This window comes from Lentzea jiangxiensis (assembly GCF_900104175.1).
GTDB classification, from domain to species: Bacteria; Actinomycetota; Actinomycetes; order Mycobacteriales; family Pseudonocardiaceae; genus Lentzea; species Lentzea jiangxiensis.
In genome coordinates this window covers 114,267-228,180 of the sequence record NZ_FNIX01000010.1, presented here as the reverse complement: position 1 = coordinate 228,180, position 113,914 = coordinate 114,267, and the positions used below count along the sequence as shown (strand labels likewise).

Here is a 113,914-nt window from a genome sequence, read left to right as displayed (position 1 = left end):
CGACGACCTCGATGGCCCCGTCGTCGTCGGCGATGGCGGATCCGGCCTCGAACCTCGTCGGTCCGGGTTGTGCCGACTACGCGAAGCAGGTGCCGTCCGGTGCCGGTTCCGTCTCGGGCATGGCCGCCGATCCGGTCGCCACCGCGGCGAGCAACAACCCGCTGCTCACGACGCTGGTGAGCGCGGTGTCGGGCAAGCTCAACCCGAAGGTGAACCTGGTCTCGACGCTCAACGGCGCGGAGTTCACGGTGTTCGCGCCGGTCGACTCGGCGTTCGCGAAGATCGACGCCGCGACGATCGAGAAGCTCAAGACCGACGACGCGCTGCTGACCAAGATCCTGACGTACCACGTGGTTCCCGGCCAGATCACGCCGGACAAGATTGCGGGTGAGCAGAAGACCGTGCAGACCGGCACCGTCAAGGTCAGCGGCTCCGGCAACGCGATCAAGGTCAACGACGCCAGCGTGATCTGCGGTGGCGTGAAGACCGCCAACGCCACGGTGTACCTGATCGACTCGGTCCTGCTGCCCGCCTGACAGCGGTGACTCCGGCCGGGTCCCGCGACGCCGGGGCCCGGCCGCGTTCTGCTGGTGCGCCGGCGACGCACGAACTGATCAGCCCGGTTCGGCGTCGGCCAGATCCGGCACCCGGAAGTCGAGGACGAAGCTGCCGGGCGAACCGTCCTCGGTGCGCCCGAGCCACACGAGGCACGCGCCGTCGCTCCAGCCCGGCACGACGACCATGTCGGTCCTGGCGGAGGACAGCGTGCGGTAGGGCGCTTCGCCGGTCGTGGTGGCGTCGGCGTCGGCGAACTCCGTCACGCCGGTGTGGTCGACGAGCGCGAACGTGGCGGTGTCGACCGGGTTGCCGAAGAACTCGCCGTCACCCAGTTCGAGTTCGTGGTCGCCTGCGCGCAGCGCCTGCTCCCACGAGGTGACCGGCTCGTCCGCGACGGTCACCCGGCACGCGGCCGTCCACGTGGAACGGCCGGTCCTGTTCTCCCACACCTGGAACACGTCCACCGCGTACTCGCCGGGCGGGGCGGTGACGGCCAGGGGAGCGGACCCGGCGTCGAGCCAGCCCGGGTCGCCGGCGAGCAGCCTGCCGCTGGGCAACCGGATCCTGCCGGCGGGAACCCGCCGCACGCTCAGCACGCGCCCGTCCGGCACACGGAACCGCGTGCCGTCGGTGGTGAGCTCGGTGACGTGCCGCGGCCGCAACGGGTGCGGCGGCCGCCAGGGGAACTCCGCCGGCACCTCGTCCGGGCCGGACCGCACGGTCACGGGACCGGTCAGCCCGGCGAGCGCCGCCCAGCCGTTCACCGCGGGGACGGCGACGTCGTCCGGCGGCCGCGTCGGCTCCGGCCACCGCTCCCACTCGCGCGAGGTTTCGAACGACCCGCCGCCGGCGAGCTCCGCGTGCACTGAGACCTTCTCGATCCCCGCCGTCGCACCACGACGGACCCGGAACCGCACCGCCGGCCGGTCGCCGTCGAACTCCTGGGCGCCCTTGCCGGCATAGCGCCAGCCGCGCACCTCGAACAACCGCAACCGCCCGTCGGGCCAACGGCGGCGGGCGACACCGCGGTAACGGCGGCCTTCCCCGTCGAGGAACCACACCTCGGCGTGGTGGGCCGCCCAGCACACCTCGACGACCGCCCGAGCCACACCGCCGACCAGCAACACGACGGCGTACTGGGCGCCCGCGGCGTCCTGAGCCCGTGCGACCGCTTCGGACATCGGCGACACCGGCGTCCGCGCAGCGGAATCCCATCCCGCGCAGCACACGACCTCCACCGGTTCGTCCGTGGGATCGGGCGCGGGCACCTGCGGCAGTTCCTGCCCGGCGAACGGGTCGGCGGCGCGGGGTTCACGGGGAAGCCACTGCGCCACGAGCCCGGCGGCGAGCACCGACACGCCCAGGACACCCGACAGGATCGCGGTGCGCCGGGACAGCAGCGTGGGGGATCGGTTCTCCGGCGCCGGGGAGGTCACGGTTCGCGATCGTACGGAGGCCACCGGAGTCCGGTGCCCCGAACGCGGAGAAGCGGGCCGAGAATGATCTCGACCCGCTTCTCCGGTGTACGCCGCCAGGGACTCGAACCCCGGACCCGCTGATTAAGAGTCAGCTGCTCTAACCAACTGAGCTAGCGGCGCTTGTTCACGGTGCCGGAATGCTTGCTGTTCCGACGTGAAGAACGTTAGCACAGCGGTTCCAACGGGTTTTCACGCGGGTCACCCGGTGGACTCCTCGAAGCCCGTGTGGATCAGGTACTGCGCCGCCGCGTAGGTCGGCATGACCCCCGCCGAGGCCACTCGCGCCGCCCGTCCCGAGAGGACGAACCGGCTCGCGCCGAGCAGGGCGTCGGACACCGCGAACAGTGCCGCACCACCGAAAACGCGTCGTGCGCCAGGTCCGCGCACGGTCGACGCGGCGGCCACCATCGTGCCGAGGGTGAGGGCGTAGAGGCCCACGGGGCGTCCCATCGGTCCTGCCGCGCGGGCGAACGCCGCGGCTCCCGCCGCCGAAGCAGCGACGATCGGCACGACGGCCGCGCGCGAGCCGGGCGCCGAGCGGCGGGCCAGGGCGGCGGTGTAACCGAGGTGCGCCACCAGGAAGCTGGTCAGACCGGTGCGGAACGCCCGGTCGGAGTCGCCGAGCAGGGCGACGTCCCCCGCCCACGAGCCGGCGAGGCCGACCGCCATGCCGGGGTCGCGCGGAGGCGTGACCACCGCGAGCGCGGGCATCAAGGCGGTTTTGGTGACCTTGCGCACTTTCCCGGTGCGGCGCACCGCTGCCGCGATCGAGTCGGCCGCTGCCGCGACCGCGTACGCCTGCTTCTTCATGTGCACCTCTCGCCGTTGAGGCCGCCGGACCAAGTGGACGGTGTCACGCCGGAGACCGGCCGAGCCAGGTCCTCGCGGCGACGACCAGCGCGTCGACCCCGGTGGTCAGCGTCGGCTCGATGTCCGGCGCGTACTCGGGGGAGTGGTTCATCGCCACGGGCTGACCGGGTTCGCGGCGGCCGAAGTCGGTGCCGCCGAGGAACCAGAACACGGTCGGCACCCCAGCGGCGGTGCCGAACACGCCGACGTCCTCGCTGGCGTTGACCACCGCGCCGGGGATCAGGTTGTGCGTGCCGAAGTGTCCGGCGAACGCGGTCATCGTCCTCGTCGTCGCGTCCGGGTCGGACACGAGCACGGGAGTGCCGTCGTACCAGTCGAACTCGGGCTCGCGCGGCGCTCCGGACGCGGCGGCCTCGGCGCGGGCGATCCGTTCGACGGCGGCCCGCACGATGCCGCGGACGTGCTCGTCGAACGTCCGGATGTTGACGCCGAGCTCGGCGGTCTCCGGGATGACGTTCTCCTTGGTGCCGGCCAGCAACCGCCCGACCGTGACGACCGCGCGTTCGCTCGGCGCGACCTCGCGCGCGACGATTCCCTGCAGCCGCACCACGACGTGCGCCGCCATCAGCACCGGGTCGACCGCGGTCTCCGGCGCCGACCCGTGGCCGCCGCGCCCGAACAACGTGACGCGCACCGAGTCCGACGCGGCCATGAGCGGACCGGCGCCGTGCGCGATCATCCCGGCGGGCAACGGGCTGACGTGTTGCGCCAGAACGATTTCCGGCGTGCCGAACCGGTCGAACAACCCGTCCTCGACCATGGCCCGCGCGCCGCTGCCCAGTTCCTCGGCCGGTTGGAACACCACGAGCAGCGTCCCGGACCACTCGTCGCGCGTCCGGGCGAGCCTGTCCGCCGCCCCGACCAGGCAGGTGGCGTGCATGTCGTGACCGCAGGCGTGCGCGACCGGCACGTCCTCGCCGTCCGCGGTGGTCGCACGGGCCGTGGACGCGTACGGCAACCCCGTCGTCTCCTCCACGGGCAGCGCGTCGATGTCCGCCCTGAGCATCACGACCGGGCCGTCGCCGTTGCGCAGCACGCCGACCACGCCGGTGCCACCGACCTCGGTGGTGACGTCGTACCCCAAGGGCCGCAACGCTTCCGCGAGCACACCGGCCGTGCGGAACTCCTGCAGCGACAGCTCGGGGTGCTGGTGCAGGTCGCGGTAGAGCGCGTGCAGATCAGGCACGTCGGTCCCTTCGGCTGGCGGTGGTTCGAATGGTAACGACCTTCGCTGATCACCTGATTGGCCGAATCGGTAGGCCGCACCCGGAATCGGACACAAGGTGCGAACCTCGTCAACGAAACCACTCTCTGCGGTATTCCTGTCACTGAGGGCAACATCACCCTCTAACGCCGAACAAGGGGAGTTCGCGTTGAAAAAATCCATACTGGCCGCCGGGCTGGCGGTAGCCGTGGTCGCGTCCACGGTCACCGTGCACCCGGCGATGGGGGAGACCACCGCACCCGCGCCGTCGTGGGCGGGTGGTCTGACGACAACGGTCACGCTGCTCACGGGCGACGTCGTGCACGTGAACAACGGGCAGGTGCGGACGGTGGCGGCGGAAGGCCGTGAGCACGTCCGCTTCCACCACCACACCGACGAGCGCGGCGACCTGCACGTCGTCCCGGTGGACGTGCAGCAGAAGATCTCGGCCGGCGCGCTCGACCGGCGGCTCTTCAACGTCTCGCTGCTCACGCGGTCCGGCTACGACGACGCGGAGCGGGACACGATCCCGTTGATCGTCCAGGGCGGCGTGGGCGCTCGTGCGGCGGACGCGAAGTCGTTGCCCAGCATCGGTGCCCACGCCGTCACCGCCGACAAGAAGGGCGGGTTCTTCTCCGCCGCGCGCTCGGCCGGCGACACCAGGGTGTGGCTCGACGGCAGGGTGACCGCCACGCTCGACCGCAGCGCCGCGCAGATCGGTGCGCCGCAGGCGTGGCAGCAGGGTCTGACGGGAGCCGGCACCACGGTCGCCGTGCTCGACACCGGCATCGACGCCACGCACCCGGACCTGCAGGGCGCCGTCGTGGAGGAGAAGAACTTCACCCCCGCCGCCAGCGCGGACGACCGGCACGGGCACGGCACGCACGTCGCCTCGACCATCACCGGCGACGGCAAGTACAAGGGCATCGCCCCGGACGCCGAGCTCATCAACGGCAAGGTCCTCGACGACGGGGGCGGCGGCACCGAGTCCGGCGTCATCGCGGGCATGGAGTGGGCCGCCACCAAGGCGGACGTCATCAACATGAGCCTCGGCAGCAGCAGCCCCAGCGACGGCACGGACCTCATGTCGCAGGCCGTCAACCGCCTCACCGCCGAGCACGGCGCGCTGTTCGTGGTCGCGGCCGGCAACTCCGGTGCCCCGGTCGGCTCGCCCGCGGCCGCCGACGCCGCGCTGACCGTCGGTGCCGTCGAGCGCGACGACAGGCTGGCGAGCTTCTCGAGCCGCGGCCCGCGTGCCGGTGACGGTGCCATCAAGCCGGACATCACCGCGCCCGGTGTCGGCATCGCGGCGGCCAAGGCCCGCAACGGCGTCATCGGCACCCCGGTCGACGAGGGCCACGTGGCGCTGTCCGGCACGTCGATGGCGACCCCGCACGTCGCGGGCGCCGCAGCGGTCCTCGCGGCGAAGAACTCCGCGTGGTCGCCGTTGGAGATCAAGACCGCGCTGATGAACACCGCCAAGCCGTTCGCGGAGTCGAGCGTCTACGACCAGGGCGCCGGCCGCGTCGACCTGACCCGAGCCGCCACCGCGAGCCCCGTGGCCACCCCGGCGAGCCTCAGCCTCGGCACCGCCCGCTGGCCGCACGACGACGACCAGCCGATCACGAAGAAGATCACCTACCGCAACACCGGCACCGAGCCGCTGACCCTCGACCTGACCGTCGCGGACCAGAAGCCGGCCGTGGCGGGCGTGTTCAGCGTGTCCCCGGCGAAGCTGACCGTTCCCGCGGGAGGCACCGCCGAGGCCTCGGTCACCGCCGACACCCGAGTGGCGGGCCCGGACGGCGTCTACGGCGCAGTGGTCGTCGCGTCCAACGGCGTCCGCGTGCCGATCGGCGTGCACAAGGAACCGGAGAGCTACGACCTGACGCTCGACCACATCGGCCACGACGGCAAGCCCGCCGCGGCCTGGCGCTACCTGCTCATCGACTTCGAGAAGCGCAGCGTCCTGCAGGGTGCCGCCCCGACCGGCAGGGCGACGGTCCGCGTGCCCAGGGGCCGGTACCTGCTGAGCACGTTCTTCGAGACGCCGAGCGGTGACCCGGCGGTCCGCGCGAAGCTCACCGTGGCCTACGACCCGGCCGTCGAGGTCACCGCGGACAGGACGGTCACCTTCGACGCCCGCACCGCCAGCGAACCGTCGATCACCGTCGACCGCCAGGAGGCGGCGCAGGTGAGCGGCTCGCTGACCGTGCAGATGATGACGCCGGCGTTCGGCTACGGCAGCGGCTGGGGCACCGACACCTGGGAGGACTTCTACGTCCACCCGTCGTCCACGTCGGCGCCGGAGTTCGAGTGGACGGCGAGCAGCGTGCTCGCGAGGAAGAACGCCGACGGCGGCTTCCAGGGCAGCCCGTACCAGTTCCACGCCCTGGCCGCCGGCGAGCAGAAACTGCCCCCCGCGATCAGGCACCACGAACGCGAACGGGACATGGCCCGCGTCGAAGCGAAGTTCAAGGCCCGCGTCCCCGGCTCGACCGGTGTCCGCAACAACGGCGTGCGCGGCGCACTGCCGTTCGAGCTGACCGAGTTCTACACGCCCGGCGTGGACTGGAACCGCTGGCTGGCCGAGGAGACCGACCCGAACGCGCTGCCGACCTTCATCGACGACGCGGCCCCGAGGACGTTCCGCCGCGGCGCGAAGAGCACCGAGCAGTGGAACACCGCGGTGTTCGGCCCGGCCTTCCCCGCGGTCTCCGAGCAGCAGACCGCTGCCTGGGCGGGCCGCCTGGGCGACGAGCTGTTCGTGAACGCGCCGCTGTTCGCCGACGGCACCGGCGAGCACTCGACGTTCGACTTCGACGCCGCCACCGGCACCACGAAGCTGACCGCGAACGGCCGGGTCGTCGCCGAGTCCTCCACACCGGGCCAGCTCTTCACCCCCGTCCCGCCGGCGAGGACGGCCTACCTGTTGCACGCCGACAGCACCCGACCCGGCGGGACGTCGAAGGTGACGGCCGACTGGACGTTCACCTCCGGAACCGTCGCGGGTGAGGTGCCGGAGGTGCTGCCGCTGCTCGCCGTCAGGTTCGAGCCGAAGCTCGACGACTCGAACCAGGGCAGGGCGGGCAGCGTGCTCACGGTCCCGGTGACCGTGCAGCGCAACGGCGCTCGCGGCGACGTCACCGACGTCCGCACGCCGCAGGTCGAGGTCTCCTACGACGAGGGCGCCACGTGGCAGCGCGTGCTCCTCTTCAAGGCGGGCGGCAAGTGGCTCGTCACGCTGCTGCACCCGAAGAACGCCAAGTCGGTGTCCTTCAAGGCGAAAACCTCCGACAGGAACGGGTCCGTCGACCAGGCGGTCCTGCGGGCGTACACCCTGAAGTGACGCACGGACGGGGAGGGGCTCACGCGCCCCTCCCCGTCCCACGCACTGATCATCTCATTTCCGGTCGATCGAACCCTTGCCGAGCCGTTCGCCGTGCGCGCTACTCTGCTGGGTCTATGACACCGGTCGGGCAAGAACCGTGGACGGGGTGCTGAGGCGGGCGGACAGCTCGCTCACCGAGGGGAAGCGCTATGCGAAGATCGAGACGGGTTTCGCCTGGCTGCGCCTGGTAGGCGCCGTGCTGGTCGTGGTCGAGCACAGCTTCCCGCTGATCGACCCCAGCCGCATCGGCATGTTCCCGAAGAGCTGGAACCTCTCGCCGGGCTACTTCGCGCTGATGGCGTTCTTCGCCATGAGCGGCTACCAGATCGCCGACAGCTGGCACCGCGACCGTCGTGGTGGCGCTACCTGCTCAAGCGGGCCCTGCGCATCTGGCCGCCCCTGCTCGTGGTCGTCATGATCACCGCGTTCGTCATCGGCCCGCTCGTCACCGTGGTCAGCCAGGCCGAGTACTGGCACGACCACCGGACGTGGGGCTACGTCGTCAACAACGCGGGCCTCTACACGCTCCAGCACAAGCTCCCCGGCGTCTTCGCCGAGAACCCGTACCCGTTCTCCGCCAACGGTTCCATCTGGACCCTGCCGATGGAGACCACCGGCTACCTGATCGTCCTCGCCGCCGGCGTCCTCGGAGCACTGGGCAGGTTCCGCCTGGCCCTCTTCCCCCTGCTGGCCGCGTTCTTGGTCTTGGACGGCTTCGGCCAGGCCCGCGTCGGCGACAACGGCGACTTCGGCGGCTTCCTGAGCGTCCCGCTCGCCCCCCTGGTCGCGTACATGGTGCCGTTCGTGCTCGGCATGATCTTCTTCGTCCACCGCGAAAGCCTCCCGTTCAAACCCCGGGTGGCCCTCGCCCTCCTCGTCCTGTACCTGGTCGTCAACTTCCTCCCGCCCGTCGAACCGGCCGCCCGCTACGTGCTGCCCCTGGCCGCCGGCTACGGCGCGGTCACGTGGGCGCACCACTGGCCGCGGCGGCTGGGCGGGTACGACGAGTGGGTCTACGGCAGCTACGGCCTCTACATCTGGGGCATGCCGCTGCAGCAGCTCGTGGTCCTCGCCGGGGTGCGCGACCCGTGGCTGCTGATGGCGCTGGCGGTGCCGTTGTCCTACGTGGCCGGGCTGTTGTCGTGGCGGCTGGTGGAGAAGCCGACGCAGCAGTTGCGCCGTTATCTGCGGCCTCCTGCCGGGTCTCGGCCTCCGGCAGGGCCTTCGACGGTGGGGGTGGGCCGGATTCCGCAGCAGCGGTTCCGGTTCAGCGGTGACTTGAGGGACAACGGAGTTCGCTGAACCGGGTCGACATCGGACTCGTCGTGTCCACAAACCGGTATTGACAGGGCTCCTGTCTGCGATCAACCATGGAAGCGCTCTCATAACCGGTCTGGACCAGTTCTCGGAGCGGAGGCCGCCGACTGCCCTGAAGCCGGTCGGTGGCCTGCGAACGGAGCACCCCTGCACAAGGAGTCAGATGCGTACTCGAACGAAGTGGTGGAGCACGCTCGCCGCACTGGCGGTCACCGCGTCGGCCGCGGCCGTCGCGATCCCATCGGCACAGGCGATCGGCCCCGACCTGCTGCCGCTCAACGTCACCAACAACAGCGGCCGGTCCGAGGCCGTGCACCTGTACGTCCTGGGCACCGACATCCGCAACGGACGCCTCGGGTACGTCAACCAGGCGGGCACGTTCACCCCGTGGTCGCCTGGTGGCAACCCGCCCACGCCCGCGCCGGACGTGTCGATCGCCGGACCCGGCCAAGGCGGTACCGCCACGTTGCGCGTGCCGCGGTTCATCTCCGGCCGCGTCTACATGTCGTTCGGCGAGAAGCTGAAGTTCTTCCTGACGCCCGACGGACTGGTGCAGCCGGCGCCGTGGGCGTCCGGCGACCCGAACAGCGGCATCCTGTTCGACTGGAGCGAGTTCACCTACAACGACGCCGGGTTGTGGCTCAACAGCTCGCAGGTGGACATGTTCGCGGTGCCGCACGCGGTGACCGTGACGGGTGCCGGTGGTGCCACGAAGAAGACCGGTGAGCTCAAGTCCGGCGGGCGTGACGCCGTCATCAACGGCATCCGCAACCAGGCGGGCTGGTCCGGGTCGATCATGTCGCGTTCGGACGGCACGGTGCTGCGGGTTCTCGCGCCGGGCAAGGCGGCCGACGTCGGCAACTTCGACCGCAACTACCTCGACCCGTACATCACCCAGGCGTGGAACGCTTACACGGGCAAGACGCTGACCGTGCAACCGTTCGGCGACCGTCCGGACGTGAAGTACTTCGGCCGCACCTCCGGCAACACCATGAACTTCACGAACTCCGCCGGACAGCAGGTCGCGTCGTTCGCGAAGCCGTCCACGTCGAACGTGTGGGGCTGCGACGGTGCCCTGCACGCGCCCAACGACCAGGTGGTCGGCCCGATCGCGCGCACCCTGTGCGCCGCGCTGCACCGCTCCACGCTCGGCCGCATCGACGTCCAGCCCGGTGGCGGCCCCGCGGACTTCTACCAGGGCGCGATCACCAACCACTACTCGCGGCTGGTGCACCAGAACATGGTGGACGGCAAGGCCTACGGGTTCGCGTTCGACGACGTGCAGGCGCAGGAGTCGCTGGTGCACGACGGCGACCCGCGCTCGGCCGGCATCATCCTCACGCCGTTCAGCGGCGGCTCCACGCCTCCGCCCGCCAGCAGCACCAGCAGCGTCGTGAACGATTGGAACGGCAAGTGCATCGACGTGCCGAACTGGAACTTCGCCGACGGCCAGCGCCTCGTCGTGTGGAACTGCACGGGTGGCACGAACCAGCGGTTCGAGTTCGTCGGCGGCACGCTGCGCACCGAGAACAATAAGTGCGTTGACGTGGCTTGGGGTTCGACGGCCAACGGCGCGGCCGTGCAGCTCGCGACCTGCTCCGGCAACCCCGCCCAGCAGTTCGTGCTGTCCGGTGCGGGTGACCTGGTGAACCCGCAGGCGAACAAGTGCGTGGACATCGCCGAGTGGAACCCGAACAACGACGCGGTCCTGCACATGTGGGACTGCGTCGGCGGCGCCAACCAGAAGTGGCACCGCGGCTGAGAAGACCGAACACGTGACGCCGGGGTGCCTGTGCACCCCGGCGTCACTCGTTCTCAGGTCACCGGCAGCGGGCGAAGCGGTCGGTCGCGGCGACGATGGCCGCGGTCATGCTGCCGCCGCCGTGCCCGGTGTCGTCGAGGACCACGAGCTCGCTCGCCGGCCACGCCCGGTGCAACGCCCAGGCCGTGCCGAGCGGACCGCTGACGTCGTAACGCCCGTGGATCAGCACGGCCGGAATCCCGTGCAGGCGCCCGATGTCGCGCAACAGCTGCCCCTCCTCCAGGAAGCAGCCGTGGGACCAGTAGTGGGTCACGAGACGGGCGAACGCCAGCTGGAACGCCGGGTTCTCCACCGACAACGAGGGCGCGGCGTCGGGAGCCAGCGACATGTGCGTGTCCTCCCAGCCACACCACTCGTGCGCAGCCTTGGCACGAACCTCGGGATCGGGATCGTGCAGCAGCCGGCTGTAGGCGGCCGCCAGGTCGCCATCGCGTTCATCAACGGGCACACCGTCGCGGAACCGCTCCCACTCGCGCGGGAAGACGCGCCCCATGTCCCGCGTGATCCAGTCGGTGTCACGGCGATCGCCGTCGGTCACGGCCGCGAGCACCATCTCGGTCACCCGCTCCGGAAACGCCTCCGCGTAGGCAAGAGCGAGCGTGACGCCCCACGACCCGCCCTGCACGAGCCAGCGCTCGATTCCCAAGTGGACCCGCAACGCCTCGATGTCGGCGACGAGGTGCCGCGTCGTGTTCGCGGACAGGTCGACGACGGGCTCGGTCGCCGAAGGCGTGCTGCGCCCGGAGTTGCGCTGGTCGAACTGGACCACGCGGTACCGCTCCGGGTCGAACAACCCGCGCTTGCCCGGCGAGCTCCCCGCACCGGGACCGCCGTGCAGCACCACGGCAGGCTTGCCGCCGGGGTTGCCCGACACCTCCCAGTACAGCGAGTGCCCGTCACCGACGTCCAGCATTCCCGACTCGTGCGGCTCGCTCAGCGGATAACGCGCGTCGGCAGATGTGCTCCCCATCGGGACATGATCGCGCAACGGTCACCGACGGCAACGCCAACAAGAGAATGTCCGGAAGAGCAGAGAAACAGGCCGAGACGAATCTCGACCTGCTTCTCTGGAGTACGCCGCCAGGACTCGAACCCCGCATCCACTGATCAAGAGTCCTCGGGTGGGCCTCGGCAGTGGTGTCGGGTGATGCCGGTGAGTACCGTTTCCGCACGTCAATCCGGGATGCGTCGGGTGTTCCTGTCGCGTTGTACCGCCCCGTGTCGTCGCAGGTCGGGGATCTCGGGCGCGGCTCGGGCTCCTCGGGAGCACCGCTTCTGGATCCTTGACGACGTCGAGCGGGCGGTCACGGTGATCCGCCCGGAGCATCACGAGCGGGCCGTCACCGTTGCACAGCACACCGACCACGCCGGTGCCGCCTACCTCCGTGGTGACTTCGAAACCCGACGACCGCAACGCGTCTGCCAGCACGCCAGCGGTGCGGAACTTCCGCATCGACAGCTCGGGGCGGCGGTGCAGGTCGGTCATGACCTGCACCTGAACAGTCGGAGCGAGGAATGCAAAGCCGGGTCACGGATCGACGTCATCGGGTGGCCGGAGATTCGTTCCGGTGCAATGATCTGCCGCCACACATCTGTTTTTCTCTAAGTGCTGCCGGATACCAAGACTCTTCTCCGCCAAGGTGAATTGAGCCTTTTCATCCTGCGGTGGCCTCGTGGTTCTGCAGGACGTGAATGGCTTTGGCCAGTCAGTCGGCGAGGCGGGGCAGCAGCGGAGGACATGCCAGGTCTTGAGCTGGGCGCGGGCGCGCTCGCCGGGGCCGCGCAGGCGGGCGTGGGCTCGGTTGGCGCACGGCGAGCAGTTCGGCGGTCGCGTTGGCATATCGCCAGCAGGTGGTGGCCGAAACCCCGAGTTCGGCACCGACCTCGGTCAGCGGTTCGCTCTCGCACAGGTGAACCAGCACGAGCCTGCGCCACCGCGATTCCGGCGGTGGATGAGGATCAGGCCGGACACGAACCCCAGTGTGGTCGATGGCTCTGCTGCCAGGGCTTCGCCATGCCCAGGGACCGACACGCCGCGACCGCGCCAACCGGTCACAATCGCGAACCCCTGCCCGCCAACGCATTCAAACCAGGATGAAAAGGCTCACCGATTGAGCTTTCTCCAGGTAAAGAGCAGGTTGACCCCGGAGCCGTCCCGGTGTTTAAGACAGGTTGACAGCCCAACAGGCACCAGTATGGTCGGAAGCGAGTGCCTGTGATGATGGCAGGTAGCTGGTCACGGGCCCGTGCAACCTGGGGGGTGCCGCGTGAACGCGCGCTCGGTCGAATCTGTTCACTCCGATAAATCTTCGGCAAAGGGTCAGGAATCGCGCGATCCGGACGCCGGATTCGTGCTGGTCACGCTGCTCATTGATGAACTGCTGCCCGCCGACTCTCCCCGCTCCGCCGGGGAAAACAAGGAGCACGTCAGGGTTCTCGCGGAATCGGAAGGCGAGCTGCCGCCGATCGTCGTGCATCGGAAGACCATGAAGGTGATCGACGGCGCACATCGCCTGCGCGCGGCCGAGATGCGTGGGGAACGCACGATTCGGGCGCGACTGTTCGACGGATCCGAGGTCGACGCGTTCGTGCTGGCGGTCGAGGCGAACACCACGCACGGTCTGCCGTTGTCACGTGCGGACCGCGCCGCCGCCGCCGCGCGGATCATCGGGTCGCACCCGGAGTGGTCGGACCGGGCCATCGCGCGGGTCGCCGGTATCGCCGCGCGCACGGTCGGCGTGATCCGGCGGCGCGCAACCGGCGGACATTGCCAGTTGCGCACGCGGATCGGGCAGGACGGGCGGGCGCGCCCGCTCAGCACCGCGGACGGGCGCAGGCTCGCGGCCGACCTGATCGAGTCGAACCCCGGCAGTTCGTTGCGGCAGATCGCCGCCGCGACGGGCATTTCCGCCGGAACCGTGCGTGACGTCCGCGACCGGGTCGAGCGTGGTGAGGACCCGGTGCCCGGGCGGGTGCGGAGAGGCGAGGAACGGGCGGTCGGCGTCGCACTCAGGGCGGGTGACCCGAGGTCGATCGTGCGGGATCTGAAGAGGGACCCGGCGCTGCGGTTCAGCGAGACGGGCAGGTCGTTGCTGCGGCTGCTCGACGCGCACGCGCCGATGGTGGAGGACCGGGAAGGCCTCGCGACGAACGTGCCGGCGCACGCCGCGGGCATGGTCGCGGAGTTGGCGCGCGGTTATGCCGGAATTTGGCAGAAGTTCGCGCACGAGCTCGAGCAGGGCGGTAAATGATTTGGTCCAGGTAGCTGCGATAGACTGTGCAGATGCCGTTCGTTCGCAGGGTTTTGTCCGTTTTGCCGGCGCCGGTGCGAGCGAACGCGCTCAAGCATCGTGAAGCGCTGAAGTTCCTGTTCGTCGGTGGCACGTGCTTCCTCGTCACGTCGGCGCTGAATTACACGTTGAAGTTCACCGTGCTGAAGGCGAAGCCCGTCACCGCGCTCGTCGTCGCCACCATCGTGGCGACGATCGTGTCGTACGTTCTCAACCGCGAGTGGTCTTTCAGTACCCGCGGCGGGCGCGAACGGCACCACGAAGCGGCGTTGTTCTTCCTGATCAGCGGCATCGGCGTGGCTCTGAACTCGTTGCCGTACGTGATCTCGCGCTACGTCCTGCACCTGCAGGTGCCGCAGGTGAGCCTGCTCGTGCAGGAGACCGCGGACTTCGTGAGCGGGATGATCATCGGCACGCTGATCGCGATGGTGTTTCGGTTCTGGGCGTTCCGCCGCTGGGTCTTCCCGACCGAGGGCGAGCGCAAACCGAAAGCGTCCAAAAAGCGGCACGATTCCGGTTTTGACCAGGCTGCCTGATTGGTTCGTGCAATCTCGGTGTAATCCGTTGGCGCTCTGGAAGTCGCTTGCTAGGTTCGATTCTGCCGGGGAAATCCATTCCCGGAATTGTCGAACTGGTGGGAGACACGCCATGGAAGAAATCAAGCCGGGTGGGTACGAACAGCCGCTGATGGTCGAGATCGGTGACTTCGCCGACCTCACCAACGGCATCGGCAGCCAGAACCCGTGGGACACCGCTTGGCTGTGGGACTGAGGATCCGTTAGTGCCTCAGCCTCACGCTGACGGCGGCGAGAGCGCGTTCGTCGTCCTGCCGGACGACGACGGCGTTCTCGCCGCTCGTACCCATCGCCACGGGGCGGAGGTGCTGGTCACCCATCCGTCCGGTCGCCCGCTGGTCGTGGGCGTCCTCTGCGACGACGACCTCCGGACGTTCCGGAGCCGGCACGGCGTCGTCGCACTGATCGGCTTCTGCCCGCTCGCCGAAGCACGGCTCGAGGCATTGCTGCGCGATGTCACGGACGTGCGGCAGCTCGACCGCGTCGTCTCGGCGTTGCCCGGCAGTCACCACGTGGTGGCCTCGCTGGGAGGCCGGATCCGCGCACAGGGCACGATCTCCAACACTCGGCGGATGTTCACCGGCGGCGGTGTCGCCGCGAACCGGGCGGATCTCGTCGCCGAGATCGCCGCCGCGGAACTGGACGAGGAGTCCGCCGCCCTGCGGTTGCTGTTCCCGTCGATTCCGCATCCGCTCACCTCGTCCACGATGTGGCGCGGGGTCACCGCGGTCGCCCCCGGCCACTACGCCGCGCCGGGCGGCACACCGGACGTCGTGCGCTGGTGGGTGCCGCCGACCCCGAGCCTCACCCTGGCAGAGGGCGCGGACCGGTTGCGGGACGCGCTCGTCGAAGCCGTCGGCGACAGTGCCCGGTCGCGGCCGACGATCAGCTGCGACCTGTCCGGGGGCATGGACTCCACGCCCGTCGGGTTCCTCGCCTGGCAGCACAACCCGGAGTTGCTCGCGGTCACCATGACGGGGCTGACGAGTGAGGACGACGACACCGCGATCGCCGTCGCCGCCGCGGCGCGAATGCCGCGGGCGGAACACCTGCTCATGCCCGCGAGCGACCTGCCATTGCCGTTCGAGGGACTCTTCGACCCGCTGCAACCGCACGACGAACCGTTCCTCGGCCTGCAGGGAGCGCGGTTCACGGAAATCGCCCGGCGGGTGCGGGCCCGTGGCTCCACGCTCCACTTCACCGGCCACGGCGGGGACGAGGTGCTGTCCGCGCCGCCGAACTACGTGCACGGCCTGGCACGGCGCGATCCGTTGCTCGCACTCGACCACGTGCGTGGCCACCGCGGGTTGAAGCGGTGGTCGGTGAGCCAGACCTGGCAGGCGTTGCGGGACAGGCAGTCCTACCGGGACTGGCTCGCGCAGGGCGCACGGCAGGTCGCGTCGCCGTTGCCCGGTGCCCGGCTGCCCCCTGCGAGCTGGAACCACCCGCTGCGGTTGCCGCCGTGGCTCACCGAGGCGGGCGCCCGGCTCGTCGTGGACGCGCTCGACAGAGCCGCCGTGGACGCGGAACCGTTGGCGGACAACAGGAGCGAGCACCTCGCCCTGGAGCAGGTCAGGGCGTCCGGGCGGATCGCCCGGCTCATCGGGCAGCTCACCGCGACCCAGGGGGTGCGGACGGCAGCACCGTTCCTGGACGACCGGGTCGTCGAGGCGTGCCTGTCCGTGCTCCCGCACGAGCGCAGCACTCCCTGGGCGTTCAAACCGCTGCTGACCGCCGCGCTGCGCGATGTCGTGCCCGCCGGGATCGTGCGGCGCTCGACCAAGAACGACATGTCCGAGGACGTGCACTCGGGGCTGCGCGCACAACGGTCGAGGCTCGCCGCGTTGTGCGACGACCTGCTGCTCGCCGACCTCGGCCTGGTCGACGCGGAGGCACTGCGCCTCGCCGTCCTCGGGCCGCCCCCGCCGGGACCGGCGCTGCCGATCATGGTGATGACGTTCAACTGCGAGACCTGGCTACGTGGCGCGTCCGCCGTCGCGATGAGGAGTGCGAGCTGATGAAAGCCAAAGCGACGGCCCTCACCCGCCCCGCGGCCGGCACGATCCGAGGTGTTCCCGCATCGGCCGCGGTGCTCGTGGCACGAGTGCTCGGGACCAGGTCACCACAACGCATCCGCCGAGTGCTCACCGCCGTGTCGAAAGGCGCCCGGCCCGCGACGTACGAGGAGGCAGCGGCGGCCCACCGAGCGGTCCTCGCCAGCAGCGTGATGGTCGCGGGTGACGGGTGTCTGCCGAGGTCGATCGCGGTCGCGTTGCTGTGCCGGCTGCGAGGCCGTTGGCCGATGTGGCACGTGGGCGCGCAGATCCACCCGTTCCGCGCGCACGCCTGGGTGGAGGCCGAGGGCAGGGCGGTGGGGGAGACCGGCGACATGAGCCGGTGGAAGTCGTTGATCACGGTTGGACCAAGGGGAGGTTCGCGATGACGTTGCGCCCACGCACACAGGTGTCGATGACGCGCGCCGAGGACGGCATGGTCGTGCTGGACGAACGGACCGGCCGCTACTGGCAGCTCAACTCGACCGCTGCGTACGTCCTGGAACGGTTGACGGCTGGGGACACCGCAGACCAGATCGCGGAACGCATCGCGGCGAGCGCGGGCGTCGACGTCGCCGACGTGCGGTCCGACGTCGACGTGTTCGTCGGCCACCTGCGTTCCGCTGACCTCATTGCCGGCTGACGAGTTCCTGGGGGAACCACTCATGAAGATGAACGCTGGACGGCCATCGGCACTCGACGAGCTGGTGCAGACCTTCTCCGACGACGAGTCAGCGGCGGTGCGCGAGTGGCTCGGCGGCGCCGCCGACGCGCCTCAGTTGCCAGGAATCTCGTTGCGCAGCAACCACGAACCGCTGGTGGAGATGCTGCCGAGGCCCGCGGTGGACGACCAGAAGGCGATCCGCAGGGTCGCCGTCGTCGGTGGCGGCACAGCCGGTTACCTGACGGCCATCGCGTTGCGCACCAAGAGGCCGTGGCTCGAGGTGTCGCTGATCGAGTCCCCGTCGATCCCGATCATCGGCGTCGGCGAGGCCACCGTTCCCGGCATCGTGATCTTCCTGCACCACTACCTCGGCATCGACGTCGAGGACTTCTACCGGCAGGTGCGACCGACCTGGAAGCAGGGCATCCGCTTCGAGTGGGGCCCGCGGCCGGACGGGTTCATGGCGCCGTTCGACTGGGACAGCAACTCGATCGGCACGGCGGGCGCGGTCGACGCCGGCGGCGGCATCGACGGGTACACGCTGCAGTCGTTGCTGATGAGCGCGGAGCGCGCGCCGGTGTTCGACGTGGGTGACCGGCACCTGTCGCTGATGAAGTACCTGCCGTTCGCCTACCACCTCGACAACGCCCGTTTCGTGAGCTACCTCGCCGACATCGCCAAGCAGCGCGGCGTCCAGCACGTCGAGGCGAAGATCGAGGACGTGGCGCTCAGCGGTGACGACTGGGTGGACCACCTGCACACCACCGACGGCCGCAAGCTCTCCTACGACTTCTACGTCGACTGCTCGGGATTCCGCTCGATGCTGCTGGGCAAGGCCTTCCGCACGCCGTTCCACAGCTACGCGAGCAGCCTCTTCACCGACTCCGCCGTGACCGGCAACGTCGGCCACGGCGGGAACCTGAAGCCGTACACCAGCGCCATCACGATGAACTCCGGCTGGTGCTGGGACATCCCCACGCCGCAGGACGACCACCTCGGCTACGTCTACTCGTCGAACGCGATCTCCGACGACCAGGCCGCCGCGGAACTCGCTGCGCGCTTTCCCGGCGTCAGCGAACCGCGGTTCGTCCGGTTCCGCGTCGGCCGTCACGAGAAAGCTTGGCGCGGCAACGTGATGGCGATCGGCAACTCCTACGCGTTCGTCGAACCGCTGGAGTCGACCGGCATCCTGATGATCACGTCGAGCGTCCAGGCGCTGGTGGCCTCGCTGCCCGGCTCGTGGGCGGACCCGCAGTGCCGCGACATGGTCAACGTGGGCCTCGCGAACAGGTGGGACGCGCTGCGGTGGTTCCTGTCCATCCACTACCGGTTCAACACCAGGCGCGACACGCCGTTCTGGCGGGAAGTGCGCGCGAACACCGACATCTCCGGCGCACAGCCGATGCTGGACATGTACGCGACCGGCGCACCGCTGCGCTACCGCAACCCGCTGCTGCGGACTTTCGTGCAGGGCAACGCACCTACGTTCTACGGACTCGCCGGAGTGGAGACGATCCTGCTCGGCCAGCAGGTTCCGACGAGGCTGCTGCACCGAGCTGAGCCGCCGGCGCGGTGGCAGGCCCGCAGGAACGCGGCGGACGCCTTCGTCCGGCGCGCGCTGCCACAGCTCGAGGCGCTCTCGCGGTTCCACGACGACCCGGCGCTGAACCAGCAGCTGCTCTTCGACGCGGACAGCTGGGCGAGTCCGCTGCGCGCCGAGCCGATCGGGATGCTGTGACGACCGACGCGCTCCGGTTGGGATTCCGTTCGTTCATGGCCGGTTTCCCGACCGGGGTCGCGATCATCACCACCGTCGACACCGACGGCACGCCGCGCGGGATGACGTGCTCGTCGCTGTGCAGCGTCACGCTCGCCCCACCGACGCTGCTGGCCTGCCTGCGCACCGGCAGCCCGACCCTGGCCGCGGTCCTGCGCCGAGGCGTCTTCGCCGTCAACCTGGTGCACGGCGAGGCGAGAGCCACCGCGGAACTGTTCGCCTCCGGTGCGCAGGACCGCTTCGCCCGCGTGCGCTGGCAGGCAGAGACCGGCGGCCCGCACCTGCCGGACGACGCGCACGCGGTCGCGGACTGCGCGGTGCGACGAGCCGAACCGGTGGGGGACCACCACGTGGTGTTCGGCGAGGTGCTGCGGATCGCGGGAAGCGAGGCGACCGACCCGTTGCTCTACGGGATGCGCCGGTACGCCAGGCTGCCGACCGAGGTGGGCTCGTGACAGCGGCACAGCTCACCGTCCTGCTGGCTGACCTGGCCCTGATCGTCGTGCTGGCACGGCTTTTCGGCCGCCTGGCCCGGTCCTGCGGCCAGCCACCGGTCATCGGCGAGATAGTCGCGGGCGTGCTGCTGGGCCCGTCGTTGTTCAACGGCGCCATCTCGAACACCGTGTTCCCCGCAGACGTGCGCCCGTCCCTGAGCGCGCTCGCCAACGTCGGCCTCGCCGTGTTCATGTTCGTGGTGGGCCTGGAGCTCCCGCGAAACCTGTTGCGCGGCAGAGGATCCCTGGCGGTCACCGTCTCGTTCTCCTCGATCGCACTGCCGTTCGGCCTCGGCACGGTGCTCGCGCTGCACCTCCTGACCACACACCCGGCCGAGAACCGCCTGGGGTTCGTGCTGTTCCTGGGCGCGGCGATGGCGGTGACCGCCTTCCCGGTGCTGGCACGGCTGCTCGCCGACCTCCGCCTGACCGGCACGCCACTGGGAGGCCTGGCGCTCACGTGCGCCGCGGTGGACGACGTGGCGGCGTGGTCACTGCTGGCCGTGGTCGCGGCCGTGAGCGACGCGGGCGGCCCAGACCAGTGGCGCCTGCTCTTCTTGCTGCCCTACCTGGCGGTGATGCGGTGGATCGTCACCCCGATGCTGCGACGCCTCACCGGCGACCTGACAGTGCCAGGCCTGGCCGGCCTGCTGATGTCCGCCGCGGCGACCGAGTGGATGGGCCTGCACTTCATCTTCGGCGCCTTCCTGTTCGGCGTGGTGATGCCCGGGGAGGGCACGGCCGCGCTGCTGGACCGCCTGGGACAACTGAGCTCGATCCTGCTGCTGCCGGTGTTCTTCGTGGTGGCGGGCCTGCAGGTGAACCTGACGTCGATCGGCTGGTCCGGCTTCGGCGAGCTGGGCCTGATCCTGCTGGTGGCCATCGGCGGCAAGTTCGCGGGCGGCTACCTCGCGGCCCGCGCCGGAGGCGTGCCTCCCAGGTCGTCGGCCGCGCTGGGACTGCTGCTCAACACTCGAGGGCTCACCGAACTCGTCATCCTCTCTGTCGGCATGAGCCTCGGGGTGCTCGACCAGAGCCTGTATTCGTCGATGGTGGTGATGGCGCTGGTGACGACGGCGATGGCCGGTCCGTTGCTGAGGCTGCTGCTGCGTGGCGACGCCGCAGGGCTGGCGGACGTCCAGCGCGCCAAGGTGCCCTGATCCTCGCCAAGCCACACATGCACCCTGTCTGTGCACGGGATTCGTGCCCGCCGGTCGGTACGAAGAATGTGGCGATGACGCCGCTCTTCAGCCCTGGACCATCTCGCGCACGGTGCTCATCGCGCCCGCGGGAGCGGTGGATCACTTCCACGCGGCGAAGATCCTGTTGGCACGCCTGCGGGCACAACTCGGGGACCATTACCCAGCGGCACTCGCCGCGTTCGGCGAAGATCTCGCCGCTCCTGTGTGCTCGGATCATTACCCGAAAAGCAGAGAAGCAGGCCGAGACGAATCTCGACCTGCTTCTCTGGAGTACGCCGCCAGGGACTCGAACCCCGGACCCGCTGATTAAGAGTCAGCTGCTCTAACCAACTGAGCTAGCGGCGCTTGTTTGTGTGCCGGAGCCTTGCTCATTCCGACGTGAGGAACGTTAGCACAGCGTCTCCGCGCGTTCCCAATCGCCTGGTCAGCGCCCATTCGATGGCGCATCGGCCGCGTAACGATCCGGCCACTCGCGCAACTTCCGTGCATCTCGTGCCGTCACCTGATCGGGGGACGCCACAACGCTACGTGCAGGCAGTCTCGGGAGCCGCGACAAGCAGATCGGAAGTGCGTCGATGGGGATGTGGGGCAGGCGCGGTCGAGGGGTGATCACGGCGGGAATCGCTGTGGTGCTGATCGCAGGCTGTTCAGGGGGTGGCGCGAGCCCGAGCGGGGGTGGGGGCGAGTCGTCGAGTGCTCCGCCGCCTCCGCCGAAGCCCGTCACGCTGACGCTCGCGCTGAACAACGGCGCGGCGGACGTGTCGCCCGGTCTGCCGGTCATCGCCACGGCGGCGGACGGGAAGCTCAGCGACGTCAAGCTGACGAACGCCGAGGGCAAGGTCGTCGAGGGGAAGATGAACCCCGAGTCGACGCAGTGGACCAACACCGAGCCGCTCGGGTACTCGAAGACGTACAAGCTCGTCGCCACGGCGACCGGTGAGGACGGCAAGGCGCAGACCAAGGAGTCGACCTTCACCACGGTGAAGCCGCGCACGCTCACGTACGTGTCGACCAATCCCCAGGACGGCACCACCATCGGTGTCGGGCAGCCGCTGGCCTTCTACTTCGACGAGCCGGTGGCCGACAAGGTCGCGGCCGAGAAGATGCTGGAGATCACGACCGAGCCCAAGGTCGAGGGCGCCTTCTACTGGTTCAACAAGAAGGAGGTGCACTGGCGCCCGGAGAAGTTCTGGAAGCCGGGCACCAAGATCACCATGCACGTGAAGGTCTACGGCAAGCACGTCGGCGACGGCATCTACGGCCAGGAGGACCGCGTCATCACCACGACGGTGGGCGACGAGGTCATCCACTACGCCGACGGCCAGACCCACCAGGTGACGACCAAGGTCAACGGTCAGGTCGTGCGGACCATGCCGACGTCCATGGGCAAGCCGGCCGACGCGACGCCCACCGGCACGTACGTGCTGATGGAGAAGCACAGCCACATGATCATGGACTCGACGACGTACGGCCTGGCGCTCGAGAACGGCGGCTACCGGACGCCGGTCGACTGGGCGTACCGCATGTCCAACAGCGGCATCTTCTTCCACAGCGCGCCGTGGTCCATCGGCGACCAGGGGCACCGCAACGTGAGCCACGGCTGCCTCAACCTCTCGCCCGAGAACGCCAAGTGGGTCTACGACGCGAGCAAGCAGGGTGACGTGGTGATCGTCACGAACTCCGGTGGCCCGCCCCTGGAGTCGTGGGACGGCTTCGGCGACTGGCAGGTCCCGTGGGCCACCTGGGTCCAGGGCAACCGCTGACGCTTCAGGACACCGCCACCTGACCGCCCGACACGGTCAGGTGGCGGTTGACCCGCACCGCCTCGAGCATCCGCCGGTCGTGCGTCACGAGGAGCAACGTGCCGGCGTAGTGCTCCAGCGCGGACTCCAGCTGCTCGATCGCGGGCAGGTCGAGGTGGTTCGTCGGCTCGTCGAGCACCAGCAGGTTGACGCCGCGTCCCTGCAGCAGGGCCAGTGCGGCCCGCGTCCGTTCGCCCGGTGAGAGCGACGCCGCCGGGCGCGTCACGTGGGCTGCCCTGAGGCCGAACTTCGCCAGCAACGTGCGCACGTCGGCAGGGGTCATCTCCGGCACGGCCTCCTCGAAGGCGTCCACCAGCGGCAGGTCGCCCAGGAACAACCCGCGTGCCTGGTCGACCTCGCCGACCACGACGCCGGACCCCAGCGTCGCGTAGCCCGACGACAGTTCCGCCCTGCCGAGCAGCGCCGCGAGCAGCGTCGACTTGCCCGCGCCGTTCGCGCCGGTGATCGCGACCCGGTCCGCCCAGTCGACCTGCAGGTCCACCGGGCCGAGCGTGAACGACCCCCGCGTCACCACGGCCGCCCGCAGGGACGCCACCACGGAACCCGACCGCGGTGCCGCGGCGATCTCCATCCGCAGCTCCCACTCCTTGCGGGGTTCCTCGACGACGTCGAGCCGTTCGATCATGCGGTCGGTCTGGCGGGCCTTGGAGGCCTGCTTCTCGGTGGCGTCGGCACGGAACTTGCGGGCGTTCTTGTCGTTGTCGCCCGCCTTGCGGCGTGCGTTCTTCACGCCCTTCTCCATCCACGCGCGCTGCATGCGCGCACGGGCCTCCAGCGACGCCTTGGTGTCGGCGAACTCGTCGTAGTCGTCCCGGGCGTGCTGACGCGACCGTGCGCGCTCTTCGAGGTACGACTCGTAGCCGCCGCCGTACAGGCGCACGGCGTTCTGGTGCAGGTCGAGCTCCAGCACGCTCGTCACCGTGCGCGCGAGGAACTCGCGGTCGTGCGACACCAGCACCGTGCCGGCGCGCAGGCCCGTGACGAACTTCTCCAGCCGTTCCAGGCCGTCGAGGTCCAGGTCGTTGGTCGGTTCGTCGAGCAGGAAGATGTCGTAGCGGCTCAGCAGCAACGAGGCCATGCCCGCCCGCGCCGCCTGGCCACCGGACAGCGAGGTCATCAACGCGTCGAGGCCCACGGTCAGCCCCAGGTCGGCCACGACCTCCAGTGAGCGTTCCTCCAGGTCGGCACCGCCCAGCGCGAGCCACTGGTCCAGCGCGTCCGAGTACCCCTCGTCGTTGCCGGCGGTCAGCGCCTCGGTGGCCTCGTCCAGCGCGGCCTGGGCCTGCGCGACGCCCGTCCGGCGCGCCAGGAACCCGCGGACGGTCTCGCCCTCGCGGCGGTCGGGCTCCTGCGACAGGTGCCCGATGTTGGCCGAGGGCGGGTTCAGCGACACGCGGCCCGACTCGGCGGGGATCAGCCCGGCCAGGGTCTTCAGCAGCGTCGACTTGCCCGCGCCGTTCACGCCGACCAGGCCGATCACGTCGCCGGGAGCGACCACGAGGTCCAGGTCGGAGAAGAGGACGCGATCACCGTGACCGGCGGCGAGGTCCTTGGCGACGAGCGTGGTCATGAGGGTGCGCTCCGACAGATGGGGGTCCGGGGGTCGCCCCGGCTGGGGTCTGGGGGCTCGGCCCCCGGGAAATACGACGAAGCCGGGTTATGTTCGCGCTTTCTGCGAACATAACCCGGCTTATCCGGGTGAGTGACGGGACTTGAACCCGCGACACCTGGGATCACAACCCAGTGCTCTACCGACTGAGCTACACCCACCATCACCGGTCCGTGACCGGCGAGGAAAGCATAGCAACGAGAGCTGCTGATGTTGAAATCGGGGGTCAGTCGGCGTTCTTCAGCAGGTCAGCGGCCACGGCCTGGGCCTGCTCGGTCGTCGGGCCGGGCTGCGGCACGAACGCCGTCCGCCGGTAGTAGGCGAGCTCCCGGATCGACTCGACGATGTCCGCGAGCGCCCGGTGCGCGAGGCCCTTGCCCGGCTGCGCGTAGTAGATGCGCGGGTACCAGCGCCGGCACAGCTCCTTGATCGACGACACGTCGACCATCCGGTAGTGCAGGTGGGCGTCCAGCGCCGGCATGTCGCGGGCGATGAACCCTCGGTCGGTGGCGATGGAGTTGCCGGCCAGGGGAGCGGTCCGGGGGTCCGGCACCCACTCCTTGATGTAGGCGAGCACGGCCGCCTCGGCCTCTTCCAACGAGACCGCGGAGGCGCGCACCTCCTCGGTCAGGCCCGACTTGGCGTGCATCTGCACGACGACTTCCGGCATCGAGGCGAGCACTTCGTCGGAGGCGTGGATCACGATGTCCACACCGTCGCCGAGCACGTTGAGCTCGGCGTCCGTGACCAGTGCCGCGATCTCGATCAGAGCGTCCTTGCCCAAGTCGAGTCCGGTCATCTCGCAGTCGATCCACACCAGACGATCCATCACGCCCGGAACATTACTGCGCGGAGCGTCAACTTCGAGTGGCGGCGTGCGGCAACCTGGTTACGCTCCCCGTGCATGACGGCTCAAGCGGAGATCGCCGCCGGGTACGCGTCGGAGAGCGCGACCATCGAGCTCGGCGCGGTGCTGGTCGACGGGACCGTGGAGCCGACGGCCCACGTCCGGATCCCGTTGTCCATGGTCAACCGCCACGGACTCGTCGCGGGGGCAACGGGCACGGGCAAGACGAAGACCCTCCAGCTGCTCGCCGAGCAGCTGTCGGCCCACGGCGTGCCGGTGCTGATGGCGGACGTGAAGGGCGACCTGTCCGGTCTGTCGCGGCAGGGTGCGGCGAGTGACCGCACCACTGCCCGCGCGCAGGACACCGGCGACGACTGGCAGCCGCAGTCGTTCCCCGTGCAGTTCCTCTCGATCGGCGCGGGCGGCATCGGTGTGCCCCTGAGGGCGACGGTCACGAGCTTCGGGCCGATCCTGCTGTCGAAGGTGCTCGGACTGAACGACACCCAGGAGTCGACGCTCGGCCTGATCTTCCACTGGGCCGACTCGAAGGGGCTGCCGCTGCTCGACACCAAGGACCTGCGCAGCGTCATCCAGCACCTCACCGGCGACGAGGGCAAGGCCGACCTCAAGGGCGTCGGCGGTGTCTCCAGCGCCACGGCGGGCGTGATCCTGCGGGCACTGGTCAACCTGGAGGCGCAGGGCGGCGACCGGTTCTTCGGCGAACCGGAGCTCGACCCGGCCGACCTGATGCGCGAACGCGACGGCAAGGGCGTCATCAGCCTGCTCGAACTGGCCGAGCTGCAGGGCAACCCGGCGTTGTTCTCCACGTTCCTGATGTGGCTGCTGGCGGAGCTGTTCGAGACGCTGCCGGAGGAAGGCGACGTCGAGAAGCCCAAGCTCGTCTTCTTCTTCGACGAGGCGCACCTGCTGTTCTCGAACGCCTCCAAGGCGTTCCTCGACCAGATCGCCCAGACCGTGAAGCTGATCCGGTCCAAGGGCATCGGTGTGTTCTTCTGCACGCAGCTGCCGACGGACATCCCGAACGAGGTGCTGTCGCAGCTCGGCACGCGGGTCCAGCACGCTCTGCGCGCGTTCACGCCGGACGACCAGAAGGCGTTGGCGCGCACGGTGAAGACGTACCCGACGACGCCGCACTACGACCTGGAGAAGTCGCTCACGTCGCTCGGCATCGGCGAGGCGGTCATCACCGTGCTGAGCGAGAAGGGCGCGCCGACGCCGGTCGCGTGGACCCGGTTGCGGGCGCCGCGTTCGCTGATGGACACCATCGGCAACGACGCGATCAAGCAGGCGACCGGGGCGTCGGACCTGCACGGCAAGTACTCGGAGTCCGTCGACCGCGAGTCGGCCTACGAGCAGCTGATGCGGAAGGTCGCGCCACCGCAACAGCAAGAGCGGCAACGAGCCCCGGAACCCCAGCGGCAGGAGGAGGAACCGGGACTCGTCGAGAAGGTGCTCGGCAACAGCGCCGTGAAGTCGTTCCTGCGGTCAGCGGGCAGCGCCCTGGCGCGCGAGATCACGCGGGGCGTCTTCGGCACCTCGCGCAAGCGACGCTGAGAGCACCGCGGCTCCGATGCAGAGCCCGCCCGCGACGTACCAGGCCAGGTCGTAGCTGCCCAGGTGGTCGCGGGTGAGCCCGGCGGCGGACGCGGCCAGCGCGGCACCGAGCTGGTGCGAGGCGAAGACCCAGCCGAACACGACGGGACCGGACATCCCGAAGTACTGGCGGCACAACGCCACGGTCGGCGGCACCGTCGCGACCCAGTCCAGGCCGTAGAAGATGATGAACACCAGCATCGACGGGTGCGCCGACTCGCTGAACAGCTGCGGCAGGACCATCAACGACAGGCCGCGCAACGCGTAGTAGGCCGCCAGCAGCATCCGCGAGTCGACCTTGTCGGTCAGCCACCCGGACACGATCGTGCCCACGATGTCGAACACGCCGACCAGCGCCAGCAGTCCGGCGGCGGTCGTCGTCGGCATGCCGTGGTCGTGCGCGGCGGGGATGAAGTGCGTGCCCACCAGGCCGTTCGTCGAGGCCCCGCAGATCGCGAAACCACCGGCCAGCAACCAGAACGGCCGGGTGCGGGCGGCCTGCAGCAGCCCGCCGACCGCGCGGCGGGCGGCGCCACCGGCCGGCGGCGGGGGAGTGTCCTCGGAGGCGCCGAGCGGCAGCAGCCCCACGTCGCGCGGGTACTCGCGCAGGAAGAACGCCGCCAGCGGCACCACGGCGAGCGCGGCGATGCAGACCACCAGCGACGCGGGCCGCCAGCCGTAGCTCTCGGACAGCCACGCCACGGTCGGCAGGAACACCAGCTGCCCGGCCGCGCCACCCGCCGTCAGCACGCCCGTGACCAGGCCGCGGTGCCGCACGAACCAGCGTCCGGTGATCGTCGCGACGAACGCCAGCGCCATCGACCCGGTGCCGAGACCCACCACGACACCCCACAGCAGCACCAGCTGCCAGGCCGCGGTCATGAACACCGTCAGCCCGCTGCCGAGCGCGACCGTCGTCAGCGCGCAGGTGACGACGACGCGGACGCCGAACCTGTCCATCAGCGCGGCCGCGAAGGGCGCGGTCAGCCCGTACAGCAACAGGTTGATCGAGACGGCCAGCGAGATCGTGCTGGTGCTCCAGCCGAACTCCGCCCGCAACGGCTCGATCAACGCACTCGGCGCCGCGCGGAACGACGCCGCGCCCACCAGGGCGATGAAGGACACACCCGCGACAACCCAGGCCCAATGCAGTCTCACGCCGACAAGGTTCGGTGAACGCCGACGGTGCAACCAGTGGCCCGATGGCCATCATGTGAAAGAATCAGGCCATGCACCGGATCGCCGTTCTCGCGCTCGAGCAGTCGGTGGCGTTCGACATCGGCAGCGCGACGCACATGTTCGCCCGGCTCGAGGACCGCTACGAGGTGGTCGTCTGCTCGCCGGACCGCCGCCCCGTCCCCACCACCGGCGGCTTCACCATCGCGCCCGAGCACGGGCTGGAGGTGCTGCGGGACGCCGACACGGTGCTCGTCCCGGGCACGCACTACCGGCCGGCCAGGGAAGGCCGGCTCGAACCCGAGGTGCTGGAGGCGCTGACGACGACGAACGCGCGCCGGATCATGTCGATCTGCACCGGTGCGTTCGTGCTCGCCGCCGCCGGGCTGCTCGACGGCAGGCCCGCGACCACGCACTGGAAGACCACCGACGAGTTCCGCGCGCTGTACCCGCAGGTGCGGCTGAACCCGGACGTGCTGTTCATCGACGACGGCGACGTCCTCACCTCGGCGGGCGTCGCCGCGGGCATCGACCTCTGCCTGCACGTCATCAGGTCCGACCACGGCAGCGAGGTGGCGAACTGGATCGCCCGCTACTGCGTCGTCCCGGCGTGGCGGCAGGGCGGTCAGTCGCAGTTCGTCGACCGCCCGGTGCCGAGCTACCCGGACACCTCCACGGCGCTCGCCCGCGAGTGGGCCCTGGAACGCCTCCAGGAGCCCCTCGACCTCGCCGCGATGGCCGCGCAGGCGCGGATGAGCGTGCGCACGTTCACCCGGCGGTTCCGCGCCGAGACGGGCATGTCACCGGGCCAGTGGCTGGCGCAGCAGCGCGTCGACCGGGCCCGGCACCTGCTGGAGTCCACGGACCTGCCGATCGACCAGGTCGCGAACCACGCCGGCTTCGGCACCGGCGCGGCGTTGCGGCAGCAGATGGCGGCGATGATCGGGATCTCGCCGAGCGCCTACCGCCAGACGTTCCGGTCGGCCTGACCGTCCCCAGCGGACTCATCCACAGCGGACTCATCCCCAGCGGACTCGTCGGCAGCGGACTTATCGACCAGGAACGGCCTCAGCAGCTCCGGCACGGCCTCGTCGGCGAGCGCCAGGCCGTCGGACTCGCCGACGTCCGTCACGTGGTAGATCCCCGCGCCCGCCGCCGTGGTCGCGCCGATCGTCATCAACCCGCTGCGGCGCTGGAAGAACGACCGCCGGATGCGCCAGCCGATGATGCCGGTGCGCTGCAGCGCGACGGTGCTGCGCACCAGGGAGTTGTTGCGCGTCACCAGGTAGCGCTCGTCGAGGGCGTTGCCGAGCGAGCGGTAGTTGTCCCAGCCGATCAGCGCGGCGAACGGGATGACCGCCGCCGGGATCGGCCACGCCCAGGACGGTGCCCAGATCGCGAGGCCCGCGGCGATGACGGCCCACGGCACCACGTGCCGGAAGACGCTGCGGCGCAACGCCGCGATCGGGTGCTTGCGCAGCCGCAGCGTCGTGGGGTCGCTGCCGACCTTGAGCACGTCCCGCGAGACCTGGTGCGCCACGGACAGCGGCGCGGGCGGCAACAGCAGGTTGCTCTCGCCCTTGGAGCCGAGACCCGTCGTCACCGCGGCGAGCTTCGCGCCCTTGCCCGCGCGCACCAGCAGCGGTTCCTGGATGTCGACGCCGCGCAGCCGTTGCTCCTCCACCGAGACCGACCGCGTGGTCAGCAGACCCCGTTGCACGCGCAGGGTCCCGTCCGGTTCGCGGGTCAGCCGGTAGTTCCAGAACTGCAGGACGTAGAGCGGGATGGACAGCACCAGGCCGACCACGACGAGCGCGACCAGGAACCCGGCGAACAGCGTGAGGCTCGGGTGCTCGAACAGCCACTCCCAGAGGTCCTGCACGGGGTGCAGGCCGAGGTCGTCGGCGTAGTTCGACAGCACGCCGAACACGGCGCCGATCGCGACGAGACCGGACAGCGACAGCGGCGCGAACTTCAGCCACTTCAGGTCGAGCCGCGAGATGACCTCGGACTCCGGCAGCGCGACCGGTTCGGCACCGGCCTCCTCGGGCGAGGCGACCCCAGGCGCGACTCCCTTCCGCAGCAACAACACCCGCAGCCGCTCGGCCTCCTGCTGCGTCACGGCGTCGAGCGTGAGGCCGTCCGTTCCCGGCACGTCCTGCTGCCCGGTGCCGATCCGCACCGCCGAGAGGCCGAAGATCCGGTGGCCCGGCTTGGAGGTGAGGTCGACCGTCCTGATGCGATCACGCGGCACCGCGAGCTGCTTGCGCGTCAACAGACCCGTGTGCAGCTCGACCTGGTCGTCGGTGATGCGGTACTTCGTGGTGCGCCAGATGAGGTAGCTGAACGCGAGGATCGCGGCGACCGTCACGCCGCTCGCGATGAGCCGCCACTTCTCGCCGTTGCCGGTGAACAGCAGCACGAGGATCGGCACCAGCATCGCGACGCCCTCGTTGAGCGGCCGCACGACCAGCATCCGCACGTGCAGGCGGTGCCACTCCTGCAGCGGCTCGGTGATCTCCGGTGCGGCGGGCAGTCCGGCCGGCACCTCCGCCGGGGTGCTCACGTGGCATCACCCGGCGTCGCCTGCGTGGTGTTCGTCAGCTCGACGACGAGCCTCTGCGCGAGCTCGTGCTCCAGCCCTTCGATCTCCACGGGGCCCGCGGCCGACGCGGTCGTCACCGTGACCGTCGACAGGCCGAGCAGCTGCTGGAACGGCCCGCGCTTGGTGTCGATCGTCTGGATCCGCGACACCGGGGCGACCCGCCACTCCTGGTTCAGCCAGCCCGAGAGCGTGTAGACGGCGTCCGGCGTCGTCTCCCAGCGGTGGACGCGGTAGCGCCAGCTCGGTTCGACGGCGGTGTGGACGACGCCGACGACCGCGGTGGCGACCAGCACCCACAGCTCCCACGCCGGCGGCTCGTCCACCAGCAGGAACACGACCAGCTGGGGCACGAACAGCACGAGCCAGAACACGGCGGCCTGCATCGTCCACAGCAGGACGGACTTCGGGCTCACCTGGTGACGAGGCGTGCGCAGTTGCGGAGTCACCTCTCAAGGGTGCCTCAACGGCTCCGGGCGGTGTGGCCAGGTGTGTCAATTGGTGTGCCGGTGGCCGGGCGGTCCTGCTTGCGAGGGAGGCAGGACCACCGCGGCCGGGCCGGGCTGTCAGGGCTCGATGCAGTACGGCGGGTGGAACGCCTGGTCCGGGTCATCGGCGGACGCGACCCCCGCCAACGCTGTGAGAGCCCCGAAACTCAGCAGGAGGGCGGCGATGGCGCGGGCGATGGTGTGCAACTTCATCGGGGGCTCCGTTCGTCAGGGGACAGCCGTGGTGGGGGCGGAGATCTTCGGCGCGGGCGCGGGTGACCCGTTCGCGGCGCGGTCCGTCGCGAAAGGACGTCGCGTGCCCGGCGTCCCGCCGAGCTGCGTGTCGCGGCTCGAGTCGTGGTCTGCCGGTCCGGCGGTGGACGCGCTCGGGGAGATCCTGCGCGCATCCTCGTCGCGGCGCCTCGTCCGGACGGCCGAATCCGCGGAGGCGGTGGCCGTCGATCCGGTGCGGTGGCGGGACGTGCCACGCAGCGCGTCGCGCGAGTACCGGCGCCTGCCGAGGCGCTGGGCGGCGTTGCCCGGTCATGACCGCCCCTTGTTCGTCAACGGGACACGTTGTGATCGGAGCATGACACAGAGCAGTCGCCCGTCACATCACCCAATTGCACCGCGCGGAAATGGGTAGAACACCCGGTAAGCGGCAGTTGCCGGGGAACGGCAAGCAGCCGAACGGGCGATCGCGGCCGCGTCCGGCCGGACCTGGCGCGCCCGTTCCTCAAGGCGTGGTCAGGTTCATCCACCAGACGATGGCGCCGGCACGGCCGTTGACGTCGAGCGTCGTGTAGATCCGCTGGAGGTGGTTCTGCACGGTTTTGGGGGACAGGCCGAGCGACTCCGCGACCACCGCCGTGCTCGCCCCGGCGGCCACGAGCCGCAGCACCTCGATGCCGCGCTTGGTGAGCCCGGCGCGCAGCGCGCGGGCGATCCGCGTGTTCGTGTGCTCGGCGGTGCCCGCCTCGTGCAGCTCGCCGACGGGTGGGACGCGCACCGCCGCGTTCTCGGTCTTGGGTCCGAAGCGCTTGTGCGCCAACTGTTCCACGAGTCGTGACGACAGGTCGTGCTCGCGCATCCGCAGCAGGTCGCGGCCTTCCTGCAACTCCCACAGCCGGTACTGCTCCAGCTGCATCCGCGCGTGCCGCAACGCGCGTTCGAACTCACCAGACCGTTCGTAGGCCTCGCTCAGCCGCTGGTGCGCGTGCACCGCGACCTCGCGCGCCAGACAGCTCATCGCGAGCTCGGCGGCCTGGGCCAGCTGCGCGATCTCGTCGGAGTGCCGCCCGCGCGCCCCGCTCAGCCGGGCCCGCACCATCAGCGCCTCCGCCAGCGCCACCGGGCGGTTCCTGCCGGCGAGCAGCTGGTCGGCGCGCTGCCAGCTGCGGTGCGCGCGGTCGAGCTCACCCAGGTCGATGCGCACGTGCGCCAGCAGGACGTTGACCATCGCCATCCGCACCGGGTCGCCGACCTGCTTCCACCGGTCGCGCACCCTGGCGCACAACGCCTCCGCCCGCCGGAGCTTGCGCACGCACGGCTCCCCGCCGAGGCTGCACCGGTTGTCCTCGGCGCGGACCATGCAGTGCTCGTGGAACTGCATGCGCATCACCCGCGCCTGCTCGAACAGCACCGAGCCGATCAGCTCGCTGTCACCGGTCAGCTCCGCGAGGCCGAGCGCGCGGGCGAAGGAGTTGAAGCTGCGCTCCCGCGAGTCGAGCCGCAGCTCCACGACGGCGCGGGAGAAGCTGCACCGCGCCTGGAGTCCGATGTGGCGGTTGGCCGCCGCGATCTCCTGCACCCTGTCGATCGTGTCGAGCGCGCTCGGCCACAGCCCGCGCTTGCCGAGTGCCACCGACTGCGCCAGCACGCCCTCGGCCACGCCCTCCGCGTCGTCCAGCCACGCGAACGCGGCCACCGCCTTCTCCGCGAGCTCCAGCGCCTCGCCCGGCCTGCCCTCGTCCAGGGCGATGCGCGCCTCGCGCAGGTCGTGCACGGCGTTGGACCGCGGATCAGCCGTCCTGCCGGGAATCGTCATGGTCGAGCCCCCTCACCCGGGGCCTGACCCTAGTGGTGATCGCGCAACTGGCGTTTCAGCACCTTTCCGGCGGCGTTGCGCGGCAGCTCGTCGACGAAGAAGACGTCGCGGGGAACCGAGTGCCGGGCCAGGTTCGCCTTCACGTGCTCACGCACGTGTTCGGCTGTCAGGGTTTTCGCGCCGACCACGTAAGCGGCGAGGCGCTCGCCCCATTCCTCGTCGGGAACGCCGAGCACCGCCACCTCGGTGACGCCGTCCAGGGTCGAGAGGAGGTCTTCGACGTCGTGCGGGTAGACGTTCTCGCCGCCCGAGACGATCATTTCGTCGTCGCGGCCGGCGACGAACAGCAGGCCGTTCTTGAGATAGCCGAGATCGCCGGTCGACATCAGGCCGTCCAGCGATTCCTTGCTGGTGCCGTTGGTGTAGCCGTCGAACAGCATCTCGTTGCCGACGAAGATCCGCCCGGTCTCCCCCGGTGCCACGGGTTCGCCGTTGTCGTCCACGACGGCCAGCCGGGTGCCGAGCGGTGGTTTTCCCGCCGTGCCGGGTTCGGCGAGCATCTCCTCCGGGGTGGCGATGCTGGCCCAGCTCACCTCCGTCGACCCGTAGAGGTTGTAGAGGACGGGGCCGAACTCCTCGAGCGTGCGGGCGGCGACGCGCGGCGGCAGGGCCGAGCCGCTGGAGGCGATGACCCGCAGCCGCGGCCGGTGCGGGGTTTCCAGCATGCGTTGCAGCATCACGGGAACGACGAACATCGCGGTGCACTTCTCGGCGTCCCGCAGCGCCTGCACGGGGTCGAACCTGCGGCGCAGCACCAGGGTCGCGCCGAGCACGAGCCCGAGCTGGAACGCGGCGAGGCCCCAGGCGTGGAACAACGGCGAGGTGATCGAGATGACGTCGCCGTGCCTGAGGGGGATGCGCGACAGCAGTGCGGCGGCGGGGGCGAGGCTCGCGGGTTCCGGGCGGCGGGCGCCCTTCGGGGTGCCGGTGGTGCCGGAGGTGAGGACGATCAACCGGCCGCGCGGGGGCCTGCGGGGGAGCGGGGTGGTGGGCCCGTTCGCGATCAGCGACTCCAGCTCGTCGGTGAAGAACACCGGGACACCCGCGGGCAGCACGCCGGCGAACTCGCGGTCGGCGATGATCCGGTCGATCTCCTGGTCCCGCGCGACCCGGGCGAGCTGGCCCGCGCTCAGTCCGGTGTTGAGCAGGACGGCGTCGGCGCCGACCTTCGTGCACGCGGTCATCGTCTCGACGAAGGCACGGCTGTTGCGGCAGAGCAGGCCGACGCGCTCCCCGGTGCGGAAGGAGTGCGCGAGCCGGCTCGTGCGCTCGTGGACCTGGGCGTAGGTGAGGACGCCGTCGTCGTCGATGATCGCGGCGCGGTCGGGGTGCCGTCCCGCGCCTGTCTGGTAGCCCCACGCCAGCGTGATGTTCCAGTGCAGGTAGCCGAGCAGGGCGCCGGTGAGCCCTCGCGGGCCCAACGGCCGGATCACTCCGGCTTTCACCAGGGTCAGCAGCACACGGGTCACCATGGATCCCACTGTGCCATTTACCTACTCGTCAGTAGGTAGTGCTGTGACTGCGGTCACACGTCGGTGTTGGACGCGCTCACGACGGCATCGCGCAGCGCCGCCCGCAGGCGGCCGACCTCCAGGGGCGTCAGCACGGCGGCCTCCCCCGGCGGCACGGTCACCACCACGTGCCCCTGGCTGACGAACACCGTCATGTCCCGTCGGCGCGAAGCGATGTCGCGGCAGCTCACCTGCCACTCCTCTGGTGCTCCCACGGGTTCTTCCTCCAGCTCACTCGGCGCACCGGGCGCGGCGGTCCCGGCGCTCGCACAAGTGAGACGCGCGTCATCGGCGTTCATGACGGAGGCTTCCCGCTTCTCCGCCGGGCAACCGCGCCGAGCTGCCGATAACGTCGTACGTGGGACGAGAGTTGGTCACCTGAAGGGGTGAACATGGCGGAACCGCAACGCATCGTGATCGTGGGAGCCGGCCTCGCCGGTGCCTCCGCCGCGGGCGCGCTCCGAGACCGCGGCTACGGCGGTCAAATCCTGGTGTTCGGCACCGAACACCACCGCCCGTACGAGCTTCCCGCGCTGTCCAAGGACCTTTTGCTGGGAAAGGCCAACGAACCGGCGTGGGTGCACGAGCCGGCTTTCTACTCCGACAACGAAATAGACGTGCGGCTCGGCGTGTCCGTGCTGGAGCTCCGGCCGGGTGATCACACGGTCGTGGACTCCGAAGGGGCCGTGCGCTCCTACGACCGCCTCCTGCTCGCGACCGGATCGCGCCCGCGCGTTCTGCCTGGGGCGCAAGGACATGTGCTGCGCACGCTGGACGACGCGACGGCGTTGAAGTCCGCGCTGCGCGAGGGCAGGCACGTCGTGGTCATCGGTGCCGGCTGGATCGGCTGCGAGGTCGCGGCGGCTGCCCGCGCCCACGGCTGCCGCGTCACCGTGGTCGACCCGCTGGCCGAACCGCTCGTGCGCGTGCTGGGTCCCGAGATGGGCGCGGTGTTCCGCGGTCTGCACGCCGGACACGGCGTGGAGTTCAGGCTGGGCACGGGTGTCGAGGGCTTCTCGCCGTCCGGCGTGCGGCTGGACGACGGCACGGAGCTGATGCCGGACGTGACCGTGCTGGCCGTCGGGGCGTCACCGCGGCTCGAACTGGCCGAGGCCGCCGGCCTGGAGCTCGCCGAGGGCGGTGTCGCGGTCGACGCCGCGCTGCGCACCTCCGCGCCGGACGTGTTCGCCGCCGGTGACATCGCGGCGCAGGACCACCCGCGTCTCGGCCGGCGCGTCCGCGTCGAGCACTGGGCGAACGCGAAGGACCAGGGCACGCACGTGGCGGGCTCGCTGCTCGGCCTGGACGAGCCGTACCTGAAGTCGCCGTACTTCTTCAGCGACCAGTACGACCTCGGCATGGAGTACCGCGGCCTCGCCGGCCAGGACGACGAGCTGGTCGTGCGCGGGGACGTGGCCTCGCGGGAGTTCGTCGCGTTCTGGCTGCGCGACGGGCGGCTGCGGGCGGCGATGAACGTCAACGTGTGGGACCACGGCACCGCGCTCAAGGCGCTGGTGGACGCGCAGGCGGCGGTCACGCCGGAGCAGCTGCGCGAGGCGGACCTGGGATCGCTCGCCTAGCTGCCGCACACCCCCTCCCGGCAAGTCGCCGCCCGAGCGAGCTCGGTCCTGCGCCGCACCGGCATCGACCCCATGTCCCGGCGGGCACCAGGACGCGTCCGGACGTCCACCACTGAGCGGTGACGGCATGACGACGATTGCTCGCAGTCGATCCTTTCCCGCTTCAACGCCCTGCCTTCCTGAGACTTCCGGGCGATCTCCCCGTCGAGCGCTTGAACGCGACGTTGAACGCGCTCGATGAAGAATATTCGAGATGTCGCGCAATCTGATCGACCGACATCTCCGTGGTCTCCAAGAGGCTGAGCGCCAGCTGCATCTTCCACTGCAAAACGTACGAGGCCGGAGGAATCCCTGCGCTTTCGCGGAACTTTTCGATGAAGACCGTCCGTGAAAGCCCGCAAGCGCGCGCCAGTTCCCCGACCGACAGGGCGAACTTCCGCTCGTGATGGATCAGTCTCACGGCAGGGCTGAGCACCGGATCCGCGAAGAGGTGGATCCAGCCGGCGGGAAGTGTCAAGCCGGCCGACAGCCATTCGCGCATGACGTGTATGAAGAGAATCTCCAAAATGTGTTCGGAGGCGCGGTGGGATCCGGGCAGCCGGTGCTTCATCTCAACGTCCAGCTGCCGAAGGAGCCATCCGATTGCCGGACCGGCGTTTGATTCAGCGGAAACATGGGTGACAGCCGGCACGGCCTGCTGCAGAAACAGATCACCCCCGCCTCTCAGATCGATGTGCGCGGTGACGCACACGGTCTCATCGTCAGGTGAGGGCGAGATGTCCTGCTCGCCGAGGACGGCCTGAGTGGGTGCCATGTCGAGCTTCGTGCCGAACACGAACGGAGACCGGCCATCCAGGACAAGTGCTTCACCGGCTGCTGCTTCGAGCCACTCCGGCTCGTTGCCGAGGCGGAACTTGATCTGCCCTCGCGTCACCGCCAGGATCTTGACCCTGCCGGGCGGTGGCGATTGGATCAACCAATCGCCCGAACCGGATCGATGACCGGCGAGGATGCAACTAGCGCGTAATGCGCTCATTACGCCGGAAAAAATGTCTTCGCCGGTCATGACTCTCCGGTGTCAGGCGTTGATCTCGTCCCACCACTCCAGCGAGAACGATTCGATCATCTCGCTGAAGGCCTCGCTGATTTCCGGTGTGGTGGCGCGCCAGGCGGCGTAAGCGGCCTGATCCTCTCGTGAATCCCACTGCTCGATCAGCATGAAGTTGTCGGGTTTTTCCGCCTCGCGCACCACGCGAAGGCCGATGAGTCCTGGACGGGAGCGCGTGGCAGCCAGCGTGGCCCGGTAGAAATCGATGACGTCTGACGCGCGGCCGGGCTTGGCCGTGACTTTCAGCAGAGCGGTATGTGCCATGAGAAGCCTTCTTCCGGGGGAGTGGCCGGTTCGGCCTGGAACTACCTGTCGCAGGTCGCTCAGTCAAGCTACAGGCTCTGACGCGGACCGTTGTCGTCATTCTGGCCGCCGTTGTTGTCAATGCGTACGGGGTGGCCGGGCGGTACGCGACCCGGGTGGCTGAGCGCACCGGCAAGCCATCCGCGCCAGGGCACCTGCTGCTCATCCTCGGCGACCGCGAGGTACGTCAATCCTGTCGCCGCCGGCCAGGTGAGCACCGCGCCGCCGGCGTGGGCGGTCGAATGACGCACCTGCAAGATCCGCAGGAAGCGCCCTGGACCCTGAGCCTCAGATGCAGGAGCCGTGCATCGGACCCTCACCCCGGGAGAGGTCCTGCAGTGCCCTGCGGATGATCGCCATCTCCTCGTGCGTGAAGCGGGAGCGGAAGGCGCGCTCGACCTCGGCGAGCGCGTCGCCCGCCTCCTTCTGCAACTCGCGGCCCCGGTCGGTGATCACCGGTGTGCGCACACGCCGGTCGTTCGGGTCGGGCACGCGCATCACGAGCCCCGCCCGCTCCAGCTTGTCGAGCTCGCTCGTCAGCGTGGTCTTGTCGAGGCCGAGCATCGCGCCGAGCTTGAGCTGCGTGCGCTGGACCTCGTCGCTGGCGAGCGCCTGCAGCACCAGCTGACCGCGCAACGACACCCCGAACTTCGCGATCTCCTCGGCGTACGCGGCCCCGACGCGCTGGGTGGCGCGGTGCAGCAACCAGTTGAAGTCCCACTTCTCCAAGCAGGCTTCGACGAGTTCCGGCTGCTCCTCCATGTGTCCCATCCTACATCCCGGAAGAGATGTTCTCGATTAAGAACGTCTTGACTGGGAAGTTCTCTGATCGTATGTTCTGGGCATGACCAATCTGCTGCACATCGACACGAGCATCCGGTACGAGGGGTCCGTGACCCGCGAGGTCTCCAGCGCGTTCGCCGAGAACTGGCGCGCCGCGAACCCCGGCGGCGGGTACGCCTACCGGGACCTGCACGCGACGCCGGTCCCGCACAAGGACGGCACCGACCAGGGCATCGCCGCCGACCTGATCGCCGAGGTCGACGCCGCCGACGTGATCCTCATCGGCGCGCCCATGTACAACTTCTCGATCCCGTCGACCCTGAAGGCCTGGATCGACCAGGTCGCGACCTCCGAGCACTTCGCCCGGGAGGACGGCACCTTCGCCTGGGGCGGCAAGCGCGTCGTCGTCGTGACGGCACGCGGTGGCTCGTACAAGCCGGGCACGCCGCGGGAGGGGTTCGACTTCCAGGAGCCGTACCTGCGCGCGGTGCTGTCGATGGTCGGCCTGGACCACAACCTGGAGTTCGTGCACGCCGAGCTGACCCTGGCGGACGTCGTGCCGCAGATGCACCAGTTCCGGGAGCTGGCCGTCGAGTCGCTGGCCGACGCGCACCGCGTGGTCAAGGAGCTCGCCACGGCCTAGGGTCGGTCGCGTGATCGACAAGGTGGCCTGGGTCCACGTCGTGGACGGGCGCGTGCTGGTCGTCCGCTCGCACGGCAAGGACACGTTCTACGTGCCCGGCGGCAAGCGCGAGCCGGGGGAGTCCGACGTCGAGGCGCTCGTGCGCGAGGTCCGCGAGGAGCTGTCGGTCGACATCTCCGACGCCGTGCCGCTCGGGGTGTTCGAGGCTCAGGCGCACGGGCGTGCCGAGGGGGAGACCGTGCGGATGACCTGCTACTCGGCGACCTTCAGCGGACAGCCGGCGCCGGCGAGCGAGATCGCCGAGCTGGCGTGGTTCAGCACCGCCGACTCCGGCCGGGTCTCGCCGGTCACGCGGATGGTGTTCGACCACCTGCGCGACATCGGGGAACTGTCCTGACGTTCGCGGGCCGCGGCCGCGACCGTTCCTGAGAACGACCCGGAGAACGACGCGGGACAGCAAGCACCGCTCCCCGTCCCACTTCAACGTATAGCGCACCCCTGGTCTTGCGGCAAGACCCCGTGCGTCCCCCATCATTTCCCGGCCAGTGCCATTCACCTGGGGAAACGGGGACTTCATGATCGACGTCGTGATCGCCGGCGGCGGGCCGACCGGCCTGGTGCTGGCCGGGGAACTGCGGCTGCACGGTGTGAGCGTGGTCGTGCTGGAGAGGGAGCGGGAACCGACGGAGGTCGTCCGGGCGCTCGGGCTGCACGCGCGCAGCATCGAGGTGCTCGACCAGCGCGGCATCGCCGAGCGGTTCCTGGACGCCGGGCAGACGCACCCGCTGGCCGGGTTCTTCGCCGGGATCGAGCGGCCCGCGCCGCGGCGGCTGGGCACGAAGTACCCGGTCGTGCTCGGCCTGCCGCAGCCGCACGTCGAACGCCTGCTCACCGAGCACGCCGTCCAGGCCGGTGCCGAGATCCGGCGCGGCAGCACGCTGACCGCGTTCAGCCAGGACGACGACGGCGTGGCGGTCGGGCTCGCGGACGGCACGTCGCTGCGGGCGCGCTACCTCGTCGGCTGCGACGGCGGCCGCAGCACCGTGCGCAAGCTGGCCGGCATCGGCTTCCCGGGCGAACCCACGCGCGTGGAGACGCTGCTGGGCGAGATGGAGATCGGTGTCCCGTGGGAGGAGGCGATGCCCGTGGTGCTCGAGGTCCGCAAGACGCAGAAGCGGTTCGGCATCGGCCCGATCGGCGGCTCCGCGACGTACCGCGTGGTCGTGCCGGCGGACGGGGTGAACCCCGACCGCTCGGTCATGCCGACGCTCGACGACTTCAGAGAGCAGCTGCGGCGCGTCGCCGGCACCGACTTCGGCGTGCACTCGGCGCGGTGGCTGTCCCGCTTCGGCGACGCCACCCGGCAGGCCGAGCGCTACCGGTCCGGCCGGGTGTTCCTCGCGGGCGACGCCGCGCACGTCCACCCGCCGACCGGGGGCCAGGGCCTCAACCTGGGCGTGCAGGACGCGTTCAACCTCGGCTGGAAGCTCGCGGCGGCCGTGCGCGGCTGGGCGCCTCCCGGACTGCTCGACACCTACGAGGCCGAGCGGCACCCGGTGGCCGAGGAGGTGCTGGACAACACCCGCGCGCAGATCGAGCTGATGAAGGTCGAGCCGGGTCCGCAGGCGGTCCGGCGGCTGCTGACCGAGCTCGTGCGGTTCGAGGAGGTCAACCGGTACCTCGTCGAGAAGATCATCGCCGTCTCGATCCGGTACGACTTCGGATCGGAGAACGACCTGGTCGGGAGGCGGATCGACGACCTGGCGCTCGAGCGGGGCGGGCTCTACGAGCGGATGCGCGCCGGGCGCGGCATCCTGCTCGACCAGTCCGGCTCGCTCTCGGCCGGGGGCTGGGCGGACCGCGTCGACCACCTCGTCGAGGTCAGCGAGGACCTGGACGCGCCCGCGGTGCTGCTGCGGCCGGACGGCCACGTGGCGTGGGCGGGCGAGGACCAGGAGGGACTGGAGGCCGAACTGACCCGCTGGTTCGGGACGGCCTGCTGAGGTCACCCGTTCGAGGGTCCGCGACGCTTTGCCACACTGTGCGGCGTGTCCGAGCCGATGACAGCGGTGCTCCTGCGTGCCGCGGAGCTCACCGCCTCGGGGAAGCCGCGGCAGGCGATCGACCTGTTGCGGCCCCTCGTGGCGGCGAACCCACGGCACGCCGAGGCGTGGTGCCGGCTCGCGGCGGCCCACCTCGACCTCGGTGAGGCGGACCAGGCCCTCGACTCGGCCAAGCGCGCGATGGTCCTCGACGGCGAGCCCGCCTGGCCGCAACGCCTCGCGGCACTGGCCCTGAGCGACCTCGGCCGGCACCAGGAGGCGGCGGTCGCGGCGCGGGAGTCCGTGCGGCGCAAGCCCGGCGACTGGCGCTGCTACGTCGTGGTCGCCGAGGTCCTCGCGGACGTCCCGGACGGCGCCGTCGAGGCGTTCGACTCGGCACTGCACGCCTCGCAGCTCGCCTCGACCGAGCCGCGGGCGTTCCAGGTGCTCGGTGACGCGGCCCTGCGGCTGCGCGACTGGGGCACCGCCGAGCACGCGTACCGGACGGCGATCAAGCTCGACCCGTCCGACGCCGACTCGAAGGCCAACCTCGCGACCGTGCAACGGCGCCGCGGTGCCAGGCCCGCGCCGGTGCGGTTGAACAAGGTGCAGGTGTGGCGCGCGCTGCGCACGCTGTCGTTGCTGCTGATCGGCGGCGGTGTGCTCGCGCTGATCGCCGGCATGCCCCGGCCCACGCCCTACCTCGGGTTCTTCACCGGCGCGATCGTCCTGTGCTGCCTCGTCGTGGCGTTGCGGCTGCGCCCGTTCTCGCTGCTGTTCAGCCTGCGCAAGCTCGCCGTGACGGTGTCGCTGCTCGGTGCCTCGACGCTGGTCCTGACCGCGTGGACCGTCGCGCTGCTGTTCGGCGCCACCACGATGCAGCCACTTGTGCTTTCCTGGTTGTGCGCTGTCGTGGCGGGAGCGCTCGTCTACGTCGGTGGAGGCAGGAAGCGGTGATGCGTCGCAACGCGGTCGCTCTCGCGTTCATGCTGTTCCTCGGACAGCTGTTCGTCGTCGCCGCGCCCGCCGAGCCGGCCGCCGCCGGATCCGTCGTCCGGCACGGCCACGAGTTCGCGAACCTCCCCGTCACCACGCCCAAGCCGCACAACGTCCAGGCCGCCCAGGTGCCGCAGGCCCAGCTGCCGATGGACGTGCCGCCGGTCACCAGGCCCGCGCTGCCGATGCGGTTCGTCGTCTCCTTCGCCCGCCGCGTGCACCGCACGCCCGAGGGCATCCGCTGGACCCCGCAGCGGGACCGTTCCCCGCCTTCCGGTCGCTGAGAGCTCGTTCCCCAGCAACTTCTTCCGGAAGGTCCACCCACCCATGTCGCGCGACAACGCGCGGCGGGGTCTTCTCGTGCGCGGTCTCATAGCGCTCGGGGTCCTCGTCGCCTCCGCTTTCCTGCTGCTCACCACCGATCCCCGCCTGGGCCTCGACCTGCGCGGTGGCACCCAGATCGTCCTCGAGGCCAAGGGCGACTCCGACGCCGCCGACCGCTCCCTCGAGGTCCTGCGCCGCCGCGTCGACGCGCTCGGCGTCGCCGAACCGGTGATCGCCCGCTCCGGCGAGAACCGCATCGTCGTGGAGCTCCCCGGCGTCCAGGACCCCGAGGAGGCCGTGAAGGTCCTCGGCCGCACCGCCCAGCTCACCGTGCAGCGCAACGGCGAGACCGTCATGACCGGCGAGGGCATCTCGGACGCCCAGTCCGTGCGCAACTCGCAGGGCGCGGGCTTCGTCGTCAACATCCAGTTCCAGGGCGACGCCCCCGGCAAGTGGCAGAAGGTCACCGGCGAGGCGGCCTGCGAGCCGTCCGGCGCCCCCGGCCGCCAGATCGCGTTCGTGCTCGACGGCAAGCCGATCTCGTCGCCCGAGGTCAGCCTCGACACCCCGTGCGGCGGCGGTCAGGCGGGCGGCGCCACGACGATCACCGGCCGGTTCTCCCAGCCCGAGGCGAAGGAACTGGCGCTGGTCATCCGTTCCGGCGCGCTGCCCGTGCCCGTCGAGGTGATCGAGCAGCGCACCGTCGGCGCGACCCTCGGCGCCGAGGCCATCGAGGCCAGCGCCCAGGCCGCGATCATCGGCATCGCCCTGACCTCGCTGTTCCTGATGTTCGCCTACCGCCTCGCGGGCTTCCTGGCTGTCGTCGCCCTGGTCGGCTACGCGGGCGTGGCCTACGCCGGACTGCTGGCGGTGGGGGCGACCTTGACCCTGCCGGGCCTGGCCGGCTTCGTGCTGGCGATCGGCATGGCGGTCGACGCGAACGTCCTGATCTTCGAACGGGCGCGCGAGGAGTACTCGCGCAAACCCAACCTCCGGCGCGCGTCGGAGAAGGGCTTCAGCGGCGCCCTGAGCGCCATCGCCGACTCGAACGTGACCACGCTGCTGGCAGCGGGTCTGCTGTTCTGGCTGGCCACGGGACCCGTCCGGGGCTTCGGTGTCACGCTGACCATCGGTGTGCTGGCCTCGATGTTCAGCGCCCTGGTGCTCTCACGCGTGCTCGTGGTGTGGGCGCTCGGCACCCGTTTCGTCGCCAAGCGCCCCCGCCTGAGCGGCCTGCACACGCTCGGCTGGGTCCGCCAGCGCCTGTCCGTCGTGCTGTACCGCCGCCCGTCCCGGTGGCTCCTCAGCGCCGGCGTCCTGGTGCTCGTGACGTTCGCCGGCCTGCTCGTGCGAGGCCTCAACCTGGGCGTCGAGTTCACCGGCGGCCGCATGCTCGACTTCACCGCGGGCGGCGCCGTGGACGCCGGTCGCGTGCGCGGCGCCCTGGCCGACGCGGGCTTCGGCGACGTGGTCGTCTCGTCCTCGGGCAACGAGGTCTCGCTGCGCACCGGCCCGATCGACGACGCGACGTCCACCCGCATCGGCCAGGTCGTGTCGTCCGCGGTCGACGGCGGCGCCCGCCAGTCGAGCAACGAGCTGATCGGCCCGTCGCTCTCCTCCGAGCTGCGCCGCAACGCCGTCATCGGCCTCGCCATCGCCGTCGCCGCCCAGCTCGGCTACCTGGCCGTCCGCTTCGACTGGCGCCTCGGTCTCGCCACGGTCGCCGCCCTGATCAGCGACGTCCTGGTGCTGGTGGGACTGTTCGCGTGGATGGGCAAGACCGCCGACGGCGTGTTCCTCGCGGCCCTGCTGACCGTGATCGGCTACTCCGTCAACGACTCCGTGGTCGTCTTCGACCGCCTGCGCGAGCTGCGCGGATCCCGGTTCAAGAGCCCGTACCCGGACGTGGTGTCCGACGCGGTGGTGCAGACCGTGCCCCGCACCGTGAACACCGGCATCGGCGTGCTGTTCGTGCTCGCCGCCCTGCTCGTGCTGGGAGACGGCTCGCTGGCCGACTTCGCGACGGCGTTGCTGATCGGTCTGCTGGCGGGCACGGCGTCCACAGTGGTCACCGCGGCGCCGATCGCCATCTGGCTGGAGTCGCGCTGGCCACGTCGAGCGGTTCCGAAGAAGAGCGCGGCGGCGCGGGCCTAGCTGGCGCGGCTCGCTTCGTAGCAGAGTAGGCCGCATGACCTCCTTCGCCGCGTACCAGAACGAGATCTACCTGCAGGGGCTCGGCGGCGCCGTGCCGCCGTTCACCACCGACCCGGACGCGCTGGAGCAGTCCGCGCGCGAGAGGCTCGGGCCGGGGCCGTTCTGGTACGTGGCGGGAGGCGCCGGGTCGGGTGCCACCGTGCGGGCGAACCGCGACGCGTTCGAGCGCGTGCGGATCGTGCCGCGGATGCTCACGAACGCGACCGAGCGGCATCTCGGCGTGAGCGTCCTCGGCACCGAGCTGCCGGCACCGGTGATGCTCGCACCCGTTGGCGTGCAGTCGATCCTGCACCCGGACGGCGAACTGGCGACCGCGCGGGCCGCGGCGGAGCTCGGGGTGCCGATGGTGCTGTCCACGGCGTCGTCGCACACCATCGAGGAGGTCGCCGAGGCGTCGGGTGACGGGCCGCGCTGGTACCAGCTGTACTGGCCGAACGACCCCGAGGTGTGCGCGTCGCTGCTGGAGCGGGCGAAGAAGGCCGGGTACACGGCGCTCGTCGTCACGCTCGACACGTGGACGCTGGCGTGGCGGCCGCACGACCTCGACCAGGCCTACCTGCCGTTCCTGCGCGGGGTGGGCACGGCGATCCCGTTCAGCGACCCCGCCTTCCGCGCCGGGCTGCAGAAGTCGCCGGAGGAGGACCTGCCGATGGCGATCCTGCGGTGGGTGGGCATGTTCACCGGCACCGACAAGTCGTGGGACCAGCTGTCGTTCCTGCGCGAGCACTGGGACGGGCCGATCGTCCTCAAGGGAATCCAGCACCCCGACGACGCCCGCCGGGCTGTCGAGTCCGGAATGGACGGTGTCGTCGTGTCGAACCACGGCGGGCGCCAGGTCGACGGGGCGGTCGGGTCGCTGGACGCGTTGCCGGCGATCGTCGAGGCGGTGGGGGAGCAGGTCGACGTGCTCTTCGACTCCGGGATCCGCACCGGTGCGGACGTCGTGAAGGCGCTCGCGCTCGGGGCGAAGGCCGTGATGGTCGGGCGGCCCTTCGCGTACGGGCTCGCGCACGGTGGCCAGGTCGGCGTCAAGCACGTGCTGCGGAGCCTGCTCGCGGACTTCGACCTGACGCTCGGGCTTTCCGGCCACCGGAGTCCGGCCGAGCTGGGGCCGGACGCGCTGCGGTTCGCCTGAGAACGACGACGGCCGGGCCGCGGCAGCGACCCGGCCGTCGAACAGGCGTCTCCTACGGCATGGTCGCCGTCATGTGCGCCAGCGTGCCGAAGTCGGCCGGCTGCACCCGCAGCCAGCCGTCGCTCTTGGCCGCCAGGTACCGCCCGCTCGGCGTGTCGATGAACGTCAGCGGGTGGGCGCAGCGCTGCTTGCGGCCGAGGTGGTCGCGCTTGGCCGAGAAGAGCTGACCGCCCGCGGTGCGCGGCTGGCCCATGATCTCCTTCAGCTGCGCGACCAGCTGGTCGTTCGGCGTGCTGGTCGGACGGCTCTGCTGCAGGAACGAGCCGGTGTCCTCGTAGGACGGCTGCCGCTTCTGCCGCAACGCGTCCTCGGGCACCGTGATCGGGTTGCCCCTGCCCGCTGGCGTGGGCGGCAGCGCGCCGACCAGGGCCTGCGGGGCTTCCTCGGGACGGATCGGTTCGAGCACGAACTGCTGGTCCGGCGTGAGCACGATCCGCAGGGCGTCCTGACCGTTCGTCACGACGAGCACGCTCTGCTGCGGGCCGTCCTTCAAGCTGAAGAACGCCCAGTACTCCACGCCGGCCTCGACCACGAGCCGCAGCGCGTTCGCCAGGTCCGGGTGGATCTGGTTGCCGCGCGCGAGCCCGTACTGCTCGAGCTGGGCCCACGCCGACCGCTGCAGCCGTTCGAGCTCGCTCACGTCGCCCGACGCGAGGAGGTCCTCGTCGAAGTCGACCTGGGCGAGCAGCGCACGGTGCATCGTCGGCAGGCCCGCGGCGTGCCACGCCTGGTAGAGCGCCGTGACAGGGATGGCGACCCTGCTGCGAAGCACGTCGTCCCCCTATCCGCCGATGACCGGCGGAGCGACCAGCGTTCCGTCGCCGAAGATGTCCTCGGTCTCCTGCAGGTAGGACGCGGACTTGTGCTCCTTGTCCTCCTCGCCCTGACCACGACCGGCACCGGCGCCCATACCGCCCGCACCCATGCCCGCCGCGCCACCGCGACCGGCAGCGCCCGCCGCACCGGCACCAGCAGGCCCGAAGCCACCGGCACCGCCACGACCGTCGCCGGTACCGGCCACACCGGCCGCGCCACCGAAGCCGCTGCCCATGCCGCCGGGGCCACCGAGGCCGCCCGCGCGAGCCGCCGCGGCGCCACCGAGGCCACCGCCGGGTCCACCGAGGCCGCCACCGCCGCCGCCACCACCACGACCGCCGCCGGCACCACCGCCGGGTCCGCCGCCGCCGGGTCCGCCGATGCCGCGGCCCGCGCCTGGACCACCGGGGCCACCCGGCCCACCGGGACGGTTGCGCGGGTTGTTCGGGTCGAGCGGGCCACCGGGACGACGCGGGTCGTTCGGGTCCCACCTGCCACCGGGCGGCAGGCCCGGGTCGCCGATGTTGCCGGGCGGCCGCGGACGGCCGTCGTCGGTCGGCGGGGGCGGTGGGAACTTCGGGTCGACGCCCGACGGGTTCGTGCTGTCCGTCGGCGGCTTCCAGCCGGAGGTGTTCGTCTGGTCGCCACCACCGGTGCCGGTGTTCGTGCCGGTGTTCGTGCCCGTGCCGACGTTGGACGGGGTCTGGTTGTGCGTGCCCACCTGGGAGATGCTGCGCTCACCGTTGTTCGGCTGCTCCGCGACGTTGCCGTCGGTGGCCGTCGGCGCGATGAAGGTCGGCTGGTTGTTCATGCTCGCGGTGACAGCGCTGGCGTACTGGTTGAACGCACGCATGTTCTGCTCGTTCACCTGCTGGTTCCGCTCGACCGCCTGGTCGTAGTCGGTGTCCCAGGGCATCCAGTCGTTCAGGAACGGCTTGTCGGGAACCTCGGGCGGCTTCGACATCGAGTTCTTGGCGTCCGTGTACGCGGAGCCGATGGTGTCGGCGGTCGTACCTGCCTGGCTCGCGGAGTCACCTGTGACGGTCGCCCAGGTCGCGAGTGGTGACGTTCCGCCGCGAGCGGCATCACCTGCGGAACCCTCCCAGGCTGCGCCGGAGTCGCGCACGGCCTTCTCGATCAGCTGTGCCACATCACCGTGACCGTTAGAGAGTTCGCGCCAGCCGTCTGCGGTGACCGCGGTGCTTTGGCTCGGTCCGCTTCCCTTCTCGAACCACTCGTAGATCGTCGAGCCGCCCGCGAAGGGAAGCATCACGAAACCAGCGACGTTCGGCTCATCCCCAGCCATCTCGCTACCCCTTCAAGTTCGTGATGATCAGCTGCGCAACCCGCTCCGTCTCCGGGCACGGCTTCTTGGTGGCGCGCTCGTCCGTGGCACCCGCGATCTGCACCGTGACCGAATCGGTCTTGGAGACCTGGATCGAGGTCAGGCAATACATCGCTCCGTCGGTCTCATCGGTGGAAATGACGCGGACACCGTCGATCTGCTTGTCGACGAAGACCCGGTTCTTCCTCACGTTCTCGACCTGGGCTTCGAAGTCCTTGCCTTCGGTGACGCTGACCTCATAGCCCGAGTTCTTGATCGGGTCCTGTCCGTCCCACTTGCAGGTCGGGCCGAGCACGTCGGTACCCGCCGCGGCTGTCTTGACGGAGCCGAGCGTCGCAACCTGGTCGGGCTTGAGGATGTCGCACGGCTTGCTCAAGTACTTGGTGATGCTGAGCCCCGATGGTGACTCGCTCGACGTCGGCGCGCTGCTCGTCTGCTCGGTTCCGGTCTGGGCGCCTGTGGTGGGCGTGCCGCCGGTCGTGTTCCCCGTGCAGCCCGCCAGAGCACCGAACGCGAGCACGGCGGTCAGCAGGGCGGTCATGCGCTTCAAGGTCGTGTCAGCCCTTCATCGCGGCCTTGGCCGCATCGTCGGTGGCCCGGTACTCGGCGAGAGCCTTCTCGATGTTCTTGATGGTCTGTTCCAGCGCCTTCTGTGCTTGCTCGTTCGCCCACACGTAGCCGCCGGGCTCTTCGCCTGCGGTCTTGCGCATGGCGAGGGTCGCGAAGCCGCTGTACGGATCGGGTCCGGGGGCGCCCGCGAAACGGATCTTCTGACTCGACTTCCTCAGCTCCATCAGCTTCTCGAGGGCCTGTTTGAGGCCGTCGATCATCTTCTGCGCCTGGTCGGGGTCGACGCTGAACTTCGTGACTCCGCCGCCGCCCGCCCCAGCGGCCGCGCCCGCAGCGGCACCGGCAGCGGCACCGGCAGCCGCACCTGCAGCGGCACCGGCAGCCGCACCTGCAGCGGCGGCCTTGACGGGTACGAGTGCGTCGAACATCAGCATCTCAGCCAGCTCCCCTCAGAACTCCACACCCCGGTTAGAGGATTTTCGCATAGGACCGGTTCCCCGTGGAGGCGATCGAATCAGCTGATCAGGTCACGTGGCCGATTCGTCCAAGACCCCCGCACGACGACCGGCCTAGGTTCGGGACATGATCGGACAGGCGAGGAACTTCCTCTGGCTCAACGCCCGCACGCTGGAACAACGCTGGTTCGAGCACGTTTTCGACGGCGGCAGCGCCGAGGCGGTGGTCCGGGCGGTGCTGGCCTACCGCAACGACGACGGCGGCTTCGGCCACGGCCTCGAACCCGACCACCGCGGGCCCACCAGCCAGCCGCTGCACGCCCTGCGCGCGCTGCAGCTCTTCGCCGCGGTCGGCGCCCCTGACCAGGCCGAACCGGTTCTGACCTGGCTGCAGGACACGTGCCCGGACGGCAGTGTGCCGTTCGGCTTCTCCACCTCCCGCGACCACCCCAGGGCGCCGTGGGTCGCGGCCGACGACCGGGGCGGGCTGCTCCTCACCTCCCAGATCGCCGCCGCCCTGCACGCGATGAAGATCGGCCACCCGTGGCTCGACCGGGCCACCGAGTACTGCTGGCTGCAGATCGACCGGCTGGAGCGGACCCACCCGTACGAGCTGCGGGGCGCGGCGATGTTCCTCGACGAGGTCCCGGACCGGGCTCGCGCGGAGCTCGCCGCGGAGAAGCTCAGGCACCTCACGCAGAGCACCGAGGGATATGCGGAGGGCGAGGGCCTGGATCCGCACGAGTTCGCGCAGAAGCCCACCAGCCTCGCCAGGGCCTGGTTCACCGACGACGAGTTCGCCCAGGACCTCGACGCGCTCGAACAGGGCCAGCGGGAGGACGGCGGCTGGACCTTCGGCTTCCCCGCCTTCACCCCGATCGTCCACTTCGAATGGCGCTCGATCGCCACCGTCGACGCGTTGCTGACGCTGCGCCGCTACGGCCGGATCAGCTGACCGAGCGGCACGCCGGCGAGCGCGCGAACCTCGCGGGCCAGGTGCGCCTGGTCCGCGTAGCCGGCCTCGGCGGCGACCGACGCGAACGGCATCCCGTTCCGCGCCAGGCGCACCGCCGTGTCGAACCGCAGCACCCGTTGCAGCACCTTGGGCGGATACCCGAACGCGTCGAGGCACCGCCGGCGCAACTGGCGTGCGCTCAGCCCGATCTCCCACGCCGCCGAGGCGACGTCGGCGCGGCGCAGCAACGACGCCGTGGCGGCCAGCGCCGGGTCCACGACGACCCGCGAAGCGCAGAACTCCACCACCTCCGTGAACGAGGTCAGCCGCGCGGAGGGGACCAGCTCCGGCAGCGCCACCCGCTGGTCCCGGACGGCGTGCGCGGGCACCCCGAAGACGGAGGGGAAGGCTCCCGGTGGCAGCCGGACGCCGTACAACGTCCCGGGCGCGACGGAAGCGAGCTGCGCCTCGGTGTCCGGTCCGGCCACGAACAACGCCCCGGCCGCCGGTGTCCACATGAGATCTGTGCAGCCGTCCGGCACGACGCGCTGCACGGTCGGCGACGAGACCGTGCGCGTCCAGAGGCAGGCCAGGCCCGCGGGAGCGGGACGTTCGGCGTACACGGGTCCATCAAAGCAAATGGCGCCGCATCCGATGAGGATGCGGCGCCAGGTGGTGGACGATACTGGGATTGAACCAGTGACCCCTACCGTGTCAAGGTAGTGCTCTCCCGCTGAGCTAATCGTCCGCAGCGAACGGACGGAATACTAGCGGACGAGCACACCCCGGCACACGAGCGGGGTCAGGTTCCGAACTTCACCCAGTTCACGCTCACGTACGGCGAAGGCTGCCCGCTCGTGAAGGTGATGTAGACGTCGTGCGTGCCGGTGATGTTCGAGATGTTCGCGGGGATGGTTCTCCACGAGTCCCACCCGCCGGTGCTGCCCACCGCGAACGACCCGACCGGTGCGGCCGTGCGCGACCCGAGCCGCACCTCGACCAGGCCGCTCACGCCACCGCCCGCCCCGGAGGCGACGCGGGCGTAGAACTGCCGCGCGGGCCCGGTGCCGAAGTTGACGCCGGAGAACTTCAGGTAGCCGCCGTTGCCGATCTGGTGCACACCGGAACCGCCGTCACCGGGCGCGACCGAGCCGCCCGACCGCTCCGAGGCGTTCTCCGCCTGCAGCTCGCTGTACGCGGAACCCCCACCGCCGGGGTTCGACGTGGTGGTCGTCGGAGGGGTGGTCGTCCCGCCGCCGGACGAGTAGACGGCCACGTAGTCCACGACCATCGAGTGCCCGGACTGGGTGGCCGCGACAGGGGTCGGCTGGTTGTTGTTCAGCGCGTTCGGGAACGCGCCGCCCATCGCGAGGTTGAGCAGGATGAAGTGGCCCGCGTGCGACGTCATCGCGTTCCACACGTTGACGCCCACCCGTGCCTGCGTCACCTGGTGGAACGACTGGCCGTCGACGAACCACGTGAACGTCTTCGCGGCGTCGTCCCACTCGAAGCGGTACGTGTGGAAGGCGGTCTGGCAGGACGCGCCGGGGCACGTCCGCGAGTTGCCGATGCCGGTGAACTCGCCGCAGGCGCCGCCGGGGGCGACGTCGCAGTGCAGAACGCCCCACACGGAGTTGATGCCGTTGACGTTCTCCATGATGTCGAACTCGCCGATGCCCGGCCAGTTCCAGTAGTTGCCGCGGTACGGCGCGCCCAGGGTCCAGAACGCGGGCCAGTAGCCCAGTGCCGCCTCACCGGTGACGTTCGGCATCTGGATGCGGCCCTCGATGGCGAGCTTGCCGCCGGCGGGGGGCTTGAAGTTGGAGCGCTGGGTCTCGATGCGCGCCGACGTCCAGTTGCCGGCGCCGTCCTTGAGCGCGGTGATGCGCAGGTTGCCGTTGCCGTCGAGCTTGATGTTGTTCGTGCTGTTCGTGTAGTTCTGGATCTCGCCCGTACCCCAGTTGGCAGGTCCGCCGGGGTAGCCGTGGCCGAGGTCGAAGATCCAGTTGGAGCTGGACGGCAAGGTCCCGCCGGGACCGTTGAAGTCGTCACCCCACACCTGCGTCCATCCCGATGCAGGGGGTGGGATCGAAGCGTTGGCGGACATGGCGGCGATCGCCAGGGGTACCGCGGCAAGAAGAGCTGTCGTGGCCGCGAGAACGCGGCGTCGTTGCCTCATGCGCGAGTGACCTCCTTGTCACGGGTGCAGTCCACTTATGAGAGCGCTCTCACGGTGCAAGAACAAGCGCCCGTTCGGACCAACGGCACAAGACGGCGGAGTCTCGTCCAGACTCACTTCGCGTCGGCGTAGCAGGTCACGGGCACCGCGTTCATCGGGAAGCGCACCGATGTCCCGCCGAACAGCAGCCGCGTCGCCTCGCGGCCCGCCTGGGCGATCGCCTCGACCACGGCGTCCGCGTCCTCGCGGGGGCAGTGCACGAGCACCTCGTCGTGCTGGAAGAACACCAGGTGCGCGTCGGCGGGCAGCCGGGTGCGCAGCACGCCCAGCAACGCCGCCGTCCAGTCCGCCGCGCTGCCCTGCACCACGAAGTTGCGGGTGAACCGCCCCCAGTTCCGCGCCGCCTGCCGCGACGACCGCGACACGTCCCCCGAGTCGTCCGCGCCGCCGGTCAGCTCCTGCCAGGCCGCGGACGGCGTGGGCGAGGTGCGGCCGAGCCTCGTGCGCACCATCCGGCCCTGCTCGCCGGCCTGCGCCGCCGCCTCCACGTACCCGACGGCGATCGGGAACCTCTTGCGCAGCACGGCGAGCAGCGGCCCCGCCTCGCCGGACGTGCCGCCGTACATCGCGGACAGCATCGCGATCTTCGCGCGCGACCGCTCGCCCTTGAACGAGTCCTCCGCCAGCGCCGCGTAGAGGTCGTCGTCGCCGCAGACCTCCATCAACCGCTCATCTCCTGACAGGGCAGCGAGAATTCGCGGCTCGAGCTGTGAGGCGTCGGCCGCCACGAGGCACCAGCCGTCGTCCGCGATCACGGCCTGCCGCATCAGCCGCGGGATCTGCAACGCCGCCCCGCCGCGCGACGCCCACCGCCCCGTGACCACGCCCCCGACGACGTAGTCCGGCCGGAACCGCCCGTCCGAAACCCAGGTGTCGAGCCACGTCCAGCCGTGCGCCACCCACAGCCGGGCGCGCTCCTTGTAGTCCAGCAGCGGCGCCACCGCGGGGTGGTCGACGTTCTTCAGCACCCACCGCCGCGCGGACGGGACCTCGACGCCCGCCCGCGAGAACGCCCGGACGATGCTGGCCGGCGCGTCCGGGTTGATCTCCCTGCCGCCGAACGCCTCCTGGATCTGGTCCGCGAGCGCCTGCAACAGCTTCGGCCGGGCGCCCGGCGCCGGACGCGGCCCGAGCACCTCCTCCAGCAACCTCGTGTGCACGTCCGCCCGCCACGGCAACCCGTGGTGCGTCATCTCCGCCGCCACCAGAGCCGACGCCGACTCCGCCGCGATCAGCAGCCCCAGCGCCGGGTTCCGTTGCTGTGCCCGGAAAACCAGCGGCAGCGCGGCCAGCGTGTCCGTGTCGCCGGGCAGCGACACCGGCTCCGGCCCGAACAACGTCAGCGCGTCGTCCTTCTTGGGCGGTCCCACGTCGGCGGGCGCGGGCAGCCCGAGCACGCGCGCCAGCGCCCCCGGCAGTTCGCGGGGCTCCCGGTGCCTGCCCTCGGTGCCGAGCAGCAACGCCTCCGTCAGGTGCAGGTCCCAGCACCGGTCGACCCGCACCCCGGCCCGCAGCAGCGCGGGGTAGACCTCGGACGTGTCCGCCCACACCCAGCGGGGCCGGTGGGCGCGCTCCAGCGACGCGACGGCGGAGGCCAGCGACGGAGCCCGCATCGGCGGACCGGCGGGCGTCCCGTCGTCGCGCAGCTCCTGCCACCGGCCCGCGCCGTCCGCTTCCGGGACGAGGGCGACCAGCACACCTCAGATTGTGCAACCGACCCCCGACAGTTTCAGTCCAGGCTGAAAACCGGCCGCCGCCGACTGGTGGACCTGCTCCAAGCCCTGGGGGCGGCGGAGTGGGAGGAAAACGGGAAAAGACCACGATGGTGTGGTCTCCCTACCCTTCCCCGGACCCGCGACCGACTATGGGTGCGTGGACCGAGCACTCAGCGTCGTCGCGTTGCTGGATCCCACCCGTCAGGTGGTCCCCTTCCACGGCAGAGAACCAGAGCTGGACGCGCTCGCGCTCTGGCGCGACAGCCCCACCGCCCAGGCGTCCCTGCTGCTGCACGCCCCGGCCGGCGCGGGCAAGACCAGGCTCCTCCGGCACGTCGCCGAGCACTGGGACGAGGAGGCGCACGGCAGGCTGCTGGTGGTCGACGACGCCGACCGCCTGACGTGGAACGACGTCTTCGTGCGACTGCAGGACACCCTCCGGCACGGGCCGGTGCGCACGCGGGTGCTGCTGGCCGCGCGGACCACGGGCTGGTGGTGGTCCTCCACCCGCCAGCGCATCGCCGACTTCGACCACGAGGTGACCGACCTCGAGCTCGCCCCGACGATGGGGGACCGGACCGAGTCGTTCACGCTGGCCTGCCGGCACTTCGCCGAGCAGCTCGACGTGACCGCACCGGACGAGCCGCCGCCGAACATCGCGCACGAGACCGTCCTCGACCTGCACATGGCCGCGCTGACCGCCGTCCGCGGTGACCCGTGCGACGTGAACCGCACCCAGCTCGTCCGCCGGCTGCTCCAGCACGACGGCGGTCCGGAGACCGGGCGCCTCGCCGAGGACCACTTGGCGGTGGCGACGCCGGACAACCCGGACCCCGACCTGCTCGCCCGCGCGGCACTGCGCTGGCCCGCCCTGAGGCCCAGGCTCGACGAGCTCCTCACGGGCACGCCGGAGGTCGTGCGCGACATGGCCCGAGACAGCCTCCGGATCGCCGCCGAGATCGGGTCGCCCGCCACCGTCGGGGCCATCGCCCGCCAGGTCTTCCGCGACGAGCGCTTCGCCACCGACGCGATCCCGTCGATCCTCACCCGACGGCTGGTCGAGCGCGCCGGCGGCACCCTCGAACGCGCCGAGATGTACGGGATGCTCAGCGCCCGCACGATGCTGTGCGGCCTGCGCCAGGAGTCCGTCGACGCCTCGCGCGCCGAGGTGCGGTGCTACCGCGAGCTCGTCGAGCAGGACCGCGAGAACCGGCCGCTGCTCGCGGACGCGCTGGGCGACCTGGGCCTGCGGCTGGTCAACGCCCAGCGGGGCGACGAGGTGCTCGCCGTCTCCGAGGAGGCGATCGCGCTCTGGCACGAGATCGCGCTCGACGACCCGGAGACCGTGCCGCAGCTCGCCGCCGCCCTGGAGCAGATCAGCTACCGCTACCAGGCGCTCGGCCGCGACGAGGCCGCGATGACCGCCATCAGCCGCGCCGCGCTGCTCTTCCAGGAACTCGCCACGAACCACCCGGCGCTCTTCCGCGCGGACTTCGCGCGGGTCGCCGCCGCGATGGCCCGCCGCTTCCACGTCGAGGGGCAGAAGCAGCACGCCGCCGACTCGATGCAGCTCTCGATCGCGAACTGGCGGGTGCTCGCCCAGGAGGACCCGCGGTTCGAACCCGAGCTCGCCCGCAACCTCGTCACCGCCGGCACCATGTTCGTCGACCTCTGCAGGGCCGAGGCGGCGAGCGAGTCGCTCCAGGAGGCCGTCGGCCTGTTCCGGCGCCTGGCCGTCGCGAACCCCGGCACGTTCGGCACCGGCCTCGCCGACGCGTTGATGCGGCGCGGCCGGGCATTGCGGGAGCTGGCCGACGACGTCGAGGCCGCACTGACCGCGCGCGAGGCCGTGATGCTCTGGCGGGAGACGGGCGACCGCAGGGGTGTGGGCGCTGCCCTGCTCACCGTGGCCCAGGTCGTCGGTGACGTCGGAGCGGCCGAGGAAGCCGTCGAGGTGTACCGGGAGCTGGTCGCCGAGGACGTCGTCCGGAACCAGGCAGGCCTCGTCGTCGCCCTCGCCGTGCTCGTCGAGCAGCAGCTCCTGCGCGGTCAGGACGGAGAGGCGCTGCACACCGCCGACGAGTGCCTCGGCATCTGCGACCGCCTGCCGTCGCAGCTCGTCGAGTTCTTCGGCGACGAGCTGGCTCCGGCGTTGCAGGACACGGCACGCCGGCTGTCCGAATCGGACCACCACGTGCGTGCGCTGCGGATGTCCGAGTTCGCCGTCGACGTCTGCCGCGCCATCACGGCGAAGACCCCGCCCACGGTCTACCTCTCGGCCGTGCAGCAGCACGTGTGCCGGCTTCGTGCTGCGGAACGGAAGGAAGAAGCGAGGAACACGGCGCACACGGCCGTGGTGCTGTGGCACCTGACCGGGCTCGACCTCGACCGGCACCCCGGCTACGCGGACGCGCTCACGATCTACGGGGCGCTCTGCGCGGAGACGGGGTTCGAGGTGGGCAAAGCACTGCGGCTCACCCACCGCGCGGTCGAGATCCTCCGCGAGGCGGGTGAGCCGGTGAAGCTGGGGTTCGCCCTCGAAACGGTCGAGGCGCTCAGCTCGTCGTGAGCAGCGAGCGCACGAAGAACGCCACGTTGGCCGGACGCTCCGCGAGACGCCGCATGAAGTAGCCGTACCACTCGTCGCCGTACGGCACGTAGACGCGCATGCGGTTGCCCTCGGACGCGATGCGGCGCTGCTCCTCGGGCCGGATGCCGTACAGCATCTGGAACTCGTACGAGTCCTTCGAACGCCCCGAGGCCAGGCCGGCCGCGATCGCGATCAGGCGCGGGTCGTGCGAGGCGACCATCGGGTAGCCCTGGCCCTCCATGAGGACCTTCAGGCAGCGGACGTACGACAGGTCGACGTCGTGCTTGTCCTGGTACGCAACGGAAGCGGGCTCCTGGTAGGCACCCTTGCACAGCCGCACGCGCGATCCGGCGTGCGCGAGGTCGCGGCAGTCCTGCTCGGTGCGCTTCAAGTAGGCCTGCAGCACCGCACCGACCCACGGGAAGTCCACGCGCAGCTCGCGCAGGATGCTCAACGTGGAGTCCGTGGTGGTGTGGTCCTCCATGTCGAGCGTCACGGTCGTGCCGACGACAGCGGCGGCGGCACAGATGCGACGCGCGTTCTCCAGCGCGATCTTCTCGCCGTCCACCGGCAGCGACTGGCCCACGGCCGACAGCTTGACCGACACCTCGGCGCCCTCGGTGAGCCCGTGCGACTCCAGCCGGGACAGCAGGGTCAGGTACGCCTCGACCGTGTCGGTGGCCTGCGACTCCTCGACGGTGTCCTCGCCGAGGTGGTCCAGCGTGACCAGACGGCCGTCCGCGAGCACCTCTGCGGTCGCGTGGACCGCGGAGGTGACGTCGGCTCCGGCGACGAACCGTTCGACGACCGGCCGGGTCAGCGGCGTCGACTCGACGAGCTTGCGGGCACCCGCGCTGCGGGACGCCAGGAGGAGGCTGGAGCGCAACATAGGTTCACGTCCTCGGGGTGTGGGAGGTGGGAGGAACGTCCGGACGCTTGTGGCGCAAGGACGTTCCCCTCACTCGGGAGGGCCTGGTCTAGCCCTGGTGCGGGTGCAGGTGGGAGGTGGGCGCCGCGAAGGTTTCCTTGATGGAGCGCGGGCTGACCCAGCGGAGCAGGTTGTGGACCGACCCCGCCTTGTCGTTCGTGCCGGACGCGCGGCCGCCGCCGAACGGCTGCTGACCCACGACGGCACCGGTGGGCTTGTCGTTGACGTAGAAGTTGCCGGCGGCGAACCGCAGCTCTTCCTGCGCGTGTGCGACGGCGGCGCGGTCACGGGCGATGATCGACCCGGTCAGACCGTACGGCGCCGCGTTCTCCATCTGCTTGAGCACCGTCAGGTAGTCGGCGTCCTCGTAGACGTGGACCGCGAGCACCGGGCCGAAGAACTCGGTGGTGAACACGGAGTTCGCCGGGTCGGAGCCGACGAGCACGGTCGGCCGGACGAAGAAGCCGTCCGAGTCGTCCGCGGTGCCACCGGCGGCGATCTCCAGCGACGAGTCCGCGCGAGCGGCCTGCAGCACGCCCGACAGCTTGTCGAACGAGCGGCGGTCGATCACCGCGCCACCGAAGTTCGAGAAGTCGGTGACGTCGCCGTAGGTCAGCGCGTCGACCTCGGCCAGGAACTGGTCCTTGATCTTGTTCCACACCGAGCGCGGCACGTAGGCGCGCGACGCGGCGGAGCACTTCTGGCCCTGGTACTCGAAGGCACCGCGGATCATCGCGACGCGCAGCACGTCCGGGTCCGCCGACGGGTGCGCGAGGATGAAGTCCTTGCCACCGGTCTCGCCGACGATCCGCGGGTACGAGCGGTAGTTCGCGATGTTCGCGCCGACCTGCGCCCACAGCTTCTGGAACGTCGCGGTGGAGCCGGTGAAGTGGATGCCCGCGAGGTCGGGGGAGCCCAGCGCGACCTCGGACACGGCGAGGCCGTCACCGGGCAGCAGGTTGATGACGCCGGGCGGCATGCCCGCCTCTTCCAGCAGCCGCATGGTGAGGTGCGCGGCGAACGACTGGGTGGGCGACGGCTTCCACAGCACGACGTTGCCCATCAGCGCGGGCGCGGTCGGCAGGTTGCCGGCGATGGCGGTGAAGTTGAACGGCGTGATCGCGTAGACGAAGCCCTCGAGCGGGCGGTGGTCGGTGCGGTTCCACACGCCGGGAGACGAGATCGGCTGCTCGGCCAGCAGGTTGCGGGCGAACTGCACGTTGAAGCGCCAGAAGTCGATCAGCTCGCACGCCGAGTCGATCTCCGCCTGGATCGCGGTCTTCGACTGGCCGAGCATCGTGGCGGCGTTCAGCGTCTGGCGCCACGGGCCGGCGAGCAGGTCGGCGGCGCGCAGCAGGATCGCCGCGCGGTCGTCGAACGACATCGCGCGCCACGCCGGGGCGGCCTCGCGGGCAGCGCGCAGGGCGTCGGTGGTGTCCTGCTGGGTCGCGCCGGCCAGCGTGCCGAGGACGGAGCGGTGGTTGTGCGGCTGGACGACGTCGAACCGCTCGCCGCCACCCATGCGCTGCTCGCCACCGATGGTCAGCGTCAGCTCGTGCGGCTCCTTCTGCAGCTCGGCCAGCTTGGCCTGCAGCTCAGCGCGCTCCGGGGTGCCGGGGGCGTACTGCAGGACCGGCTCGTTGACCGGGGCGGGAACCTGGGTGACCGCGTCCACTCGCAACTCCTCTTCGAATCAGCGTCGGTACGCACACCGTAAGTCCGCGCGACCTGGCCACGGTTGTCCGACTGACCAAGGTTCACCAGGTCAGATGTACGATCGAACAGTGTTGAAGGCCTCCGGGCGATGAGCCTCCGCCACCTCCTGATCGCGCTGGGCGACCCGCTCGTGGAACTCCAGGTCGCCCCCGGCGGCCTGGAGGTCGACGTGCGCGACGTCGTGATCATGGACCCGGACGACCCGCCGGACGTCTCCGCGGGCGACCTCGCGCTGGTCATCGGCGCACGGGGCCGGGCAGCGCTGCCGCTGGTCAGAGCCGCCGGTCGGGCGAGAGCGGCGGCCGTCGCGGTCAAGGAGAGCTCCCCGGCCCTCGAACAGGCCGCGACGGACGCGGGCGTGGCGCTGCTCGAGGTCCGGCCCGAGGTCCGCTGGGGCCACCTGGAGTCGCTCGCCCGGAGCGTCCTGACGACCACGACCGACGACAGCGAGGTCCTCGGCGACCTGTTCGCGCTCGCGCAAACGATTGCCACCCTGACCGGCGGCATCGTCAGCATCGAGGACACCGCGAGCCGCGTCCTCGCCTACTCCCGCTCCTCCGACGAGGTCGACGAGCTGCGCCGGCTGTCGATCCTCGGCCGCCAGGGCCCCGAGCCGTACCTGAAGATGCTGCGCGAGTGGGGCGTCTACAACCTGCTCCGCTCGGGCGAGGAGGTCGTGCGGATCGACGAGCGCCCGGAGCTCGGCATCCGCCGCCGCATCGCCGTCGGCATCCACGCCGGGGCCCAGCCGCTCGGCACGATCTGGGTGCAGGAGGGCGACCAGCCGCTGACCGAGCAGGCCGAACGGGCCCTGCTCGGCGCCGCCCGCGTCACCGCCCCGCACCTGATCCAGCAGCGCAACCAGCCCACGTCGAGGTTCCGCGAGAACCTCCTCGCCGCGTTGCTCACCGGACGGATGGACGCCGCCACCGTCGCGGGCCAGATCGGCGCCGATCCCGGCAAGCCCGCCGCCGTCGTGGTGTTCGCCCTGCGGGGCGGCGAAGGCGACCGCAGCGAGCACGAGCTGCGCCGCGCCGAGATGACCGGCCTGATCTCCGTGCACGCGGCCGCGTACCGGCGCAGCGCCCTGGTCAGCGAGTCCGGCGGCCGCACCTACGTGCTGCTGCCGGACCTCGCCCCGAACGCCCAGTTGCTGAACCTGACGCGGGAGATCGTCACCACCGCCCGCCGGCACCTGCACACGTCCGTCCAGGCGGCCGTCGGCTCCACGGTGTCCACACTGGACGACGCGCAGGTCTCCCGGCAGGAGGCCGAACGCGTGCTCGACGCGATGGCCCGCGACCTCGACGCCGAGGTGGCGACGCTCGCCGACGTGCGTTCGCAGGTCCTCGTGAGCGAGATCCTCGCGCTGTTGCAGGACAACCCGCGCATCAGGGACCCGCGCATCGACGCGCTCGACCCGGAACTCGCCAAGTCGCTGCTGGCCTACCTCGACGCGTTGGGTGACGTGCGCGCCGCGGCGGACAAACTGCACGTGCACCCGAACACGTTGAGATACCGGCTCAAGCGGGCCAAGGAGAGCGGCCTCGACCTGGACGACCCGCTCGTGCGCCTCGTGGCCCAGCTTCAGCTCAGGATGCGGTAGAGCAGCGCCCGTTCCGCGATCGTCCACGTCGTCGTGGTGAGCAGGTACAGCCCGGCGGCCAGCGGCAGGTAGGCCGCCACCAGGATCGTCCCGAACGGCAGCACCTTCACCAGTCCCGTCATGAACCCCGGCTGGGGCGGTGCGGTCATCCGCGACTGCTGCCACTTCACGGTCAGGTAGGCGACGACGGCGAGCAGCCCGAACAGCACGAAGAACACCCACGCGAAGCTGCTCATGAAGTGAGCACTCAGCGACACCCCGAAAATCGTCCCGTCCAGCAACGGGTTCGGAGTCGTGACCACCTGGTAGACGACCATGAAGAACGGGACGGTCGCGAGCATCGGCAGCATGCCCGCGAACATCGAGACGCCGTTGCGCTTGTAGACCTTCTGCGACTCCTCCGAGAACCGCACCAGGTCCTTGCCGTACTTCTTCTGCAACTTCTGGATCTCGGGTGCGAGCTCGGCCTTGGCCTTCTCGCCGCGCACGGCCGCGCGGTAGAGGGGGTGCAGCGCGAGCCGCACGACGATGGTGAACAGGACGATGGCGAGCGCGGGCGTGCCGAAGCTCGCCAGGGCAGCGCCCAGGTCAGCGAACAAGGGGTTGTTCCTCCGTCTTGAGTCGGGACGTGCGGACGTGTCAGAACGTCCGGCATCCCGGTGCTCGGGGACGGGCCCTGCCTGCGGCGTCGGGGTTTCGCAGGCGCAACTGTGCCGTGCGCTGGGCTCGTTCGCGGATCGAGAGCGACCGCGCCGGTGCCACCGAGAGCGGCACCAGCGCGACGACCACGATCAACACGAGGGCGAGCGCGGTCACGGCCGCGACGACCTCGGTGGGCGATGAGAACAGCGTGAAGGCGTAGAGGGCGGGCAGGAAGACCGCGAGCGCGAGCACTGCCCGCTGCTTGGTCTCCGGCCGCCACATGCCTTGCAGACTACCTGGACCTGACGGGAACGGGGGCGGTCTCCAGCAGGACGCCTGCTCCGTCGTAGAGCCTGACCTCCTTCGGCTTGCCCCGGCTCGGCCACCACGTGACGATCCAGCCGTTGCCGAGGCTCGCGGTCACCTCCAGCGCGTCCTCGGTGACGATGACCGCCTTGTCGACCTTCGGGCTCACCCGGCCGGTCAGAATGGTCGTGCTGGTGCCGCCGCTCACCTCCGTCATGCCGATTCGCGGGGCGAGGTCGGCGAACAGGCGGTCGCCGAGCGGCTCGCGTTCCTCAACGCTGCCGTGGGCACTCATTCCGACGTCCTTCGGTGTTCCCCAGCACAGCGCCTCGGACTGCGGACCGGTGAACACCACCATCGTCATGTCGCCGCGCTGGTCGGTGACCGCCACCTCACGCGGGGCCGGCCAGACCGGACGCCCCTCCAGTCCGCGCTCCGCGTCCATCTGGTCGAGCGTCTTCCCACACGCCGCGATCATGGGCGCCAGGTCGACGGGCGCCCTCGGTTCGGCGGTCCACGACGCGGAGGCGTCCTGGTTCGTCGGCGTCCACAGCACCAGCGTCACGGCGACGGCGGCCACGAGAGCCGTCGAGGGCACTGCGAAGCGCCACCACCGGCGGGACGGCTTCGCGCTGACCTCGTTCAGCAGCGCGTGCTTGCGCACCTGGAGCCGAATCGGGTCCAGGTGCGGGATGTCCGGCGTGATGTTCACAGCGCCTCCTTCACCAGTGCGCCGCGCACGGTGCGCTGCGCGCGAGCGAGCCGGGACTTCACCGTGCCGACCGGGATGCCGAGCACCCGGGCGATCTGCGCCTGGCTCAGGTCCGACCACGCGGACATCTCCAGCACCTCCCGGTCCCCGGCGGGCAGCTTCTCCAGTTCCGCGATCACCGCCCGCGTCCTCGCCTCGGCGTCCACCCGCCGTGCGACGTCATCGGCGTGGTCGTCGTCCGCGTGCTGCGGCGGAACCTTGCCCAGAGCGGCCTTGTACCGCGTGCGGGCGCGTTGGTGGTTGCGGGTGACGCCCAGTGCGACGGTGTACAGCCACGGCAGCAGGGACCCCTCGACCACCACTGACGCGCGTTTGCGCCACGTCTCCAGGAACACCACGGACACCAGGTCCTCGGCGACCGCCCACGTGCCGGTGCGGCGCAGGCAGTAGGCGAACACGGCCTGGGCGTGGCGTTCGAACAGCTGCCCGAACGCCTCGCTCGCACCGGCCCGGACCTGTCCCCACAGTTCTTCGTCGGTCACGGACCCTCCTCTCTGCCCCGTTATGTCCGCGGGGGCGGGAGTGGTTCACGACTCGACGAGACCGGGCCGTCCGGGGTGGTCGTAGCGCACGAAGAGGTCCGCGACCGGCTCGTAGTCGTCGAACGCGGGCAGCGTCCACTCCTCGGCCGTCTTGCGCTTCAACGCGCCGGGGGAGAGCCACAGGTGCACGGTCAGCTCGGCCGGCAGCCACCGGTCGAGCATCAGGGTGCCGTCGACGAGCACGACGCCGTTCTCCGGCAGGTCGACGTACTCGGCGCGGCTCGCCCGGTCGGTGGCGGCGTTCCACAGCGACGGCAGCACCCTGCCGTCCACCGCCGGGTCGAGCACCTCGCGTTGCAGGCCCTGGTAGTCGAACCAGTCGTGCCGGTACGAGTACGAGTCGGTGCGGCCGTGCTCCAGCCGCACCGACGCCGGTCGCAGGAAGTCCTCCAGGGACACCCGTCGCACCGCACGGCCCAGGGCGCGCAGGGGTTCGACGACGGCGTCCGCGAGCGCGCCCGGTGCGGCGGCGGGCGCGCCGTCGACCAGGACGCGCACCCGTCCGTCGAGCTCCGACACCCGGCCGGCGATCTCGGCGACGAGCGTGTCGAAGGTCAGCGGCCGGACCTTCACCGCCACACCGCTTCCGGTCGCCAGTCCGCCCAGGCCGGGTCCCACCAGACTTCACCGGACACCAGCATCTTCTCGATCTTCACGGCCTCGGCCCGGATCTCCTCGGCCTCCTGCGCGGAGTACTTGCCCGACGCGACCTGCTCCTCGAACTCGTCGAGGTCGCGCTGCTGCCAGGTGCCGTCCGGGGCGACGGTGTAGTCGAGGGCGTGGTCGAGCGTCTCGAAGCCGTCCTCGACGCGGCGGTACGGCGCCTGCAGGTTCAGGTAGTAGTTGCCGAAGACCCGGTCCGCGCCCTTCCAGAACAGGTCGACGGAGTAGGCGTCCTGCGGGCGGTGCAGCATGAGCTTGCCGTGACCGCGCCAGAAGCCGCGGTCCGGCTTGTCCCACGGGTGCGGGTGGTGGTGGCTCGGGTAGGTGAGCTTCGTGCCCGGTTCCACGAACACGGCGAACAGCCCCGGCTCGTCGACGACGACCCTGGTCGGCATCTCCGACCAGACCTTGCCGTGCAGCACCTCGCGCCGCACCACGACCTCACCCGGCGCGAACAACCTCATGGTCAGAACTTACGTGATCACGCACGGCCGCGTCCCCGGCCATCATCCTCCGCTTGAGCGGCGGAACGGCGTTGGTCACCCGCAGGAACGTCCGCGAGAACGCCGCCACGACCCGTCCGATCACGGGCTTGTGGGCCAGGCTGGTGCCGTCCATCATCTCGCGCGACGCCTCGACGGCCTGGAACCCGTACTCGACCATCTCGCGTTCGTACTCGCCGATCGCCTGCACCACGTCCTTGCCGCGGTGGGCCTCGACGAGCTTGCGGGACAACAGTTCCGCGTCCCGCAGCGCCGTGTTCGCGCCGATGCCGCGGCCGGGGGTCATGAGGTGCACCGCGTCGCCGATCATCGTGACGTTGCTCGGCTCCCACGGCCGCAGCCGCTCGGACGTGCGGACCTTGATCTGAAACACGGTCTCGGGCGTCGCCAGCGCGAACAGCCTGCGCAGGTCCGGGTGGAACCTCGGCGTCAGGGCCAGCACGACCTGCTTGAGCTCGGCCTGGCCCATGCCCTTCATGTCCGGGAACCTCTCGTGCGCCGCCGCGTAGCCCCACATGATGTAGTCGTCCTCGACGCCGGTGCCGTCGAAGCGCATCACGTGGATGATCACGAACTCGCCGCGCGGCCCGAACACCAGCGTGATCCCGCCGTCGGCCAGCGGTGGCAGCAGCTTCGCGTTCTCCTCGGTCAGCGGCAGCTTGCCCGCGATCGACGTGATGCCGGTGTCGACCACTGCGGCATCCGGCAGGCGCAGCCTGCGCACCTTCGACTGCGCGCCGTCCGCACCGACCAGGACGTCGCCGGTCGCGGAGGTGCCGTCGTCGAAGTAGGCGGTGACGGTGCCGTCGTCGTTCCGGCTGTAGTGCCGGAACGTCTTGTCGAACCGCACGACGTCGTCCAAACCGCCCAGCAGTGCCGTGCGCATCGCGATCCGGCTCACGGACTTCTCGCTGCGGCTGTCGTCGGCGTCCGTGGCGATGTCGCCGGTCAGCAGTTCCCCGTACTTCTCGGTCCGCATGACGATGTGCTTCGGCGGCCGGGCCGTGGTGCGGACGAACTCGGCGAACACCTCCGGCGGCAGGCAGCTGTGCAACGCCTTGCTGCCGTCGGGGCTTATCCCGACCCGGTAGCCGATCAGCATGCTGCGCGGTGTGCGGTCGCGTTCGAACACCGCGACGTCCACGCCGGCCTTCTTCAACCCGTGCGCCAGGCACAGGCCACCGGTCCCCGCTCCGATGATCACTACGCGCATGAGAATCCCCCTCGCCAAATATCTTAGCGAGGAAGATATTTGGTTTTCGAGAGTCTTGTCAATCGTCCTGACCGAGTCTCCTCAGCCGGGCGGTGGCGATGGCGAGCCGCACGTCGTCCGGCGGCAACAGCCTGACCAGCTGTTCCAACGCCTCGACGTCGTGCTCTCCCGAGTCGGTCTGGGTGAACGTCCACAACGCGTTCGCGTCGCCACGCGCCAGGACCGCCGTGCGCACGCCGGTCGCGAGGTCGTCCCGCTCGGCCAGCACGACGGGCGCCTCCGAGCGGCGCAGCAGCGACCCGCGGTACCTGCTCGCGGCCAGCGGCACGTCGCCGTCCGTCAGCGCGGCCCGCACCGCCAGGAAGTCGGTCTCGACGTCGGCGGTGAGCCGGTACGGCCTGGTCGCGAGCACGTCGGTGCCCAGCTGGGCGCGCAGCCGGTGCAGCTCGGCGCGCACGGTCGTGGGGTTGCCGCGCTCGCCGTACAGGCGCAACGCGAGCTGGTCGGCGGACAGCCTGCCGTGCAACGTCAGCGCGCACAGGATCTCGGCGTGCCGCAACGAGATCGGCACCTCGCGGCCGTCCAGCACGACCTTCGGTTCCGGCAGCAGGAACGACAGCGACAGCACGCTGCGCCGGACGTGGCGCTGACGGGGGATGCGCAGCAGGTAGCCCCGGGCGAGCGGTTCGAGGACCGCCTCGCGGCCGTCGGGCAGCCGCACCCTGTCCGCGGAGACGTCGACGCGCGGCGGCAGCAGCCCGTACGGCTCGACCGCGACGACCCGCCCGGTGGGGCTGAGCAGCGCGCCCGGTTCACCGCGCAGCGCGATCAGGTGCCGCATGTTGCGCGACCGCAGCTCCTCGTCCTGCGCGTGCATCCGCGCGAGCATCTCCGACTCCGCGAGCCGGGCCGACGCCGACACCAGCGCCACCATCGAAGGGTGCACCGTCTCGATCGGGCCGCTCAGGTCGACGACGCCGATCGTGGTCCCCGTGTCGGGATCGCGGATGGGGCTCGCCGCGCACGTCCAGTGGTGGTAGGTCCGCACCAGGTGCTCGGCCGAGTGGACCGTGACGGTCGAGTTCACCGCGAGCGCGGTGCCCATGCCGTTCGTCCCCGCCGCGCCCTCCGACCAGAGGGTTCCCGCCGCCAGGCCGACGTCCTCGGCGCTGCCGCGGGTGTCCTTCGAGCCCTCGCACCACAGGATGTGGCCCTGCGCGTCCGCGACGATCATGATGTGCTTGGCTTCCTCGGCGAAACCCAGCAGCGTCTCACGCAGCAGCGGCAGCGTCGGGTGCAGCGGGTGGCGTTCGCGCAAGCCGGGAAGCTCGTCCGCGGCGAACACGGTCGGCGCGGTGTGCAGGTCGGGATCGACGTTCGCGGCGAGTGACCGCTGCCACGACGCGGAAATCACTGAGCGTGGCAAATCGACCGTGCGAGTACCACTCAGCACGGCATCTCTGACGCGACTCAGCAACAGTGCGTGTTGCCCAGGTTCGTGGGCCACTGATCCATCCACGGCTTGCAACGAGCATGCAACGTTCTGCTGCCTACTTTCTCATTTTCCCCACCACAGTCCCGCAGTGGGCCATCTTCCGGCAGGAGCTGAGAATGACGCAGTACGCGGCACCGGGGCAGCCCGGCAGCGTGGTCGCGTACCGGCCGAGGTACGACCACTTCATCGGCGGCGACCACGTGGCGCCCGTGACCGGTGAGTACGTCGAGAACGTCACGCCCGTGACCGGCGAGGTGTTCACCGAGGTCGCACGCGGCACCGATGCGGACCGGGCCCGCGCGCTGCACGCCGCCAGCGGTGCCGCCCAGGCGTGGGGGAACACCACGGCGCGAGAGCGCGCCACCGTGCTGGGCGAGGTCGCGGACCGCATCGAGGAGCACGCGACCGAGCTCGCCGTCGCCGAGACATGGGACAACGGCAAGCCCGTGCGCGAGGCCCTGGTCGCCGACGTGCCGATGCTGATCGAGCTCTTCCGCCAGTACGCCGCCGTCGTCCGCGCCGAGGTCGGCGAGGTCGAGCAGCTCGGCCGCGACACCTGCGACTACCGCTCGTTCCAGCCGCTCGGAGTCGTCCACGAGCGCGTCTCCTGGACGTTCCCGCTGCTGAACGCCTGCCGCGTGCTCGCACCCGCCCTGGCCGCCGGCAACGCCGTCGTCCTGGAGCCCGCCCTGCAGACGCCGGCGTCCGTCCACGTCCTGGTCGACGTGATCGCCGACCTGCTGCCGCCCGGCGTCGTCAACGTCGTCACCGGCTCGGACGACCACCCCGCGACGTCCGGCCGCTGCCCGAACATCTTCTTCTCCGACGTGACCGCGCGCCGCGACGGCTTCCTCGACAAGGCCCTCGACGGCTTCGCGATGTTCGCGGCCAACCAGGGCGAGATCGCCACGGCCCCGTCGCGCGCGTTGCTCCAGACCGCCGTCTACGAGGAGTTCCTGCACCTCGCGACCGAGCGCACGCAGGCGCTGGAGCTGGGAGACCCGCTCGACACGGACACCATGGTCGGTGCCGTCGTGAGCCTCGCGCAGCGCGATCGGGTTCTCGCGTACGTCGAGCGCGGCAAGGCCGAGGGCGCCCGCCTGGTGACCGGCGGCGAGGCCGACGGCCACTACGTCCAGCCGACGATCTTCGAGGGCGACCACCGCTCGTCCGTGTTCACCGACGACGTGCTCGGCCCCGTCGTGTCCGTGACGAGGTTCGACGACCGCGACGACGCCCTGAAGATCGCCAACGAGGCCGCCGCCCAGCTCGGCGCCGGCATCTGGTGCCGTGACATCGCGTTGGCGCACACCGTGGGCCAGGACCTGCGCGCCGAGCGGGTGTGGGTCAACAACTACCACCCGTACCCGGCGACCACCGCCGCGCTCGCCGAGTACCGCCGCGTCAAGCACCTGGTCGTCAGCTACTCCGACCGCGGGCAGGGCTACTTCTAGTCCCGGTCGGGCCAGGGGACCTGAGGGCTGGGGTGGAAGTTGACGCCCTGGACCCTCCAGCGCTCGGCCTGGGCGGCCAGCCGCGGGGCGAACGCCTCCCAGTCGTGGACCTCGGCCGGGGCCCAGGCGAGTTCGGCCGCCGCGGCGAGCCTGGGGAATGCCATGTGCTCGACGTCCGCCGAGGTGGTGACGGTCTCCGTCCACAGTGGAGCTTCGATGCCGTGGACGTGTTCCTCGGACACGCCCTCCAGGTGGGCGCCGGGATTCCAGTCGTAGGTGTCCCTGACGTCGACCAGGCCCGCCCAGGTGAGGCCCAGGGGCGTGGTGTCGTCGTACTTGATGTCCAGGTAGACGTGGTTGGCCGGGGACATCAGGACTTTGTGGCCGCGTTGCGCCGCCGCGGCCACGTTGTCGTCGGTCGTCGTGGTGGCCCAGAACTGAGGGATCGTCGCCGGGTCGTCGCTGGTCTTGATGAACTCGTGCCAGCCGATGGCCGTCTTGCCGTACTTCCTGACCAGTGGGAGCACACGCGTCATGAAGGTCGCGTAGTCCTCTTCCGGCGTGGAAAGGGCTTCGTCGCCGCCGATGTGGAGGTACGGGCCCGGAGTCATCGCGGCTACCTCCCGGATGACGTCTTCCACGAAGGCGTAGGTGACGTCCTTGTGGATGGCCAGGGACGAGAAGCCCACGTCCGTGCCGGTGTAGTGGGGCTTGGCCTTGTCGTCGTCGTTCAGCTCCGGGTAGCTGGCCTGGGCCGCGTTGGTGTGGCCGGGCATGTCGATCTCCGGGATCACCGTGATACCGCGGTTCGCCGCGTACTCGACCAGGTCCTCGTACTCGGCCTGGGTGTAGTGGAGGTCGCCTGTCCGGCCGCCCACCTCTGTCGAGCCGCCCGTCCTGGTCAGGTCGGGCCAGCTCTTGATCTCCAGGCGCCAGCCCTGGTCGTCGGTCAGGTGCAGGTGGAGGTAGTTGATCTTGTAGGCCGCGATCTGGTCGATGTAGCGCTTGACCTCGGCGGGGGTGAAGAAGTGTCGTGCCACGTCCAGCATCGCGCCCCTGTGGTGGTACCTGGGGTGGTCCCGGATGCTGACCGCGGGGATCTGCCAGGGGCCTTGCCGCTGGGACCGGGCTTCGATCTCGGGGTCGAACAGCTGGCGCAGGGTGGCCACGGCGTTGAAGTGGCCGGCTGGGGAGTTGGCCTTGATGGTGATCTGGTCCGGGGTGACGTCCAGTTGGTAGCCCTCGGTGCCCTGTTCCTCGGCTGCGCCGTCGGTGAAGAGGATGCGGCCGGTGGCGTCGTCGACCGGCAGTGCGAACCTCGTTGAACGGCGGAGTACTTCTGCCAGGCGCTCTGCCGGTTCTCGGGCGGCTGCGGTGGCCTGGACGGTGGTGTCCGGTGCGAGGGTGTGGGTGCCTTGGGCCGGGGTGACCTTCACCGGGTGGGGGACCAGGTGGGGCAGGGGGTTCTCGGTCACCTCGGCGCTCCTGCTGCTGGTTGCGTTGGGTGGTCGTGTTTTGTTGTCGGGTGCCGGTTTTACTGCTCGGGGTGGCTTCGTCACGACTCGTGACGAAGCCACCCCACCCGGGCCGTGTGGGAAGACTGCTCGGCTTTGTCTTCGCTTGGTCGCTTCGGCATCGCGGGCGTTGGGCTGCCGGACTGCTCGTGGTCAGAGGTGTTCTTTGCTCAGCTTGCGCCACAGGGCGGGGAGGTCTGCTTCCGTCTTGTGCGCCAGCTCCACCTCTTTGCCGTACAGCAGGCCGAAGGTGAAGCCGTTCTCGTCGCCCCTGCCCAGGTCCAGGAGCACCGGGCGGGCCACCACCGAGTCCTGGTGGTCGCCCAGCAGGGTGGTGACGTCCTTGGCCCGCTTGCGGAGGGACTCGGCGTGCTTGCCGAGGGCCGGTTCGGCCACCTCGGCCGAGTAGCGGAGGCGTTTGGCTGCTTTGCGGGCCTCGTGCAGGGGTTCGTCGCTGTCGGTGGTGGCCAGGGCGGCTTCCACGCGGACGTCGAGGCGGTGGCGGGCCTTTTCCACCAGGCCGGGGAGGACGTCCTTGGCCTTGCCCGAGGCTTTGCCGGTCAGGGGTGGCTCGGTCAGGAGGGTGTCGATGCTCGCCAGGAGCGCGAAGTAGCGCTTGCTGTCGAGCGCCGCCACGGAGTCGTTGTGCGCTTTGGCTTCCAGCGGGGCGAAGTGTCGCGTCAGGCGGGCCGCGACGTCGCCGAGCACCAGTTCCGGTGGGAGGGCGTGGAGGCCGTCTTCGAAGCGCTTGCGGAGCACCTCCAGGTCGCGGGAGGTGCCGAGGACTCCGGCGAGCCACTTCAGTTCGTCGGTGAGGGCTCGGGTTCGTTCCCGGTCCAAGATCTTGCCGAAGGCCTGCAGCGCCGAGCGCATGCGGCGGGTGGCCACCCGCATCTGGTGGACGGCGTCGTGCTCGTTGCGGCGGACTCGCGGGTCCTGGTTCTGCAGGGCCGCTCGTTGGTCGTAGAGGTAGGCGAGGACCACGTCGCCTGCCGTCGGCTTCTTGCCGAGGGCGGGGCCGGAGTCCCGCCGGATGCCGATCACCTGCGAGAGCTTGGACTTCGAGGACGACGGGACGATGCCCGCGTCGCCCAGGTGGCGTTCCACGGTGTCGAGGAGCTCGCGGTCGCCGCTCTCGCCCAGTTCGACCTCGATCTCGCGCCACGAGCTCGTGGTGGTCGAGGAGCCCAGGGTTTGCGCGGTGACGACGTCGTCGACGACCTCGGCGAGCATGTCGCCGTCGCCGTTGGACAGCTGCCAGCGGCGGCGGTTGGTGCGGATCTCGGCGACCGGGGTGAGGGCGTTGCCCCTCGTGTGGGCGCGGACCAGGGAGGCGAGGTCTTTCGGGGGTTTCTTCGTCGCGCGGCCCAGGGGGACCCGGAGCTCCTGGCGGGAGTCCTCACCTGCCGGGAGCTTCAGGTGCCAGCCCTCGTCCGCGCCGCCGACGCGCCTGCGCAGGGTCACGCCGGCGCGGGCCAGCCGGTAGTCGTCCGTGTCGAAGTACGTGGCTTCGAGGTCGAACTCCTCCGGACCGGTGGCCACGCCGGTGATCTCGGTGAGGTCCGGCAGACTCGCGTCTGATGGGGCCTCGTACTTGCGTTCGGTCTCCGTCGTAGAGGTCGCCATTTGTCATTAATACCTCGTTTTGCCCCGGTTCACTCATGGTCGTGACGGTGTGTGAGAGCGGGGTTCCTCGGTCGGGCGGAAGTGCGTCTCCAATGCGTGCAAAAGGTGGTCACCGCCTTGGCGGGGCCGCCCTGGTCGGGTTCGCTGGTCGCGTGCCCACGGAGAAGGAACGGCTCGACGCGGTCGAGCCGCAGGTCGCGACCTTGATCAGCCACGTCGGTCAGCTCACGGCGGAGCTCGAGCGCGTCACGGCCCGGCTCACGGTGCTCGAGCGGCGATTGTCCGGTGCCGGGGACGGGCCGCTGGCCGACCTCGACGCGGTGGCCGGCGACATCGCGCCGCTGGTCGAGGTGCTGCGCAGGGCTTGGGACGCCGAGCAGGAGATCCTCGCCGACCCCGCGCGGGTCGAGCTGAGGCAGCAGGTGCTCGAGTTCGACGGGCTCAAGGCCCGGCGGGACGAGGCCCGGTCCAGGTTGGACGGCGGGCGGGTGCCCCGGTTCGAACGGGACGCGCTGTCGCACGAGGTGCGCCAGATGGAGTGGCTGATCAACGCGAACGAGGCCGGCGCGCGGCGGGCGGCCGAGCGGCTCGCGGCCGACGAGGACGCCGCGGGGGAGGAGTGGCGCACCGAGGCCGTGCTCGCGGGCGACAAGGCCCGGGGTGAGATCAGGGAAGCGGCGGCGCGGCGGATCTCCGCGGCGCTCGGGCAGTACGCGCGGATGCCCGTGTGGTTCCGGGTCGGCCTGGGCGAGATCCCCACGCCGGACCCGTCGTTCTGGCTGGAGTCGGCGATCGCGGTGCTGGCGTACCGGCTCGAGTACGGCGTCACGGACGCCGTCTCGCCTCTCGGGGCGGCACCGTCGGCGGCGTCGGGCAGTGGGAACTGGGTCCGCCGCACCAACGTCCACGCCGACATCACCGACCGGCTCACCACGCTGGCCGCCACGTTCCACCTGCAGTAACCTGTTCCGCAACCGCTTGGTTGCAGGAGGTGGCGAGGTGGACCGGATCGAACGCGACGTGCTGGTCAACGCGTCGCCCTCGCGCGTCTGGACCGCGCTGACCTCGGCCGGGCACCTCGGCACGTGGTTCGGCGACGCGGGGGCGACGGTGTCGGAGCTGGCGCCCGGCGGAGAGGTCACCCTCACGTGGACCGAGCACGGCACCGGGCGTGCGATCATCGAGGTGGTCGAGCCCGAGACGTTCCTGTCGTGGCGCTGGTCGGGTCCGCTCGGGCCGGATCCGGTGCCCGGCAACGCGACGCTGGTCGAGTTCACGCTCGTCCCGCAGGACGGCGGCACGCTGCTGCGGGTCGTGGAGAGCGGGTTCACGCGGCTCGACCTGCCGTCGGAGGAGCAGGAGCGGTACGCGTCCGGCAACGTCGACGGCTGGGGCCACGAACTCGACGAGCTGCGGGAGCACCTGGAGAAGTGAGTCAGGTCGATGACGTGCTGGCCGCGCTCGCCGATCCGATGCGCCGACGGATCCTCGACCTGGTCGCCGCGAAGGGCGCCGTGTCGGCGTCGGCGCTCGCGACCGAGCTGCCGGTGAGCAGGCAGGCGATCGTGAAGCACCTGGCCGTGCTGGAGAGGGCGGAGCTGGTGGCGTCCGAACGCGCCGGCCGGGAGAACAACTTTTCCGTCCGGTCCGGTGCGCTGGACGCCACGGCCACCTGGATGGCCGGCCTCGCCTCCCAGTGGGACGCGAGGCTGGCGGCCATCAAGAAGATCGCTGAAAGCTGAAGGCACCGCCGACCATCGTGGCCAGCACGGGGATGTCCGCGATCGCGTCGCTGGTGCGCGGGTCGTCGCCGAGCACCACGAGGTCCGCGAGCTTGCCGGGCGTGAGGCTGCCCAGCACGTGCTCCTTGCGGCACGCGTAGGCGCTGCCGAGGGTGTAGGCGCGGATCGCCTCCTCGACGGTGATCGCCTCGTCCGGGCCGACCGCGCGGCCGCCGGACGACCGCCGCCGCACCATGAACTCGATGGCGCGCAACGGCGCCCCGTCCGCCACCGGCCGGTCCGAGCTGCCCGCGACGGTGATCCCGCGGTCGAGGAACGACCTGCCGCGGTACAGCCACGGCGCCCGCTCCTCGCCCATGATCTCGCTGTAGTCGTCGCCGTACGCGTGCAGGAACGTCGGCTGCACGACGGGAACCAGCCCCAGGGCCGCGATCCGCTCGAGCTGGTCGGGGCGGACCAGGCCGCAGTGCTCGACGCGGTGCCGGGCGTCCGGGCGTGGGCGCTGCCGTTGCGCCTCGGCCACGGCGTCCAGGGTGAAGTCGATGGCGCGGTCGCCGATCGCGTGGATCGCGAGCTGCCAGCCCGCGTGGTGCCCGTCGACGATCGCCGCCCGCATGAGCTCCTCGGACTCGGCGAGCTGACCCGCGTTGTCCGTGCCCGCGTACGGCTCGGTCAACGCGGCCGTGCGCGCGATCATGCCGCCGTCGGTCCACAGCTTCATGGCGCCCAACGACAGCATGTCGTCGCCGAACCCGGTGTGCAGGCCCAGGTCGATCGCGCGCGGGATCCGGTCGGCCGGATCGGCGGCGACGTCGTGCAGGACGTGCGCGGACACCATGAGCTGCACGCGGATCGGCAGCCGGGCGCGCTGGTACGCGGCGGCCTCGAGCGGGCTGCTGGCGATCAGGCCCGCGCCGATGCCCGCCTCCGCGCACATCGTGACGCCCTCGGCGAGCACCTGCCGTGCGCTCTCGTGCAGCTCGGCGGTAATCTCGTCGAGCGAGTACGGCAGGCGCAACGTCCGCGCGGCCAGCTGCTCGTTCTCGGTGAGCCAGCCGTCGCTCGTGATCTCCGGCAGCCGCCGCAGCACCGCGGAGTTCACGACGCACGCGTGGCCGGACAGGTCGGCGACGTAGACGGGCCTGTCGCCGCTGATCCGGTCGAGGTCGGCGGCCGTGAGCGGGGAGTCCATGATCCGCCGGTCGTAGCCGGACGCCTCGATCCAGCCGGTGCCGGGAGCGCCGGCGAGGCGGTCGAGGACGGCGGCCGCGGTCGCCAGGCCGGTGATGTCGATCGTGCGTCGGCCGTTCCACGCGAGGTGCGTGTGGGCGTCGATGAAACCGGGGAGCACCACGGCGCCGCCGAGGTCCACGGTCTCGGCGGCCGGCAGGTCCGCGACCTGCTCGTCCAGCCCGGCGATGCGGCCCTGCCAGATGCCGATGGTGTGCGCGGCGGGGCGTGCCGGGTCCATCGTGATGGTCCGGCAGCCCGTCAGCTTCAGGTCGAGTTCCACCTGGTGGGTCCTACGCGGTCGCGAGGACCGGCACAGGGGTGTGGGTGAGCACCGAAGCCAGGATTTCACCCGATCGAACCGCGACGTTCGACAGCAACGACGACGTGATGCCGTGCGAGTGCTCAGTGCCACCCTGCAGGTAGATGCCGCCCTTGAGCGACGACTGCAGGCGGTAGTCGCGGCCCACGACCAGACGACCGGCCTCGTCCCGTGCGCACATCTCGTCCAGCGAGCCGAGCATCGGCATGGCCTCGTCGTAGCCGGTCGCGAGCAGCACGAGGTCGGTGTCGACGAACTCCTGCTCGCCGGTGACCAGCGACTGGATCACCGCGCGGGCGCCGTCCTGGGTCTCCTCGACCGCGACGAGCCGGGTCATCTTCATCATCCTCAGGCGCTCGGTGCCGAGCACCTTCTCCCGGTACGTGGTGCGGTAGAGCTGCGCGATCAGGTCGACGTCGACGACGGAGTAGTTGGTGTTGCGGTGGTACTCCATCAGTCGCCGCTTGACGGCGTCCGGTGCGTCGAAGTAGTGGTCGACGGCCTCGGGGTCGAAGATCCGGTTCGCGAACGAGCTGTCGTCCGCGGGGGAGTAGCCGTAGCGGGAGAACACCGAGCACACCTCGGTACGCGGGAACTCGCGGTGCAGGTACGCCACGGCCTCCGCCGCGCTCTGCCCGGCGCCCACGACGACGCAGCGCTCCGGGTCGGTGAGCTCGCCGACGCGGTGCAGGAACTCGCTGTTGTGCCAGACGCGGTCCGACAGGGTGATGCCCTCGGGCACGGTCGGGCGCAGTCCGGTGGCGAAGACGAGGTTGCGGGCGTGGTACACGTCACCCGTGGCCGTCGTCACCTCGAACAGGTCGTCCTGGATCGCTTCCACGCCAACGGCTTCGGTGCCGTAGGAGACCACGTCGTCGACCTGGGCGGCCGCCCACTCGAAGTAGTCGTGGAACTCGACGCGCAGCGGGAACAGGTTCTTGTGGTTGACGAAGTCGATCAGCCGGCCGCGGTCGCGCAGGTAGCACAGGAACGAGAAGCGGCTGGCCGGGTTCCTCATCGTGACCAGGTCCTTGAGGAAGGAGACCTGCATGGTGGCGTCGTCGAGCAGCATGCCCCGATGCCAGCCGAACGCCTGCTGGCGTTCCAGGAACACCGCGGTGACGGGGGTTTCGGCCTGCTCGTTGTGCTCGGTCAGAGCGATGGCGAGTGCCAGGTTCGAGGGACCGAACCCGATACCGACGATGTCGTAGATCGGATGCATGAGCACCGAACTTAGGGCAGCCTAAGCTACCTTGGCAAGCCGTCAGTTAGGTTAGCCTGACCGTAACGCACCGAAGTGAAGGAGGACACCCCCATGAGGGTCGTCATGTTCGGGTTCCAGACCTGGGGTCATCGCACCCTGCAGGCACTTTTGGCGTCCGAGCACGAGGTCGTCCTGGTGGTGACCCACCCGAGGGGTGAGGGTGCGTACGAGAAGGTCTGGAGCGATTCGGTCGAGGACCTGGCGCGCGAGAACGGCGTCGACGTCCTCGTCCGCGAGCGTCCGGAAGACCAGGAGCTGCTCGACGCCCTCAAGGCCGCGGAGCCGGACGTGATCGTCGCGTGCAACTGGCGCACCTGGATCCCGCCGCAGGTCTTCGCCCTGCCCAAGCACGGCACGTTGAACGTGCACGACTCGCTCCTGCCGAAGTACGCGGGCTTCTCGCCGTTGATCTGGGCGCTTCTCAACGACGAGAAGGAAGTCGGCGTGACGGCCCACATGATGGACGACACGCTCGACGCCGGCGACATCGTGCTGCAGCGCTCGGTCCCGGTCGGCCCGCGCGACACGACCGCGGTCCTGTTCGAGAAGACGCTGGAGCTCTTCGGCCCGATCACCGTCGACGGCCTCGCCGAGATCGCCTCCGGTCGCACGGACTTCACCAAGCAGGACCGTTCGCAGGCTTCGTTCTTCCACAAGCGCGCGGAGGAGGACCTGCGCATCGACTTCACCTGGACCGCCGAGGAACTGGACCGCCTGGTGCGCGCGCAGTGCGCGCCGTACCCGAGCGCGTTCTGCTTCCACCGCGGCCGGCGGCTGGAGATCATCGAGGCGGACGTCTCCTCCGCGGTCTACGGCGGCACCCCCGGCCGGATCTTCTACCGCGAGGGTGACGGTGTCGCGATCGTCGCGGGAGCCGAGGCCCGCCGTGGCCGCAGCAAGGCGTTGCTGGTCAAGAAGGTTCGCACCGCCGACGGCGTGGAGCTCGAGGCGCACGAGTACTTCAAGAACATGGGCGGCTACCTCACCTCGCGCCCGTAACCGGGACACGCGGATCACGGACCGGGTGACCGGTCCGTGATTCGCATGGTTAATCATTGCCGCATGAATCGCGCGGCGGTGACGTCACTGGTGGTCTTCCTGCTGCTCGTGGCGGTGGGCTGGTACCTCACGAAACTCCAGTCCCCGCAGGAGAACCCGCCCGCCACCCCCGCGCCCACCGGGTCCGCCCCGACCGGTTCGTCCGACCTCGCCGCGCTGGTCGTCGCGCCCGAGGGCAAGATGGCCGGCTACAGCCGCGACCGCTTCCCGCACTGGGCCTCGCAGGGGAACTCCTGCGACACCAGGGAGGTCGTGCTGCAGCGCCAGGGCGTCGACGTGAAGTCGGACAAGGACTGCAAGGCCACATCAGGAACCTGGACCAGCGTCTACGACGGCGTGGTGATCAAGGACGATGGCGAGGTCGACATCGACCACACCGTGCCGCTCGCCGAGGCCTGGCGGTCCGGCGCCGACAAGTGGACCGACGAGCAGCGCAAGGCGTTCGCCAACGACCTCGGCGGGATCCAGCTGATCGCCGTGACCGCGAAGTCCAACCGCTCCAAGGGCGACCAGGACCCGGCGAAGTGGAAGCCGCCGGTCGCCGCGTACGGCTGCACGTACGCGCGGCACTGGATCGCGGTGAAGATCAATTACAAGCTCACCGCCGACCAGGCGGAGCACGACGCGCTCGCCGGGTTGCTCGCGACCTGCTAGCGAGGCCAGAAAGCAGGCTTGCGAGCCGGGGTGACCGCGACGAGCCCGCTCACGACCTTCCCGGTGAGCAGGTCGTGCAGGAACGCGGACACCGGCCCGTCGTAGTCCTCCTGCTCGGAGAACTCGATGTCGCACAACGTGATCGTCCACCGGTCCGGTGGGCCGTCGGCCCGCCGGTACAGGGTGCAGCCGCCCTCGGCCGCCGTCCCCCACGGGACGAGGCCTTCCGGGGCGGCGTGCACGTCGGTCGTGAAGTCGTCGAGCGAGTCCTCGTCGGCGATCGGCGAGATCACCGCGACGACGTGGTCGAAGAGCCCGCTGCTGACGGCCGACAGGATTTCCTCGTAGTCGCCGGGAACGCGAACCCCACGTAGTCCTCGGCCTCGGCCTGGGTCGGCTCCTGCTCCCACCCCGGCAACGCGACGAGGTCCGCGCTCCGCGACACGGTGTCCCTAGCCGACCTGGACGGACTCGAACAGGCCGGACAGCTTCCAGTGCGTCACGTACCCCACGGCCTCGGCGGCGATCAGCACGTCGAGCTTGCCGAGGTTCGTCCGCGCCGGCATCTGGTAGGCCTTGCCGCGCCGCACGTCGAGCACCATCGGCGTGGCGCCGGGCAGCGTGTCCGCGACCGTGTGCTGCAGGATCCGCAGCGCCACGTTCGCCGCCTCCCTGGTCAGCGGCGCCTCCTTGGTGTGCACGAGCACCGCGTACGTCGACCCGTCCTTCTTGCGCAGCCCGAGGTGCGGCCGCACCTTCAGGGTCAGCTCACCGGCGCGGTAGGTGGTCCCCTCCACCGGCACACCGGTCGCCTTGAACGACGCCAGCCAGGGCAGGAAGCCGTCGGCGATCTCCTCGAACGCCCGCGGCTGGCCCGTGCGGTTGGCGCTCATCACCGCCTTCTCGAGCTCGATCTCCGGCTCGGTCGAGTTGACCGCTCGGCGCATGGCGTCGCGGATCGGGTTGTAGAACCCGCACACCCGCGTGTCGGAGGCCAGGTACATCCCCCGCTGTTCCGACACGATGTTGATGCGTCCACGCTGACCGCTCATGACGTACTCGGTGAACGACAGTGCGGTGACGCTGACGTTGTTGTCCGGCAACGTTCTCTCCCCTCGTACCGCGAGCTTCACCTGACGTTATCCGAGAGGTCTGACAAAAACGGCCCTGCTCCGAACGGCCCATCCGCTACGCAGAGTCGAGGATCACTCGGTTGGGTGATACGGACCGTTGCGACGTAGGTCGCAATCGGTGAACGGACGGTGACGAACCAGCGACCGATCGCGCGAATGACCGTTCGTCTGCCGTTCGCCGACGCTCACCGAACGCTCACCGCACGACCCGGCGGAGTAACACTCCGTAGAAGATCAACTCAGGAGAATGGATCCGTCAGGAGGAGTCACGGCGAAGGAGCACGATGGCGGTCAAAGCGGAGCGTTCGCCCGGCAGAGCGGGTGACGTGGAGGTTCCGCGGCCGCGGCAGTCGGCGAAGTGGCTCGTCCACCTGGGAAGCTGGCCGCACGCGGCGCAGGTGACTGTCATCCTCGTGCTGATCGCGCTGCTGCTGTGGGCCATCGCCGTGACTCTCGGGCCCGATCAGGCCTTCATCGTCGGCTCCGCGGGCATCGCGGCCAAGCTGATCTGCATGTACCTCGACACCCGCGTCCGCCGTTAACGCGCGTAGCGCTCAGCCGCCCTGGCCTTCGCCTTCGCGGCCTCGGCCTCGCGGTCCTTGGGCGGAGCCGTCGTGACCAGCGCGTCCAGCAGTTCCCGCGTCGCCGCCGCCACGGCCGCGACCGCCTGGTCGAACGCGGCCTGGTTCGCCGCGGACGGCTTGGCCGCCCCGCTCACCTTCCGCACGTACTGCAGCGCCGCGGCCTGCACCTCGTCGGAGGTGGCCGGCGGTTCGAAGTTGTGGAGCACCCGGATGTTTCGGCACATGCCCCCACTATGACCTGTCCGGCGGCGCCGCGCGGGTGTGGATGCGTTCTCCCTGCTTGCCGAACAGGCTGATGATCTCGGCGGGCCTGCCGTCCGCGCTGCTGAAGCTGTGCGGCTGCCGGCAGTCGAACTCGGCCACCTCGCCCGCGCGCAGCACGATCTCCTTGTCGCCGAGCCGCATCCGGATCCGCCCGCTCAGCACGTAGAACCACTCGTAACCCTCGTGCACGCGCGGTTCGTGCAGCTCCGAGTCCGTGATGATCATCTTCCACGCCTGCAGGGGCCCGATGGAGCGGGTCAGCGGGATGCCGACGCGGCCGTGGCCGAGCTGGCGCGGCTTCATCGCGACGCGCGGATCGCCGACCTCGGGCGCGCCGACCAGGTCGTCCAGCGTCACCTGGTAGGTCCGCGACAACGGGAGCAGCAGCTCCAGCGTCGGCTTGCGCTGGTCGGTCTCCAGCCGCGACAGCGTCGACTTGGAAATGCCCGTCATCTCGGACAAAGTCGCCAGCGTCAGGTCGTGCTCGGCTCGCAGCGAGGCGAGCCGTTGCCCCACGGTTGTTGCCATAACAGCAACTTACTTTGCCAAAACCGGACTGTCGACCGCACTCTCGGAGCATGGACTACGAAGTGGTGATCATTGGTGGGGGAGCGGCCGGGCTGAGCGCCGCCCTGATGCTGACCAGGGCGCGTCGCAGCGTGCTCGTGGTCGACGGTGCCGAGCCGCGCAACGCGCCAGCCGCGCACATGCACAACTACCTCTCTCGCGACGGCTTCTCGCCGTTGGAACTGCTCAAGCACGGACGGGCCGAGGTCGAGGGCTACGGCGGAGAGATCGTCAACGACGAGGTTCGGGGCGTCACGGCGCTCGACGACGGGTTCGCGGTCGACCTGAGCGAGCGCACGGTCCGTGCCAAGCGCTTGCTGTTCGCGACCGGCATGGTGGACGAGGTGCCGGACAACCTGCGCGAACGCTGGGGCCGGGACGTCTTCGGCTGCCCGTACTGCCACGGCTACGAGGTCCGCGACCAGAAGCTCGTGGTGTTCGGCGAGGAGATGAAGGTCGCCCTGGTCCGGCAGTGGTCGGACGACGTCACGCACGTCCCGTCCGTCGACGGCGTCGAGGTCGAGGACGACCGGCTCGTCGCGGTCATCTCGGGAGGCCGGCGGGTGCCGGCCGACGCACTCGTGTACTCCGCGCCGGTGAAACCGCGCGACGAGTTCCTTCTGGCGTTGGGCGCCGAAACCGTGGAAACACCGGCCGGCCAGTTCGTGCGCACGGACGACAAGGGCCGCACGAGCGTTCCCGGCGTTTACGCGGCCGGCAACGTCACCGACCCGTCAGCCATCGTGATCGTCGCCGCCGCGCAGGGCGCCCAGGCGGCCGGGATGATCAACGTCGACCTGCTGGGCCTCATGCCGGCAGGCTGATCCGGAACGTCGAGCCCAGGCCGGGCTCGCTCGTCACCGACACCGTGCCGCCGTGCGCCTCGACCAGGTGCCGCGTGATGGCGAGCCCGAGTCCGCTGCCGCCCGTGGTGCGGCTGCGCGACCTGTCGGCTCGCCAGAAGCGGTCGAACACGTGCGGCAGGTCGCCGGGAGCGATACCGGTGCCGGTGTCCGCGACCTCGAGGACCGCGCTGTCCTGCGACCGGAAGAGCCTCACGACCACCTCGCCACCGGGCGGGGTGTAGCGGACGGCGTTCGCCACGAGGTTGCCGAGCGCCTGCCGCAGCCGCACGGGATCCGCGGTGAGGTGCACCGGCGTCGTCTCGGCCCGCAGCAGGACCTCGCGGTTCTGCCGGGCGTTGACGACCTGGTCCACGACGTCGTCGAGCGCGATCGGCTCGGGGTGCAGCTTCAGGGTGCCCGCGTCGGCCTGCGCGAGGTCGTGCAGGTCGTCCACGAGTCGTTGCAGCAGAAGGGATTCCTCCAGCAGCATGCCGATCAGGTGCGGGTCCGGGTCGGCGAGCCCGTCCTGCGTCGCCTCCAGCCAGCCGGTGATGGTGCCCAACGGCGTGCGCAGCTCGTGCGCGACGTCGCTCACCATCGCCTGCCGCTGTCGTTCGGTCTCGGCGAGCTTTTCGGACATGGCGTTGAACGACCGTGCCAGCTCACCGATCTCACCCGCGCCACCGTCGACACGTGCCGTGCGGTCCCCTTCGGCCGTGCGCTTGGTGGCGGCGGTGAGAGCGCGGATGGGACGCACGAGCTGCGTCGCCGTGACCCACGACGCGAAGCCCGCGATCGCGAGGATCCCCAGTGCCACCACCGAGATCCGGGTGGCGCCGGTCGTGGACAGGTCGATCGTCTGCGGCTCGTCGCCGGTGGTCGCGGTGAGGAAGAGCTGCACCGGTGCGGCGACGCGCGGTCTGAGCTGCTCGCGCCGCGCGCCGTCCATGCACTCCACGACCTCCGGCGGCTCGCCGCTGACGGTGGTCACCTCCCAGTCGAACGACTTCAGCGCGGGAGCCCTGTACCCGAACGGGAGGGGCCCGGGCAGCGCGTCGACGCACGTCGAGAACAACCGGTGCAGTTCCGCGTACGCCGCGAGCTCCGTGGCGGTGAGGACGTACAGCCGATCACCGACCGTGCAGTCCTCCCAGAGCGACAGCTCCCCGGGACGGAGGTTCGGCAACCGCGGCCGTCCGTTGGGCGCGATGACGATGTTGATCCTGTTGTTGGTGCACGCGAGGAGCTGGTCCGCGTAGCTCTGCAGCTTCCGGCGCTCCTCGTCGGTGAGCTTGAACGGGCCCACCGCTCTCGGGTCGATCCTCCCGTTGACGTTCAACGGGTCCACGAGCGCCTTGGGGGTGATCGGCAGCCGCGGCGCGTTCTCCCGGCCGGTGTCCACCAGGGTCTTGCCGTTGCCGTCGGTCAGGGCGATGCGGCGGCCGTGCTTCTCCGCGATGACCTCCACGACGTCCTTCGAGCCCGTCCAGTCCTCGTGCGTGGCCGCGTAGCGCACCAGCTCGTCCAGGATCTGCGCATCCGTCTCGAGCGCCTCGCCCTGCTCCTGGCGGATCGTGCCCGTCGTCGCCTGGCTCGCGAGCCACGCCGTGACCGCGATCGAGCAGGCCGCGATCACCAGCGAGAACAGGAAGAAGCGGACGAGCAGGCTCTTCATGCGAGCTTGTACCCGATGCCGTAGACGGTCAGCAGGCGTTCCGGACGGCGCGAGTCCTGCTCGATCTTGCGGCGCAGGTTCATCATGTGCACGTCGACCGTGCGCGCGGTGATGAACCCGTCCTCCAACAGCTGTTCGCGCGTGAACACCCGTTGCGGCTGCGCGGCCATCTTGGCCAGCAGGCGGAACTCGGCGGGCGTGAGGCTCACCAGCTCGTCCTTGATGCGCACTTCGTGCCGGATCGGGTCGACGGTCAGATCGCCGACCTTCAGCACCGTCGCGTTCGTCTCGCGCGCACGTCCGGTTCGCCGCAGGATCGTCCGCACCCGCGCGACCATCTGCCGCGGCCGGAACGGCTTGGTGATGTAGTCGTCCGCGCCCAGGTCGAACCCGAGCAGCACGTCGTCCTCGGTGGACCGTGCGGTGAGCAACACGATCGGCACGTCCGACCCGGCGCGGACCGCGCGCATCACGTCGAGGCCGTCGACCAGCGGCATCATCACGTCCAGCACCAGCAGGTCGGGGTTGCGGCGCCGCGTCTCGTCGATCGCCGCCCGTCCGTCGTGGACGACCACCACGGAGTGCCCGTCGTGCTCGAGGTACCGGCGGACGAGTTCAGCCTGGTGAACGTTGTCCTCGGCGACGAGGATGTGGGCGCACACGGTTCGCAGTATGCAGGTCTTCATGGCAGGCAAGCGGAACGCAAACAGGTTCTTCATCGGTTCCGGCGAGCGTGGCCGCCATGAAGGCGCACCTGGTGCTGGCGGCGGTCGCGTTGACCGCGATCCTGCTGACGACGGCCCAGCCGGCCGGGGAGACGTCCCCCGCGGCGGTGCCGACGTCGTCCGCCCCGCCCGTCACCGTCGCCTCGTCCTCTCCGCCGCCGCGGGTGTACACGTCCAGCGCTGACCTGCCCGACGGCCCCGAGTTCCCGGTGGCCGGCGCGGGCGCGTTCCACGTCGTGCCGGGAAGCGGCCCGGTCGTCGGCACGGGTCCGCTCCGCACCTACGCCGTCGAGGTGGAGAACGGCATCACCGTGGACGAGCAGGCCTTCTCGGCGTTCGTGGACGCCACGCTCGCCGACCCGCGCGGCTGGACCGCCCGCGGCGCCCGTTCGGTGCAACGCGTCTCGGGAGCCGCCTCGGTGCGCATCAGGCTGACGTCGCAGCAGACCGCGCGAGCCGTGTGCGGCTTCGAGATCCCGGTCGACGTCTCGTGCCGTGACGGGAACTCCGTCTTCCTGAGCGCCGCGCGCTGGTTCCGCGGCGCGGTCGCGTTCCTGCCGGACCTCGACTCGTACCGGAGGTACGTGGTCAACCACGAGGTCGGCCACGCGTTCGGGTACGGGCACCAGCCGTGCGGCGTGGCCGGAGGGCCGGCGCCGGTGATGATGCAGCAGACGTTCAGCGTGGCCAACGACGAGATCGTCCGCATCACCGGCGGCGTGCCGCAGGGCGCCGTCATCCCGCAGGACGGGAAGGTGTGCACGCCGAACGGCTGGCCGTACCCGTGATCTCGCGCGTTCACCTGTGGTTGAGGTCCGTCCTCACCGCCCAGGCACCTGGACGTCACGCGCTCGCGGCGCACCGGCTGCGGCACTCGCTCGGGCTGAACCCGTGCACGCGCTTGAAGGCGGCGCTGAACCCGAACGCGTCCGCGTACCCCACCTTGCGCGCCACCGCGGCCACCGTCGCCCCCGACTCGGCCAGCAGGTCGGCCGCCAACGCCATCCGCCACCGCGTCAGGTAGGTCAGCGGCGGCACCCCGACCAGCCTGGCGAACCGCCCGGCCAGCGTCGTCCGCGCCACTCCGGCCTCCCTGGCCAGCAGGGCGAGCGTCCACGCCCGTCCTGGATCCGCGTGCATCGAGCGCAGGACCGGCCCGACCACCTCGTCGGCGAGGGCGGCCGGCCACCCGTCACCGTGCTCGCGGTCGAACCAGTCCCGCAGGGCGCACACCATCAACCAGTCGAGGAACCGGTCCGCCACCACACCGGGTCCGCCCAGGCCGATGTGCTCGTAGAAAGCCGCGCACTCCTCGGTCCCGGGCACCACCAGTGCTCCGGGCAGGATCGAGACGAGGCGCCGGGCCACCGCCCCCATCGCGTTGTACGTGCCGCTGACGACCGTTGCACGCCCCTCGACTGCAACAGCCCCCTGCACCACAACGATGTCCCCGGCCTTCGCGACCTCACCGCGCACCTCGACCTCACCCGAAGCCACAGCGCATAACGTGAGCCCGCCGAACACCTCCGCCCCGTCCACCTCGGTCCGGCGCACCCCGGCGCCCTCCGCGCGCATCCCGCGCAGCAGCTCGTCGAACGGCTCCATGCTCCTCAAGATACGGCCTGAACGATCGAACATCATCGATGAACTCTCGCCCATGTCGCGGCGCCCGCCGTGGAGGTTGGCTATCCCCATGACACAAGAGATCCTGGTCGTGGGCGCCACCGGCAAGACGGGCCGCCGGGTGGTTCGAAGCCTGGAAACCCGCGGCGTCACCGTCCGCAAAGCCTCCCGCGCCACCGGTTTCGACTGGAACGACACCACTACCTGGAAGCCGTTCCTCGAAGGCGCCGACGCCGCCTACCTCATCGCCCCGGAAGACCCGGCCGCGGCGGCCCCGTTCACCGACCTGGCCACCACCGCGGGCGTCCGCCGCCTGGTCCTGCTCTCCGGCCGAGGCCTCGACGAGACACCACCGGCCCTCTTCGAAGGCATGCGAGCCGCCGAAGCGGCGCTCCGCGCCAGCACGGCGACGTGGACCATCCTGCGGGCCAACAACTTCCACCAGAACTTCTCCGAAGAGGTCTGGCAGGCCGAGGTCGAGTCCGGCACCCTGTTCCTCCCGGTCGACGACACCCCGGAGCCGTTCGTCGACGTGGCCGACATCGCCGAGACGGCCGCCCTGGCCCTCACCACCGACGACCACCACGCCCAGACCTACAACCTCAGCGGCCCGGAACCCATCACGTTCGACACCGCGCTGGCCAAGATCTCCGCGGCCACGGGCCGCACCACCACCCTGACCCGCCTCGCCCCGGACGAGTACGCGCAGCGCCTGCGCGCCCAAGGCGTCCCCGACGAGGTGGCCACCGAACTGAACATGCTCTATGCGGGCATGCGGGCAGGCGTGCTGGCCACCGCGACCACCGATCTCGAGACCCTCCTGGGCCGCCCGGCCACCAGCTTCGACACCTACGTGGCAGAAACCTGGTCCTGACGGGGCAACAACAGGTGCACGGCAAACCCCGCCGCCGTCGCCAGCACCGCCTGGTAGACGACCGAGACCTGGTAACCGCCCCCCACGAGGAACGCGGCGTCCAGCCCGGTCGTCCACCAGCCGGCCAGCTCACCGAGCCCCACCACGTGCCACCCGAAGAACCCGGCACACCACCCGGCAACGGCCCAGGCGGCCCGCCCACCCCGCCGCACCAGCAGCACCACCGACACCGCGGCCACGGAGTTGAAGACGAGCCCGATCCCCGACAGCGTGGCGTCGGCACTCCAGACCAGGCCGGCCACCGTCTGCAGCACGAGAACGCCAACGACCAGCCCGATGCCCAACCGCGTCTTGTCCACGGCCCGATTATTCAGCCGAGAGTCCGCAGTGGTTCGTTGCACTGCGTCCAAGGTCGGTCGGCCCCCATTGCTGCATATGGCGGCTGCCTGGGCGGCGTTTGGTTGAAATCGTTCCCAAGTGGGTCTTGGGGACATCACCGCAGACGCGGTGCGCACGGCGTTGACGGAACACGACCGCATGGGGCTGGCGGAGTTCTGCGACCACCACGGCTTCGACCGGCTGCGCAACTACGTGATCGCCGACGGCGGCCGCCGGTACGGCACGCGGGTGATCGCCGCCGCCGCCCACGGCCACCTGCCTGATCGCGCGCCGCTGCGGCCGTCGGACGTCGCGGACGACGACGCGGTCAACGAGACCTTGAAGGGCCTGAGGTTCGAGGTCAAGGAACTGCGGCCGCCCAAGTGGACGCGGGAGGAGCTGATCCTCGCCTGCTCGCGGCTCTTCTCGAACAACCTCGTGGCGCAACGAGCGAACGATCCGGCGGTGCGGGAACTGGCGCAGCTCCTGCAGCGGCTGCCGTTCCACGCCCCAGAGGACCGGGGGCTCAACTTCCGTTCGGTCAACAGCGTCCAGCGCAAGCTCTACGACCTGCAGACCAGCCTCCCGGACTACGCCAAGAAGGAAACCCGCGGCGGAGCTCTCGACGAGGTCGTCATCGACGAGTTCAGGGCCAATGAGATCGACATGCACCGGCAGGCCGCCGCGATCCGCGCACAACACGAAACCAGGGCGTGGGCCTTGTTCTCCGCGGAGGGCGAGCGGAAATACGGCGGCAACACCGGCTACCCGGACGTGCTGGGGTCGAGCTACGTCTACGACAACAACGTCGGCCGCTCCCAACAACTCCGCGAAGGCCACGTCATCGCCATCCGCGACGGCGAGGACGTGCTCGGCGTCGCCAGGATCTCCCGCATCGACCACCAGGAGGACGTGCCGAAGGAGCAGAAGGTCTGCCCGCGCTGCCAGGGCGGCCGCTTCGACGAGCGCAGGGTCCAACGCCCCCGCTACCGCTGCCGCCGCACCAGCTGCCACCACGAGTTCGAGCAGCCTGAAACCAAGCCCACCAAGGTGACCCAGTACGTCGCGTACTACGGCGGCACCTGGCGCGCGCTCGACGGCGCCATCACCGCCGACGAGCTCAAGGAGGCGTGCACCGACGAAGCGGTGCAGAACGCGATCCGCCCCTTGGACGTGGCCAAGCTGGGAGCGATGCTCACTCGCGTCGCCGTGCCACTGCCCTCGCAGGTGGCGGAAGAACGTGTCGCGGCCAAGGTGAAGACCGCACGCCGCACCATCACAGAGCGGGACGAGACCGCCGGTGCGGATGACGAGGCACCCAGGGGAGGCCGGCGCGAAAGAAGGACGAAGGCCCGAAACGGCCAGGACAAGTTCAGGAAGAAACTGGTCCAGCGCTACGGCCACGTCTGCGCGATCACCGGTCCGTGCCCCGCAGAAGTGCTCCAGGCGGCGCACCTCCGCAGCTTCGCCGAACACGAGACCCACAACCTGGACGAGGGCGTCCTGCTCCGCGCTGACGTGCACCTGCTCTTCGACAACGGCCTTCTGGCGATCGACCCCACCACCTGGCGCGTGGTTCTCGCCCCGTCGCTGAGCGAGTACCAGGACTACGCCAAGTTCGACGGCGTTGAGTTCGCGATGGGCCCCTGCAAGAAGGCGATCACGGACCACTTCGTCGCGGTCACCGCGAACTGGATGTAGGCGCTTGGCCGGAACGACGAAGGCCGCCGACCTGTCGGTGCAGGTCAGCGGCCCTTCAGTCCAGCGCCCCTGGCAGGATTCGAACCTGCGACCTCGGGATTAGAAGTCCCTCGCTCTCTCCACTGAGCTACAGAGGCTGGAAGGGTGCGCAGACGGCCACGAACCGTGGTCGCCGATGCCCCCACCGGACACATCGTCCGGAGTCGATCGACTGTTTCCGCCCTACGACCAAATGGGTGATGAAAACGGTCTAAACGTGACGCGAATCACATCTGAGGGGCCGTTGAGGCTCTCTCCACGAGGGAAACGTCGAGTCTCGTCGGCCGGGGCGGTCTGGCTCCGGCCAGTAATTTCAGGGCCAGTTCGCCGGCTCGGCGGCCCTTGTCGGCCAGGGGTTGACGCACAGTAGTCAGCGGGGGGTCGCTGTAGGCCGCCTCGGGGACGTCGTCGAAGCCGACGACGGAGAGGTCGGTCGGGACGGTGAGGCTCAGGTCCCGGGCTGCTTGCAGGGCGCCGAAGGCCAGTTGGTCCGACGTGCACAGCAAAGCGCTCGGGCGTGGCTCGCGGGTCAGCAACCACCGCGCGCCCAGTCGTCCGAGTTCGCGATCACTGCCGCGGGCCTCCCACACCGGAACATTGTCCGGTTTCACCCCGGCTTTTTCCAAAGTATCGAGGTAGCCGCCCAGGCGGTCCCGGCTCACGCGGAACGGCACGTCCGAACGGCGCTCTTGCGAGACCGGGCCCGATGCTCCGTCCGGATGCAGGGCGAAGGTCAGGATGCCCAAGCGGGTGTGGCCGAGGCGGAGCAGGTGTGAGGCCGCGGCGCACGTGCCGGCGTAGTCCTGGACTTCCACCCGCGCGGAGTCCGGCAGCACGGGCTGGTCGATCACGACCAGCGGCAGGCCGCGGGCCGCCACGGCGTCGAGGGCCGGGGCGGAGTCCGGCAGCGAGTAGGCGACCATCACGTCGGCCTGGGCCCGCGAGACGATCGACGGGCGCGGGCCGCCGGTGGAGTTGCCCGGCATCAGGACCAGGCTGTGGTCGTGGCCGTCGACGGTGGACGCCAGGCCGTCGAGCACGATCGACAGCGCCGGGTCGGAGAAGGCGCCGGACAGGCCCTGGGGCAGCATGAAGCCGACGGCCGCGGACGAGCGGGTGGCCAGGGAGCGGGCGACCGGGTCGGGACCCGCGTAGCCCAGGGAGCGCGCCGTTTCGAGGATGCGTTCGCGCAGTGACGACGAGAGCTGGTCCGGGCGGTTGTACGCGTTCGACACCGTTGCCCTCGAGACCCCTACGGCCGCGGCGACGGTGTCCAGCGTCGGCCTGCGTCGGCGGTCGGAGTCCACGGACGCATCGTATGCGAGAGATCGCACCTCGACCGCTGGCGGCGCTGAAGCGCTTCAGTCATGCTGGGACGCATGTCCCCACGTCTGGCCACGTTTGTCGTGTTCCTCCTGAACGGCGCTGTCTTCGGCACCTGGGCCGCTCGTGTGCCCGCGCTCGCCGAGCAGGTCGGCGCAGAGGTGGGCAGTCTCGGGCTCGCGTTGCTCGGGGCGAGCGTCGGGCTCGCGGTGACGGCACCGCTGGCGGCGCGGATTTGCGCGGTCCACGGGTCGCGTGGCGTGCTGATAGCGAGCTCTCTCCTCAGTCCGTTGCTTCTGCCCGTGCTCGCGCTATCGGAGTCGCCGCTGCAGCTTGGGCTGAGCCTGGTCGCGCTGGGCGCGAGCATCGCCGCGATGGACGTGTCGATGAACGTCGCGGCGGTGGTGGTCGTTCGCAGCCTGCAGCGGCCGTTGATGCCGCAGTTCCACGCGGGGTTCAGCGTCGGCGGGCTCATCGGGTCGTTGGGCAGCGCCGCCGCCGCTCAGGCGCATTGGACGCCTATGAGGCACTTTCTTCTCGCGGCGTTCGTCGGCCTCGTGGTGACCGCGCTCATCGCGAAGAGCATTCCCGGTGGAGTAGGGGAGCGGCACAGGGAAGAAGTCTCCGAACGGGAGAACGTGCTCAAGAGCCCGGTCCTCTGGCTGTTGGCGAGCGTCGCGCTGTGCAGCGCTATCGCCGAAGGGGCGGCGGCGGACTGGTCGGCGCTGTTCATGGTCCGTGAGCGGGGCATGGGCGACGCGGCGGGCGCATACGCCTATGCGGGCTTCTCCGTCACGATGGGGCTCGCACGGTGGTTCGGCGAACCGATCCAGCGCAAGCTCGGCCCTCACCGCCTGCTCGCCGCGGGCGGTGGTCTCGCCGCGACGGGCCTGGCGCTCGCGGTGCTCGTCCCGCACCCCGCCGCCGGGTACGCCGGGTTCGGTCTGGCCGGGCTGGGGCTCGCGTTCTCGTTCCCGGTGGTCATGGACCTGGCCAGCGAGACCGGCAAGCGCGCGGACGGCAGCGGTGGCGAGCGTCAGCTCGGGCTGGTGACGACCATCGCCTACACCGGGTTCCTCGCCGGGCCGCCGATCGTGGGTGGCCTTGCCCACGTCAGCTCGCTCGTGGTGTCGCTCGGGTTCGTGGCGCTCGTCACCGCGCTGATCATCCCGGCGACCTTGCTGGCCAGGCGTGCGGCTAGGCGGACGGCATCCGTTTGAGCGCTTCCAGGGCGATCGGCGCCAGCGAGTCGCGCGCCCTGGCCTCCGTGGCGCCGCCGCCGATGCCGATGGCGACCAGCAGCGACTCGTCGCGCGTCACGGCGATGGTGGCGGTGCACACCATGTCCTTGGACTCCTGGCCGCAGCTCAGCCACGTGGCGTGCTTGCCCGTCTCGACCGCGCGGCCGTCCTTCTGGATCCTCTTCGACTCGTCGAACGACCGGTACGGCACCGCGACCAGCACGTATGCGTTCTCCTTGAGCGTGTAGAGGCATGAGTTCGCCATCTCCTGGCGCGGCACGGGGTTGAACCTGAGCGTCCCGACCGGCTTGAGGTCCTTCTCCGTCACCAGCGCGCACGGGTCGACGCCCGCGGTCTTGCGCGGCTTCTCGATGGCCAGCGGCGGCAGCGGCGCCGCGATGGGTTCGCCCTGGACGCGGTAGGCGCAGCCGGCCACGGAGAGCACCACGAGCAGCAGCAGGAGAGAACGGCTCACACGGGGCAACACTAGAGGGTCGTAGGCTCCGTGACGTGCCAATCGAACGCTCCACCAGAACGGGTTTGGTGCCCCTCGTCGTCATCGGCTTCGCGGTGGCGGCCCTCGCCGCCGTCGCGCTCAGCTCGTTCGAGAGCACCCCTCCGGCAGGGCTGCTCATCGTGCGCGTGCTGACCGAGACGGGTGCGGTGGTGACCATCGGCTCGTTGTTGTTGGCGGCTTTCCTCGTACCACCGCAGAAGTCCGGCACTCTCGCCGCGGACGGTTACGCCGCGATGCGCACAGCCGGGTGGTTTGCGCTGGTGTGGCTCGTTGGCGCCCTGCTGTCCGTGCCGTTCAACACAGCGGCCGCGATCGACCGTCCCGTGAGCTCGTTCAGCTTCAGCCAGATGATCGCGACGGCGATGCTGCTGGAGCAGTCCAAGGCGTGGATGCTGACGGCGATCATCGTGGCGTTGCTCGCACTCGGCTGCCGTCTGGTGCTCTCGTGGGGATGGACGACCGTCCTGCTGTTCGGCGCGATCTTCGCGCTCGTCCCGGTCGCGGTCACCGGCCACTCGTCGTCGGGTGGGTCGCACGACATGGCGACGAACAGCCTGTTGTTCCACCTCATCGCCGCGGTGCTGTGGGTGGGCGGCCTCGTCGCTTTGCTGGCGCACGGCAGACGTGGCGGCGCTCACCTCCCGCTGGCCACGACGAGGTTCTCGAAGATCGCGCTGGTCAGCTGGATCGTGATGGCCGTCTCGGGCGTGGTGAACGCCCTCGTGCGCATCACGCCGACCGACCTCGTGACGTCCACCTACGGCTGGCTGACGCTGGGCAAGCTCGCCTGCCTGCTGCTGCTCGGCGTGTTCGGCTACTTCCAGCGCGAACGCGGCGTCAAGGGCGTGGTCGACGGCAAGCCGCACGCGCTGCTCAAGCTCGCCGGCGTCGAGTTCCTGCTGATGATGTTCACCATCGGCCTGGCCGTGGCGCTGGCCCGCACGCCTCCGCCCGGCGGCAGCGTCGAGCTGCCCAGCCGCGTGGAGATCGCGATCGGCTACGACCTCGACGGCCCGCCGACCTTGACGAGCATCCTCTTCGACTGGCGCTTCGACCTGGTCTTCGGCACCGCCGCCCTGACGCTCGCGCTGCTCTACGTGCTGGGCGTGCGCAGGCTGACCAAGCGCGGTGACAAGTGGCCCGTCGGACGCACGGTCGCGTGGCTGTGCGGCTGCTTCACGCTGCTGTTCGCGACGTCGTCGGGCATGGGCCGGTACTCGCCGGCGATGTTCAGCGTGCACATGGAAGCCCACATGGTGCTGTCCATGCTGACCCCGATCCTGTTCGTCCTGGGCGGGCCGGTCACGCTGGCGTTGCGCGCGCTGCCGGTCAACAAGGAGGTGCCGGGACCGCGCGAGTGGGTGCTGGCCTTCGTGCACTCACCGGTCGCGCGCCTGCTGACGAACCCGTTCGTGGCGCTGGCCCTGTTCGTCGGGTCCTTCTACGCGCTCTACTTCTCGGGGCTGTTCGAGGCCGCGCTGCCGTTCCACTGGGCGCACCTCGCGATGAACGCCCACTTCATCCTCGCCGGCTACGTCTTCTACTGGCCCGTGATCGGCGTGGACCCGTCACCGAACAAGCTGCCGCCGCTCGGGCGGTTGGGGCTGTTGTTCGCGTCGATCCCGTTCCACGCGTTCTTCGGCGTCGTGCTGATGAGCTCCGCGACCGTCATCGGCGAGCAGTTCTACCGCGGCTTGGCGTTGCCGTGGGTGCAGAACCTGCTGGAGGACCAGCGGCTCGGCGGTGGCATCGCCTGGGCGGCGGGGGAGATCCCGTTGCTGGTGGTCATGGTCGCCCTGCTCACGCAGTGGGCGCGGCAGGACGGCCGGGACGCGAAACGGCTGGACCGCAAGGCCGACGCCGATGGCGACGCCGACCTCGAGGCCTACAACGCGATGCTGCGCAAGATGGCCGGGAAGGACTAGACCGACAGCGGCCGGCGGAAGCCGCGGACCGCGAAGAACGCGCCCGCCAGTGCGATCACGCCGCTCGTGACCAGCGCCCCGGCCACCCCGGTGACCGGCTGGGCGAGCGCCAGGCTGCGGGCGGCGTCGACCGCGTAGGTCAGCGGGTTGACCTTCGCGATCGCCTGCAGCCAGCCGGGCAGACCGGTGACCGGCACGAACGCGCTGGACGCGAACATCAGCGGGAACATCGCCAGGAAGCCGACGGTCTGCATCAGCTCCGCCTTGCGGACCCACGCGGCGATCGCGATGAACACCCAGCTCAGCGCCCACCCGACGACCAGCGCGAGGCCCAGGGCGGCGAGGGTGCCGAGCATGCCGCCGTCCGGGCGGAAGCCGAACACCAGGACGCCGAACGCGATCATCAGCACGAGCTGGAACGCGGTGCGGACCGCGTCGGACAGGTTGCGCGCCAGCAGAACCGTGCTCGGGCGGATGGGCAGCGAACGGAACCGTGCGAGCACACCGTTCGACATGTCCTGCACGAGCCCGATGCCGGACGCGAGAGAGGACTGCATCGCGGTGTTCACGAGGATCGCGGGCAGCAGGAAGTTGATGTAGCTCATGCCCGGCGGGAAGTTCGCCGTGGACGTGATGCTGCCGAAGATCTGGCTGAACAGCGTCAGCATGATCAACGGCTGCAGGATGCTGAAGAACACCAGTGCGGGCGTGCGCAGCAGCGCACGTAAAGAGCGGCCGGTCAGCACGAGGACTTGCGTCGGGTAGCTGCTGCCGTGCCAGGTCGAAGTCGCCATGATTTCCCCCTAGTTCGCGGCGAGCGTGAGGTAGACGTCGTCCAGAGTGGGCTCTTTGAGGCCGATTTCGTGCGCCTCCAAGCCGTTGTCGTCCAACGCGCGCACGACCGTCGCAAGGTCGCGTGACGCGCTGACGGGGGTCGTGAGCGTGAGGCCTTCCGAGGCGGGCGTCAGCCCCACGGAGGAGATGGCCTTCACCGCGATGTCCACATCGGACGCGGAGTCGAGTGTGACCGTCACCGTGCGCTGGCCGACCTGAGCCTTCAGCTCGGCGGAGGTGCCGGACGCGACGACCTTGCCGTGGGACAGCACGGTGATCGAGTCGGCGAGCCGGTCGGCCTCGTCGAGGTACTGGGTCGTGAGCAGCACGGTCGTGCCGTCCGCGACGAGCTTCTCGACGATCTCCCACATCGCGAGGCGGCTCGCCGGGTCGAGACCCGTGGTCGGCTCGTCCAGGAACAGCACCTCGGGGTTGCCGACGAGCGACGCGGCCAGGTCGAGGCGCCGCCGCATGCCGCCGGAGTAGGTCTTGGCGTTGCGCTTCGCGGCGTCGGTGAGGTCGAACTGCTCCAGCAGGTCGTCCGCGCGCTGGTGGGCCTGCCGGCGGCTCGCGCCGAGCAGCCGCGCGATCAGCACGAGGTTGTCGTGGCCGCTGAGCTGCTCGTCGACGGCGGCGAACTGGCCGGTGAGGCCGATGCGGCTGCGGACCTCGTGGCTCTGCTTCACCACGTCGAACCCGGCGACCTTCGCGCTGCCGGCGGACGGCGGCAGCATCGTGGTGAGGACGTTGACCAACGTGGTCTTGCCGGCTCCGTTGTGGCCGAGCAGGCCGAGAACCGAGCCCTTCTTCGCGGTGACGCTCACGCCGTCGAGCGCGTTCACGTCGCCGAACTGCTTGCCCACCTCGTGGGCTTCGATCATGAGCTCAGTCATCTGCTCCCCCTGGTCGGAGCGCTCCGTGCAGGAACAGCTCCACGATGGCGGCGGGTTCGGCGGTGGTCTCGCCGAAACCCGTGCCCATGCGGCTCGTGAAGACGGCGCCGAGCAACATCCGCCCGGCGAGGTCGGGGCTGACGCGCAGGTCCGCGTCGCCGAACAGGCCGGCGACGGCGTCGGTCAGCTGCTGCATGCCGACCGGCGGCCCCTTGTGCTTGCGGTGGTCCTCGTCGCGCGGGTGGTAGCCGGACTCGCGCAGCGCGCCGATGACGCCCCACATGCGGTCGAGGTAGCCGCTGAACGCCGCCACGCCCGCCGTCAGCCGTTCCTGCAGCGGCACGTCCGCCGGGATCGCCTCGAGGCGGGCGACCTCCTCGTCGGAGTGCAGCGCGCGCTGGATGCACGCGTCGAGCAGCTCCGCCTTGTCCTTGAAGACGCGGAACACCGTGCCTTCCGCGATCCCGGCCGCGGCGGCGATCTGGCTGGTGGTGACGTTCGCGCCGGCCCTCACGACGAGCGGAAGCGCGGCCTGGACGATCGCCTCGCGGCGGTCTTCCGGGCTCATCGCGGGGGCGCGGCGGCGGCGTGGTTCCTCTGGCACGTCCGCCACCTTATGAGTGAGTACTCACTCACGTCAATGAGTGGGCGCTCACTCACTCGCGCCGCTCCAGTGCCGCACTAGCACACGACACCGACGATTCCGCTGCCCGAGGCGCTCCAAGATCTCGACCTGTCCACAACCCGCGGGTAATCCACAGATCCGCGCACGCCCGGCCCGCCCCACCCGTCCCCGGAGCACCCTGGACCGGAACCCGCGACCTGGAGGCGAGCCCGATGTCCTGGAATTCCACCGTGATCACCGTTGTTGGCACTGTCGTCAGCGACGTCACGTACAAGCACGGCGAAGACGGCAAGACGAACGCGTTCTTCCGGATCAGCTCGACCGAACGCCGGTACAACACGGCACTCGGCGAGTGGGAGGACGGCGAGACCTTGTGGCTCGGGGTGTGGTGCTGGCGCAAGCTGGCCGACAGCGTGAAGACCACGCTGTCCAAAGGTGATCCCGTGGTCGTCCAGGGCAAGCTGCGCGTCCGCACCTACGAGAAGGACGACGTGAAACGGCAGTCGTTCAACGTCGACGCGGCACACGTCGGACTGGACTTGAGCCGCGTGCAGTCACTGGGCTCAGCCCCGCTCGTTGAACAGCGCGTCGCCGACGACCCGGCCGAGGAGCCGATCCCGTTCTGATCGGGCTTGAGCCGTTCGGGGCAAACGAGCGGCGGTAGTTCGGGAACCCACCCGATCGGGCACCACCGCCGGACAAGATGCGCGTACCGCGAACCACGAAGAAGGAGGGAAGCTCGTAGGTCGGGACCACCGAGGCCCGATCGCCGAGGGTCGTTCACGTTCGAACGGAACGAGCAGGTCACCGAGTCGCGTGACCCTCTGTTCGCGGCCGGACGCGGGCTACTCGGCGACCGAGGTCAGGAGCCTCCGGGCACCGCTCTACGATCGCCGCCATGGCCGAGTTCATCTACACCATGAAAAAGGTGCGCAAGGCGCACGGTGACAAGGTCATCCTCGATGACGTCACGATCATGTTCTACCCCGGCGCGAAGATCGGTGTGGTCGGTCCCAACGGCGCCGGCAAGTCGAGCGTGCTCAAGATCATGGCGGGGTTGGACACGCCCAACAACGGCGAGGCGTACCTGTCGCCCGGCTACACCGTCGGGATCCTGCAGCAGGAGCCGCCGCTCAACGAGGAGAAGACCGTCCTCGGCAACGTCCAGGAGGGCCTGGGCGAGATCAAGGTGAAGCTGGACCGCTTCAACGAGATCGCCGAGCTGATGGCGACCGACTACTCCGACGAGCTGATGGAGGAGATGGGCAAGCTCCAGGAGGAGCTCGACCACGCCGACGCGTGGGACCTCGACTCCCAGCTGGAGCAGGCGATGGACGCCCTGCGCTGCCCACCGCCGGACGCCGACGTCACCAAGCTCTCCGGTGGTGAGCGCCGCCGCGTCGCGCTGTGCAAGCTGCTGCTGAGCAAGCCCGACCTGCTGCTGCTCGACGAGCCCACCAACCACCTGGACGCGGAGAGCGTCCTGTGGCTCGAGCAGCACCTCGCGCAGTACGCCGGCGCCGTGCTCGCCGTGACCCACGACCGGTACTTCCTCGACAACCTGGCCGAGTGGATCCTCGAGATCGACCGCGGCCGGACCCACCCGTACGAGGGCAACTACTCCACCTACCTGGAGAAGAAGGCCGAGCGTCTCGCGGTCCAGGGCAAGAAGGACCAGAAGCTGCAGAAGCGCCTCAAGGACGAGCTCGACTGGGTGCGCTCCGGCGCCAAGGCCCGCCAGGCCAAGTCCAAGGCGCGTCTCGACCGCTACGAGGAGATGGCGGCCGAGGCCGAGAAGACCCGCAAGCTCGACTTCGAGGAGATCCAGATCCCGCCGGGCCCGCGTCTGGGCAGCGTCGTGGTCGAGGTCGACAAGCTCAAGAAGGGCTTCGGCGACCGGGTCCTGATCGACGGCCTGTCGTTCACGTTGCCGCGCAACGGCATCGTCGGCGTCATCGGTCCGAACGGCGTCGGCAAGACGACGCTGTTCAAGACCATCGTCGGGCTCGAGAAGCCGGACGAGGGCGACGTCAAGGTCGGCGAGACGGTCCTGCTGTCCTACGTCGACCAGAACCGCGGCGGCATCGACCCGAAGAAGACGGTGTGGGAGGTCGTGTCCGGCGGGCTCGACTACATCCACGTCGGCAACGTCGAGATGCCGTCCCGCGCGTACGTCAGCGCGTTCGGGTTCAAGGGTCCGGACCAGCAGAAGCCCGCGGGCGTGCTGTCCGGTGGTGAGCGCAACCGCCTGAACCTCGCGCTCACGCTCAAGCTCGGCGGCAACCTGATCCTGCTGGACGAGCCGACCAACGACCTGGACGTCGAGACCCTGGGCTCGCTGGAGAACGCTCTCGAGCAGTTCCCCGGCTGCGCCGTCGTGATCTCTCACGACCGGTGGTTCCTCGACCGCGTCGCCACGCACATCCTCGCGTGGGAGGGCACGGACGAGGACCCCTCGAAGTGGTACTGGTTCGAGGGCAACTTCGAGGGCTACGAGAAGAACAAGCTCGAGCGCCTGGGTGCGGACGCCGCGAGGCCGCACCGTGTCACGTACCGCAAGCTGACACGGGACTGAGAGGGCAACGGCGACGTCGTGGCGGCGAGCGGCGAGGCGCGGGCGAACGTCGAGGTGAGCACGCTGGTCGTGCCCGCCTGGATGCTGCGTTGGCGCGCACCGGAGCTCGCTCTGGTGCTGGGCGAGCGCGCGGTCGCGCTCGCCTCGGCCCGCCGCGACGAGGCCGACCGCCTGCGGGCGGAGTCGCTCGTGGTCTTCGCGGGCAACCGCGTGGGCCGCGGCGTCCGCTTCGCCGACCGGGCGCTCGACGCCTTGAAGGCGGCCGAGGCCGCCGGTGAGCACGAGACCGGATGGCTGCTGCGGGTCGAGCTGGCGGCGTGCGCACGCTCCGTGGGTGCGCCGCTGACGGGGTTCGCGGCGGTCATGCCGGTGCTGGAAGCGCCGGACGTGCCCGCCGAACTGCGGGCCTCCGCTCTGGTGCAGGCCAGCGAATGTCTCGTCACGGTCGGCCGCGGCGACGAGCCCGCACGGGCTCTCGCCGAGGCGGACCAGCTCTACGTCGCCGACACGACGCTCGACGAGGACACGCGTCTGCTGCTGCGCGGGCTGATCCGCGCGGTGCAGGCCGCGCAGCACCGGCGGTGGGGCGACGTCGCCGCCGCCATCGGTGCCGCACGCGAAGGACTGGACCTGCTGAGCAGGTTCTCCGACCCGGCCGCGGACAGCGGCCAGGGCGTCGGCTGCCTCACGCTCGAGTTGGTGCTCGCGTTGATGGACGCGAACCGCCTGCACGACGCGGGCGAGGCCGGCGCCCCGTTGCTCCACCTCCCGGTGCGCGCTCCGTCGGCGTCCACGACGGGCTGGTTGCGCCTGGCCCTGGCGACGCGCGTGCACCTGCCGGCAGGCCGCGTCGCACTGGCCCGCGAGATGTTGCGCGAGGCCGCGGTGAGCGCCGAACGCCACCAGCTCGACACGGTGCTGGCCGAGAGCCTGCTCGCGCTGGCCCACGTGAACGAGGTGTCCGGCGACCTGGCCGACGCGCTGTCCAACCTGCGCTCCGCCCACGCCGCCGAACGCCGCCGTGCCCGTGCCGTCTACGCGGTGCGCGCCCGGCTCGCCGCCGAGTTCTCCGGTGTCCACCGCCAGCCGGCCGACCTGCACCAGCAGCTGGCCGGTCTGCTCCGCCCGGTCGAGGGCGCGCAGGTGGTCACCGACGGCGTTCTGCCCGCCGCTGTGAAGCAACAACTCCGGCAGTGGCGCCCAGTCCAGGTCCGCAAGGGCGATGGGCTGAAGGTCAAGCGCGCCCGGCGCGCTGCCGAAGACATGACCGTGGAGGGTTTGTCCGCGGCACGACAACACGCCGCCGACCGGTGGCGCATGGTCCAGCCGTTCGGCGAGCCCGATGACAAGACCTCGGAACCCGTGGAACCGCCACCCGCATCATTGCCTTCCTCTCCCTCCCCCACCTCCGCCTCCCCGTCGTCCTCGGAGCGCACCGTCCCCGCCTCCGGCCTGATCGCCTCCGCCGGTGCCATGGTGAGCGGCCGCCGCCGCGCCGCCCGCGTGGCCGCCGGCGAGATCGACGACCGCCCGACCACCATCGCCGAGATCCCCGTCGCGACCGACCCTCCCCCCGCTGCGCCGCCGGCCTCCGAGCCGCCCGCACCGCAGCCGCCCGCTCCCGAACAGCCCGCACCGCAGCCGCCCGCCCCGCAGGAGCAGCTGACCGTCGAGCAGCAGCGCAAGCGCAAGGTCGAGCAGCAGCTCATGGAGCTGCAACGCGAAGCCCGCCGTCAGATCGAGGAGGAACGGCAGGCCCGCGCCGAACAGCGCGCCCAGGCCGAACGCGAGGCCCGTGCCGCCGAGGAGGCAGCGCGCCAGGAGGCCGAACGCCAGGAAGCCGCCCGGCTCGCGGCGGCGCGCAAGGAAGCGGCCGAGCAGGAGGCCGCGCGCCAGGAGGCCGCCCGGCAGGAAGCCCTCCGCCAGGAGGCGGCCCGGCAGGAACTCGCCCGCCAGGAGGCAGCCCGACAAGAGGCCGAACGGCAAGAAGCCCTTCGCCAGGAGGCAGCCCGGCAGGAACTCGCCCGGCAGGAACTCGCCCGGCAGGAACTCGCTCGGCAGGAGGCGGCCCGCCAGGAGGCAGCGCGCCAGGAAGCCGCCCGCCAGGAGGAGGCCAGGCGCGAAGCCGCACGACTGGAAGCGGTCCGCCGCGACGTCGCCCGCCAGGAGGCGGCCCACCAGGAGGTCGCGCGCCGCGCCGGGGAACGGGAGGCCGCCCGTGCGGAGGCCCCCGCCCGCGACGAGGCGGCCCAGCCCCAGCAGGAAAGCGTCCTGGACATGCTCAAGGCCCAGGGCCTGAGGGCAGGCGGCCGGAGGCGGGCCCGCGAGGCCGAGCCGGAATCCCGGCCCGATCCCCGGGCCGCCGCCCCGTCGTGGCGCGTCGAACCGCCGACGAGCCTGCGCCGGGACGAGCCGTCCGCGGAGCCCTCGTCGCAGGACCGCTCCACGATCCCGGACTCGTCGGACAACCCCGCGCGCCCCGGCCTGTCGGCCGCGTTCTCCCGGGCCCCGGCGGCTCCGGACTTCGGTCCCCACCTCGACGAGCCGGCGTACCCGTCGCACACCCCGGCGGGCGGTTCCCCCGCGATCCCCGATCCGGACGAGCGCAGGCTTCCGGACCTCGACTTCAGCCTGCTGGACCTCAGCGCGCCGAAGCCGAAGCCGGAGGCGGCCCTCCCCGCCGCGCCGGAGCACCCGGACCAGCAGCCGGAGCCGGACCCCGCGCCGCTGCCCCCGACCCCCGACCCGGTTCCGGCCGTGCCGACCCCGGACGAGGTCCCGCCGTCCCCGCAACCGGACCTGATGACGAGCACCTTCCTGAGCTCGGCGGACGTGGAGGACGACTCCGGCGACATCCCGACGGTCCCGGTGCGCAGGCCCGACCAGCCCCAGCCGGCCTCCGGCACCCAGACGGGTTCCGGGACCCAGACGGGTTCCGGAACGCAGCCGAGCTTCGGCAGCCAGAACTTCGGCGCCCAGAACTTCGGCACGCAGAGCAGCTTCGGCACCCAGTCGGTCTTCGCCACGCCGTCGTCGTTCAACGCGCGGCCGGACTTCGACCCGCAGACCGGTGCGGGGCCAGCGGCCGGCTCCGGCGCCGCGACGGCCGGTGAGCCGGAGTCCGCCGTGGAGTACGACTTCTTCGCCACCGATCCCGGCTCGCCGGCGGAGCCGGACGCGGGCCACGGGACCGGTGGGGACGCCTCGCCCGCCGAACCGGGAGACAGGACGGGCCGGCCGAGCAGCCGTCGCCGTCCGAGCGAGATGAGCCTCGCCGACCTGCTGGCCGAAGCGCTGGTCGCGTACGAGACGGGCCGCCGGTCCGACGAGGAGCAGCTCGAGGCGTCGGACCTGACCCCGGCCGGCTGGGCGGCCGGAGAACCCTCCGCGGAGCAGCCGTCGGGGGAGGCGTCCGGAGTGGAGCAGGGGCCGGCGGCCGAGGCCGAGCCGGTCATGGGGTTCGGCGTGCAGCAGGACGCCGCGGCGGAGACGCTGCCCGGCTCGGCCGTGTCCGGGCAGGAGAAACCGTTCGGGCAGGAAAAGCCGTTCGGGCAGGAGGTCGCGCCGAGTTCGGACAGCTACTTCCAGCCGGGCCGGTTCCTCGGCTCGCAGGAGGCCGGCACGGCGCCGAACCCGGAAACGCCGTCGCTGGACGGGGCTTTCGGATCGGACCTCGCCTTCGGCAGGCGGCGCAGGCCCGTGCCGGAGACGCCTGTCCCGGACGCCTTCCCGTCCAGCCCTTTCTCCGGCACGCAGCAGCCTGTGGCGCGCACGGGGACGAGTCCCGGCTCAGCCACCCCGGTCACGCCCTCGTTCGGGTCACCGCAGGCGTTCGGCTCGGCGCAGCCGGTCGAGAGCGCGCCGGAGTCCGAGCAGGAGAAGACCGGGCCGATCGTGCCGGTCGGTGTCGCGCCGGACAACGAGACCACGGTTCCGATCCGTCGCTTGGGGACGGAAGGTCCCGGCTGGACGTTGCCCGGGACGTGAGGGTGGCGAGCGCCACACCTCAAGACTTGCCCAACTCGTCCGCGGTGGGCTTAGCGGCCCGTCGCGGGCGGGTAGGTGGTCGGAGGCCGGTCCCGTACCCGGCCGATGATCGGTTGTGCCTCACCGGATCGGTGGTTCGCGCGAGCCGGCTCTCGGGGTTGAGCCGATGGCGGGCCGGCCGGGGCGGTGGTGCCTGAAAGTGTTGCCGCCACTGAGGATGTGACTCGATTCAGCCTCGATTCAGTGGTCCGTCAGAGCCCCTCCCGTTGCCGTTGACGGCCGCCACCCCATCTAGGGTGGGGTCGGACCCGGCACACAGAGGTGCCGGATAGCGTGGAGTCGCCTGAAGATGACCTCGACTGGAGCCCCGACCCGAACCGATGACGTCTCCGCGGCCCCCGCCGCGGCTGATGGCAGTCGAACGGCCAGTCCTGAGCAGGTCCGTGACGAGCTGATCGAACGGGCCGCCGCCAATGCCCCCGAACTCGCAGACCTGATCCGCCTTTTCTACCGCCACGTGCCCGCCGAGGAGGTCAACGACGACGACCCGGTGGACCTGGTCGGAGCGGTGCGGTCGAACTACCAGCTCGCCGAGAGCCGCGTCCCCGGACGCGCCGTGGTGCGCATCCTCAACCCGACGCGCAGCGCCGACGGGTGGCAGTGCCCTGTCACCGTCGTGCAGGTCGTCACCGACGACATGCCGTACCTCGTGGACTCGGTCGCGTCCGAGCTCACGCGGGCGGGCGTGCAGGTCCAGCGCGTCGTGCACCCGATCGTCGTGGTGCGGCGCGACCCGGTCACCGGTGAGCGCACGGAGGTGCTGCCGACGGCCGACCCGGCGGATCCGCCGGCGGACGCGCTGGCCGAGTCCTGGATGAACATCGAGGTCGACCTCATCACCGACGCCGGCCGCGCCCGCGAGCTCGAGACCCGGCTGCAGGCGGTGCTGACCGACGTCCGCGAGGTCGTCGAGGACACCGACCGCATGGTCGCCACGGCGCTGCAGCTGGCCGGCGAGCTCGAGAAGGACTCGTCGGAGTCCACCACCGACGGTGCGAAGCTGCTCCAGTGGCTGGCGGACGGGCACTTCACGTTCATGGGCTACCGGCAGTACGAGCTGGTGCACGAGGACGGCGAACCGGCTCTGCGGGCCGTGCTCGCGAGCGGCCTGGGCGTGCTGCGCCAGGACAGCCTCGCCGCTCGCAGCCTCACCGCCGGCCCGGACAACGGCGCGCAGGCGCTCAGCCCCGAGCTGCTGGTGCTCACGCAGGCGAGTGCGCAGAGCAGCGTGCACCGCAGCGTCTACCCGTACTACGTCGGCGTGAAGACGTTCGACGCCGAGGGCAACGTCTCCGGTGAGCACCGCTTCCTGGGCATCTTCAGCACCACCGCGCTGCACGAGGACGTGCTCGACATCCCGGTGATCGAGCGCCGCGTGCGCGAGGTCATCCACCGCGCGGGCTTCCCGCTGCAGTCCTACTCGGGCCAGCGGATGCTCGAGGTGATCCAGAACTACCCGCGCACCGAGCTGTTCTCGGTCGACGCGGAGACGCTCTACCAGACGACCACGGGTGTCATCGCGCTCGCGGAACGCCGCCGGCTGCGGCTGTTCCTGCGCCGCGACCCGTTCGGCCGCTTCTTCTCGTGCCTGGTCTACCTGCCGCGCGACCGCTACACGACGACGAGCCGCCTCGCGATGCAGGAGGTGCTGCTCGCCGAACTCGGTGGCCTGAACCTCGAGTACAGCGCGCGCATCGGCGAGTCCGCCCTGGCCCGCGTGCACTTCATGGTGCACACGGACCCGGCGCGCATGCTGGAGCCGGACGTCCACGCGATCCAGGCCAAGCTCGCCGAGGCCGTCCGCAGCTGGGACGACCGCATGGTGGAGGCGGTCGGCGGCGACGGCGCCGAGTCGGCCACGGAGCAGGGCCAGCGGTTCGCCGCGGTCTTCCCGGAGGCCTACAAGGAGGACTTCCCGGCCTCCACCGGTCTCGAGGACTACCGCCGCATCGAGCGGCTCGCCGAGGGCGACCTCGACATGGTGTTCTACGTGCCGGACAACGCCGAGCCGGGGGAGCGGCGCTTCAAGCTGTTCGTGACCGGTGAGGGCATCACCCTGTCCGACGTGCTGCCGATGCTGCAGCGCATGGGCGTCATCGTGGTCGACGAGCGGCCGTACGAGATCGCCCGCGAAGACGGCGTGCAGTGCTGGATCTACGACTTCGGCCTGCGCATCGACAAGGCCGCGCTCGCGCAGCTGTCCGACGAAGACCTCGACCACGTGCGGGTGCGCTTCCAGGACGCGTTCGCCGCGGTCTGGCGGGGCGAGGCCGAGGTCGACCGGTTCAACTCGCTGGTGCTGCAGGCCGGGCTCACCTGGCAGCAGGCCGCGATGCTGCGCGCGTACGCGAAGTACCTGCGCCAGGCAGGCACGCCGTACTCGCAGGACTACATCGAGGACGCCGTGCTCAGCCACACGAGCGTGGCGATCGCGCTGGTGGCGTTGTTCGAGTCCCGGTTCGACCCGCGCCTGGACGACGCGACGCGCGCCGACCGCACCGAGACGATGGTCGTCGAGACCGGCAAGCTGATCGACGACGTGACGAGCCTCGACGCGGACCGGATCCTGCGCAGCCTGCTCACGCTGATCAACGCCACGCTGCGGACGAACTACTTCTTCCGCGACACCGACGGCAACGCCCGGCCGTACCTGTCGGTCAAGCTCGACCCGCAGGCGATCCCGGACCTGCCGCAGCCGCGGCCGAAGTTCGAGATCTTCGTGTACTCGCCCCGGGTCGAGGGCGTGCACCTGCGCTTCGGCAGCGTCGCGCGCGGTGGCCTGCGCTGGTCCGACCGCCGCGAGGACTTCCGCACGGAGATCCTCGGCCTGGTGAAGGCGCAGGCCGTGAAGAACGCGGTGATCGTGCCGGTCGGCGCCAAGGGCGGCTTCGTCGTCAAGCGCCCGATCCCGGCGACCGGTGACCCCGGCATCGACCGCGAGAACTTCATGGCCGAGGGCATCGCCTGCTACAAGATGTTCATCTCGGGCCTGCTCGACCTCACCGACAACCTGATCAACAACGAGGTCGTGCCCGCGTCGCAGGTCGTGCGCTACGACGGCGATGACACGTACCTGGTCGTGGCGGCGGACAAGGGCACCGCGACGTTCTCCGACATCGCGAACGGCGTGAGCCAGAGCTACGGCTTCTGGCTGGGCGACGCGTTCGCGTCCGGTGGCTCGATCGGCTACGACCACAAGGCCATGGGCATCACGGCCAAGGGCGCGTGGGAGAGCGTGAAGCGCTCGTTCCGCGAGCTCGGCGTGGACACGCAGACCGAGGAGTTCACCGTCGTCGGCATCGGCGACATGTCCGGTGACGTGTTCGGCAACGGCATGATGCTGTCCGAGCACATCCGGCTCGTGGCCGCGTTCGACCACCGGCACATCTTCATCGACCCGAACCCGGTCGCGGCCACCTCGTTCGCCGAGCGGGTGCGGTTGTTCACCGTCCCGCGCTCGTCGTGGGACGACTACGACCGCTCGCTGATCAGCGAGGGCGGCGGCGTCTTCCCGCTGACGGCCAAGTCGATCCCGATCTCCGAACAGGCCCGCGTCGCACTGGGCCTGCCCGAGGGCGTCGCGAAGCTGTCCCCGCCGGAGCTCAAGAAGGCGATCCTGCTCGCGCCGGTCGACCTGCTCTGGAACGGCGGCATCGGCACGTACGTCAAGGCGTCGACCGAGTCGCACGCCGACGTCGGCGACAAGGCGAACGACTCGATCCGCGTCGACGGCAACGAGCTGCGCGTCAAGGTCATCGGCGAGGGTGGCAACCTGGGTCTCACCCAGCGCGGCCGCATCGAGTTCGCGCGCGGCGGCGGCAAGGTCAACACCGACGCGCTCGACAACTCCGCGGGCGTCGACTGCTCCGACCACGAGGTCAACATCAAGATCCTGCTGGACCACCTGGTCCGCGAGGGCTCGGTGGAGCAGCAGCAGCGCAACGAGGTCCTCGCCGAGATGACCGACGAGGTCGGCGAGCTCGTGCTGGCGGACAACTACTCGCAGAACAGCGTCCTCGGCGTCAGCCGGGCGCACGCCGCTCCGATGCTGTCGGTGCACGCGCGTCTCACGGCCGACCTGGAGGCGCGCGGGGCGCTCAACCGCAAGCTGGAGGCGCTGCCGAGCGTCGCGGAGTTCAAGGCGCTGGAGAAGAACGGCGCGGGCCTCACCTCGCCGGAGCTCGCCACGCTCCTCGCGTTCACGAAGCTCACGCTGAAGGAAGAGCTGCTCGCGAGCGACATCCCGACGATCGACACGTTCACCCGCAAGCTCCCGGACTACTTCCCGAGCCTGCTGCGCGAGCGGTTCGGCGCGGAGATCCCGAACCACCCGCTGGCGCGGCAGATCATCACGACCGTCGTGGTGAACGAGGTCGTCGACGGTGGTGGCATCTCCTACGCCTTCCGCCTGGCCGAGGAGATGAGCGCGTCGGCGACGGACGCGGTTCGCGCGTACGCCGTCGTCACCCAGGTCTTCGACCTGCCGTCGATCTGGCGGGAGATCGAGGCGCTGGACACCGCGGTGCCGACGGACGTGCAGGACAGCATGGTCCTGGAGACCCGCCGGTTGCTCGACCGCGCGTCCCGCTGGCTGCTGTCGAACCGCCCGCAGCCGCTCGCGGTCGGCTCCGCGATCAACCGCTTCCGCGGCGTGGTCGAGGAGCTGAGCCCGTACGCCTTCGACCTGTTGCAGGGCAAGGAACTGGCCGTGGTCGCGGGCAAGGCGGACCGGTACGTGGAGCAGGGCGTCCCGGCCGAGCTGGCCCGCAAGGTGGCCGCGCTGCTCTACATGTACGGGCTGCTCGACGTCACCGAGATCGCCGAGCTGGCCGAGCGCGAGTTCGGCCCGACCGGCGGCGCGGGTCCGGAGCGCACGCACCGCGAGACGGCCGAGCTGTACTTCGCGCTGTCCGACCACCTCGACATCGACCACATGCTGGACTCGGTGACGAGCCTGGAGCGCGGCAACCGCTGGCACGCCCTGGCCCGCCTGGCTCTGCGCGACGACTTCTACTCGTCGCTGCGGGCGATCTCCCTCGACGTGCTGAGGGCGAGCGACGAGGGCGACACGGCCACCGAGAAGATCTCCAAGTGGGAGCAGGCCAACGCTTCCCGCCTGGCCCGCTCGCGCGGTGCGCTGGAGGAGATCAACCGGGTCCACCAGTTGGACCTGGCGACCCTGTCCGTCGCCGCCCGCCAGGTGCGGAGCATGGTCAGGTAGCACGCACGGAGCACGAACCGGGGCGCCGCGAAATCCCCTTCGCGGCGCCCCGGTGTCAGTTGAACGTCAGACGACCTGGTCGAGTTCCGCGCGCTGTTCGACCGCCCGGCGGAGCCACTGCCGCCCGACCACGACCACCAGGGCGGCACCGGCCGCCGCGACGGTTCCGGCGGCGGATCCCATCCACAGCCCGAGGACCTCCATGCCGTCGGCGGGCGACGGGATGTCGGCGAACGTGACGAAGACGAACAGCCACGCGAGGACCAGCGCGCCGGCGGCGATGGCCCCGATCGCGACGTTCGTCCACGTGACCGAGCCCGGCTCGAACACGGTGCCCTCACCCGCGCGGTGCAGCACCCCTCCCAGCGCCACCGCCAGCACCTGGAGGCACGCGACGAAGACGATCGCGGAGACCACGAACGGCACTCTCACGGCCTCGTAGGGCGGGAACAGCTCGACCTCGTTCGCCGCGGTCGCCGGGATCACCGCGACCTGTGCGAACAGCCCGCCGAGGAACGCGATGGCGAGCAGGGCCTGCAGGAAGATCACCAGGACACGAGACATGAATCGAGTATCGAGAGCTGCCTATCGACTTTCAATCGCTCTGTGTGGAGGTCCTGTGAAGGTTCGTGCGGTCGTGAGCGGTAGGGTCCCCGCATGGGTGTCTTCGTCACGGGTGTGCGGCCGCGATGGTCGGACATGGATGCGTTCGGCCACGTCAACCACGCCAAAACGGTGACGTTGCTCGAAGACGCCCGGATCGAGCTGCTGTTCACGGAGGCGGCCCGCCACGGTGTCAAGGAACTCGCCGAGGGCATGGTCGTCGCGAAGCTCGTGGTCGAGTACCTCGCGCCGATCGTCTTCACCGGTGAGGACATCGTCGTGGAGATGTCGGTGCGGGAGCTCAAGTCCGCGTCGCTGACGCTCGACTACGTGGTGCGCGGCAGCCGCGAGGTGAACAGCCCGGTGGTCGTCAAGGCGGAGACGCTGATGGCGCCCTTCAACGTGACGACAGCACGTCCGCGGCGGCTGACCGAGGCCGAGCGCGACTTTCTCGCCGGGTGGCGGGCAGGGGGAAATGGTGCCTGAACTGGTGTTGGCCGACGCGGCCGAGAGAGACGACCTCGGGGCGTTCGCCGCACGCGCGGTGCGCCTCGACGCCCAGACGGTGGTGCGGCTGCGCAACCGCAACGAGGAGCTGCTCGACGCGTGGGTCGCCACGCCGTTCGACACCCTGGCCACGCGAACCGTTGCGGGACAGGCGAATCCGGCCGACGTCACGGTGTCCGGATCGGAGCTGCTGACGGGTCTCGCGGTCATGCGCGACGAGCGCATCGACCCGGGACCGGCCAAGGACCTGATGTGGCGCTCGGCCCTGCCGCCCGCGGAGGGCTGGCTCGTGGTCGACCGGCTGCCCGTCGAGGTCGTCGCGGAGATCGCGGACGAGGGCGTCGAGGTGGCGCGGGAGAACACCGGTCCCCAGGGGACGCCGCCGGCGTCGTTGCTGGACCAGACGGTGCTCACCGTGACCGGGTCCGGGTTGGACGTGAAGGTCCCGCTGCGGGTCCTGTTCGCGTTGTCGGGCATGGGTTTCCTCGGTGACGACGGTGACGTCCGGGTGACGGCGACCGACTCGTGGCTGCGGATCGACGCCCGGTACGGCGCGGTCGTCCGCCGCCGCCACTCGATGCTGCCGCTGATCGTCTGAACCTCGGCCGAGGCCCAGGCCGGTCGAACCGGCGTCCCGGGCGACGCGAGCGGCACGAGCTCTTTTCGACCTGGTCTTCGTCTTCACCGTCACGCAGCCGCGCCGCGAGCTCGGCCTGCTGCTCGCGGTGGAGTGACGCCGTGGCCGAGCCGCGCTACGTTGGCGGCTCGGAAGGATCACGGCTGGGGGGCTTGTGGAGTTTCGCGTGTTGGGACCGGTCTGCGTCGTCGTCGACGGCAGACAGGTACCGGTCGGCGGCCCGAAGCCGCGGACGCTGCTGGCTCTGCTCGCCACCAGGCCCGGACGCGTCGTGTCCGCCGAGCACCTCATCGACGCGATCTGGGGTGAGGACCCGCCGGACACCGCGCGGGCGTTGGTGCACACGTACGTCTCCGCCATCCGCAAGGCGGTCGACGCGGAGGTCATCTCCCGCGACGCGGGCGGCTACCGGCTCGACGCCGAAGAAGTGGACCTGACGGCGTTCCGCAGGGAGGCCGACGCCGGCGCGCGGGCTGTTCCGGACCAGGCCGTCGACCACTTCCGCGCGGCTCTGCGGCACTGGCGCGGTCCCGCGCTCGGCGGCGCGCAGGGCAGCTGGGCGGAGAACGAACGGGCCCGGCTCGAGGAACTGCGGCTGGGGGTCCTCGAAGACCTCGCCGAGGCCGGGCTCACGACCGGGCAGGGCGCCGACCTGATCGGCGAGCTCGCTGAAGCCGTGGCGCAGCACCCGTTGCGGGAACGGTTGCGCGCCCAGTTGATGCGCGCCCTGCACCAGGCAGGCCGGCAGGCCGACGCGCTCGCCTGCTACCAGGAGGGCCATCGGGCGCTGGTCGAGGAGCTCGGCGTGGACCCCGGGCCGGTGCTGCGGCAGGCCCACGGCGAGGTGCTCGCCGAACCCCTGGCCCCGCCGGAACCGGAACCCGCGCCGGTCACGCCGCCGGGGCAGCTGCCGTTCGGCATCGCCGACTTCACCGGACGCGCGAGCGAGGTCGCCGCGCTCTCGCGCCTGCTCGTGGACACCTCGGGCTACCGGTTGTGCGCGCTCTCGGGCAAGCCGGGATCGGGCAAGAGCACGTTGGCGTTGCACGTCGCTCACCGCGTGCGCGCGCACTTCCCGGACGGTCAGCTCTACGCCTCGTTGCGTGGAGTGCAGACCGTGCGCTCCGATCCGGCCGAGGTGCTCGTCGGGTTCTTGCGCGCGTTGGGGGTCGCTGATGCGGCGATTCCTGTAGAGCTCGACGAACGTGCGCAGCTCTACCGCACGTTGCTGGCTGACAGACGCGTGCTGATCGTGCTCGACGACGCCTCCGACGAGCGCCAGATCCGGCCCCTGCTGCCCGGCGCGCCCACGTGCGCCGTTCTCGTGACGAGCCGTGAACGCCTTGGCGCGCTGGGAGGCGCGCACCAGCTCGACCTGCACGTGTTCGACGATGCCGAGGCGTTGCAGCTGCTGGACAGGGTCGTCGGGGGTGGCCGGGCGCACCGGGAGGCGCAGGACGCCCAGGAGATCGTCCGGCTGTGCGGGCACCTGCCGCTGGCGTTGCGGATCGCGGGCGCCCGGCTCGCGGCACGGGTGCAGTGGCCGCTGGCGCGCCTCGCGGACCGGCTCAAGGTGCAGCACAGGGTGTTGCAGGAGCTGATGATCGGCGACCTGGAGGTGCGCGGCAGCCTCGCGCTGAGCTTCGACGAGCTGGGGGAGCTGGAGCGGACCGCGTTGCGGCGCCTGGGTCTGCTGGACGTGTCGTCGTTCGGCGGCTGGATCGTCGCACCGCTGCTCGGGTGCGACGCCTACACGGCCGACGAGGTCGTGGAACGGCTCGTCGACGCCCAGCTGCTCGACCCGGCGGGTGCCCGGTACAAGCTGCACGACCTGACGCGGGCGTTCGCGCGGGAACGCGGTGAGGCCGAGGAGACGGGGTTCCCCGCCGTCGCGGACCGGGTCGCGCGCTGCCTGCTGGCGCTGGTCGAGGCCGCCGGTGCGCGGATGCCGCGCGCCGACTTCGACTGGGTGGAGACGTCGGTGTCGTTCCTGGACCGGGCCAAGATCGACGAGATCCTCGACGACCCCGAGGAGTGGTTCGACGCCGAGCAGACCGAGCTCGTCGGCTTCGTCGAACGCATCAGCGAGCTCGACCTGACCGAGGCCGCCTCGAAGCTCGCCGCGGCGCTCAGCTCGTCGCGGTTCGCCGTCCGCAACCTCTTCAGCCAGTGGTACCGCACGCACAACGCCGCACTGGAGGCGGCACGGCGCGTCGGCGACAAGCTGGCGGAGGCACGGCTGCTCGCCGGCCTCGGCTGGCTGCGGTTCGAGCAGGACCGGCTGGACGAGGCCGCGTCCTACTACGAGCAGGCGCTGGAGCTGAGCGACGGAGTCCGGTTCCAGGCGCTGACGAGGCTGTCGCTGAGCACCGTGCACCGCGAGCAGGGACGGCTGGCCGAGGCCCGCACCGCGCTCGACCTGTCGCTCGCCGGTCTGCGCACGCTGGACGAACCGAAGGCGCTGGCGCAGGCCATCCACGGCCTCGGCCGGGTGCTGTGCGAGCAGGGAGACCTCGACGAGGCGGTGCGGTACTGCACCGACGCGGTCGCGCACTACCGCGAACTGGGCAACGCCCGCGACCTCGCCATCGCGATGCGGTCCGTCGGCATCGTCCACCGCGCGGCCGGGAGGCTGGACGAGGCGGACCGGTGGTGCTCGGACGCGGTGAACCTGCTGGCACGCCTGGACAACAAGCTCGCGTCGGCCTACGCCGTGCAGTCGCTCGCCAAGGTGCGGGTGCGGCAGGGACGCGGCGCCGAGGTGCGCGAGGCGCTGGTCGAGGCGCTGGAGACGTGCAACGAGATGCAGGACGGGTTCGGGCAGGCACTGGTGCTGCGCACGCTCGGGGAGCTCGAACTCGCGGAGGGCGACCTGGCGGAGGCCCGGCGACGGCTGGAGCACGCCCTGCGGTGGTGGGACGCGCTGGCGGTGACCGTCTGGCGGGCGCGGACCCTGCGCGACCTCGCGACCGTCCTGGACGCCTCCGGGGAGTCCGGCGAGGAGCAGTGGGGCGAGGCTCTGGCGATCTTCCGCCAGTACGGCAACCGGGAGGCGCGCGAACCGCGCCTCCCGGCCACCCTGACGCTCTAGACGAGCCAGACGGCGGTGTCCGGCGGCAGCTGGTCACCGTCCATCGGGCCGGACGACAGCAGCACCTGGCCGGGCGGCAGCGGCACGGACGCGCCCGAGGTGTTCAGCGCGCAGATGAGCCCGCCGCCCTTGCGCCGGAACGCGAAGCAGCCCGCCGGGGCTCCGTACCACTCGAGCTCGTCGCCCGCGAAGCCCGCGTTGGACTTCCGGTGCTCCAGCGCCTCGCGGTAGAGCGAGAGCATCGAGCCCGGGTCCTCCAGCTGCGCCTCGGCGGTGAGGTGGCCCCACTCGTTCGGCTGCGGCAGCCACGTGCTGACGGCCGTGGAGAACCCGAACGGGGGCGTGGTGCCCTCCCACGGGATCGGCACGCGGCAGCCGTCACGGCCGCGCTCGGTGTGCCCGGACCGCTCCCAGGTCGGGTCCTGCAGCGCCCAGTCCGGCAGCTCCACGTTCGGCAGGCCGAGCTCTTCGCCGTTGTAGAGGTAGATCACGCCCGGCAGCGCCAGCTCGACCAGCGTCATCGCGCGGGCCCGCTGCTCGCCCAGCGCGCCACCGCCGTAGCGGGTCACGTGGCGCACGACGTCGTGGTTCGACAGCGTCCACGCCGCCGGCGTGCCGGACGGCGCGACGGCGGCCAGGGAGTGCTCGATCGCCGAACGGACGGCGTCCGCGTCGAAGCCGGCCTCGACCAGCCGGAAGTTGAAGCCCAGGTGCAGCTCGTCGGGACGGACGTAGGCGGCGAAGCGCTCGTCGTCCTTCACCCAGATCTCGCCGACGGCCATCGTGCCGGGGTAGCCGTCCATGACCTTGCGGATCATGCGGTGGATCTCGTGCACGCCGTCGTTGTCGAAACGCGGGTCGTGCGCGTCGTCGCTGAGCACACCGGGGGCCTGGTGGCGGATCTCCATGTCCGGCAGGCCGTCGGGCTTGGCCATGCCGTGCGCCACGTCGATGCGGAAGCCGTCGACCCCGCGGTCGAGCCAGAACCGCAGCGTGCGCTCCAGGTCGGAGCGGACCTCCGGATGCTCCCAGTTGAGGTCGGGCTGCTCCGGAGCGAACAGGTGCAGGTACCACTGGCCGTCCGGCACGCGGGTCCAGGCGGGGCCGCCGAAGACCGACGTCCAGTTGTTCGGCGGCTGCGAGCCGTCGAAGCCGCGTCCCTCGCGGAAGATGTAGCGGGAGCGCTCCATGCTGCCGGGACCGGCCTGCAAGGCCTCCTGGAACCACTCGTGCAGGTCGCTCGTGTGGTTCGGGACCAGGTCGACCGTCACGCGGATGTTGTGCTCGTGCGCGTCCGCCACCAGCCGGTCGAACGCGGCCAGGTCGCCGAACAGCGGGTCGACGTCGCGCGGGTCGGCGACGTCGTAGCCGTGGTCGGCCATGGGGGAGCGGTAGAACGGGGTGAGCCAGAGGGCGTCGACCCCGAGCAGCTCCAGGTAGCCGAGGCGGGACCGGATGCCTTCGAGGTCGCCGACGCCGTCGCCGTTGGAGTCGGCGAAGGAGCGCACGTACACCTGGTAGAAGACGGAGTCACGCCACCAAGCGGTCTCTTCGGCGATCTCAGGGTTGAGGTCGGAGGATCGTCGCACGAGGGGTCATCCTGCCATTCGTCTCGCTGCCAAAGGACCCGAACGGGTGATGGGTGGTCACGACCAGCTGTTCATCAAGCTGTTCGCGGCCATCTCCATGTAGTCCCAGAGCTGCTTGCGGTGGGCCTCGTCCAAGCCGGCCTCGTCGACGGCGATCCTCATGCAGCGCAGCCACGCGTCGCGTTCGATCGGGCCGATCTTGAACGGCACGTGGCGCATCCGCAGCCTCGGGTGGCCCCGGTTGTCCGAGTAGGTGTGGGGGCCGCCCCAGTACTGCACGA

General features: G+C 70.5%; 102 protein-coding genes, 5 tRNA genes and 1 pseudogene (1 of these 108 running past the window's edge). 48 read left to right on the top strand and 60 right to left on the bottom strand.

The window, feature by feature from the left end; all coding sequences use genetic code 11:
* A partial coding sequence (locus tag BLQ91_RS25070) for a fasciclin domain-containing protein (RefSeq protein ID WP_143022797.1) occupies positions 1 to 536 on the top strand: 536 nt, incomplete at its 5' end.
* A 78-nt stretch (positions 537 to 614) separates the two neighbouring features.
* Here the strand turns inward: BLQ91_RS25070 and BLQ91_RS25065 are convergent.
* The 4 genes from BLQ91_RS25065 to BLQ91_RS25050 form a co-directional block, all read right to left on the bottom strand.
* On the bottom strand, positions 615 to 1,994 hold the full coding sequence (locus BLQ91_RS25065; RefSeq protein WP_090100326.1) for a DUF4241 domain-containing protein: 1,380 nt from the start codon (positions 1,992 to 1,994) through the stop codon (positions 615 to 617).
* Between the two features lie 88 nt (positions 1,995 to 2,082).
* Positions 2,083 to 2,156: transfer RNA gene (locus BLQ91_RS25060), tRNA-Lys, on the bottom strand.
* A 78-nt stretch (positions 2,157 to 2,234) separates the two neighbouring features.
* A complete protein-coding gene (locus tag BLQ91_RS25055; protein WP_090100324.1) occupies positions 2,235 to 2,846 on the bottom strand; it encodes a lysoplasmalogenase in 612 nt (203 codons plus the stop codon).
* Between the two features lie 43 nt (positions 2,847 to 2,889).
* Positions 2,890 to 4,092 (bottom strand): amidohydrolase, encoded by a 1,203-nt coding sequence (locus tag BLQ91_RS25050; RefSeq protein WP_245733795.1) that lies wholly within the window; start codon positions 4,090 to 4,092, stop codon positions 2,890 to 2,892.
* Positions 4,093 to 4,279: 187 nt separating this feature from the next.
* Between BLQ91_RS25050 and BLQ91_RS25045 the strand changes: the two genes are divergently transcribed.
* The 4 genes from BLQ91_RS25045 to BLQ91_RS25035 all read left to right on the top strand — a co-directional run bounded on the left by BLQ91_RS25045 (position 4,280) and on the right by BLQ91_RS25035 (position 10,580).
* A complete protein-coding gene (locus BLQ91_RS25045) occupies positions 4,280 to 7,459 on the top strand; it encodes a S8 family serine peptidase (RefSeq protein ID WP_143022796.1) in 3,180 nt (1,059 codons plus the stop codon).
* Positions 7,460 to 7,607: 148 nt separating this feature from the next.
* The gene (locus tag BLQ91_RS42865) at positions 7,608 to 7,919 is read left to right on the top strand and encodes a hypothetical protein (protein WP_245733794.1); all 312 of its coding nucleotides are present in this window, start codon (positions 7,608 to 7,610) and stop codon (positions 7,917 to 7,919) included.
* Positions 7,838 to 8,803: an acyltransferase family protein gene (locus tag BLQ91_RS25040; protein ID WP_342670666.1), complete on the top strand. Its 966-nt coding sequence runs from the start codon at positions 7,838 to 7,840 to the stop codon at positions 8,801 to 8,803. Before BLQ91_RS42865 ends, BLQ91_RS25040 begins: the two co-directional genes overlap by 82 nt.
* A 178-nt stretch (positions 8,804 to 8,981) precedes the next feature.
* Positions 8,982 to 10,580 (top strand): glycoside hydrolase family 64 protein, encoded by a 1,599-nt coding sequence (locus tag BLQ91_RS25035; RefSeq protein ID WP_090100318.1) that lies wholly within the window; start codon positions 8,982 to 8,984, stop codon positions 10,578 to 10,580.
* Between the two features lie 58 nt (positions 10,581 to 10,638).
* Here BLQ91_RS25035 and pip read toward each other — a convergent pair whose 3' ends face one another.
* Both pip and BLQ91_RS40465 read right to left on the bottom strand, forming a co-directional pair.
* Positions 10,639 to 11,610, bottom strand: coding sequence for a prolyl aminopeptidase (pip, locus tag BLQ91_RS25030; RefSeq protein WP_090100316.1), 972 nt, complete (start codon positions 11,608 to 11,610; stop codon positions 10,639 to 10,641).
* 685 nt (positions 11,611 to 12,295) lie between these two features.
* A pseudogene (locus BLQ91_RS40465) lies at positions 12,296 to 12,450 on the bottom strand (IS5/IS1182 family transposase); the annotation flags it as partial.
* A 457-nt stretch (positions 12,451 to 12,907) separates the two neighbouring features.
* On the opposite strand from BLQ91_RS40465, the gene BLQ91_RS25020 reads away from it, so the two are divergent.
* The 9 genes from BLQ91_RS25020 to BLQ91_RS24985 all read left to right on the top strand — a co-directional run bounded on the left by BLQ91_RS25020 (position 12,908) and on the right by BLQ91_RS24985 (position 20,654).
* A complete protein-coding gene (locus BLQ91_RS25020; RefSeq protein WP_245733793.1) occupies positions 12,908 to 13,891 on the top strand; it encodes a ParB/RepB/Spo0J family partition protein in 984 nt (327 codons plus the stop codon).
* Positions 13,892 to 13,923: 32 nt separating this feature from the next.
* Positions 13,924 to 14,466, top strand: a complete 543-nt coding sequence (locus BLQ91_RS25015; protein WP_090100390.1) for a GtrA family protein — start codon at positions 13,924 to 13,926, stop codon at positions 14,464 to 14,466.
* Between the two features lie 112 nt (positions 14,467 to 14,578).
* Positions 14,579 to 14,701 (top strand): lasso RiPP family leader peptide-containing protein, encoded by a 123-nt coding sequence (locus BLQ91_RS40460; RefSeq protein WP_143022795.1) that lies wholly within the window; start codon positions 14,579 to 14,581, stop codon positions 14,699 to 14,701.
* A gap of 10 nt (positions 14,702 to 14,711) precedes the next feature.
* Positions 14,712 to 16,523 (top strand): asparagine synthase-related protein, encoded by a 1,812-nt coding sequence (locus BLQ91_RS25010; RefSeq protein WP_143022794.1) that lies wholly within the window; start codon positions 14,712 to 14,714, stop codon positions 16,521 to 16,523.
* Positions 16,523 to 16,948 carry a lasso peptide biosynthesis B2 protein gene (locus BLQ91_RS25005; RefSeq protein WP_090100307.1) on the top strand — a complete coding sequence of 142 codons (426 nt, stop codon included), beginning with the start codon at positions 16,523 to 16,525 and terminating at the stop codon, positions 16,946 to 16,948. Before BLQ91_RS25010 ends, BLQ91_RS25005 begins: the two co-directional genes overlap by 1 nt.
* Entirely contained in the window at positions 16,945 to 17,202 is a 258-nt protein-coding gene (locus BLQ91_RS25000; protein WP_090100305.1) for a lasso peptide biosynthesis PqqD family chaperone, read from the top strand. The genes BLQ91_RS25005 and BLQ91_RS25000 overlap by 4 nt, the downstream gene beginning before the upstream one ends.
* A 22-nt stretch (positions 17,203 to 17,224) precedes the next feature.
* Positions 17,225 to 18,961, top strand: coding sequence for a tryptophan halogenase family protein (locus BLQ91_RS24995; protein ID WP_090100303.1), 1,737 nt, complete (start codon positions 17,225 to 17,227; stop codon positions 18,959 to 18,961).
* Between the two features lie 35 nt (positions 18,962 to 18,996).
* A complete protein-coding gene (locus BLQ91_RS24990) occupies positions 18,997 to 19,455 on the top strand; it encodes a flavin reductase family protein (protein ID WP_090100388.1) in 459 nt (152 codons plus the stop codon).
* The gene (locus BLQ91_RS24985; RefSeq protein WP_090100301.1) at positions 19,452 to 20,654 is read left to right on the top strand and encodes a cation:proton antiporter domain-containing protein; all 1,203 of its coding nucleotides are present in this window, start codon (positions 19,452 to 19,454) and stop codon (positions 20,652 to 20,654) included. The genes BLQ91_RS24990 and BLQ91_RS24985 overlap by 4 nt, the downstream gene beginning before the upstream one ends.
* 313 nt (positions 20,655 to 20,967) lie before the next feature.
* On the opposite strand, the gene BLQ91_RS24980 is transcribed toward BLQ91_RS24985, so the two are convergent.
* Positions 20,968 to 21,041: transfer RNA gene (locus BLQ91_RS24980), tRNA-Lys, on the bottom strand.
* A gap of 260 nt (positions 21,042 to 21,301) precedes the next feature.
* On the opposite strand from BLQ91_RS24980, the gene BLQ91_RS24975 reads away from it, so the two are divergent.
* The gene (locus BLQ91_RS24975; RefSeq protein WP_245733792.1) at positions 21,302 to 22,459 is read left to right on the top strand and encodes a L,D-transpeptidase; all 1,158 of its coding nucleotides are present in this window, start codon (positions 21,302 to 21,304) and stop codon (positions 22,457 to 22,459) included.
* A gap of 4 nt (positions 22,460 to 22,463) precedes the next feature.
* Here the strand turns inward: BLQ91_RS24975 and BLQ91_RS24970 are convergent, their stop codons facing one another.
* The 3 genes from BLQ91_RS24970 to orn all read right to left on the bottom strand — a co-directional run bounded on the left by BLQ91_RS24970 (position 22,464) and on the right by orn (position 24,960).
* Positions 22,464 to 24,089, bottom strand: coding sequence for an ABC-F family ATP-binding cassette domain-containing protein (locus BLQ91_RS24970; protein ID WP_090100297.1), 1,626 nt, complete (start codon positions 24,087 to 24,089; stop codon positions 22,464 to 22,466).
* A gap of 127 nt (positions 24,090 to 24,216) precedes the next feature.
* A tRNA-His gene (locus tag BLQ91_RS24965) sits at positions 24,217 to 24,289 on the bottom strand.
* A 65-nt stretch (positions 24,290 to 24,354) separates the two neighbouring features.
* Positions 24,355 to 24,960, bottom strand: a complete 606-nt coding sequence (gene orn, locus BLQ91_RS24960; RefSeq protein WP_090100295.1) for an oligoribonuclease — start codon at positions 24,958 to 24,960, stop codon at positions 24,355 to 24,357.
* A 72-nt stretch (positions 24,961 to 25,032) separates the two neighbouring features.
* Here orn and BLQ91_RS24955 point away from each other — a divergent pair, with 72 nt between their 5' ends.
* The gene (locus BLQ91_RS24955) at positions 25,033 to 26,550 is read left to right on the top strand and encodes a helicase HerA-like domain-containing protein (RefSeq protein WP_090100292.1); all 1,518 of its coding nucleotides are present in this window, start codon (positions 25,033 to 25,035) and stop codon (positions 26,548 to 26,550) included.
* Here the strand turns inward: BLQ91_RS24955 and BLQ91_RS24950 are convergent.
* Positions 26,482 to 27,747 (bottom strand): MFS transporter, encoded by a 1,266-nt coding sequence (locus BLQ91_RS24950; protein ID WP_245733791.1) that lies wholly within the window; start codon positions 27,745 to 27,747, stop codon positions 26,482 to 26,484. The two genes, BLQ91_RS24955 and BLQ91_RS24950, sit on opposite strands and share 69 nt — an antisense overlap.
* 71 nt (positions 27,748 to 27,818) lie before the next feature.
* On the opposite strand from BLQ91_RS24950, the gene BLQ91_RS24945 reads away from it, so the two are divergent.
* The gene (locus BLQ91_RS24945) at positions 27,819 to 28,754 is read left to right on the top strand and encodes a GlxA family transcriptional regulator (RefSeq protein WP_090100289.1); all 936 of its coding nucleotides are present in this window, start codon (positions 27,819 to 27,821) and stop codon (positions 28,752 to 28,754) included.
* Here BLQ91_RS24945 and BLQ91_RS24940 read toward each other — a convergent pair.
* From BLQ91_RS24940 to BLQ91_RS24920, 6 genes are all read right to left on the bottom strand, one after another.
* The gene (locus BLQ91_RS24940) at positions 28,727 to 30,331 is read right to left on the bottom strand and encodes a PH domain-containing protein (RefSeq protein ID WP_245733790.1); all 1,605 of its coding nucleotides are present in this window, start codon (positions 30,329 to 30,331) and stop codon (positions 28,727 to 28,729) included. The two genes, BLQ91_RS24945 and BLQ91_RS24940, sit on opposite strands and share 28 nt — an antisense overlap.
* The gene (locus tag BLQ91_RS24935) at positions 30,328 to 30,753 is read right to left on the bottom strand and encodes a PH domain-containing protein (RefSeq protein ID WP_090100382.1); all 426 of its coding nucleotides are present in this window, start codon (positions 30,751 to 30,753) and stop codon (positions 30,328 to 30,330) included. Before BLQ91_RS24935 ends, BLQ91_RS24940 begins: the two co-directional genes overlap by 4 nt.
* A gap of 180 nt (positions 30,754 to 30,933) precedes the next feature.
* The gene (locus BLQ91_RS43410) at positions 30,934 to 31,068 is read right to left on the bottom strand and encodes a hypothetical protein (protein WP_281199647.1); all 135 of its coding nucleotides are present in this window, start codon (positions 31,066 to 31,068) and stop codon (positions 30,934 to 30,936) included.
* A 523-nt stretch (positions 31,069 to 31,591) separates the two neighbouring features.
* A complete protein-coding gene (locus tag BLQ91_RS24930) occupies positions 31,592 to 32,902 on the bottom strand; it encodes a helix-turn-helix transcriptional regulator (RefSeq protein WP_090100287.1) in 1,311 nt (436 codons plus the stop codon).
* Between the two features lie 29 nt (positions 32,903 to 32,931).
* On the bottom strand, positions 32,932 to 34,434 hold the full coding sequence (locus tag BLQ91_RS24925; protein WP_176959947.1) for an AMP-binding protein: 1,503 nt from the start codon (positions 34,432 to 34,434) through the stop codon (positions 32,932 to 32,934).
* Between the two features lie 53 nt (positions 34,435 to 34,487).
* Positions 34,488 to 34,688, bottom strand: coding sequence for a hypothetical protein (locus tag BLQ91_RS24920; protein WP_090100285.1), 201 nt, complete (start codon positions 34,686 to 34,688; stop codon positions 34,488 to 34,490).
* A gap of 177 nt (positions 34,689 to 34,865) precedes the next feature.
* Between BLQ91_RS24920 and BLQ91_RS24915 the strand changes: the two genes are divergently transcribed.
* Positions 34,866 to 36,053, top strand: a complete 1,188-nt coding sequence (locus BLQ91_RS24915) for an NAD(P)/FAD-dependent oxidoreductase (protein ID WP_090100378.1) — start codon at positions 34,866 to 34,868, stop codon at positions 36,051 to 36,053.
* A gap of 163 nt (positions 36,054 to 36,216) precedes the next feature.
* On the opposite strand, the gene BLQ91_RS24910 is transcribed toward BLQ91_RS24915, so the two are convergent.
* The 4 genes from BLQ91_RS24910 to BLQ91_RS24900 form a co-directional block, all read right to left on the bottom strand.
* On the bottom strand, positions 36,217 to 37,119 hold the full coding sequence (locus BLQ91_RS24910; RefSeq protein WP_090100283.1) for an AraC family transcriptional regulator: 903 nt from the start codon (positions 37,117 to 37,119) through the stop codon (positions 36,217 to 36,219).
* A gap of 12 nt (positions 37,120 to 37,131) precedes the next feature.
* On the bottom strand, positions 37,132 to 37,425 hold the full coding sequence (locus BLQ91_RS24905) for a putative quinol monooxygenase (RefSeq protein WP_090100281.1): 294 nt from the start codon (positions 37,423 to 37,425) through the stop codon (positions 37,132 to 37,134).
* Positions 37,426 to 37,493: 68 nt separating this feature from the next.
* Positions 37,494 to 37,715, bottom strand: coding sequence for a hypothetical protein (locus tag BLQ91_RS40455; RefSeq protein WP_143022793.1), 222 nt, complete (start codon positions 37,713 to 37,715; stop codon positions 37,494 to 37,496).
* A gap of 37 nt (positions 37,716 to 37,752) precedes the next feature.
* A complete protein-coding gene (locus BLQ91_RS24900; RefSeq protein WP_176959946.1) occupies positions 37,753 to 38,226 on the bottom strand; it encodes a MarR family winged helix-turn-helix transcriptional regulator in 474 nt (157 codons plus the stop codon).
* Between the two features lie 82 nt (positions 38,227 to 38,308).
* On the opposite strand from BLQ91_RS24900, the gene BLQ91_RS24895 reads away from it, so the two are divergent.
* From BLQ91_RS24895 to BLQ91_RS24865, 7 genes are all read left to right on the top strand, one after another.
* Positions 38,309 to 38,890, top strand: coding sequence for an FMN-dependent NADH-azoreductase (locus BLQ91_RS24895; protein ID WP_090100277.1), 582 nt, complete (start codon positions 38,309 to 38,311; stop codon positions 38,888 to 38,890).
* 10 nt (positions 38,891 to 38,900) lie between these two features.
* A complete protein-coding gene (locus BLQ91_RS24890) occupies positions 38,901 to 39,287 on the top strand; it encodes an NUDIX hydrolase (RefSeq protein WP_090100275.1) in 387 nt (128 codons plus the stop codon).
* 178 nt (positions 39,288 to 39,465) lie between these two features.
* Positions 39,466 to 40,893, top strand: coding sequence for a rifampin monooxygenase (gene rox, locus BLQ91_RS24885; protein WP_090100273.1), 1,428 nt, complete (start codon positions 39,466 to 39,468; stop codon positions 40,891 to 40,893).
* Between the two features lie 45 nt (positions 40,894 to 40,938).
* Positions 40,939 to 41,889, top strand: coding sequence for a tetratricopeptide repeat protein (locus BLQ91_RS24880; protein ID WP_090100271.1), 951 nt, complete (start codon positions 40,939 to 40,941; stop codon positions 41,887 to 41,889).
* A complete protein-coding gene (locus BLQ91_RS24875; RefSeq protein ID WP_090100269.1) occupies positions 41,889 to 42,212 on the top strand; it encodes a hypothetical protein in 324 nt (107 codons plus the stop codon). The genes BLQ91_RS24880 and BLQ91_RS24875 overlap by 1 nt, the downstream gene beginning before the upstream one ends.
* Positions 42,213 to 42,255: 43 nt before the next feature.
* Positions 42,256 to 44,406, top strand: a complete 2,151-nt coding sequence (secD, locus tag BLQ91_RS24870; protein ID WP_090100268.1) for a protein translocase subunit SecD — start codon at positions 42,256 to 42,258, stop codon at positions 44,404 to 44,406.
* A 34-nt stretch (positions 44,407 to 44,440) separates the two neighbouring features.
* Entirely contained in the window at positions 44,441 to 45,601 is a 1,161-nt protein-coding gene (locus BLQ91_RS24865; protein WP_090100267.1) for a lactate 2-monooxygenase, read from the top strand.
* Between the two features lie 52 nt (positions 45,602 to 45,653).
* Here BLQ91_RS24865 and BLQ91_RS24860 read toward each other — a convergent pair whose 3' ends face one another.
* The 4 genes from BLQ91_RS24860 to BLQ91_RS41610 are packed head-to-tail and all read right to left on the bottom strand — an operon-like array spanning position 45,654 to position 48,826.
* Complete coding sequence (locus BLQ91_RS24860; RefSeq protein WP_090100266.1) at positions 45,654 to 46,433, bottom strand: ESX secretion-associated protein EspG; 780 nt, start codon at positions 46,431 to 46,433, stop codon at positions 45,654 to 45,656.
* Positions 46,434 to 46,442: 9 nt separating this feature from the next.
* Positions 46,443 to 47,747, bottom strand: a complete 1,305-nt coding sequence (locus BLQ91_RS24855) for a PPE domain-containing protein (RefSeq protein ID WP_176959945.1) — start codon at positions 47,745 to 47,747, stop codon at positions 46,443 to 46,445.
* A 40-nt stretch (positions 47,748 to 47,787) separates the two neighbouring features.
* Positions 47,788 to 48,342 carry a DUF3558 domain-containing protein gene (locus BLQ91_RS24850; RefSeq protein WP_176959944.1) on the bottom strand — a complete coding sequence of 185 codons (555 nt, stop codon included), beginning with the start codon at positions 48,340 to 48,342 and terminating at the stop codon, positions 47,788 to 47,790.
* Between the two features lie 37 nt (positions 48,343 to 48,379).
* Positions 48,380 to 48,826, bottom strand: coding sequence for a hypothetical protein (locus BLQ91_RS41610; protein ID WP_176959943.1), 447 nt, complete (start codon positions 48,824 to 48,826; stop codon positions 48,380 to 48,382).
* A 148-nt stretch (positions 48,827 to 48,974) separates the two neighbouring features.
* Between BLQ91_RS41610 and BLQ91_RS24835 the strand changes: the two genes are divergently transcribed.
* Positions 48,975 to 49,802, top strand: a complete 828-nt coding sequence (locus BLQ91_RS24835; RefSeq protein ID WP_090100262.1) for a hypothetical protein — start codon at positions 48,975 to 48,977, stop codon at positions 49,800 to 49,802.
* Here BLQ91_RS24835 and BLQ91_RS24830 read toward each other — a convergent pair.
* From BLQ91_RS24830 to BLQ91_RS24815, 4 genes are all read right to left on the bottom strand, one after another.
* The gene (locus tag BLQ91_RS24830) at positions 49,784 to 50,425 is read right to left on the bottom strand and encodes a helix-turn-helix domain-containing protein (RefSeq protein ID WP_245733789.1); all 642 of its coding nucleotides are present in this window, start codon (positions 50,423 to 50,425) and stop codon (positions 49,784 to 49,786) included. The genes BLQ91_RS24835 and BLQ91_RS24830 overlap by 19 nt on opposite strands.
* A 50-nt stretch (positions 50,426 to 50,475) precedes the next feature.
* A tRNA-Val gene (locus BLQ91_RS24825) sits at positions 50,476 to 50,550 on the bottom strand.
* Between the two features lie 54 nt (positions 50,551 to 50,604).
* The gene (locus BLQ91_RS24820; RefSeq protein ID WP_090100261.1) at positions 50,605 to 51,981 is read right to left on the bottom strand and encodes a carbohydrate-binding protein; all 1,377 of its coding nucleotides are present in this window, start codon (positions 51,979 to 51,981) and stop codon (positions 50,605 to 50,607) included.
* Positions 51,982 to 52,094: 113 nt separating this feature from the next.
* Entirely contained in the window at positions 52,095 to 53,738 is a 1,644-nt protein-coding gene (locus BLQ91_RS24815; RefSeq protein WP_090100260.1) for a bifunctional 3'-5' exonuclease/DNA polymerase, read from the bottom strand.
* Between the two features lie 175 nt (positions 53,739 to 53,913).
* On the opposite strand from BLQ91_RS24815, the gene BLQ91_RS24810 reads away from it, so the two are divergent.
* Positions 53,914 to 56,325, top strand: a complete 2,412-nt coding sequence (locus tag BLQ91_RS24810; protein ID WP_090100259.1) for a P-loop NTPase family protein — start codon at positions 53,914 to 53,916, stop codon at positions 56,323 to 56,325.
* Here BLQ91_RS24810 and BLQ91_RS24805 read toward each other — a convergent pair.
* Both BLQ91_RS24805 and pruA read right to left on the bottom strand, forming a co-directional pair.
* A complete protein-coding gene (locus BLQ91_RS24805; RefSeq protein ID WP_090100257.1) occupies positions 56,312 to 57,235 on the bottom strand; it encodes a proline dehydrogenase family protein in 924 nt (307 codons plus the stop codon). The two genes, BLQ91_RS24810 and BLQ91_RS24805, sit on opposite strands and share 14 nt — an antisense overlap.
* A gap of 88 nt (positions 57,236 to 57,323) precedes the next feature.
* On the bottom strand, positions 57,324 to 58,949 hold the full coding sequence (pruA, locus tag BLQ91_RS24800; RefSeq protein WP_090100255.1) for an L-glutamate gamma-semialdehyde dehydrogenase: 1,626 nt from the start codon (positions 58,947 to 58,949) through the stop codon (positions 57,324 to 57,326).
* 129 nt (positions 58,950 to 59,078) lie between these two features.
* On the opposite strand from pruA, the gene BLQ91_RS24795 reads away from it, so the two are divergent.
* A complete protein-coding gene (locus BLQ91_RS24795; RefSeq protein WP_090100253.1) occupies positions 59,079 to 60,596 on the top strand; it encodes a PucR family transcriptional regulator in 1,518 nt (505 codons plus the stop codon).
* Here BLQ91_RS24795 and BLQ91_RS24790 read toward each other — a convergent pair.
* Genes BLQ91_RS24790 through BLQ91_RS41605 form a run of 8 tightly spaced genes read right to left on the bottom strand, consistent with a single transcriptional unit; the run spans position 60,578 to position 66,651 of the window.
* Positions 60,578 to 61,195, bottom strand: coding sequence for a YidC/Oxa1 family membrane protein insertase (locus BLQ91_RS24790; RefSeq protein ID WP_090100251.1), 618 nt, complete (start codon positions 61,193 to 61,195; stop codon positions 60,578 to 60,580). The genes BLQ91_RS24795 and BLQ91_RS24790 overlap by 19 nt on opposite strands.
* A 40-nt stretch (positions 61,196 to 61,235) precedes the next feature.
* Complete coding sequence (locus tag BLQ91_RS24785) at positions 61,236 to 61,520, bottom strand: DUF6412 domain-containing protein (RefSeq protein ID WP_090100249.1); 285 nt, start codon at positions 61,518 to 61,520, stop codon at positions 61,236 to 61,238.
* 10 nt (positions 61,521 to 61,530) lie between these two features.
* Complete coding sequence (locus tag BLQ91_RS24780; protein WP_090100246.1) at positions 61,531 to 62,256, bottom strand: hypothetical protein; 726 nt, start codon at positions 62,254 to 62,256, stop codon at positions 61,531 to 61,533.
* Complete coding sequence (locus BLQ91_RS24775; protein WP_176959942.1) at positions 62,253 to 62,798, bottom strand: RNA polymerase sigma factor; 546 nt, start codon at positions 62,796 to 62,798, stop codon at positions 62,253 to 62,255. The genes BLQ91_RS24780 and BLQ91_RS24775 overlap by 4 nt, the downstream gene beginning before the upstream one ends.
* A gap of 45 nt (positions 62,799 to 62,843) precedes the next feature.
* Complete coding sequence (locus BLQ91_RS24770) at positions 62,844 to 63,431, bottom strand: nucleoside/nucleotide kinase family protein (protein WP_090100374.1); 588 nt, start codon at positions 63,429 to 63,431, stop codon at positions 62,844 to 62,846.
* Positions 63,428 to 63,985: a ribonuclease FAU-1 family protein gene (locus tag BLQ91_RS24765; protein WP_090100242.1), complete on the bottom strand. Its 558-nt coding sequence runs from the start codon at positions 63,983 to 63,985 to the stop codon at positions 63,428 to 63,430. The genes BLQ91_RS24770 and BLQ91_RS24765 overlap by 4 nt, the downstream gene beginning before the upstream one ends.
* Positions 63,963 to 65,237: an FAD-dependent oxidoreductase gene (locus tag BLQ91_RS24760; protein WP_090100240.1), complete on the bottom strand. Its 1,275-nt coding sequence runs from the start codon at positions 65,235 to 65,237 to the stop codon at positions 63,963 to 63,965. The genes BLQ91_RS24765 and BLQ91_RS24760 overlap by 23 nt, the downstream gene beginning before the upstream one ends.
* Before the next feature lie 58 nt (positions 65,238 to 65,295).
* Positions 65,296 to 66,651 carry a GAF domain-containing protein gene (locus BLQ91_RS41605; protein WP_176959941.1) on the bottom strand — a complete coding sequence of 452 codons (1,356 nt, stop codon included), beginning with the start codon at positions 66,649 to 66,651 and terminating at the stop codon, positions 65,296 to 65,298.
* Positions 66,652 to 66,848: 197 nt separating this feature from the next.
* On the opposite strand from BLQ91_RS41605, the gene BLQ91_RS24750 reads away from it, so the two are divergent.
* Complete coding sequence (locus BLQ91_RS24750; protein ID WP_090100236.1) at positions 66,849 to 68,186, top strand: aldehyde dehydrogenase family protein; 1,338 nt, start codon at positions 66,849 to 66,851, stop codon at positions 68,184 to 68,186.
* Here BLQ91_RS24750 and BLQ91_RS24745 read toward each other — a convergent pair.
* Both BLQ91_RS24745 and BLQ91_RS24740 read right to left on the bottom strand, forming a co-directional pair.
* Positions 68,183 to 69,661 carry a beta-N-acetylhexosaminidase gene (locus BLQ91_RS24745; protein ID WP_245733788.1) on the bottom strand — a complete coding sequence of 493 codons (1,479 nt, stop codon included), beginning with the start codon at positions 69,659 to 69,661 and terminating at the stop codon, positions 68,183 to 68,185. The genes BLQ91_RS24750 and BLQ91_RS24745 overlap by 4 nt on opposite strands.
* Before the next feature lie 192 nt (positions 69,662 to 69,853).
* On the bottom strand, positions 69,854 to 71,326 hold the full coding sequence (locus BLQ91_RS24740) for a CYTH and CHAD domain-containing protein (RefSeq protein ID WP_090100234.1): 1,473 nt from the start codon (positions 71,324 to 71,326) through the stop codon (positions 69,854 to 69,856).
* 152 nt (positions 71,327 to 71,478) lie between these two features.
* On the opposite strand from BLQ91_RS24740, the gene BLQ91_RS24735 reads away from it, so the two are divergent.
* The 3 genes from BLQ91_RS24735 to BLQ91_RS24725 are packed head-to-tail and all read left to right on the top strand — an operon-like array spanning position 71,479 to position 73,068.
* Positions 71,479 to 72,288 (top strand): hypothetical protein, encoded by an 810-nt coding sequence (locus tag BLQ91_RS24735; protein WP_090100233.1) that lies wholly within the window; start codon positions 71,479 to 71,481, stop codon positions 72,286 to 72,288.
* A 37-nt stretch (positions 72,289 to 72,325) separates the two neighbouring features.
* Positions 72,326 to 72,760 (top strand): SRPBCC family protein, encoded by a 435-nt coding sequence (locus BLQ91_RS24730; protein WP_090100232.1) that lies wholly within the window; start codon positions 72,326 to 72,328, stop codon positions 72,758 to 72,760.
* The gene (locus BLQ91_RS24725) at positions 72,757 to 73,068 is read left to right on the top strand and encodes an ArsR/SmtB family transcription factor (RefSeq protein WP_090100231.1); all 312 of its coding nucleotides are present in this window, start codon (positions 72,757 to 72,759) and stop codon (positions 73,066 to 73,068) included. The genes BLQ91_RS24730 and BLQ91_RS24725 overlap by 4 nt, the downstream gene beginning before the upstream one ends.
* Here the strand turns inward: BLQ91_RS24725 and BLQ91_RS24720 are convergent.
* Complete coding sequence (locus BLQ91_RS24720) at positions 73,046 to 74,581, bottom strand: amidohydrolase (RefSeq protein ID WP_218130401.1); 1,536 nt, start codon at positions 74,579 to 74,581, stop codon at positions 73,046 to 73,048. The two genes, BLQ91_RS24725 and BLQ91_RS24720, sit on opposite strands and share 23 nt — an antisense overlap.
* Positions 74,582 to 74,591: 10 nt before the next feature.
* Complete coding sequence (locus BLQ91_RS24715; RefSeq protein ID WP_090100370.1) at positions 74,592 to 75,842, bottom strand: lysine N(6)-hydroxylase/L-ornithine N(5)-oxygenase family protein; 1,251 nt, start codon at positions 75,840 to 75,842, stop codon at positions 74,592 to 74,594.
* A 93-nt stretch (positions 75,843 to 75,935) separates the two neighbouring features.
* On the opposite strand from BLQ91_RS24715, the gene BLQ91_RS24710 reads away from it, so the two are divergent.
* Both BLQ91_RS24710 and BLQ91_RS24705 read left to right on the top strand, forming a co-directional pair.
* On the top strand, positions 75,936 to 76,883 hold the full coding sequence (locus BLQ91_RS24710) for a methionyl-tRNA formyltransferase (RefSeq protein WP_090100369.1): 948 nt from the start codon (positions 75,936 to 75,938) through the stop codon (positions 76,881 to 76,883).
* A gap of 63 nt (positions 76,884 to 76,946) precedes the next feature.
* Complete coding sequence (locus BLQ91_RS24705) at positions 76,947 to 77,597, top strand: HNH endonuclease family protein (protein WP_090100230.1); 651 nt, start codon at positions 76,947 to 76,949, stop codon at positions 77,595 to 77,597.
* Here the strand turns inward: BLQ91_RS24705 and BLQ91_RS24700 are convergent.
* Together BLQ91_RS24700 and BLQ91_RS24695 are read right to left on the bottom strand one after the other, a co-directional pair.
* A complete protein-coding gene (locus tag BLQ91_RS24700) occupies positions 77,594 to 78,007 on the bottom strand; it encodes a hypothetical protein (protein WP_143022792.1) in 414 nt (137 codons plus the stop codon). The two genes, BLQ91_RS24705 and BLQ91_RS24700, sit on opposite strands and share 4 nt — an antisense overlap.
* A 42-nt stretch (positions 78,008 to 78,049) precedes the next feature.
* Entirely contained in the window at positions 78,050 to 78,700 is a 651-nt protein-coding gene (locus BLQ91_RS24695) for a hypothetical protein (protein WP_245733787.1), read from the bottom strand.
* Between the two features lie 314 nt (positions 78,701 to 79,014).
* Between BLQ91_RS24695 and BLQ91_RS24690 the strand changes: the two genes are divergently transcribed.
* On the top strand, positions 79,015 to 79,272 hold the full coding sequence (locus tag BLQ91_RS24690) for a hypothetical protein (RefSeq protein WP_090100228.1): 258 nt from the start codon (positions 79,015 to 79,017) through the stop codon (positions 79,270 to 79,272).
* Here the strand turns inward: BLQ91_RS24690 and BLQ91_RS24685 are convergent.
* On the bottom strand, positions 79,269 to 79,538 hold the full coding sequence (locus BLQ91_RS24685) for a DUF2277 domain-containing protein (protein WP_090100227.1): 270 nt from the start codon (positions 79,536 to 79,538) through the stop codon (positions 79,269 to 79,271). The genes BLQ91_RS24690 and BLQ91_RS24685 overlap by 4 nt on opposite strands.
* A 7-nt stretch (positions 79,539 to 79,545) precedes the next feature.
* A complete protein-coding gene (locus tag BLQ91_RS24680; protein WP_090100226.1) occupies positions 79,546 to 80,106 on the bottom strand; it encodes a helix-turn-helix domain-containing protein in 561 nt (186 codons plus the stop codon).
* 50 nt (positions 80,107 to 80,156) lie between these two features.
* Between BLQ91_RS24680 and BLQ91_RS24675 the strand changes: the two genes are divergently transcribed.
* Positions 80,157 to 80,969, top strand: a complete 813-nt coding sequence (locus tag BLQ91_RS24675) for an NAD(P)/FAD-dependent oxidoreductase (RefSeq protein WP_090100225.1) — start codon at positions 80,157 to 80,159, stop codon at positions 80,967 to 80,969.
* On the opposite strand, the gene BLQ91_RS24670 is transcribed toward BLQ91_RS24675, so the two are convergent.
* Both BLQ91_RS24670 and BLQ91_RS24665 read right to left on the bottom strand, forming a co-directional pair.
* Positions 80,953 to 82,665, bottom strand: coding sequence for a sensor histidine kinase (locus BLQ91_RS24670; protein ID WP_090100224.1), 1,713 nt, complete (start codon positions 82,663 to 82,665; stop codon positions 80,953 to 80,955). The two genes, BLQ91_RS24675 and BLQ91_RS24670, sit on opposite strands and share 17 nt — an antisense overlap.
* A complete protein-coding gene (locus tag BLQ91_RS24665) occupies positions 82,662 to 83,327 on the bottom strand; it encodes a response regulator transcription factor (protein WP_090100366.1) in 666 nt (221 codons plus the stop codon). The genes BLQ91_RS24670 and BLQ91_RS24665 overlap by 4 nt, the downstream gene beginning before the upstream one ends.
* A gap of 80 nt (positions 83,328 to 83,407) precedes the next feature.
* Between BLQ91_RS24665 and BLQ91_RS24660 the strand changes: the two genes are divergently transcribed.
* Positions 83,408 to 84,178 carry a DUF3152 domain-containing protein gene (locus BLQ91_RS24660; protein ID WP_218130400.1) on the top strand — a complete coding sequence of 257 codons (771 nt, stop codon included), beginning with the start codon at positions 83,408 to 83,410 and terminating at the stop codon, positions 84,176 to 84,178.
* A 55-nt stretch (positions 84,179 to 84,233) separates the two neighbouring features.
* Here BLQ91_RS24660 and BLQ91_RS24655 read toward each other — a convergent pair whose 3' ends face one another.
* Positions 84,234 to 84,995 (bottom strand): AraC family transcriptional regulator, encoded by a 762-nt coding sequence (locus tag BLQ91_RS24655; protein ID WP_090100223.1) that lies wholly within the window; start codon positions 84,993 to 84,995, stop codon positions 84,234 to 84,236.
* A gap of 88 nt (positions 84,996 to 85,083) precedes the next feature.
* Here BLQ91_RS24655 and BLQ91_RS24650 point away from each other — a divergent pair, with 88 nt between their 5' ends.
* Positions 85,084 to 85,887: an NAD(P)H-binding protein gene (locus BLQ91_RS24650; RefSeq protein WP_090100222.1), complete on the top strand. Its 804-nt coding sequence runs from the start codon at positions 85,084 to 85,086 to the stop codon at positions 85,885 to 85,887.
* Here BLQ91_RS24650 and BLQ91_RS24645 read toward each other — a convergent pair.
* The gene (locus BLQ91_RS24645) at positions 85,863 to 86,246 is read right to left on the bottom strand and encodes a hypothetical protein (RefSeq protein WP_090100221.1); all 384 of its coding nucleotides are present in this window, start codon (positions 86,244 to 86,246) and stop codon (positions 85,863 to 85,865) included. The genes BLQ91_RS24650 and BLQ91_RS24645 overlap by 25 nt on opposite strands.
* A 118-nt stretch (positions 86,247 to 86,364) precedes the next feature.
* Here BLQ91_RS24645 and BLQ91_RS24640 point away from each other — a divergent pair, with 118 nt between their 5' ends.
* Positions 86,365 to 87,966, top strand: a complete 1,602-nt coding sequence (locus BLQ91_RS24640) for an HNH endonuclease (protein ID WP_090100220.1) — start codon at positions 86,365 to 86,367, stop codon at positions 87,964 to 87,966.
* Between the two features lie 64 nt (positions 87,967 to 88,030).
* On the opposite strand, the gene BLQ91_RS24635 is transcribed toward BLQ91_RS24640, so the two are convergent.
* Both BLQ91_RS24635 and BLQ91_RS24630 read right to left on the bottom strand, forming a co-directional pair.
* Positions 88,031 to 88,103 (bottom strand) — tRNA-Arg (locus BLQ91_RS24635).
* Positions 88,104 to 88,232: 129 nt separating this feature from the next.
* On the bottom strand, positions 88,233 to 89,312 hold the full coding sequence (locus BLQ91_RS24630; RefSeq protein WP_090100219.1) for a LacI family DNA-binding transcriptional regulator: 1,080 nt from the start codon (positions 89,310 to 89,312) through the stop codon (positions 88,233 to 88,235).
* A 72-nt stretch (positions 89,313 to 89,384) separates the two neighbouring features.
* Here BLQ91_RS24630 and BLQ91_RS24625 point away from each other — a divergent pair, with 72 nt between their 5' ends.
* Positions 89,385 to 90,548, top strand: coding sequence for an MFS transporter (locus BLQ91_RS24625; protein WP_090100362.1), 1,164 nt, complete (start codon positions 89,385 to 89,387; stop codon positions 90,546 to 90,548).
* Here BLQ91_RS24625 and BLQ91_RS24620 read toward each other — a convergent pair.
* A complete protein-coding gene (locus BLQ91_RS24620; protein WP_090100218.1) occupies positions 90,526 to 91,044 on the bottom strand; it encodes a hypothetical protein in 519 nt (172 codons plus the stop codon). The genes BLQ91_RS24625 and BLQ91_RS24620 overlap by 23 nt on opposite strands.
* A 35-nt stretch (positions 91,045 to 91,079) precedes the next feature.
* Here BLQ91_RS24620 and BLQ91_RS24615 point away from each other — a divergent pair, with 35 nt between their 5' ends.
* Complete coding sequence (locus tag BLQ91_RS24615) at positions 91,080 to 93,011, top strand: bifunctional copper resistance protein CopD/cytochrome c oxidase assembly protein (RefSeq protein WP_245733786.1); 1,932 nt, start codon at positions 91,080 to 91,082, stop codon at positions 93,009 to 93,011.
* Here the strand turns inward: BLQ91_RS24615 and BLQ91_RS24610 are convergent.
* Genes BLQ91_RS24610 through BLQ91_RS24600 form a run of 3 tightly spaced genes read right to left on the bottom strand, consistent with a single transcriptional unit; the run spans position 93,008 to position 95,342 of the window.
* Positions 93,008 to 93,805, bottom strand: a complete 798-nt coding sequence (locus BLQ91_RS24610; protein ID WP_090100214.1) for an ABC transporter permease — start codon at positions 93,803 to 93,805, stop codon at positions 93,008 to 93,010. The genes BLQ91_RS24615 and BLQ91_RS24610 overlap by 4 nt on opposite strands.
* Positions 93,806 to 93,814: 9 nt before the next feature.
* Entirely contained in the window at positions 93,815 to 94,738 is a 924-nt protein-coding gene (locus tag BLQ91_RS24605) for an ATP-binding cassette domain-containing protein (RefSeq protein ID WP_090100212.1), read from the bottom strand.
* The gene (locus BLQ91_RS24600) at positions 94,731 to 95,342 is read right to left on the bottom strand and encodes a TetR/AcrR family transcriptional regulator (protein WP_245733785.1); all 612 of its coding nucleotides are present in this window, start codon (positions 95,340 to 95,342) and stop codon (positions 94,731 to 94,733) included. The genes BLQ91_RS24605 and BLQ91_RS24600 overlap by 8 nt, the downstream gene beginning before the upstream one ends.
* 251 nt (positions 95,343 to 95,593) lie before the next feature.
* Here BLQ91_RS24600 and ssb point away from each other — a divergent pair, with 251 nt between their 5' ends.
* The 4 genes from ssb (at position 95,594) to BLQ91_RS24580 (ending at position 107,206) form a co-directional block, all read left to right on the top strand.
* The gene (gene ssb, locus BLQ91_RS24595; protein WP_176959940.1) at positions 95,594 to 95,989 is read left to right on the top strand and encodes a single-stranded DNA-binding protein; all 396 of its coding nucleotides are present in this window, start codon (positions 95,594 to 95,596) and stop codon (positions 95,987 to 95,989) included.
* A gap of 272 nt (positions 95,990 to 96,261) precedes the next feature.
* Positions 96,262 to 97,938 carry an energy-dependent translational throttle protein EttA gene (gene ettA / locus BLQ91_RS24590; RefSeq protein WP_090100208.1) on the top strand — a complete coding sequence of 559 codons (1,677 nt, stop codon included), beginning with the start codon at positions 96,262 to 96,264 and terminating at the stop codon, positions 97,936 to 97,938.
* An 18-nt stretch (positions 97,939 to 97,956) separates the two neighbouring features.
* Positions 97,957 to 101,925, top strand: a complete 3,969-nt coding sequence (locus BLQ91_RS24585) for a histone H1-like repetitive region-containing protein (RefSeq protein ID WP_090100207.1) — start codon at positions 97,957 to 97,959, stop codon at positions 101,923 to 101,925.
* A 349-nt stretch (positions 101,926 to 102,274) separates the two neighbouring features.
* Entirely contained in the window at positions 102,275 to 107,206 is a 4,932-nt protein-coding gene (locus tag BLQ91_RS24580) for an NAD-glutamate dehydrogenase (RefSeq protein WP_090100206.1), read from the top strand.
* A gap of 66 nt (positions 107,207 to 107,272) precedes the next feature.
* On the opposite strand, the gene BLQ91_RS24575 is transcribed toward BLQ91_RS24580, so the two are convergent.
* Positions 107,273 to 107,770, bottom strand: coding sequence for a DUF2975 domain-containing protein (locus tag BLQ91_RS24575; RefSeq protein ID WP_090100205.1), 498 nt, complete (start codon positions 107,768 to 107,770; stop codon positions 107,273 to 107,275).
* Positions 107,771 to 107,863: 93 nt separating this feature from the next.
* Between BLQ91_RS24575 and BLQ91_RS24570 the strand changes: the two genes are divergently transcribed.
* The 3 genes from BLQ91_RS24570 to BLQ91_RS24560 all read left to right on the top strand — a co-directional run bounded on the left by BLQ91_RS24570 (position 107,864) and on the right by BLQ91_RS24560 (position 112,044).
* Complete coding sequence (locus tag BLQ91_RS24570; protein ID WP_090100204.1) at positions 107,864 to 108,295, top strand: acyl-CoA thioesterase; 432 nt, start codon at positions 107,864 to 107,866, stop codon at positions 108,293 to 108,295.
* On the top strand, positions 108,288 to 108,914 hold the full coding sequence (locus BLQ91_RS24565) for a DUF8010 domain-containing protein (RefSeq protein WP_090100360.1): 627 nt from the start codon (positions 108,288 to 108,290) through the stop codon (positions 108,912 to 108,914). The genes BLQ91_RS24570 and BLQ91_RS24565 overlap by 8 nt, the downstream gene beginning before the upstream one ends.
* Positions 108,915 to 109,119: 205 nt before the next feature.
* Positions 109,120 to 112,044, top strand: coding sequence for an AfsR/SARP family transcriptional regulator (locus BLQ91_RS24560; RefSeq protein ID WP_245733784.1), 2,925 nt, complete (start codon positions 109,120 to 109,122; stop codon positions 112,042 to 112,044).
* Here the strand turns inward: BLQ91_RS24560 and BLQ91_RS24555 are convergent.
* Together BLQ91_RS24555 and BLQ91_RS24550 are read right to left on the bottom strand one after the other, a co-directional pair.
* Complete coding sequence (locus tag BLQ91_RS24555; RefSeq protein WP_090100203.1) at positions 112,041 to 113,633, bottom strand: glycoside hydrolase family 13 protein; 1,593 nt, start codon at positions 113,631 to 113,633, stop codon at positions 112,041 to 112,043. The genes BLQ91_RS24560 and BLQ91_RS24555 overlap by 4 nt on opposite strands.
* A gap of 57 nt (positions 113,634 to 113,690) precedes the next feature.
* Positions 113,691 to 113,914 carry the 3' portion of a globin gene (locus BLQ91_RS24550; RefSeq protein ID WP_090100202.1) on the bottom strand. The gene runs 160 nt beyond the window's last position, so 224 of the gene's 384 nt are visible here — the last part of the coding sequence; the start codon falls outside the window, past its right edge; it ends in the stop codon at positions 113,691 to 113,693.

Coding starts and splice junctions, on each gene's coding strand:
- BLQ91_RS25055 (WP_090100324.1), bottom strand. CDS start 2,846: ATGAAGAAGCAGGCGTACGCGGTCGCGGCAGCGGCCGACTCGATCGCG.
- BLQ91_RS25035 (WP_090100318.1), top strand. CDS start 8,982: ATGCGTACTCGAACGAAGTGGTGGAGCACGCTCGCCGCACTGGCGGTC.
- pip (WP_090100316.1), bottom strand. CDS start 11,610: ATGGGGAGCACATCTGCCGACGCGCGTTATCCGCTGAGCGAGCCGCAC.
- BLQ91_RS25015 (WP_090100390.1), top strand. CDS start 13,924: ATGCCGTTCGTTCGCAGGGTTTTGTCCGTTTTGCCGGCGCCGGTGCGA.
- BLQ91_RS40460 (WP_143022795.1), top strand. CDS start 14,579: ATGGAAGAAATCAAGCCGGGTGGGTACGAACAGCCGCTGATGGTCGAG.
- BLQ91_RS25005 (WP_090100307.1), top strand. CDS start 16,523: ATGAAAGCCAAAGCGACGGCCCTCACCCGCCCCGCGGCCGGCACGATC.
- BLQ91_RS25000 (WP_090100305.1), top strand. CDS start 16,945: ATGACGTTGCGCCCACGCACACAGGTGTCGATGACGCGCGCCGAGGAC.
- BLQ91_RS24995 (WP_090100303.1), top strand. CDS start 17,225: ATGAAGATGAACGCTGGACGGCCATCGGCACTCGACGAGCTGGTGCAG.
- BLQ91_RS24990 (WP_090100388.1), top strand. CDS start 18,997: ATGGCCGGTTTCCCGACCGGGGTCGCGATCATCACCACCGTCGACACC.
- BLQ91_RS24970 (WP_090100297.1), bottom strand. CDS start 24,089: ATGACCACGCTCGTCGCCAAGGACCTCGCCGCCGGTCACGGTGATCGC.
- BLQ91_RS24955 (WP_090100292.1), top strand. CDS start 25,033: ATGACGGCTCAAGCGGAGATCGCCGCCGGGTACGCGTCGGAGAGCGCG.
- BLQ91_RS24945 (WP_090100289.1), top strand. CDS start 27,819: ATGCACCGGATCGCCGTTCTCGCGCTCGAGCAGTCGGTGGCGTTCGAC.
- BLQ91_RS24935 (WP_090100382.1), bottom strand. CDS start 30,753: ATGCAGGCCGCCGTGTTCTGGCTCGTGCTGTTCGTGCCCCAGCTGGTC.
- BLQ91_RS43410 (WP_281199647.1), bottom strand. CDS start 31,068: ATGAAGTTGCACACCATCGCCCGCGCCATCGCCGCCCTCCTGCTGAGT.
- BLQ91_RS24930 (WP_090100287.1), bottom strand. CDS start 32,902: ATGACGATTCCCGGCAGGACGGCTGATCCGCGGTCCAACGCCGTGCAC.
- BLQ91_RS24925 (WP_176959947.1), bottom strand. CDS start 34,434: ATGGTGACCCGTGTGCTGCTGACCCTGGTGAAAGCCGGAGTGATCCGG.
- BLQ91_RS24915 (WP_090100378.1), top strand. CDS start 34,866: ATGGCGGAACCGCAACGCATCGTGATCGTGGGAGCCGGCCTCGCCGGT.
- BLQ91_RS24910 (WP_090100283.1), bottom strand. CDS start 37,119: ATGACCGGCGAAGACATTTTTTCCGGCGTAATGAGCGCATTACGCGCT.
- BLQ91_RS24905 (WP_090100281.1), bottom strand. CDS start 37,425: ATGGCACATACCGCTCTGCTGAAAGTCACGGCCAAGCCCGGCCGCGCG.
- BLQ91_RS24900 (WP_176959946.1), bottom strand. CDS start 38,226: ATGGAGGAGCAGCCGGAACTCGTCGAAGCCTGCTTGGAGAAGTGGGAC.
- BLQ91_RS24895 (WP_090100277.1), top strand. CDS start 38,309: ATGACCAATCTGCTGCACATCGACACGAGCATCCGGTACGAGGGGTCC.
- rox (WP_090100273.1), top strand. CDS start 39,466: ATGATCGACGTCGTGATCGCCGGCGGCGGGCCGACCGGCCTGGTGCTG.
- BLQ91_RS24875 (WP_090100269.1), top strand. CDS start 41,889: ATGCGTCGCAACGCGGTCGCTCTCGCGTTCATGCTGTTCCTCGGACAG.
- secD (WP_090100268.1), top strand. CDS start 42,256: ATGTCGCGCGACAACGCGCGGCGGGGTCTTCTCGTGCGCGGTCTCATA.
- BLQ91_RS24865 (WP_090100267.1), top strand. CDS start 44,441: ATGACCTCCTTCGCCGCGTACCAGAACGAGATCTACCTGCAGGGGCTC.
- BLQ91_RS24855 (WP_176959945.1), bottom strand. CDS start 47,747: ATGCTTCCCTTCGCGGGCGGCTCGACGATCTACGAGTGGTTCGAGAAG.
- BLQ91_RS41610 (WP_176959943.1), bottom strand. CDS start 48,826: ATGCTGATGTTCGACGCACTCGTACCCGTCAAGGCCGCCGCTGCAGGT.
- BLQ91_RS24835 (WP_090100262.1), top strand. CDS start 48,975: ATGATCGGACAGGCGAGGAACTTCCTCTGGCTCAACGCCCGCACGCTG.
- BLQ91_RS24820 (WP_090100261.1), bottom strand. CDS start 51,981: ATGAGGCAACGACGCCGCGTTCTCGCGGCCACGACAGCTCTTCTTGCC.
- BLQ91_RS24805 (WP_090100257.1), bottom strand. CDS start 57,235: ATGTTGCGCTCCAGCCTCCTCCTGGCGTCCCGCAGCGCGGGTGCCCGC.
- BLQ91_RS24795 (WP_090100253.1), top strand. CDS start 59,079: ATGAGCCTCCGCCACCTCCTGATCGCGCTGGGCGACCCGCTCGTGGAA.
- BLQ91_RS24785 (WP_090100249.1), bottom strand. CDS start 61,520: ATGTGGCGGCCGGAGACCAAGCAGCGGGCAGTGCTCGCGCTCGCGGTC.
- BLQ91_RS24765 (WP_090100242.1), bottom strand. CDS start 63,985: ATGAGGTTGTTCGCGCCGGGTGAGGTCGTGGTGCGGCGCGAGGTGCTG.
- BLQ91_RS24760 (WP_090100240.1), bottom strand. CDS start 65,237: ATGCGCGTAGTGATCATCGGAGCGGGGACCGGTGGCCTGTGCCTGGCG.
- BLQ91_RS24750 (WP_090100236.1), top strand. CDS start 66,849: ATGACGCAGTACGCGGCACCGGGGCAGCCCGGCAGCGTGGTCGCGTAC.
- BLQ91_RS24740 (WP_090100234.1), bottom strand. CDS start 71,326: ATGGCGACCTCTACGACGGAGACCGAACGCAAGTACGAGGCCCCATCA.
- BLQ91_RS24715 (WP_090100370.1), bottom strand. CDS start 75,842: ATGCATCCGATCTACGACATCGTCGGTATCGGGTTCGGTCCCTCGAAC.
- BLQ91_RS24710 (WP_090100369.1), top strand. CDS start 75,936: ATGAGGGTCGTCATGTTCGGGTTCCAGACCTGGGGTCATCGCACCCTG.
- BLQ91_RS24705 (WP_090100230.1), top strand. CDS start 76,947: ATGAATCGCGCGGCGGTGACGTCACTGGTGGTCTTCCTGCTGCTCGTG.
- BLQ91_RS24690 (WP_090100228.1), top strand. CDS start 79,015: ATGGCGGTCAAAGCGGAGCGTTCGCCCGGCAGAGCGGGTGACGTGGAG.
- BLQ91_RS24685 (WP_090100227.1), bottom strand. CDS start 79,538: ATGTGCCGAAACATCCGGGTGCTCCACAACTTCGAACCGCCGGCCACC.
- BLQ91_RS24680 (WP_090100226.1), bottom strand. CDS start 80,106: ATGGCAACAACCGTGGGGCAACGGCTCGCCTCGCTGCGAGCCGAGCAC.
- BLQ91_RS24675 (WP_090100225.1), top strand. CDS start 80,157: ATGGACTACGAAGTGGTGATCATTGGTGGGGGAGCGGCCGGGCTGAGC.
- BLQ91_RS24670 (WP_090100224.1), bottom strand. CDS start 82,665: ATGAAGAGCCTGCTCGTCCGCTTCTTCCTGTTCTCGCTGGTGATCGCG.
- BLQ91_RS24660 (WP_218130400.1), top strand. CDS start 83,408: ATGAAGGCGCACCTGGTGCTGGCGGCGGTCGCGTTGACCGCGATCCTG.
- BLQ91_RS24655 (WP_090100223.1), bottom strand. CDS start 84,995: ATGGAGCCGTTCGACGAGCTGCTGCGCGGGATGCGCGCGGAGGGCGCC.
- BLQ91_RS24650 (WP_090100222.1), top strand. CDS start 85,084: ATGACACAAGAGATCCTGGTCGTGGGCGCCACCGGCAAGACGGGCCGC.
- BLQ91_RS24625 (WP_090100362.1), top strand. CDS start 89,385: ATGTCCCCACGTCTGGCCACGTTTGTCGTGTTCCTCCTGAACGGCGCT.
- BLQ91_RS24610 (WP_090100214.1), bottom strand. CDS start 93,805: ATGGCGACTTCGACCTGGCACGGCAGCAGCTACCCGACGCAAGTCCTC.
- BLQ91_RS24605 (WP_090100212.1), bottom strand. CDS start 94,738: ATGACTGAGCTCATGATCGAAGCCCACGAGGTGGGCAAGCAGTTCGGC.
- ettA (WP_090100208.1), top strand. CDS start 96,262: ATGGCCGAGTTCATCTACACCATGAAAAAGGTGCGCAAGGCGCACGGT.
- BLQ91_RS24580 (WP_090100206.1), top strand. CDS start 102,275: ATGACCTCGACTGGAGCCCCGACCCGAACCGATGACGTCTCCGCGGCC.
- BLQ91_RS24575 (WP_090100205.1), bottom strand. CDS start 107,770: ATGTCTCGTGTCCTGGTGATCTTCCTGCAGGCCCTGCTCGCCATCGCG.
- BLQ91_RS24570 (WP_090100204.1), top strand. CDS start 107,864: ATGGGTGTCTTCGTCACGGGTGTGCGGCCGCGATGGTCGGACATGGAT.